Origin of the sequence: Kitasatospora sp. NPDC101235, assembly GCF_044767505.1 — a bacterium.
Taxonomy (GTDB): Bacteria; Actinomycetota; Actinomycetes; order Streptomycetales; family Streptomycetaceae; genus Kitasatospora.
In genome coordinates, this window is the sequence record NZ_JBIWNZ010000026.1 from 35,287 (window position 1) to 120,337 (window position 85,051).

Below are 85,051 nucleotides of genomic sequence, written 5' to 3' on the forward strand. Positions count from 1 at the left end.
GGGGGGCCCCCCCGCCCCGGCCGCGGGGCGGGGGGGGGGGGGGGCCCCCCCCCCCCCCCCCCCCCCGCCCCCCCCCCGGGGGGGGGGGGGGGGCGGCGGCCCCCCCCCCCCACTCCGCAAGGGGCGCTCCACCGCGTTGTGTCGGAGTAGGCGTCGAGCAGTACAACCCAACCTCTCGCACTCCACCGTCGCCCCGTACGCTGATCTGCCTGCCGGGAAGGGAAGTTGGAAGGGTCAACGCCATGGCGGACGACCAACTGCGTCCCGCCATCGGCTGCGGGATCTGCCGGGGGCGAAGCGTCTGTCTGCCGACAGAGTGACTCGGTCGGCGTCCAGCGAGTCAGTTCGGCTGCTCGCCGAGGGCAGTGCGGAGCCAGTCGAGTGAGTCGGTCGCCAGAATGGTGTCCCATGGATTGACATATCGTCAACAACCCGGGCCGCCGTTGCGTGCCGCCCGGGACGGCCGGGCCGCAGGCGGCGCCCGGGGCCTGCGGGGCCTGCCGCCGCCTGCCCGGCGGCCGCGCGATTGGGTGGCGACCGCTATTGATCCCGCACTGTTCACCGGGGCCTGCTGGAGTGGACGGGCTCCCCCACTCCCGTCGCACTCTCCGCCCCACAGAGCAGGTGACCGACGTGATCGACCGCCACCTCCGCCCACCCCGCCCGGCCCGGCCCGCGCTGTACCTGCGCTGCTACCCCGCCGACCCGGCGGGGCTGGAGTACCAGCGCGCGGTGCTGGAGCGCCTGGCCCGGCAGCGCGGCCTGCCGGTGCCGGGCGCGTTCCTGGACGACGGGGTGCGCTCCGGCGACCGGCGCCCCGCGCTGGAGCGGCTGCTGGAGCGGGCCGGGCAGGGCTGGGTGAACGTGGTGCTGGTGCCCGGGCCGTTCGTCTTCTCGCTCGACGACCGCAGCGCCCGGGCGACCGTGCGCCGGCTGGAGACGCTGGGCTGCACGGTGCTCGAACTGCCCGGCCGGGGCGCCCTGCCGCACCGGCTGCCGGTCCCCGCCCGTACCGCACGTACCGCCTGAACGCCCAGCCCCGCCCGTCCCGGGTCCTGGTACGCAGGCGGCGACCCGGCGGCTACCGCCGGGAGCCGTCACGGCATGATGGGGCCATGGCCTTCGCACCCCTCCTCGGCGAGCGCCGCGCACCCGAACCAACCGGACGGCCGTGAGTCGGCCCGTCGAGCCGGGATCGCCCGGCGCCGGATTCGAGTTCGTGGGACGTCGGCCGGAACTGGACCGTCTGACCAGGGCGATGCTCCGCCCGCCCGCCGTGGTACTGGTCGAGGGCGAGGCCGGCCTCGGCAAGTCCCGCCTGGTGGCCGAGGCCGCGGCCGGCGCGGCCGCGGCGGGCCGCCGGGTGCTGACCGGCTTCTGCCACCCGCTGCGCGAGCCGCTGGCCTTCGGCCCGGTGGTGGACGCGCTGCGCGGCGTCGGCCCGTTCCTGCCGCCCGCCGACCGCATCCCGGCCAGCGCCGGGGCGCTGCGCCCGCTGCTGCCCGACCTCGCCGACCGGCTCCCGCCGCTGCCCGCGGGCGTCGGCGAGGGGCCGCCGGGGCTGCGGCTGCTCGTCCAGGCGGTGCGCGCCCTGCTGTGCGCGCTCGGCGAGACGGTGCTGGTCGTCGAGGACCTGCACTGGGTGGACGACGCCACCCGCGAGCTGCTCCTGCTGCTGGCCCGGGACGTGCCGGCGGGGCTGGCCCTGGTGCTCACCTACCGGGCCGAGGACCTGCCGCCGGACACCCCCGTCCTCGGCGCCGCCTACCGGCGCCCGGCCGGCGTGGGCGGCGCGCTGATCCGGCTGTCCCCGCTCGCCGAGGCCGAGGTCCACGAGCTGGCCCGGGCCGCGCTCGGCCCGCGCGCGACCGCGGCGCTCACCCGGGTGCTGTTCGACCGCAGCGAGGGCCTGCCGCTGGTCGCCGAGGAGGACCTGATCACGCTGGGCGAGCGGCGCGGCGCCGGCGCGCTGACCAACGCCGCGGACCTGGCCGCCGACCTGGAGCAGTCCGAGGTGCCGCGCGGCCTGCGCGACGCGGTCACCGAGCGGCTCGCGGTGCTGTCCCCGGACGCCGCCGCGATCGCCTCCGCCGCCGCGGTGCTCGGCGTGCCGGCCGGGGAGGACCTGCTCGCCGCCGTGGCCGGCCTCGACCCGCAGGCCGCCGCGGACGGCCTGACCGAGGCGCTGCGGGCGGCGGTGCTCAACGAGAAGCCGCTGGCCCGCTACGGGTTCCGGCACGTCCTGGCGCAGCAGGTGGCCTACCGCCGGCTGCCCGGGCCGCGGCGCACCGCCCTGCACCGGCGGGCGGTGGTGGCGCTGGACGCGCGCGAGCCGCGGCCGCTGGTGCAGATCGCCCACCACACCCTGGCGCTCGGCGACCGGGCGGCCTGGCAGGAGGTGGCCGAGGCCGCTGCCGGCCAGGCGGTCGCGCTCGGGGACAGCGGCAGCGCCGGCGCCCTGCTGCGCCGGCTGCTGGACGAGCCCGACCTCGACCCGCGGCGGCGCGGGCGGGCCGCGCTCGCGCTGGCCCGGATCGCCGCCGACGGCGTGGACTCGGTGGCCAGTGCCGCGGTGCTGACCGCGATCATCGCCGACCCGCGGCTGCCGGTGCCCGACCGCGGCGAGATCCGCCTGTCGCTGGGTTTCCTGATGGCCGTGCACGGCGGGGACCGGGCCGGTTTCGCGCGGATCGAGGAGTCCCTCGACGAGTTGGAGCAGCGTCCGGACCGGGCGGCCCGGGCGATGGTGGCGCTGGCCATGAACGAGCGCGACGGCGCCGGCGAGCGCGCCTGGCAGTGGCTGGAGCGGGCCGAGCGGACTCTGGCCGCGAGCCCGGACGAGGAGGTGGCCGCCGCGGTGCGGGCCACCCGGCTGACCTTCCTCGCGCGCGAGGGCGACCCGGCGGTGTGGGCGCAGCTGGACGGGCTGCCGCGGACCTCGGAGCGGCCGGAGATCGTCCGGCAGACCACCCGCGCGCTGTACAACGTGGGCGAGATCGCCGTCGAGCTGGGCCACGACCGGCGGGCCGCGCAGTTGCTGGAGGAGAGTCGGCGTCTGGCCCGGCAGGCGGCCATCCCCTATCTGGAGTGCTACAGCCGGATCGCCCTGGTGCGGCTGGACGGTCTGGCCGGGCAGTGGGACGGGTTGGAGGAGCGGCTGGCCGCGTTGGGCGCCGAGTTCCCCGACCTCGCGATGGCCGGGGTCGAGCAGGCCCTGCTGCTGGGGCGGCTGGCCGCCGCGCGCGGGCGGCTCGCGGTGGCGCGCGCCCACTTCGCCGAGGCGGGCCCGTACGGGGAGCGGGAGTCGCAGGTGACCGGGGCGCTGCGGGCGGCGGCGGGGCTGGCGGCGCTGCAGCTGGCGGAGGGGGACGTCGCGCGGGCGGCGGGCACGCTCGCGCCGGCGCTGGCCGCACTGCGCGCGGCCGACGCCTGGCCGCGGGCCGCCGAGCTGTTGCCGGTGGCGGTCGAGGTGTTGCTGGCGGCGGGCGACCGGGCGGGCGCGGCGGAGCTGGCCGGGCAGGCGGGGGCGCACCTGGAGGGACGGGACGCGCCGGCTCCCGGTGCGGCGCTGGCCTTCGCCCGCGGTCTGCTGCTGGCCGACGGGGACCCGGCGGGTGCGTGCGCGGAGTTCGTCCGTTCCGGTGGGCTCTGGCAGCGGATCGGCCGCCCGTACGAGGCGGCGCGGGCCGAGGAGCGGGCCGGCACCGTGTCGGCGGGGTGCGACCGGGCGGCGGCCGCGGAGCGGATCGCCGCCGCCGAGCAGGCCTACCTGGCGCTGGGCGCGGCCTCGGACGCGGCCCGCTGTCAGCGGCTGCGGCGCGAGCTGGGTCTGGGCCGGGCGGCCTCGCCGGGGCGGCGCGGCTACGGTGAGCGGCTGTCCCCGCGCGAGCGGCAGGTCGCGGCCCTGGCCGCCCAGGGTGCGGCGAACCAGGACATCGCCCGGGCGCTGTTCCTGTCGACCCGTACGGTCGAGCACCACGTGGCGAGTGCGCTGCGCAAGCTCGGCGTGGGCCGGGCGGGGCTGGGCGAGGCGCTGGCCGCCGAGGACGACGCCCCGCAGGGCGCCTCCTGAAGGATTGGGGTCCCGCCCGCTCCCTCAGAGGGCGGGACCCGGTCCGGGGGTCAGCCGTGCTGGTGGTGCCCGGCGCGCTCGACGAGCCGGGAGAGCCGGGCCAGGCGGGCCAGGCCCGGCCGGCGGACGCCGCTGCTGCGGCGGGCGGGCAGGACCAGCCCGGGGTCGGGGGCGGTGAAGTGCTCGTCGGCGTAGAGCCGGAGACGTTCGCGGCGGGTCATGGGCGACCTCCGGGGGGATGAGGGCCGTCGGTTCGGGCGGGCTCCAGGAAACCGGCCGGGACGGGGCGGGATCAATGCGTACCGCTACCCAATCCCGTACCGAATCCTGGGTACCCGCTGTGGCCCCGGCCTCGGACGGGCCGTCAACCCTGCCCGGCCGCGGCGGCCGTCTCCCCGGGACCGGCGGCAACGCGGTCCGGTGCGGCAGGGCGAGGTGACGGGGCCGGCGGCCGCGGATGGGGCCGCCGCGATGCTTCGGATCTTCCGGTGCCGTGTCGGACCTCTTTCCTTACACTGACTCACTGGGGCTGTGAGGCGGGATCGAGTGCCGCCGGGGGAGGAGTGTCCACAGGTGTCGGATCTCATGCCGGGGTTGCCGCCGGGATACCGGGCGCGCCCGGCCACTGCCGACGACCTCGGCGATATCCATCGTTTGGTCGCGGCCTGCGAGCGGGAGCTCTACGGACAGGTGCATACCGATCTCGGCCGCGTCGCCGCCGACTTGGCCAGACCGGGTCTGGCCCCGGAGCTGGATACCCGACTGATCCACGACCGGGCGGGGCAGCTGGCCGCTCGGGCCTGGGTGAACCGGCGCTCGGAGGTGGACGTCCACCCCGAGCACCGCGGACGCGGCCTGGGTGGTGCCCTCCTGGACTGGGCAGAGGCCCGCGGCCGGCAGGCGGACAGCACGCGAATCGTCCAGACCGTCCCGGACAACGACAGAGATGCCGTCGCACTGCTGCGCTCGCGCGGATACGAGCCGATGGTGACCGAATGGCTGCTGGAGTTCCTCATGCCGGAGGAACCGACCGTGCCCGAGCCTCCCGCGGGCGTCACGGTCCGGCCGTTCAGGCCTGGCGACGAGCACGATGCACACCAGGTCGTCGAGGATGCCTTCGACGAATGGCAGCAGCGGCGCAAGGCCTACCAGGAGTGGGCCCGGCACACCGTCGAACGCCCCACCTTCGCCCCCGCGATGTCGGCGCTGGCGTTCGCCGATGGCCAACTGGTCGGCGTTGCGCTCTCGTTGGATCTCCCGGACACCGGCGAGGGCTACATCGAGCAGGTCGCGGTCCGCCGCGATCACCGCAACCGGGGCATCGCCCGTCTCCTGCTGCGCACCGCGTTCCGCAGCTTCCATCAGCAGGGACGGCAGGCGTGCACCCTCGGGACGCACTCGGAAACCGGCGCACTCGACTTGTACCTGAGCGTGGGTATGGGAGTCCGGCACAGCTCCACGGTCTTCCGGAAGGATCTGTCGGCGGAGTGATGATCAGCCACAGGACCGCCGTGCGTGGGACTGCGGAAATCCGCGCAGCCGGCTTCGGATACCGACGCACCGGTCGCGCGCCCGTCCTGCCCTGAGCCGTCCGCCGGGGTGGTGGCCGGGCGGACGGCTGCGGGGCGGGGAGGAGCCCTGAGACCGGGTCAGTAGCGCAGGACGGCGGCGATCCGGCCGCTGTCGGCAAGGGTGTCGTCGGGGACGAAGCCGACCTGGGCGCCGGTGTCCAGGGTGCGCTCGATCACCTCGTCGACGATGTCCTCGCGGGCCCCGGCCTGGCCGGCCTCGGCGGGCACGAGGTGCTCGCCGTCGTCGCGGACGGTGGCGCGGTAGTTCTCCTCGACCACCAGGCGGGCGATCCGGCCCTGGCCGACTGCCTGCCAGACCTCGTCCAGGCCGGCCGCGAACTGCTGGGCGCCGCGGGCCTTGTCGAGCTGGGCGAGGCTCTCCTCGACCTCGCGCTGGGCCTGGGCGCGCACGGCGGGCTCGACCACCTTGCGGACGGTCTCGGCGTCGGCCTGGGCCAGACCGCCGTGCGGGAGCTGCGCGGTGGACTCCTTGGCGATCGGGCCGACGGCGTCCAGCAGGGCGAGCGCGGCGGCCTCGCCGACCGCGTACAGCGGGCGGGGGGTGGCGGCCAGCAGCTTGCCGGCCTCGGTGTCGGCCTGGCGCAGGAAGGTCTTGGTCGCCTCGTCGCGGAAGGTGCTGGGCGTGTCGCCGATCTGTTCCTGCCGCTCGGGGTCGGGGTTGTCGTAGACGCGCACCAGCGGGAAGCCGCGGTCCTTGTCCTCGGCGACCCGCTCCTCGGTGCCGCCCCACAGCACCACCTTGTCGGCGGCGACCGCGAGCACCCAGTACGGGCGCTCGGCGGCGTGCGCGGCGACCAGGTTGCGGGTCAGGAAGGTGTCGGACAGGACCACCCGGGCGGGGGCGGTGCGCCCGAGTGACCAGACCTGGTGTTCGCCGGGTGCGGCGAAGATCGCCAGGCCGTCCTCGGCGTGCACCAGGTCGACCTCCGTGAGGGCCCGCTCGAGCTGCTCCAGTACGTCGAGCCGGTCGGCGCGGGAGACCTTCGGGTCGGCCTGGACGCGTTCCTTGGCCTCGGCCAGCAGGTTGCGCAGCCGGACCGGGTCCTGGGTGTTGTCCGGCTCCCGGCGGTGCGTGGGCATCAGGATCGACACCGCCGGATAGGGCCGTGGCCGGCGCAGCTCGGCGAGGACGGCGGGGCTGAGGTCGGGGCGCATGGAGACCCTTTCCGAAGGCGGTCGGCCTTCTTTCGTGGACGCGCGAAGCCTGGCACTGCTGCCAAATGTCGCCAATGTACCTATTTGCGGCTTCTTCGGCGCGCGAGCACGGCCCCGGGACAGGGGTCTGCGGTGCGGGCGGCAGCCCGCCGGCGCCGTCCGGAGTCGGGCGGCGGCGTCGGCGGGACGCGACGGTCAGGGCCGTCGGGACGGTCAGAACTGGACGTCGGTGCAGGAGTAGAAGGCGTTGCCGGTGTCGGCGATCTCCCAGACGGCGACGATCACCTGGTGGCCGGTGCGGCCGGTGGGCAGGGTCGCGGTGTGGGTGGTGGTGGCGGCGGGCTGGCGGCCGTTGTAGGGGACGGTCAGGAACGGGGTCAGGTCCAGGGCGGCCCGGGTGATCGGCTGGCTCGCGTTGTAGCCGGGCTTGGTCAGGTAGTACTTGAAGTTCGTGGTGGAGTGCCGGGCCTCGATCTCCCAGGTGAAGGTGAGCTGCTGACCGGCCGTCACCCTGGTGGTCGGCCAGGCTCCGTTCCGGGGGTTGTCCAGCGGGGCCCAGCGGGCGTCGCCGCCGGCGCAGATGGTGCCGTCCGCCGGGCCGCGGCTCGGGAAGCCCTTGGGGCCCTCGACGCTCTGCGGCTCCCACTGGATGTCGCCGCAGTCCCACGGGACGGCGTTGGCGCCGCAGAGCGCGGAACGGCTCGGCGGCAGGTTGATGAAGCCGTGCGACTGGGCCGGCAGGGCCGCCGCGATCGGCAGGACGATCGCGGCCGCGGCGGCGGCGATCAGATGGCGCTTGCGCATGGTGCTCCTCCGTGGGGGTGGATGGAGTGTGCGCCCGGCGCGGGGCGTGCGCGTGCGCGTGGGGGTGCGCACGGCGGTCCGCCGGAGACATGGCATGCCCGCGCCAGACCGGTTGCCCGACACCGTAGGATCTGCCTTCCCCTCGCGTCAATGGTCTGAACCATTTGCGCCAAAGCCCTGCGAACACTGGGCGATGCCCGACACCGCACGCCCCGGACCCGCGCCCGACCCACAGGGAAAGATTGCTTGCATGAGCGCTATATAAGCCCTGGCCGATATTTCAGTTCATGGCTTATCCTGTACTCAGCCACATCCGGAAGGAGGCCAGGCCCCATGACCGCCACGGACCCCGCGCTCACCGCCCTTGCCAACGGCTGGGGCGCTCTCTCCCTCCTGCACGGCCGGATCGAGTCCCACATCGAACGCGCCCTGCAGGCCAAGCACGACCTGAGCGTGCGCGAGTACTCACTGCTCGACGTGCTCAGCCGCCAGCACGACGGCGTGGGCGGGCACCTGCAGATGAAGCAGGTGGCCGACGCGGTGGTGCTCAGCCAGAGCGCCACCACCCGTCTGGTCACCCGACTGGAGGACCGCGGGCTGCTGTCGCGCTACCTGTGCCCGACCGACCGCCGCGGCATCTACACCAACGTGAGCGAGGACGGCCTGAAGCTCCTGGAGGAGGCCAGGCCGACCAACGACGCCGCGCTGCGCGAGGCGCTCGACGAGGCCGCCCGCAACCCCGAGCTGACCTCGCTGGTCCGCGCGGTCGAGGCCGTGGACGCCGCCTCGCCCGCCCGCTGACCCCGGCCGGCCCCGCACCGCCACTCCCCCGGGCCCGGCCCGTCCGATCCGCACACGCGGCTCGGACGGGCCGGGCCCGGCCGCGTTTCACGACACCGCACGCCGCCCCCGAATCCCCACCCCGGCCTGCGACGCCGCGCACACCCGGGGCCGTGACGCCACGCACCCGCCCAACCCCATAGCGCATGCCCCATATCTGCGCTTGCACTTATCACGCGCCTGCAACTATTGTTTAAGCACGCAAGGCGCTCCCTCAAGCAATCACAGAAGGGTTCGGGCCCATGCCTCTCGCTCTCATCGCCCTGGCCATCGGCGCATTCGGGATCGGGACCACCGAGTTCGTGATCATGGGCCTCCTGCCCCAGATCGCCGGCGACTACGGCGTCTCCATCCCCGACGCGGGCCTGCTGGTCACCGGCTACGCCCTCGGCGTGGTCATCGGCGCCCCGCTGATGACCGCCCTCGGCACCCGGATCAGCCGCAAGACCATGCTCATGCTGCTCATGGGCCTGTTCGTGGCCGGAAACCTGCTCTCCGCGTTCGCCCCGTCCTTCCCCGTGATGCTGGCCGGTCGCATCGTGACCTCGCTCGCCCACGGCGCCTTCTTCGGCATCGGCTCCGTCGTCGCCGCCGACCTCGTCGCCCCGCAGAAGAAGGCCGGCGCCATCGCCACCATGTTCACCGGGCTGACCATCGCCAACATCGTCGGCGTACCGCTGGGCACCTTCATCGGCCAGGCCGTCGGCTGGCGCACCACCTTCGCCGCCGTCGCCGCACTCGGCGTGGTCGGCCTGCTCGGCATCGCCAAGCTCGTGCCCGCCATGCCCCGCCCCGAGGGCGCCCACCTGCGCCAGGAGCTGACCGCCTTCCGCAACCCGCAGGTGCTGCTCGCGATGGCGATGACCGTGCTCGGCTTCGGCGGCGTCTTCGCCGCGATCACCTACATCGCCCCGATGATGACCAACGTCGCCGGCTACGCCGACGGCTCCGTCACCTGGCTGCTGGTGCTGTTCGGCGTCGGCATGTTCCTCGGCAACCTGCTGGGCGGGCGCTACGCCGACCGCAAGCTGATGCCGATGCTCTACACCACCCTCGGCGGACTCGCCGTGGTGCTGGCGCTGTTCACCCTCACCGCCCACAACAAGATCCTCGCCGCCGTCACCGTCCTGCTCGTCGGAGCCCTCGGCTTCGCCACCGTCCCCCCGCTCCAGAAGCGGGTCCTGGACCAGGCCCACGGCGCCCCCACCCTGGCCTCCGCCGTCAACATCGGCGCCTTCAACCTCGGCAACGCGCTGGCCGCCTGGCTCGGCGGGATCGTCATCGCCGCCGGCCTCGGCTACACCGCCCCGAACTGGGTCGGCGCCGTCCTCGCCGGCGCGGCCCTGCTGCTGGCCTTCTGGTCCGCCGCCCTGGAGCGCCGCGGCTCCGCAACCGCGGCCGCCACCCCCGCCCCCGTTCCCGTCCATCACTGACACCCCCGTCCAGGAGAACCACCGTGAGCACCACCACCGCCGTCGCCCCGCTGACCACCGCCGACGCCGAGACCCTCGTCGACGCCGCCCGTACCGCCGCCGAGGCCGCGGGCGTGACGGTCAGCATCACCGTCCTGGACGCGGGCGGCCACCTGCTCGCCTTCCGCCGCGACGACCGCGCCGTGCTGATCTCCGGCGAGACCAGCACCCGCAAGGCCTACACCGCCCTCCAGCTGAACGCCCCGACCGCCGACCTGGTCGACCTGGTCAAGCCCGACGGCCCGTTCCACTCCCTGCCCACCGCGCTGGACCGCCCGCTGCTGTTCATCGCCGGCGGCATCCCGGTCCACCGCGACGGCCGGCTGATCGGCGCCATCGGCGTCGGCGGCGGCGCCCCCGAGCAGGATCACTCCTTCGCCACCGCCGCACTGCGCCGGCTCGGCTGAGGGCCCCACACACTCCGCCCGCGCCCCGATGCCGCCCCTCCCCGCAGTCCGGCGGGGAGGGGCGGCATCGGGGCGCTGCCCGGTGGGCGCCGCGGTTCCTGAACCGGGTGCTGCCCCGCACCAGCACCGGCACCGAGGGCGAGGGCGCTCAGGGCCGCGGGTGGCGCAGGGCGACGGCGGCGCGGACGGCGTTGGCCTGGTGGGCGGCCTGGTGGGCGACGGGCAGCCAGACGGGGTCGAAGCGCTGCTGGTACTGGGCGCACCAGTCCCGCAGGAGGTGGTCGAGGCGGGCGGCCTGGCGGGCGGCGGGGGCGCCGGCCACCCGGACGGCGCGGCGCAGCAGGGCGGCGGCGCGCACCGGGACGCGGTGGGCCCAAAGGTCGATGCCGGCGAGACGGGCGCTCGACGGGTTTGCCGAGGGCGGTGGCGGGGCGGGCGAAGGGGTGGGCGAGGTCGGCGGGGTCGCTGGTGGCCTGGACGACGGTGCCGCCGACGTCGGTGCTGTGCAGGGAGAACCGGATGGTGGGGCTGCGGCCGGCGCACCCCCCCGCCACCCGTACGCCACAGCCGAAGTGTCGGGCCGCACGGCGTGGGCAGACGCGCGGTGTGAACCCGATCGAGCGGGGCCTGCGCGCCGTGGACGGCTTCCAGCAGCGCCACCGGGCCCCCGGCCTGGTGGTCGGCGTCGTGCGCAAGTACGGGGACGACCGGGGCGGGCTGTTGTCCGCCCTGATCACCTACTACGGCTTCGTCGCCCTGATCCCGCTGCTGCTCCTGCTCAGCACCGTTCTCGGCTTCGCCCTGCACGGCCACCCCGGGGCGCAGCGCGCGGTGCTGGACTCGGCGCTCGCCGACTTCCCGATCATCGGTGACCAGCTGCGCCAGAACGTCCACTCCCTGCAGGGCAGCGGCCTGGCCCTGGTGATCGGCGCGCTCGGGCTGTTGTACGGGGCGCTGGGCATCGCGCAGGTCCTGCAGCACGCCATGGCGGAGGTCTGGAACGTGCCGGGGGTGAAGCGGCCCGGCTACTGGCCGCGGCTGGCGCGCAGCGTGCTGCTGTTCGCGGTGCTGGGCAGCGGGCTGGTGCTGGGCACCGCCGCCGCCTCGCTGGTCGGTGCCACGCTGGCCGGGCCGGCCGCCCGGATCGGGGGTCTGGTCGTCTCGGCGCTGGCGAACGCCGCCCTGTGCCTGGCCTGCTTCCGGGTGCTCACCCCGCGCGAGGTCCCGCTGCGGGCGCTGTGGCCGGGCTGCGCGCTCGCCGGGCCGCTGTTCACCGTCCTCCAGGCGACCGGCTCGTTGCTGGTCGCCCACGAGCTGCGCCACGCGAGCCAGGTCTACGGGTTCTTCGCGACGGTGATCGGGCTGCTGTTCTGGCTCTACCTGGCCGCGCAGGTCACCGTGTACGCGGCCGAGGTCGACGTCGTGCTCGCCCGGCGGCTGTGGCCGCGCAGTCTGCTGCAGCCGCCGCTGACGGACGCCGACCAGGCGGTGCTGTCCTCGGTCGCCCGGCAGGAGGAGCGCCGGCCCGAGCAGCGGGTCGACGTCTCGTTCCACGACGGGCCGTCCCCGCCCGGGGAGCCCGAGGAGCCCGAGGGCCCGGACGGGGACGGCGGGGACGGCGGGGACGGCGGGGAGAACGGCGGGGACGGTGGCAGCGGCGGCCGGTGACGGCCCCGGGCACGCCCCGTGCGGGGGTCGGGGATCATGGAGCGGTGCGCTCCGGCGCCCTGGTGCCCTGACGTCCCGTCAACGAGAAAGCGGTGCCCTCCTCGTGATCCCCGCCGTGCCCGACCCGACCGTGCTGCACCCCTTCCCCGAGCAGCCGCGGGTGGTCCTCCTCAAGCCGCTGGTCGCCTCGCCGCTGATCGAGGTGGGCGAGTACTCGTACTACGACGACCCGGACGACCCGACGGCGTTCGAGACCCGCAACGTGCTGTACCACTACGGGCCGGAGAAGCTCGTCATCGGCAGGTTCTGCGCCTTCGCCGCAGGGGTGCGGTTCGTGATGAACGGCGCCAACCACCGGATGGACGGGCCCTCCACCTTCCCCTTCCCGATCATGGGCGGCGCCTGGGCCGAGCACGTCGACCTGATCACCGGCCTGCCCGGGCGCGGCGACACCGTGATCGGCCACGACGTGTGGCTCGGCTACCGCACCACCGTCATGCCCGGGGTGCGCATCGGCCACGGTGCGATCGTCGCCGCCGGATCCGTCGTCACCTCCGACGTCCCCGACTACGCCATCGTCGGCGGCAACCCGGCCAAGGTGATCCGGCTGCGCCACGACGAGGCCGACATCGCCCGTCTGCTGGACCTCGCCTGGTGGGACTGGCCCGTCGAGCACCTCACCCGCCACCTGCGCACCGTCATGTCCGGCACCGTCGACGAGCTCGTGGCCGCCGCCCCCGGAGCCTGAGGGGCGGCGGACGGGGGTGGCCCGTCCGCCGACCGCCGCCCTCAGGCCGTGGTGCGGTGGAGCCTGCGGGCGGCGGTGCGGATGGCGAGGGTGTACGGGGCGTCGAGGGCGCGGGTGCGGGCGTCGAGGTCGTGGAAGGGCACCAGGGCCTTGTGGGTGTCGTCGGTCGTCTGGGTCCAGGCCGTCCAGGCGTTGTGGACGTCCTCGTCGGTGACCTGTTCGCCCTTGGCCTGGAGCAGCACGGCGTAGATGCGGAAGAGGTCGTCGGAGCCCGCGGGGGGTCTGGCCTCGGAGGGCAGGCAGGCGCGGATCAGGTCGGCGATGGGATCGAGGTGGCTCATACGGCCAGTGTGCCGGTGGCCAGTGTGCCGGTCAGCAGGATCAGGTGGGCCACCGCGAATATCATCGGCACGAGCCGTTCCGTGGTGCCGAGTTCGGTGTAGTGCCGGTGGTGCCGGCGGCCGGGCGCCGCGTTGTTCCTGAGGACGTCCCACTCCTCGGTGTAGATCCGCGCGGGTAGCTTCTCCTCCAGGCTGTTGATGACCTGGAACTTGGCGCCGTTGAGGTCCCGGTAGCTGCGCAGTTGCATCCACCAGGCCCCGGAGAGGGTGATGCCGGCCAGTGCGACGGCCGTCGGCACCCACCACGGGGATTCGGAGAGCTTGGGTATGCCGAAGCCGATCAGGGTGACCAGCGCGGTCTGCACGGACAGGAAGAAGGTGTTGGCGCTGCCCCGGCGGGCCGAGATCCGGTCGGCCATCTCCACGGCGAGCTTGTACAGCTCCAGCAGCTCGTACTGACGGTTCGGCTCCGGCGGTGTGGTCATCGCAAAGCCCCCTCGGGCCGATGGTGTGCCGGTTTCGCCCGCTGCCCGGGCTCTCCCCGATGGGTCCATCCTTCCCGCCGAGACGGGCCGTCAGTGCTGCGCGCCGGCCGCGGCCGTCACGGCGCCCGCCACGGCGGCGCTGCCGGCCGACAGGGCGCGCAGGGCCGCGCCGGCCTGCGACTCGCCCTCCCCGTACTGGTGGTCGCGGGCGGTGCGCAGGGCGGCGCCGAGGTGGAGCGCGGCCTCCTCCGGGTGGCCGGTGGCGGCCAGCGCGCGGCCGTAGAGGGTCTGGAGGACCACCCGGCGGGTGACCGGGAAGGGGGGTTCGGCGACGGCCAGGCCGTGGGCGGCGTGGTGGGCGGCCTCCTCGGGGGCGCCGGCGGCCAGGCACTCGTGGGCCAGGTGCTGGCGGGCGAGGGCCACCAGGTCGGCGCGGTCGGCCCGTTCGGCCAGGGACAGGGCCCGTACCAGCAGGCCGCGGGCCCGGGCGCGGCCGGCATGGTCGCCGTGGCGGGTGAGGGCGACGGCGAGGTTGACCAGGGCGACGGCCTGGGCGGTGCCGTCGCCGGCCCGGGCGGCGAGGTCGGGGGCGCGCTCCAGGTGGACGAGGGCCTGTTCGGGGCGGCCCTCCTCCAGCAGGACCCAGCCCAACAGGGCCCGGGCGCGGGACTGGGCGCCGGGGTCGCGGTCGGCCTCGGCGGCGGCCAGGCCGTGTTCGAGCAGCGGCGCCCAGCCGTCCCGGACCTGCCAGACGATCAGCGGCCACTGGAGCAGCACCAGGCGCCAGGCGCGGTCGTGCAGTCCGGCGGCGACCGCCGCCTCGACCGCGCCGCGCAGGGTGTCGCGTTCGGCGGCGTACCAGGCGAGCGCGCTCGCCCGGTCGGGGAAGGGGCGGACGTCGGCGGGGCGGCGGGTGCCGGGCGGCAGGGTGCAGCACGGTTCGCTGCCCGGTTCGGCGGCGGCGCAGGCGGTGAGGAGGGTGTTGAGCAGGTGGTCGAGCAGGCGGGGCAGCACCTGGGTGTCGGTGTCGCCGGGCAGGCTGCGGGCGTAGAGGCGGACCAGGTCGTGCAGGGTGTAGGCGTCCCGGCCGATCTGGACGATGAGGTGGGCGGTGGCCAGTCGGGTGAGCGCGTCGGCGGCCTCGTCGGGGCGGCAGCCGGCCAGGGCGGCGGCGGTACGGCTGTCGAGGGTGGCGCCGGTGTGGGCGCCGAGGCGGCGGAACATCCGGTGGACGGGTTCGCTCAGGTGCTGGACGGTCAGGGCGAGGGCGGCGGCGACGCTGGTGTCCTCGACGTCGAGGAGGTCCAGGCGGTCCTGTTCGTCGGCGAGTTCGTCGGCGAGGGCGGCCAGCGCGCGGGCGGGGCCGGTGGCGAGGCGGGCGGCGGCCAGCCGCAGGGCCAGCGGCAGGCCGTCGCACAGTCGGGCCAGGCGGGCGGCGGCCTCGGGTTCGGCGGCGACCAGGTCGGGTCCGAGGGTGGCGGCGAGCAGGCTGACGGACTGCGGGGAGGAGAGTTCGGCGAGCGGGACGGGGCGGGCGGCGTCGGAGGCGACCAGGCCGCCGAGCCGGTCGCGGCTGGTGACCAGGGTGACGCAGTCGTCGCCGTCGGGCAGCAGCGGGCGGACCTGCTCGGAACGGCGGGCGTTGTCCAGGACGATCAGCATCCGGCGGGTGGCCGTCAGTTCGCGGTAGCGGGCGGCCATCGCCTCGGGGGTGGCGGGCATCTGTTCGGCGGGCAGGCCGAGGGCGAGCAGCAGTTCGCGCAGGACGGCGGCGGTGGAGCGTTCGGGCAGCGGGCTGTGGCCGCACAGGTCGACGAAGATCCGGCCGTCGGGGAAGTCCTGGTGGCGGCAGTGGGCCCAGTACAGGGCGAGGGTGGTCTTGCCGATGCCGGCGCCGCCGGTGAGCACGGCGACGGCGCCGGGGGTGGCGGTGGCCCGGTCGAGCGCGGCCAGTTCGTCCTCCCGGCCGGCGAAGCCGCGCGGGCGACGGGGGAAGGGCCAGGGGGTGTGCTGCTGCCCGGGGCCGGCGGCGGGTGCGGGTGCGGACCGTACGGGTGCGGGCGGCGCGGGTGCGGGAGCGGGTGCGGGCCGCTGGTCGGGGACGGAGGCCAGACCGCCGACGGTGGGGACCCGCGCGGGCGGGACGCGGTCAGGCGGCTCCTGGTCACCGGGAAGCCGCGCGGGCGGCACCCGGTCGGACCGGCGCTGCGGGGCGTCGGCGCGCAGCAGGCGGTCGTGGGCCTCGGTGAGTTCCGGCCCGGGGTCGATGCCGAGTTCCTCGGCCAGGGCCCGGCGGGTGCGGTGGAACCAGTCCAGGGCCTCCGAGCGGCGCCCCGCCCGGCCGAGGGCGTGCATGAGTTCGGCGACCAGCGGTTCCCGCAGCGGGTGGGCGGTGGCCTCGGCGTGCAGCAGGTTCGCGGCCGTGCCGTGGTCGCCGAGCCGGCCGTGGGCGCGGGCCAGTTCCCCTGCGGCGGCCAGCCGCTGTTCTTCCAGGCTCTGGGCGGCGCACTGCAGTGGCAGGCCGGCGATGGTGCCGGCGAGGGCGGGGCCGCGCCACAGGGCGAGTGCCTCGCGCAGGGCGGCGGCGGCCTCGCCGGCGTCGTCCAGGCAGCGGGCGTGGGCCACCAGGTGTTCGAACCGGACGGTGTCCACCGCCAGGTCGGGTACGCGCAGCAGGTAGGCGCCGTTGTCGGTGACGAGTTCGATGCCGGCGGCGGGGGCGTCGTGGGCGGTGAGCAGGGCGCGCAGCCCGGAGACGTGGTTGTGGATGACGGTGCGCGAGTGCCGGGGCGGCTGCTCGTCCCAGAGGGTCTCGGTGAGCCGCTCGACGGTGACCGGTGCTCCGGGGTTCAGCAGCAGCATGGCCAGCAGGCTGCGGCGTTTGGCCGATCCGGCCGGAAGTTCACGGCCGTCCGCGGCCACCACGGCCACCGAGCCCAGCAGTCGGAACTCCACGCACCCCCCTCAGGTGTATATGACAAGCATATGACAGCAGGCGATCTGTCGATCAAGGAACGTCGCCCGGCCCCGCCTCGTCCGAGGACTGCCGGGTGCCGGCGTCGCCACAGGTGTGGAAACCCCCGGCTGGCGACGAAAGGGTTGCTTCCCGCGCCGACGCTCTCGTGCCGGAGGGCCGTGGAAGCGGACGGTCGGGGAGGTCCCGGTGCGGCCGCCGCGGCGCGGGGGCGGTGGCCGTAAGATCCCGACAGCATCAGGCCCCGCCAGACCCTGCCCACACGTATCCGCAGCTCACGCGCGGGCCGTGTGATCGCCGGGGCACCCGGTGGCCACCACAATGGTGCGGACAGTTCTTCGGAAGTACAGAGAAAGCGAAACCTCACCATGGATCTCGGCGTGCGCTGGAAGCTGCACGGTGACGGGCGCACGCCCGCACCGGGGGCGGTGGTCCGTCCCGACGAACGGCTCTCCTGGCCCCGCACGGTAGGGCTCGGCGCCCAGCACGTGGTGGCGATGTTCGGGGCGAGCTTCGTGGCGCCCGTGCTGATGGGGCTCGACCCGAACCTCGCGATCATGATGTCCGGCGTGGCGACCGTGATCTTCCTGCTGGCCACCAAGGGCCGGGTGCCCAGCTACCTGGGCTGCTCGCTGTCCTTCGTGGGCGTGGCCGCGGTGATCCGGGCGCAGGGCGGCACCAGCGCGACGGTGACCGGCGCGGTGTTCGTGGTGGGCGTGGTGCTGTTCCTGGTGGGTGTGGCGGTCCAGCGGTTCGGGGCGCGCATCATCCACGCCACGATGCCGCCGATCGTCACCGGCGCGGTGGTCATGCTGATCGGCTTCAACCTCGCCCCGGTGACCGCCTCGGTGTACTGGCCGCAGGACCAGTGGACGGCGCTGCTGGTGATGCTGTTCACCGGTCTGGCCGTGGTGTGCCTGCGCGGCTTCTGGTCGCGGGTGGCGATCTTCCTGGGGCTGCTGTTCGGCTACGGGATCTCCTGGCTGTTCGACCAGGTCTTCGGGAAGATCCACTCGGTGGACGCGGGCGGGCACCTGACCGACCACTGGCGCCTGGACCTGTCGGGCGTCGGCAAGGCGGACTGGATCGGCCTGCCGACCTTCCACGGCCCGTCCTTCCAGTGGTCGGCGATCCTGGTCGCGCTGCCCGTGGTGATCGCGCTGGTCGCGGAGAACGCCGGGCACGTCAAGGCGGTCGGCGAGATGACCGGCACGAACCTGGACGACAAGCTGGGCACCGCGATCTCGGCGGACGGCGTCGGCTCCATGCTCTCCACCGCGGTCGGCGGCCCGCCGAACACCACGTACTCGGAGAACATCGGCGTCATGGCCGCCACCCGGGTCTACTCGACGGCCGCCTACTGGTGCGCCGCCGGCTTCGCGCTGCTGTTCGGCCTGTGCCCGAAGTTCGGCGCGATCGTGGCCGCGATCCCCGGCGGGGTGCTCGGCGGCATCACCGTCATCCTGTACGGCATGATCGGCCTGCTCGGTGCGCAGATCTGGACCAAGGCCCAGGTGGACCTGCGCAACCCGCTGAACCTGGTGCCGGCCGCGGCGGGCATCATCATCGGCATCGGCAACGTGACGCTGAAGTTCACCGACACCTTCAGCCTCAGCGGCATCGCGCTCGGCACGCTGGTCGTCATCACCGGCTACCACGCGCTGCGGGCACTGGCCCCCGCGCACCTCAAGACGCAGGAGCCGCTGCTGGACGAGGGCACCTCCTCGTACGACGAGGGCTCCGAGGAACCGCGCAACCCGTAACGGACGGGGCCGGGTTCGGGTTCAGGCCGGGAGGGCGGCCGGCGGAAGTGTCCGAAAAGGATCTTCCGCCGGCCGTTCCGTCTGGCCGGACGGGCCGGTCGGTGGTCGAATCACTGCTCGCTCGTATCGGCCACTCATCCACCCGGGAGAGGCATGTCCCTTCTGACCCACCGCCGCAAGGCCGCCGCCGCGGCCGTCGCCCTCGGCACGTTCGCGATCACCTGCGCCGGGGTGACGCCCAGCAGCGCGGCCGGCCAGGTCCTGTGGACCCCGAGCACCGGCACGGGCCCGTCCTCGTTCAAGGCGGTCCAGTGCGCGGCCGGCAACTTCGGCGTCGTCCAGGACCCCGTGAAGGGCAGCGTGTGGCGGGCCTTCCAGGCGGCCGGGGAGGAGCGCTGCGAGACGCTCAGCCCGGACCTGAAGGAGGGCGACACGTTCTACCTGGGCTGGTCGTCCAAGGTGGACGTCAAGGACACCAACAGCCGGTACGTCTTCCAGCTGAAGTGCTCCCCGAGCACCGACACGGCCAACCACCCGATCGAGATCGACATCGTCAACGGGCGCGTTCGCCTCCAGGAGTGGGACACCGCCCACGTGGCGCACTCCCTGTGGACCGCGCAGACGGCCAACAACACATGGCACTCCTACGCGCTGAAGATCCGCCTGGGCCGGACGGACGGCACGATCGACTTCTGGTTCGACGGCGTGAAGCAGACGTTCACCACCGGCTCGGGCACCTTCAAGGGAACCACCTGGGACGGCGACCGGAACTACCTGAAGTGGGGCTCGTACCACCCGTCCACGGGGGACGCGACGAACACCTTCACCAGCCCGGTCATGGCCACGACCCTGGAGGCGGCCACCGCCGGCTCGTAAGGGACCGGGGACGAAACCGCAGGCCCGGACCGCGAACGGTCCGGGCCTGCGGTTTCAGATGTCGCCGAACTCGCCGCTGCGGACAGCGGCGACGAACGACTCCCAGGCCTCAGCCGGGAAGATCAGGGCCGGGCCGTGGGGGTCCTTGGAATCACGAACGGGCATCAGACCCAGGAAGCCGGAGGCCACCTCAACGCACTGCCCACCGTTGCCGCTGTAACTGCTCTTGCTCCAGGAAGCACCCGTCAGGTCAACGTTCTCGCTCATACTGAAGAGTCCCTTCGCGCCTTACTGATCATTTTGAGCGATGCCGCCTGCGACAGCGCTTCCACCTGGAGCAAATCGTATTCCCTTGCCCAGGCGGACACGATTGCCCGGTCGTTCTCCAGGTATCCACGCTGATGCGTCTCGGTGTACCCGAGCGAGGTGCCGTCGCCGAGGTCGAGAAGCGACATGGACCGCATGAACGGACGAAGCGCCCCCAGATCAAAGGGAGCGACCTGGACCACATAGTTGGGCCGCTGGGCCAACTTCTCCACATGCGCCAGCTGTTGGGACATGACAGCCCCGCCACCGCCAACCACGGTCCGAAGACAGCTCTCGTCGAGGATCACATGGATCAGCGGAGCTGGATCCCGGTTGATTCGTTCCTGTCGGTTCAAGAGGAGTCGGACGCGTTCGGCTCCCTGCTCAGCCGTGACACTTCCTCGCGCGACAGAACCCGCCTCCAAGGCCTCAGCGTAACCGCGAGTCTGCACCAGGCCAGGGATGATGCCCAGCTCAAAGAGTCGAATGCCCCTGGCCTCCCGCTCCTTGGCTGCGTACTCCGGGTAGCCCGGCAGGAAGGAAGACCCTCGGAGGCTCCAATACGTCAGTTCTAGTGTTCCACCGGTACCAAGGACCTTGTCAGCGACACGGACCCACTCAAGTGTGGGATTGCGCGCCCCTCTTTCGAGGTTCGAAATCTGACTATCACTCAGGCTAGTAAGCTCGCCGAGCTGGGTCTGCGTCAAGCCCGAAGCCTTACGCAACCTGCGCAGTTGAGCCCCAAAAGCCTTGAGAGGCGAAGCCGACGGATCCAGCTGAGTCTCACGCATCGTCAGACCTCCACTGCCGCGCGAATTCCACGCGGGGAAAATGTCAAGTGGGAAAGCCTTCCGATCGTAGCGGGCGAGGCGCCACCATGGCTACACCTGGTGATCCGCCGGAAGCACAGTGCAACCTACGGAGACCCGCCCATCTCGCACCGCACTCCATTCACACGCAATCCCCTTGAGGTCCTTCGCCATGCTCACTGCCCGGCGTCCCCGTACGTTCGTCGCACGTCTCGACTCGCGCGCCGAATCCACGCCCCTGGCCCGCTATTTGCTCCGGGCGTACCTCTCCGGGCTGCCCGCCGGCGACCGCTACGCCGACACCGCCGAACTCCTCCTCGGCGAACTCTTCGCCAACGCTGTCCAGCACTGCGACGCTCCCGCCGACCGCCACATCGAGGTCCGTTTCACCCTCGTCAACTCCCGTCTGCGCCTCGAAGTCCACGACGCCGGCACCGCCCGCCCCGCCCTCCGTACCGCCGCCCCCGACGACGAGCACGGACGCGGCCTGTTCCTCGTCAACGAGCTCGCCGAACGCTGGGGCTGCGCCTCCCGCCCCTGCGGCATCGGCAAGTTCGTCTGGGCCCTCATCGCTCCCGCCACCACCGCATGAAAGCCCGGCTCCCCATGAACCTCGCCACCCTCGCCCGCCACACCCTCTCCCGTGGCGCCACCCCCGCCGCCACCTACGCGCTCATCGCGCGCCTCGGGCACCAGCCTCTCCTCTGTGCCCGCGCGGTCTGCCTGGCTCTCGACATCCCCCGCGCCGAAACCACCCGCCGCCTGGGCGACTGCTACGACGCCCTCCTCGCCGACCCCCGCCCCGACTCCGAGACCGACACCGGCGAACTCCTCGAAGCCCTCGGCGTCTTCGACATCCCCAAAACCCTCAACCCCACCGAACTCGCCGTCGTCGACCTCTTCCAGACCGCCATCGACGCCATCGGCGGCATCCGCCCCGGCCACCAGCACGGCCTGAGCCGCTGGTTCACCACCGGCAACCTCACCGCCGCCTACCTCTCCCTCGCCGCCGCCCAACCCCTCCCCCGCACCGGCGACCCCGCCCGCTACTGGACCGCTCTCGTCGCCGCCGGCGAACTCCTCACCACCACACCCAACCCCGACACCCGCCTCAAGTACGCCCTCACCCACTGCCGCACCCAAGCAGCCAGCCACCCCTGAACCCCCGCACAGAAAGTCGACCCCGCCGACTTCCTGCGCAACGCGGTACGCCTCCCCCATCGCAGGCCTACGAGCAGCGCCCGGATGGCCACCAGTAGCCAACCGAGACCGCCAACCCCCGCAGGAGCTCCGCGCCCTCCACAGGGCGCCCCGCTCCAAGCTGCGCGAGGTCATGGCGGACGACCGGTTCCGCCGCGTCGAGGACGCCTGGGGCGCCTGGGAGCGCGGAGACGTGTCGGCCCTCACGTGCCGTGAGGGCCGACACCCTTGCCCGGAAGGTCAGTTGTCGTTGTTGACCTTGGTGTAGGCCGCGCTGTAGCCCGTGGGGCAGTAGAGGGTGTCGCTGCCGTTGCCCATGTGCCAGGAGCCCATGACTGTCGCCTGGCTGCCCTTGACGTTGTCGTTGTTGCAGACCAGCACCAGCTGCCAGTGGTTCTTCGTCGCGGTGGTCTGGCAGCTCACCGACCCCCAGTTCGTCCCCTGGGTGGTGCTGCAGTACGACGTCGCCGACGCTCCCGGCGCCGCCATCACACCGGCAGCCACCAACAGTGCCGCACCGGTCCCCAGAGCCGCAATCCGACGCATGGTCTTCTCCTTTGTCCCGTCTCGAAGAACGTGTGCGGTCAGCATGCCGAAGTTGTGATCGGTTGTATCCACCGGCGACACAAATGGCCGAGACGGGTCCGTTCGGGCAGTGCGATGATCTCTCGCTGAGTACGGGTCAGAAAGTGTGGCTGGTCGATCCGGCGCCGGCGGCCCGCGTCCTGGCGGAAATCGCCGCGCTCCTGCCCGCCGGATCCCGACCGCGGCAGCCGGGCGGACGCGCAGGCGCCCGGCCGGGGAGGAACTCCCGGCCGGGCGCCCGTCGGTCAGGGGCCGGCGGTCAGGGGCGCGGCTGTCACGGGCCCGTGATCGTCCAGTACACGGCGGCGTTGTTGCCGCTGCCCCCGCTCTGCGCGAACCTGTACATCGGGTCGGAGCCCGCGGAGTCGTAGCCGTTGCTGCCGACGTACGGGTTGTTCCAGTGGAGCTGGACGCGCTTGCCGTTGAGCCCGGGGTTCCCGCAGTTCTGCGCGTCGTAGATGACGTGGCCCTCGGTCCCCGTCATGAAGCCGTTGCTCTCGGACTGCCAGCGTCCGGTGTTCCCGTCGCGGATGATGGCGTCCGGAGCCGACGTCCAGATGCCGTGGTCCAGCCAGGTGTTCTGCAGGCGCAGTTCGCAGCCCGTCCAGTTGACGACCGAGACCTGCGTGCTGCGTGCCGCGCTCAGCAGCTGCGTCTGCTCCTGCGTGGGCTGCTGCTCAGAGGTGGCCGCGCCGGCCGGGGCGGCCGTCGCGAACAGCGCGGCGGCGACGCCGGCTGCGGCCAGGGCCGATCGGACCAGGGACTTCCGCTGTGCCATCGGGTGTTCCTCTCTCTCGGACCGCATCGGTGCGATCGCCTGCCCGAAGCCTCGGCAGCGCCCGTTGACAGGCCGTCGACAAACGGTCGACAGCGTGTTGACAGGCGATGGACAAGCCGCCGGTCCGGCGGGTGCGCTGCCCTGACCAGGGGTGATGTGGCCGGTAAAATGCCCCCGGGGGATCGTTTGCGGGTGGAGGGGGACGGCCGGTGGGTGGTTTACGGTTCGCGGTGCTGGGGCCGCTGCGGGGATGGCGGGACGGCGGCGAGCTCGCGCTCGGGTCGCCGCAGCAGCGGAGCCTGCTGCTCGCACTGCTGCTGAGGGCCAACCACCCCGTGTCGACCGGTCAGCTCGTCGACGACCTGTGGGGCGAGGAGCCGCCCGCCAAGCCCGCCGCCGTGATCCGGACGTACGTCCACCGCCTGCGCCGCATCCTCGGGCCCGCCGCGCCGACCACGCTCAGCGGGGGCTACCTGCTCGCTCTGGACCCCGGGGGGCTGGACATCCACCGCTGCGAGGAGCTCGTCGGCGAGGCGAAGGAGCTCCGCGCCGGCGGCGAGCACGCCCGCGCCGCCGCCACGCTCCGCTCGGTGCTGGCCCTGTGGCAGGGCGAGCCGATGGCCGGACTGCCCGGCCCCTACGCCGAGCGGCAGCGCGGCGAGTGGGCCGAACGCCGGGTGACCGTCCTGGAGTCGTGCCTGGAGGCCGAGGTCGAGGCCGGACCGTCCGGCGAGGCCGTCGCCGAACTGACCGCGGTCGTGGCCGAACACCCGCTCAGGGAACGGTTCTCCGAACTGCTGATGCTCGCCCTCTACGGGACCGGCCGGCAGGCCGAGGCCCTGGGCGTGTACCGCACGGCGGACCGGCGGCTGCGGGAGCAGCTCGGCGTCTCCGCCGGGCCCGGTCTGCGCGAGTTGCAGCGCCGGATCCTGGTGGCCGACGCCGCCCTCGTGGCGCCCGCGCGGCCCCGGCCCGCCACCGCGGCCCGTCCGCCCCAGAAGGACCGTCCGCCGTACCGGGCAGCGGTACGGCCGACCCAGGTCCCGGCCGACCTCGCCGACTTCACCGGCCGCGAGGCGCAGACCGAGGAACTGCGGACCGTCCTGCTCACCCCCCGCACCATGCCCGTGGCGACCGTGTCGGGCCTGGGCGGCGTGGGCAAGACCGCCCTGGCCGTCCATGTCGCGCACAAGCTGGCCGCCGACTTCCCCGACGGCCAGCTCTACCTCGACCTGCACGGGGCCGACGGCCGCCCGACCCGGCCCGAGGAGGCGGTGGGGGCCTTCCTCCGCTCCCTCGGCGTGCCGGCGGACGGGCTGGCCCCCGGACTCGCCGAACGCTCCGCCCAGTTCCGCTCGTTGCTCTCCGGCCGACGCGTGCTGGTGGTCCTCGACAACGCCCGGGACGCCGAACAGATCAGGCCGCTGCTGCCCGGCCGGCCCGGCTGCGCCGTGCTCGTCACCAGCCGGGCCAGGCTCGGGTCGCTGCCCAACGCGCATGTCGTCGAACTGACCGCCTTCGCCCCGCAGGAGGCCCTCGGCCTGCTCGGCCAGGTGATCGGCGGGCAGCGGCTGCGGGCCGAGGCGGACACGGCCGCGCAACTCGTGCGGCTCTGCGGCCATCTCCCGCTGGCCGTGCGCATCCTGGCCGCCCGCCTCGCCTGCCGGCCCGGCTGGAGCATGGACCTGCTGCTCGACAAGCTGTCCGGCAACAGCCGCCGGCTGGACGTGCTGCGCGCCGGGGACCTCGCCGTCGAGTCGGCGTTCCGCTTCGGCTACGACCAGCTGACGCCCGAACAGGCCCGGGCCTTCCGCCTGTTGGCGGTTCCGGAGGTGCCCGATCTGTCGCCGGGCGCGGTGGCGGCGGTGCTCGGCCTGCCCGAGCAGGAGGCCGAGGAACTGGCCGAGTCACTGGTCGACTGCTCGATGCTGGAGACGGCGCCACCGGACCGCTACCGGCACCACGACCTGCTGCGCGCCTTCGCCCAGCAGCTCACCCCGGCCACGGCGGGAGGCCCGGAGGCGCAGGCGGGCCCGGAGGCGCAGGCGGACCGCCCCGCTGCCGTCCTCACCCGCCTGGCGGCCCGTCACCATGCCGAGACCGTCGCGGCCCTCGGCCCGTCCGCCGCCCGCGCCGCCCTGCCCGGTGCCGACGCCGGTTCCCCCACGGTGGCACCCCACGGTCGCGTCGACTACCACGGCATCGGCGCGCTGGTCGGCCAGTACGCCGGGCTCCCCGAGCCGCCCCGGCTCGATCTGGTGGCCGAACTGCTCCTCGGCTGCAGCCTGTTGTGCGAGACCGGCCAGGCCACCCGGCCGCTCGGGCACGCGGCCAAGGTCCTGCTCCAGGCCGCCGTCCGGAAGGGCGACCGGACGGCCGAGGTCAGGGCCCGGCTGGTGCTCGGACGGCTGCTGACCGAGGTCGGCTCCGAACCCGCGGCCCTCGCCGAGCTGCTCAAGGCCCGCGAGCTGTGCACCGCCCACGACCTGCCGGGGCCGCTGCTCGCCCTGGCCCACGCCTCGCTGGCCGCCCTGTTCGTCCAGGTCGGCTGGCCGGGCGACGCGGTCGGCGGCTTCACGGCGGCGATCTCGGTCTGGGAGCGGCTCGGCGACCAGCGCTCGGTGGCGGCCGAACTGCTCAGCCTGGCGGGCGCGTTCACCGAGCTCGGCCGGTTCGACGCGGCGGTCCGCGTCGTCGACCAGTCCCTGCTGATCTGCCACCGGCTCGCCGACCACGAGCTCCAGGCGCTCGCCCTGGATTCGATGGGGACGATCGCCCACGACCGCGGCGAGTTCGAGCAGGCCCTGCGCCACCACCGCAACGCCCTCACCCTGCTGCGGCCGGACGACCGGCGCCGCACGGGCCGTACGCTGCTGCGGCTCTCCGAGTCGCTGCGCGCCGTCGGCCGCAGCGAGGAGGCGGTGGCGGCGGCCGACCGGGCGGTCGAGGTGCTGACGCTCGACGGCGACCGCCGGGGGCGGGGGCTGGCCCTGGCGGCGCTCGGTGACGCGCTCGCCGACCGCGACGGCGACGGGGACGCGGCCCGGGCATGCCGGTCGGAGGCCTACGACATCCTGGCCTCCGTCGGATCCCCCGAGGCCAACCGGCTGCACGCCCTGATCGGCCCCGGCCGGCCCGCCGTGCGGCCCCGCCGGCAGTGGCCGTCCTGGCTGCCGGTGTGACGCGCGGGGAGGGGCCCGTTCAGCGGCCGGTCCGGCGGCTCAGGACAGCGTCCACACCTGGTTCTCCGCGTTCGAGCAGGCCGCCACTCGGGCTCCCCAGCCGATTCCCTCGGACGTCAGGCACCCGTTGGTGGAGGCGTTGACGAGCTGGTAGCCGCCCGAGCGCCGCCCGTCCGCGGCGCCGTGCCCGTATTCGCGACGGTTCGCCACAGCCCGGCGCACCGGCCGCCCTTCGGGCCGCTGACGGCGTCGGCGAGGCCGCCGTTGACCGGGGCCGGAGTGTTGCCGGAGGGTTCGGGGTTTGCCCCTCCCCCAGGGGCAGGGGGCACAGTGGCGGTCGTGCAGGAGAACGTGATCACCATCGGCGAACTCGCCGCCCGGACCAGGCTCAGCCTCAAGGCGCTGCGGCTCTACGGCGAGCGGGGGCTGCTGCCGCCCGCCCTGGTCGACCCGCGCACCGGGGTGCGCCGCTACGGCCCGGCGCAGGTCGAACGGGCCCGGCGCATCGCGCTGCTGCGCGCCGCCGGGCTGCCGCTGGCGCGGATCGCGGCGGTGCTGGACGCGGACGGCGGCGAGGGCGCGGGCGAGCGGGAGCTGCTGGCGTACTGGCGAGAGCGGGAGGCCGAGCACGCGGCCCGCCGGGAGGCGGTGGGCTATGCCCGAGAGGTCCTGATCGGAAGGAGCACCACCATGTTCGAGATCGCCGAGCGCGACGTGCCCGAGCAGCACGTCCTGTTCGTCCGGCGGCACGTGGACGCCGCCGCACTGCCCGGCTTCCTCCCCGAGGCCAGCACGCTGCTGCTCGGCCGGCTGCGGGAGGTGGGCGCATGCCTGTCCGCACCGCTGTTCGCGGTCTACCACGGTCTGGTGGGCGAGGACTGCGACGCCCTGGTCGAGGTCTGCGCCCCCACTCCGAACGCCGTCGGACCGCACGGGCCGTTCGGGGTGCGCATCGAGCCCGCGCACCGCGAGGCGTACACCGCCCTGACCCGGCAGCGCACCGCCGCGATGGCCGCCGCCCACGACGCGGTGGGCGCCTGGGTCACCGCCCGCGGGTACGGGCGGGGCGGGCCGAACCGGGAGGTGTACTACCCGAACTGGGCGACGGCCGGGCCGGAGGAGCACGTCGCGGACGTCGCCGTGCCGCTGGCCGCGGGCCCGCGGTAACTGCCCGTCGCCGTAGGGATTTCTGGACTTGTGGGTCCATTGTCGGCTGCCTACGGTGCTGCTCGTTCCCTCCCGAATTCGTTCCCGGGTTCACTCCCGGACGAGCCCGCACAGGAAGGTGTCGGCCCATGCACGCGATCCGGATCGAGGAGCACGGCGGCCCCGGGGTCATGCGCTGGACCGAGCTGCCGGACCCGGTCCCCGGCCCCGGCGAGGCGCTGGTGCGCCTGGGCGCGGCCGGCGTGAACTACATGGACGTCGGCGCCCGGGCCGAGGGCGGCCCGGGCTGGGCGGCGCCGCCGGCCTGAACGCCGAGCGGGAGGCCGCGGCGCTGCTGGCCGGGGTCCAGGGCGGGGTGCTGATCCTCATGACCACCGGCTCCACCGACCACCTGGAGGCGGCGCTGGAATCGGGCCTCGCGCGGCTGGGGCTGACACCGAGCTCACGGGGAACCGGCTGAGGGCCCGCCGCGGCCCGCCGCAGGTGACGCAGCGGGGTCGGGCCCGTACGGACGGGCACGGCCCCGGTGTGGAATGGGCCACATTCCAGGGGCTGTCGAGGGCTCCGGGTGAGAAGGGTCACGCACGGCACGCGGTCACGGCGGCCGACGGCGAGGGCCCCCGGCAGGACTGGGCGAGCGCCGATCCGGCACGGGCGAAGGGCCTGTCCGCTTCGGGACCTTGGTCGTGAATCCCCTCAACCTTCGACCCGGTGGCGGCCCCACGAGGCTGGGGCAACCGTGGACGGTCGCCCGTTGTGACCGGGCGGCGGCGCCGTCCGACGTGGGCGGTGTCTTTCCCTGCCGTCTACCCGGCGCACGGTGCGCAGTGCGCGCCGTACGCTCCGGAGGACCCCAAGCACATGTCCCAGACCATCGACAACGCCCCGTATACCGCGTTCCACCGCAGGCTGGCCCTCGCCTGTTCGGGTGGACCGCTGCTCGACGGCTACATCCTGAGCATCGTCGGCGTCGCCCTGATCGGGATGCGCCCGGACCTCGGGCTGTCCACCGCGGAAGTCAGCCTGATCGGCGCCGCCGCGCTGGTCGGAATGTTCGTCGGCGGCGCGCTCTTCGGCGTGCTGACCGACAAGATCGGCCGGGAGGTGATGTACACCGCCGACCTGCTCGTGATGGTCGCCTGCTCGGTGCTCTCCTTCTGGGTCGACGCGGTGTGGGCGATCACCGTGCTGCGCTTCGTGCTCGGCATGGCCGTGGCCGCCGACTACCCCATCGCCACCTCGCTGCTCGCCGAGTGGCTGCCCACCAAGCACCGCGGCCGGCTGCTCGGCAAGCAGATCATCGCCTGGTACGCAGGCTCCGTGCTCGCCTACGTGGTGGGCTACCTGTTCCTGGAGCTGGCCGGGCCGGGCAGCTGGCGCTGGATGCTGGCGAGTTCCACGGTGCTGTGCGTGGTGTTCCTGGTGATCCGCCGCGGTTCCCCGGAGTCCCCGCGCTGGCTGGCCGCCAACGGGCGGGTCGGCGACGCGGTGCGCGTGGTCGAGAAGCACCTCGGGGTCCGGGTGGACGGGCGCGAGCTGATGCCCGACCCGGCCGAGCGCGGCCGCCCCGGCGGACTGCGCCTGCTGATGACCCAGCCCTACCGGCGCCGCACCCTGTTCTGCGGCCTGTTCTTCCTCTTCCAGGTCGGCCCGCTGTTCGCGATGCTCACCTTCGGCCCGCAGATCCTCTCCTCCTTCGGCATGCCCGGCGGCAACATGATGGAGACCCTGGGCACCGGGCTGATCAGCCTCGTCTTCCTGCTCGGCTGCTACCCGGCGCTGCGCCTGATCGACACCCGCGGCCGGCGCCCCGTCATCATCTGGTCCTTCGCCCTGATGACCGTCCCGCTCGCCCTGCTCGGCGTGTGGCCCACCGCCCCCGCCGCCGTCGCCCTGCTCGCGCTGTGCGCGTACGCCTTCCTGTGCGGCGGGCCCAACGTGCTCGACTGGACCTACCCGAACGAGCTGTTCCCCACCGAGATCCGGGCCACCGCCGTGGGCGTGGCCACCTCGGTCAGCCGGATCGGCGCGGCCGTGGGCACCTACCTGCTGCCGCTGTCGCTGACCGGGCTCGGCACCGGCCCCACCATGCTGATCGCCGCCGGGGCCACGGGGCTGGGCCTGCTGGTGAGCGTGCTGTGGGCCGAGGAGACCCGCGGCACCGCGCTCGGCGCCTCCCCCGCCGCCGGCGCCGCCGCCCCGCGCCCCGCCCGCGGCACCGCCGTCCCGACCCAGCGCGTCCCGCAGACGGCGCGCTGACGGCCGGCTGAGGCCGCTCCTCCGCGCCGCCGACGGCGCCGTCCGGTTCCTCCGGGCGGCGCCGTCCGGCGTCACGGGGCTCCCGCTCCCGCTGCCCGCAGGCGTTCCAGCGTGCCGTGGTAGGCCGGCCACAGGGGGTACGGGCCGCACCAGGGGTGGGGCGGGAGGGGGTCGTCACGCTCGACGCCGGCGGGCAACCGGCCGGCGACGGGGGCGAACAGGCGTCCGCGGTGATGGGCGAGGTGCGTCCAGAAGCCGACGGCGAGCGGTGCGGCGGCCGGGGCCAACGGGTTTTCCGCCCGCCCCCGGGCCCCACCCCGTCAGGCCAGGTCGCCGCGTTCGCGCAGCAGGGGCAGGAGGTGGTCGCGGACGGCGGGGGCGAGGCGGAGGGTGTCGTCGCGGCCGTCGGTCCAGCGCAGGTCGGCGAGTTCGGCGGCGGGGACGGGCTCACGGTCCAGGGCGGCGGTGAAGACGGTCATCAGCATGGGCACGCCTTCGAGGGCGGCGGTGGCGCGGATGTCGGTGAGGTGGCGGGGGTCGACCGGGGCCGCGCCGAGTTCCTCGCGCAGTTCGCGGGCCAGTGCCTGGAGGGTGTCCTCGCCCGGGTCAGGCTTGCCGCCGGGGAGGTAGAAGACGTCGGGGGCGGCCTGCTTGCTGACGACCAGGAGCCGGCCGTCCTGGATGATCGCGGCGGCGGCGACGGCGAGGGGGGTGGTCGGGGTGGCCGGTGTGCTGGTGGCTGCGGAGTCGATCACGGAAGGGATTGTCGCAGGTGGGAGGGCGCGTCGGCGGAACACCCTTGCAAGTCCCTGCACGCGCAACTATTGTTCATGAATGTAAATGCATCTGCAAAAGTTGCATGCTCGCCCCTTTGTCCTGGCGCCAGCCGCCCCCACCGGGAGTCCGACATGAGCACCTCTCTCTTCGCCCCGCTCACCCTGCGAGCCCTGACCGTCTCCAACCGGATCTGGATGCCGGCGATGTGCCAGTACAGCGCCGCCCCGGACGGGGACGCGGCCGGCGTCCCGACCGACTGGCACTTCACCCACCTCGCGGCCCGCGCCGCCGGCGGCACCGGGCTGATCATCACGGAGGCCACCGCGGTCAGCCCCGAGGGGCGCATCAGCCCGTACGACCTCGGCATCTGGAACGACGAGCAGGCCGCGGCCTTCCGCCGGATCACCTCCTTCCTGAAGAGCCAGGGCACCGTCCCGGCCATCCAGCTCGCCCACGCCGGGCGCAAGGCCTCCACCGAGCGCACCTGGGTCGACCGCGGACGCCCCGTCGCCCCGGGTGAGGAGCACGGCTGGACCCCGGTCGGCCCCAGCGCCGAGGCCTTCTCCCCCGCCCACACCACGCCGGACGAGCTGACCGAGGAGCAGATCGGCGACATCGTGCGGCAGTTCGCCGACGCCGCCCGGCGCGCGCTCGACGCCGGCTTCCAGGTCGCCGAGGTCCACGGCGCCCACGGCTACCTGGTCCACGAGTTCCTCTCCCCCGCGGCCAACCACCGCACCGACGGCTACGGCGGCTCCTTCGAGGGCCGCATCCGCTTCGCCCTGGAGGTCGTCGACGCCGTCCGCTCGGTGTGGCCCGAGGACCTGCCGGTCTTCTTCCGCGTCTCCGCGACCGACTGGCTCACCGAGAACGCGCAGGACGGCCGTGAGGGGTGGACCTCGCAGGACACCGTCCGCCTCGCCAAGGAGCTCCGGGCGCACGGCGTCGACCTGCTCGACGTCTCCACCGGCGGCATCGTCCCCGACGCCCGCATCGAGGCCGCGCCCGGCTTCCAGGTGCCCTTCGCCGAGGCCGTGCGCCGCGAGACCGACCTGCCGGTGGCGGCCGTCGGCCTGATCACCGACCCCGCCCAGGCCCAGGCCATCCTCACCGACGGCCACGCCGACGCCGTCCTGATCGGCCGCGAACTGCTGCGCAACCCCTACTGGGCCCGCCACGCCGCCGCCGAACTCGGTGGCGAGGTCACCACCCCCGCCCCGTACCACCGCGCCTGACGCCTGCGGGCAGCCGGGGCGGGAAGCCGGCCGGGCCGGTGGAACCGGTCGCGGCCGTGGCTGCGGGCGGCCGGCAGCCGGCCCCCGTCCGGGTGGACCCGGGCCACCTTGTCGGTCGCCTCGGTCATCCGGCGGTGGGCGCGCCCGCGACGCGGCGCTCGCCGCCGTTGCGCTCCTGCCAGAGGCGGTACACCTCGACGGCGTCCTCGCGCTCCTCGTGGCGCATCGGCAGCCGGCGCTCCTGCCAGGGCTTGGCGAACTCGCCGTAGAAGGTGTCCAGTTCGAAGTACTTGCGGTCGTCCACGTAGTGGGGCTCGTAGGCGTCGCGGGTGGTGAGGAAGACGACCTCGTCCGGGGAGCAGTAGTACAGCGAGCCCAGGCACATCGGGCAGGGGTGGGCGAGCACGTAGATGGTGGTGCCGGTCAGGTGCTCGGTGCCCAGCTTGGTGCAGGCCTCGCGGATGGCGAGGATCTCCGCGTGGGCGGTGGGGTCGCTGGTCTGGGCGACCCTGTTGGGGCTCTCGGCGAGGATCTCGCCGTCCTTGACGATGACGGTCGCGAACGGGCGGCCGCCCTCGGCGACGTTCCGGCGGGCGAGGTCGATGGTGCGCTGGGCGAAGTCCATGGGGGCCTCCGGGGTGGGAGAGGGGGGAAGGGGCGGGCCGGGCGTTCCCGGCCGGCCCGCCCCTGGTGGTGCCCGGTGGGTGACGCGGGTGGCGGTGCCGGGTCAGAAGGGCTTGGTCGGCAGGTACTTGCCGTCGAGGGTGATGACGGCGCGCTCGCCGCCCTCGGGGTCGGCGACCTTCTTCACGTCGAGCCTGAAGTTGATCGCGGAGATGATGCCGTCGCCGAACTCCTCGTGGACCAGGGCCTTGAGGGTCGTGCCGTAGACCTGGAGCATCTCGTAGAAGCGGTACATGGTCGGGTCGGTCGGGATGCGGTTGGGCATCGAGCCGCGGACCGGGATGGTCTGCAGCAGCATCGCCGCGTCCTCGTCCAGGCCCAGCAGCTCGGCGACGGCCTCGGCGGACTCCTGCGGCAGCGGGTGCTGGCCGAGGACGGCGGCGGTGGTGAAGGCCACCGACAGGCCGGAGGCCTCGGCGATCTGCTTCCAGGAGAGGTTCTTGCGGATCTTGGCCTCGACGGCGGCGTCGGCCAGCGCCTCGCGGGCGCTCTGGTTGAACTGGGCGTGCACCATGACGGTTGCGTCCTTTCGGGGTGGAGAGGGGGCACGTCACCCGGGACGGGGGTGGCGTGCGGGAGGTACGGAGGCGGGGGTCAGGCGGCGAGCGCGGGGGTGGCGGCGGTCAGGTCCTCGACGCGGCCGGTGGGGATGTCGTAGACCCAGCCGTGCAGGGCGGCCCTCCCCTCCGCGAGGGCCCTGGCGACCGAGGGGTGGGTGGCCAGGTTCGCCAGCTGCGCGAGCACGTTCTGCCGCACCAGGGCAGGAACGTCACCGGCGGCGGTGCGGGCCTGGGAGGCGTCCGCGTGCCGCAGCCAGGCGGCGACCGCCGGGGCGCCGCTGAGGTCGTGGCCCTGGGCGAGGGCGGTCATCGCGCCGCACGCGGAGTGACCGCAGACGACGATGTCCTTGACGCCCAGCGCGGCGACGGCGTACTCGATGCTCGCCGCGACCCCGTCGGCCTCGGGGGTGTAGGCGGGGACCAGGTTGCCGGCGGTGCGGATGACGAAGAGGTCGCCCGGCTCGGTGCCGGTGATCAGCTCGGGCACGACGCGGGCGTCGGAGCAGCTGATGAACAGCGTGTGCGGGGTGTGGTGCGTGGCCAGATGGGCGAAGAGCTCCGCCTTGGCCGGGAAGACGTCCCTCTGGAAGCGGGCGACGCCCTCGGTGAGGTCCTGCACGGGTCACTCCTCTCGGTGGTGATCGGCCCCGTGGGCTGGTGAGATCCACCATGCATGACCTGCTCCTATAGTGTCCAAGAGGCACCAGGCATAGAAGCCATTGGTCGTATCTATAGTTGTTTCCATGGCCGCTCCCGAACTGCGTCACCTGCGCTACCTGCTCGCCGTGGCCGAACACGGCAACTTCACCCGCGCCGCCGAGGAGCTGCACATCTCGCAGCCCACGCTCTCCCAGCAGATCAAGCAGCTGGAGAGGACCCTGGGCGTACAGCTGCTGGACCGCACCGGCCGCACGGTACGGCTCACCGACGCCGGCGCCGTCTACACCGACCACGCCCGCCGCGCGCTGCGCGACCTGGCCGCCGCCGAACGCGCCGTCCACGACGTCCACGACCTCTCCCGCGGCCACCTGCGCCTGGGCGTCACCCCCACCTTCACCGCCTACCTGGTCGGCCCGCTCACCGCCGAGCTCCACACCCGCCACCCCGGCGTCGGCCTCACCCTGACGGAGGCGACCCAGGACCGCATCGAGGCGGCCCTGCTCGCCGACGACCTCGACCTCGGCATCGCCTTCAGCGGCACCCACCTGCCCGGCATCGCCGCCACCGCGCTGTTCACCGAGGCCCTCAGCCTCGTCACCGGCACCCCTCGCACCGGGGCGGCGCCCGGCCCGCTACCGGTCCACGCCCTCAAGGACGAACAACTCGCCCTGCTCAGCGAAGACTTCGCCACCCGCGGCCACATCGACGAATACCTCGCCCGACACCGGGCCGCCCCGCGCATCACGGTCGAGGCCAACTCCGTCCAGGCCCTCACCGAGATCGTCCGGCGCACCAACCTGGCCACCGTCCTGCCCGACGCCGTCACCCACGACCACCCCCACCTCACCCCCGTCCCCCTCGACCCGCCCCTGCCCACCCGCACCGTCACCCTCCTGCACCGCGAGGGCGCCTACCGCAGCGCCGCCGCCCGCGCCTTCACCCGCCTCACCCACGACCTCGTCCACGCACGCGGCTACGCGCCCGCTCCCTAGGTGTTCTGTCGCGTCAGGTGCCATGACCACAGGAAATCTTTCGGCACGAGCAGGGCGAGGTGATGCCACTTCAGGGGGTTCCGGCCGAAAATTTTCCTGTGAAGGCGGGGCGGCGTGACGGCTTGAGGTGGAGTGCACTCCAAGTCCTACGGTTTCTGCCGTGGTCGCCGCCGCCGGTGGCCGGCGAGCGCGGCCTCCTGCCGGTGATGACCGCAGAAGGCCGACGAGGTATCAGTCCTCCGGCCGCCGCCGCAGCCACCGGTAGATCAGGGCGGCCGCGGCGGCGCCGACGGCCAGGACGGCGACGTCGAGCGCTTCGAGCGCGGCCGCGGCCTGCCCGTGGTGCTGGTACACGCCGGACAGCAGGGCTCTGGCGGCCAGGGCCGCCACCGCCCCGCCGCTCGCGGCGATGAGGGCCTCGATCTGGCCGGTGTGCCGGGGCATCCGCTCAGAACCCGGTGAGGGTCGTCTTGCCGATCGCCCTGCCGGACTCCTGGAGGCGGTGGGCCGCCCGGAGGTTGGCGGCGTTGACGGGGCCGAGGTCGCGGGTGGCGGTGGTGGCGAGGACGCCCGCGTCCACCAGGCGCGCGACCCGGTCGAGGATGCGGTGCTGCACCGCCTGGTCGGCGGTGGCGTGCAGGGAGCGGGTGAACATGAACTCCCAGTGGAAGGAGATGCTCTTGCCCTTGAGGACGCCGATGTCCAGGGAGTCGAAGTCGTCGATGGCGACGATGCCGCCGAAGGGGTTCAGGGCCTCGGCGTAGGCGGTGAGGTTGCGGTCGGTGGCGACGGTGCTGAAGACGTGGTCGAGGCCGCCGGGGGCGACCTGCGCCAGCTGCGGGCCCAGTGGCCGGGTGTGGTCGATCACGTGGTCGGCGCCCATGCGTCGGGCGAAGTCGGCCGACTCCGGGCGGGAGGCGGTGCCGATCACGGTCAGGCCGGTGAGGGCGCGGGCGAGTTGGGTGACGAGGGAGCCGACGCCGCCCGCGGCGGCGGTCACCAGCAGGGTGCCGCCCTGCTCCGGGCCGCCGGTGCCCAGGCCGAGGCGCTCGAAGAGGCCTTCCCAGGCGGTGAGCGCGGTCAGTGGGAGCGCGGCGGCTCCGGCGAAGGAGGGGGTGGCCGGCTTGCGGCCGGCCAGGCGCTCGTCCACCGCGTGGTAGCGGGAGTTGGCGCCGGGCCGCTCCAGGGCGCCGGCGTAGTACACCTCGTCGCCGACCTCGAACAGCTCCACCTGCGGGCCGACCGCGACCACGGTGCCGGCCGCGTCCGCTCCGGGGTCGGCAACGGTCGGCGGCTTCGGCGGTGCTGCCGAGTCCGTCCCGCTGGCGCACCTGCGCACCTGGGTGGAGCGCAACATCGACCGCTTCCCCGAGCCCGTCTGAACCGCCTACCCCTCGGGTGAGCCCGGCAGGTCGAGAGTCACCCGCAGGCCGCCGACCGGGTCGGGCGCGAGGTGGAGTTCGCCGTGGTGGGCTTCGGTGACGGCGGCGACGATCGCCAGGCCCAGGCCGTGGCCGCGGCGGGCCGGGTCGGTTTCGGCGGTGCGCCCGCGCCCGCGCAGGAACGGTTCGGTGAAGGTGGCCACGGCCTGCGCCGTCAGCTGCGGGCCGGTGTTGGCGACGGTCAGGCGCACCCGCCCGGGCCGCTGCGGGTCGGCCCCGGTGGCGACGGTGACCCGCCCGCCGGAGGCCAGGTTGTGCCGCAGCGCGTTGTGCAGCAGGTTGACGGCCGCCTGGCGCAGCAGGACGGGGTTGCCGGTGGTCGGGGCGGGGCGCAGGTCGGCGGTGAGGGTGATGCCGAGGGCCTCGGCCTCGTCGCGGACGGCGGCCTGCGCCTCCCCCGTGGCGGCGGCGAGGTCGGTGGGGGCGAGGTCGGGCGGGGCGTGGCCGAGGTCGGCGAGCTGGAGCAGGGCCTCGCTGATCTCGATGCCGCGCTGGTTGGTGTCCTGGAGGCGGGTGACGAGCTTTCCCCAGTCCTGGCCGGCCGGGTCGGCGGCGGCGACCTGGAGCATGGTGCGGGTGATCGCCAGCGGGGTGCGCAGCTCGTGGGAGGCGTTGGCGGCGAAGCGCTGCTGGGCCTCGAAGGAGCGCTGGAGGCGCGCCAGCATCTCGTCGAAGGCGTCGGAGAGGTCGGTGAACTCGTCGCGCGGCCCGGTGAGGGCGATGCGGTGCTCCAGCGCCCCGCTCGCGGCGGTGTGGGCGGCGCGGGTGATGTCCTGCAGCGGGCGCAGCACCCGGCCGGCGATCAGCCAGCCGCCGGCCAGGCCGACGGCGGTCAGCAGGGCCAGGGCGTAGCCGCTGGCGGTGAGCAGGGAGTGCAGGATCTCCTGGCGGGAGGGGGCGTCGGAGCGGTAGCGCGGGTTGGAGGAGGTGAGGGGGTAGTTGGGGACGTAACGCATGCCGACGTAGACCACGGCGAGGGAGAGGGTGCCGGCGGTGACGGCGAAGAGGGTGTAGCTGAGGGTCAGGCGCATCCGGGCGGTCAGGCGGCGCGGGCGGTTTCCCGTACGGCGCTTGCCGGGCGGGCGCTCGGCACGCGGGGGCTTGTTCACCGCGGGGTGCCTTCCCCGCCGGGGCCGGTGAGGCGGTAGCCCACCCCCGGCACGGTCTGGATCACCCACGGGTCGCCGAGGCGTTTGCGCAGGCCGGAGATGGTGATGCGGACCGCGTTGGTGAAGGGGTCGGCGTTCTCGTCCCAGGCGCGTTCCAGCAGGTCCTCGGCGCTGATGACGCCGCCGCGCGCCGCCATCAGGACCTCCAGGACGGCGAACTGCTTGCGGGACAGGCCCACGTAGCGGCCGTCCCGGTAGACCTCGCGGCGGAAGGGGTCCAGGCGCAGCCCGGCGTACTCCAGGACGGGCGGGGCGGCCTGGGCCGGGCGGCGGGCCAGCGAGCGCAGCCGTACGACGAGTTCGGCGAGGTCGAAGGGCTTGGTGAGGTAGTCGTCGGCGCCGAGTTCGAAGCCGGCGACCTTCTCGTTCAGCCGGGCGGCGGCGGTGAGCATCAGCACCCGGCAGCCGAGGCTGCGCTGGACGATGCTGCGGCAGACGTCGTCGCCGTGGGTGCCGGGGATGTCGCGGTCGAGGACGACGACGTCGTAGCTGTGGACGGCCAGGCGCTCCAGTGCCGCGTCACCGTCGGTGACGATGTCGCAGGCGATCGCCTCCAGCCGCAGGCCCGCCTGGACCGCCTCCGCGAGGTAGATCTCGTCCTCCACCACCAGGACCCGCACGTGCCGTTCTCCCGTCGTCGCCGTTCGCACTCTATTGGACCGGATGGGGCCTATCGAAAACGTATCGGCCTGCGCAGACGCCCTCGCAACACCGCGCCTTCTCCAATGGTCCGCAACGGACGAGCACACCGGGAGGCAGGAATGGACCCGACGCAGACGCGGACGGAAGCGGACACGGCAACGACGACGGTGCGGGGCAAGCGGTGGCTGGCCGCGGGCGGCGCCTCGGCGGCGGCGGTGCTGGCCCTGGCCGGGGCGTACGCCGCCGACCCGCCGGGCACCGAGGCCGCGTTGCGTTCCCTGGCCGCCACCGTCACCGCCCAGCCCCCCGTGGCCGGGGGTGAGGCGGACGGGGAGGTACCCGACGGCCGGACGCTGAGCCCCTCCGACACAGCGGCCCCGGCCGTGAGCAACCTGGACAAGCCGCTGCGCGAGGCCCTGCAACGGGCGGCCGAGGACGCCCGGGCCCAGGGCATCGAGATGACCGTCACCTCCGGCTGGCGCAGCAAGGCCTACCAGCAGCGGCTGCTGGACCGGGCGGTGAGCAAGTACGGGAGCGTGGAGCAGGCCCGCAGGTTCGTCAACACGCCGGAGAAGTCCGCGCACGTCACCGGCAAGGCGGTGGACGTCGGCCCGACCAACGCCGACTACTGGCTGATCCAGCACGGCGCGAAGTACGGGCTGTGCCAGGTGTACAACAACGAGATCTGGCACTTCGAACTGCTCACCCCGCCGGGCGGGACCTGCCCGGCTCCGCTGCCGGACGCCGCAGGGTGAGGGGGCGCGCCGTGACCTCTTCCGCGCTTCCCGAAACGCCCGCGGAGGCCGGCCCGCCGGACCGGCGGCGACGGGCCGTACCGAGGTGGCGGACCATACCGAAGTGGCTGACCGCACCGGGGTGCCGGGCCGCACCCACGTGGCGGGCCGTGCCCCGGTGGCGGCGCGGGCGCGTGCCCGCCGCGCTCGGCCTGCTCACCGCGCTCGCCCTCGGCGGCCACCGGCTGGTGCCGGACCTGGGTGTGGGCCTGGGCAGCCTGTGGGAGAGCGCCCTGCCGTGGAGCGGCCTGGTGGCGGTGGCGGCGCTGCTGTGCGCGGCGCTGCGCCGGGCACCGGTGGCGGCCTGCGCGGGCGGGGTGCTGGCCGTGGTGTGGGCGGTGGTGTTCGGGCCGCTGCTGCTGTCCGGCGGGGCACCGGCGGGTGGGGCCGGCGGGCCGGGTCTGACGGTGGTCACCCACAACGTGTACGCCGCCAACCCGGACCCGGCCGGCACCGCCCGCGCGCTGCTCGCCGCCGGCCCGGACCTGGTCGCGCTGGAGGAGGTCACCGACGCGGCCCTGCCCGCCTACCGGAGCGTGCTGGACCAGGCGCTGCCCCACCACGCCCGCACCGGCACCGTCGCCCTGTGGAGCCGCTACCCGGTGACGGAGTCCCGGCGGCTGGTCATCGACCCCGGCTGGAACCGCTCCCTGCGGGCCGAGGTCCGCGCCCCGGGCGGGCCGGTGGCGGTGTACGTCGCCCACCTCGCTTCGGTGCGGACCACTGTCACCGGCTTCGCCACCGCCCACCGCGACCGCGACATCACCGCCCTCGCCGGGGCCCTGGACGCCGAACCGCTGCGCCGGGTCGTGCTGCTGGGTGACCTCAACACCGCCGCCGACGACCGCGCCCTCGCCCCGCTGACCAGCCGTCTCACCCCGGCCCGCGGCGGCTTCGGCTTCAGCTGGCCCGCCGCGCTGCCCCTGGTGCGCATCGACCACGTCCTCACCCGCGGCCTTGCCGCCACCGACACCTGGACCCTGCCCGCCACCCCCAGCGACCACCGCCCGGTGGCGGCGAGGCTGTCGGCGTGACGGGTCGTCATGTCCCGCAACCTAACAGCCCGCACTGACAACGAAAGAAAGTGCAGGCCAGAACAGCCGCACCGCCGCTGCGCGGCTCCAAGCCCCCCATTCCTCCCCCGGCTGAAGCCGGGGGCATCCTGGGAGAGATCTGGTGACCACCGTACGTGGGGGTCGTTCACGGGCCGGTGCGGGAAATATCCCGATCCTGTTCCAGAAGGCGGAGAAGGACGGCCGGGCCGGCTCCCCGAGGGGGACCGGCCCGGTGGCGCAGGTGCTGAGGTGGTGTCAGGCGAGGAGGTCGGACTGGAGGGTGACGACCTGTCGGAACGGGGTGGTCGGGACGCCTGAGGGGTTGGTCATGGTGATGACGGCGAGGATGTCGGAGGCGGAGACGTAGGCGAAGCGGGCGGTGGGGTCGCCCTTGGGGCCGGCCGTGGTGGATTCCATGACGGTGCGGATGGTGCCGTCGACGGTGTCCCAGTCGGAGTGGGGGGTGGTCCTGGTGTCGGGTGCGGCCTTGGGGTTGGCCTTGCCGCGCAGGGCGGTGAAGGCGTCCCAGGACTCCCGGAAGGAGCCGAAGCGCAGCAGCCGGATCTGGGTGCGGGTGCCGTCGGAGGCGGTCCACTCCCGGACGGTGGCCGCACGGCAGGCGTCCTCCAGGAGCAGGGAGCGCATCTTGGCCGCGTCCTGCTGTTCCTCGGCGATCGCGTCGCAGGGCGCCCACTGGCCGAACTCGGAGACGGGGGCGAGCGAGGTGGCGGAGGCCGAGGGCGTCGGGGAGGCCGAGGGCGTCGGGGAGGCCGTCGGCGATCCCGAGGGGGTGGGGCCGAGGGTGGGGGCCGGGAAGACGGGCGGGGTCAGGGAGCCACCGGCCTCCTTGGGGGCGGGCAGCAGCAGGTAGCGCAGGTCCGCGTGGTGCGGGGACCTGCCCTTGCCGTCCGGGGCCTCCTTGCCGGCGGGCAGCGGCGGCAGCGTCAGCGGCGCGAAGGTGTAACGGCCGTCGCTCGCGGTGGCCAGCCCGGGCAGGTCGGTGCGCTCGGGCGCGGTGACGGCCAGCGCGGTGCCGGTGCCGGCGAGGGCGAACACCAGGGCGGCGCAGCTCCAGCGCACCGCGGCCTTGCGGCGGCGGGTGCGGCGGGCCTCCTGCTCCGCGAGGACGGCGGGGTCCTCGGGAACGACGGGAACGGCCGGGTCCTCGGGAACGGCTACGGCCTCGGGAGCGGGCGGCGGCGGGGTGGCGTGGTCGGTCATACGGACGCTCCCGGGCGGGCGAGGCGGTCGAGCTGGAAGGTGAAGAGGGCGACGATCTTGTCCTTGGGCAGCGGTGCCACGCCCTCGGCGTTCATGATCACCAGGAGGTCGCCCTCGGCGGCCGAGCACTCCAGGTAGTCGATCGCCGCGGACGGCGGCGCGGGCATCAGGTAGCAGTGCGCCTCGGGGTGGCCCGGGATGGCCGGGCCGATCCGGAACAGGCCGGTGTCGCCGGTGAAGACCGCGGTGTACTCGTTGATCCGCTGCACTTCCTGCTGGTTGAACTGGCGCAGCTTCAGGCCGATCACCAGGTCGTCCCCGGCGGCGCGGTAGGTGCGCACGCCGGTGGCCTTGACGTGCATGCTCTCCCAGTAGGAGCGCATCTTGTCGCGCTTCTCCTTGGGGAGCTGCTGGAGGTCGGCGTCCAGCTCGGCGGACAGCTGCTCGCCGTTCAGCTCGGTGTCGTTGCCGTAGCCGCCGTCGTCCGGGCCCGGCTCGTAGCCGGCCGGGACGGGCAGCAGCAGGTCGCGCAGGGAGCCGAAGTGGCTGCCGTTGGACTTGGCGCCGTACGGCGTGGCGGTCGCGGTGGGCGTGGGAGCGGTGGACGGGGCGGCGGCGGTGGCCGGCGCGGGGTCGTCGTACCGGGTCTTGATGATGCCGACGCCGATGGCCACGCCGACCAGCGCGGCCGCGGCCGTCGCGGCGCCCGCGCGCAGCAGCCGGCGGGAGGCGGGGCTCGGCCCGGCGGGCGCGGCAGGTGCGGTGGGATCGGTGGGTGCGGCGGGCAGGGCTTCGGGTGTCGGCTCGGGCGCGCCCGGGGCGGCGGTGGTCACGGTGTTGTCGTTCATACGAGCCGCTCCCACTGCCGCTTGGTGAGGTCCTTGAGGGTGTCGGGGTTCACCGGCTGGGTGCCGAAGACCTCGATCGTCATCTGCACCGTGCCGCGCTTGGCGATGGCCTCGCCGTAGTAGTACTGCTCGGTGCTCTCGGCCCAGTGGTCGGGCTCGGTGTCCACCCTGTAGCCGCCGTTGGCGCCCTCGGCGAACTGCTGCTGCCAGTCGAAGGACTTCGCCTCGTCGGCGTGCTCCGCGGTGTACTGGACCAGCTGGACGCGGTAGCGGACGCCGTCCTTCTGCCAGTTGACCTCGGCCGCGCGCCGGAAGCCGTGCGAGGCGAGGTTCTTGAACGTGGCGGCCTCCTTGCCGCTCTCCTCGGCGAGTTCGCCGATCGAGATCCAGCTCGGCTTGTCCGCGAAGTCCGCCCAGGGGGTGCTGCCCTCGGGGGCGCTGATCAGCAGCTTGGTCAGGTCGCCGTCGATGGCCGGCGGCTTGGGCTGTTCGGCGGCGAGGGCGGCCGGGTCGACCGTGTCGGCCGGGTAGGACGGGTGGGCGACCTGGAGCGGCGGCAGCGGCGTGGGCGGGCGCTGGGCCTGCACGGCGTAGCCGACGCCGCCGCCGGCCAGGGCGCCCAGCACCAGGGCGCAGGCGGTCAGCAGCACGGGGCGGGGGCGGCGCGGGGCGCGCAGGGCGGGGGCGGCACCGGCCTCGAACGGCTCGGCCGGGGCGGCGGGTTCGCCGAGCTCCGACGCGACGGGCGGCGCGACGGGTGGTGGCGGAACGGCGGGCGCGGCAGGCGCTACGGGCCCGGACGCGGGCCCGGACGCGGGTGCGGACGCGGGTGCGGACGCGGGTGCGGCGGGCGCCGGCTCCGCGGGTTCGGTGGTCACGGAAGTGGCTCCAGAGGAGAAGGAGGAAGAGGAAGGGGGCGGCGTCGTGCGGGCGGCCGGAGCCGGGCTCAGCCGCCGGTGGTGAGCCACTCGCGCTGGCGCTTCATCAGCTCGTTCAGCAGCGCCTTGTCGGGCGTCCCCTTCACGTCGACGTCGATCGTGTACTGGACGTCGCCCTGGCTGGAGATGCCGCTCATCGAGCCGGTGAACGCCTGCTGCTTGGGGGCCTTCAGGTAGCCGTGGCCGCCCGGGTCGCCGTCGATGTCGAACGGTTCCAGCGACTTGACCTTGTAGCCCTTGACGAAGTCGTCCGCCATCGCGGTGGAGCCGAACTTCAGCAGGGTGACGGTGACTTCGGCCTTGCCGTCGGCGGTCCGGTACATCCGGGTCGCGCCGCCCTTGTAGCCGTAGGACTTGAGGATGTCCATGATGCCGTCCTGCTTGCCGAAGAGCTCGGCGACGTCGTCGTCGGTCATGGTCATCCCGTCCACGGGTCCGTAGGACTCGCCGCCGGCCGGGATGGGGAGCAGGAAGTAGCGCAGGTCGCCCTCGTGCTTGCCGCCGTTGACGGTGCCCTTGACGGTGCTGGCCGGGGCGGGCTCGGCCGGGACGGCGGTGGGCACCGGGACGGGCACGGCCGAGGGCGTCGCGCTCGCGGTGGCACTCGCGGCCGGCTTCGACGGGGCGGGTGCGGCAGCGGTCGCGGCCGGGCGGGCGTCGGGCTTGCCGACGGCGACGGTCACCGCCGCACTGGTCGCGGTGACGGCGAGCAGGCCGGCGGTGGCCAGCGCGACGCCGACCGCGCGCGGCAGTCTGCGCGGGGCCGGCTCCGGGGCGGGCAGACCGCCCCCGGTTTCGGCGGCGGTCTGCTCCGGCACGGCGACCGGCGGCGCCACGGCAGCCGGCTCGGCCGGTGCCGGAGGTCCGGCGGCGGCGCTCTCGTTCTCGGGCTCGGGCAAGGGAGTCCCCCCAGGAAGAATGCGGAATCTCACGCGCGGGCCCCTCGCGGGAACCACTCCCCCCAAGCGGGTTCTCCGGGCATTCCGCCACGCGTGTCGCCAGGAATTATGAGAGCCCGCTGACAGCGCTGCCAAAGCAATCAATCACCACACTCTCACCCAATGTTCGATGAACCGGGCACGTCGTGATCGAACCGCAATGGGCCGCTGTCCTGTGGTGATGACGCAGTGTCGACACATCGATTTCGAACACCGGCTGCCCCCGCCCGGCCCGTCACGATGTCGCGGTCCCGTCACCGCTGCGCACCAAGGCCCGCCCGCGGGACCGGCCGGCGTCGGGAACGGGCAGAGGCCACCTGACGGGAGGGAAGGAGAGAGCCATGGCCGAGGAGGAGTCCGGCCGCCGGTGGGCGGTACCGGCCGCGGCGGCGCTCGCGGTGCTGACCGCCGCCGGGGCGCCGGCGGTGTGGGCGTGGTCGCTGGACGAGCCGGTGGGCGGGTGGCTGCTGTGGCTGTGCGCCGCCGCGCTGGCGGTGGCCGTGACCGCCTCGCTCCCGCTGCGCCGATGGACGGGCGGCGGCCCTTACACGGGGCTCTGCGTGTGGGTGGTGCTGCTGCTCACGGCCGTCTGGGGTGCGGCGTTCGCGACGGCCCAGACCGTCCACACCGTCCAGGTGCGGGTGCACGAGCCGCGCAGCGTGCCGGCGGTGGTCACGCACTGCCGGGCGACCGGCCAGCTGCCGGTGGAGGGTGGCGGTCTGGGCGCCAGGACGTACGGCTGCACCTACCGTTGGAGCGTGGACGGACAGGAGTTCAACGAGGAGCGCCCGGTCGGCGATCCCTACCCGGACGGCCACGAAACCCGCGTCTGGCTGGAGGACGGCGGGCGGATGGTCACCGGCCGGCCGAGCCTGCTGGGGGTCCCGTTCTGGATCGTGCTGGCCCTGCTCGGCCTGGCCGCCGCGCCGTACTTCGCCTCCCGCCTGGCCGGCCAGGCCCGGGACGCGGACCTGTGGGGCTGACCGGCGCGACCGAGGCCAGGTCAGGCCTGCGGTTCGCCGTCGGCCCCGGGTACGCGCCGTACCCGGGGCCGTTGGAGGGCCTCGCGCACCGAATCCGCGAGGCCACCCGCCGACCGGTTCCCGAAGCCGACTCCATGCGGAGCTGAGCGATCAGCGCCGAGAATCCTTCGGGGGTCGGCTCCGGAGCCGACCGCTACGCGTCGCTGCGGCTCAGGAATTCGCCGACGCTCCGGACGAAGAACTCCGGATCGTCCAGCCACGGGAAGTGCACGGCGCCCGGCTGGACGACGAACTCCCCACGTGGGAAGAGCGCCGCGACCTCCGCAGCCTTGTCCGGGCGAGGGGACGGGTCCAGCTCGCCCGCGAGCACCAGCACCGGCGCGTCGAGCTCGGTCAGCACCTCACGCATCGCAGCCGCGTCGTCGAACGCGCCGGGACCGGGGTAGGCGTGAGCGGCCTCCTCGTTCTGACCGTCCTCGCCGGAGGCGGCGTGGGCCTCCGCCGCCGCGTCCCAGCGGCCGTAGATGAGGCGGTCCAGGAACCGCCAATCGTCCTTGGTCGCCTCCCCGGCCATCGCCCGCTCGAAGGCGGGCACTGCCTCGTCGTACCAGGGCTCGTCGCTGCGCAGCGCGAGCGCCTCGCGTCGCCCCTCCAGCGGGAACTCGATCCCGGCCGCCCGGGCCCGGGCGGTCACCAGCACCAGCGACCGGATCCGCTGCGGATACCGGCCGGCGTAGAGCAACGCGAGGTCGCCGGAGGCGGAGTGGGCCAGGACGTCGATCCGCTCCAGCCCGAGGTGAGCCCGGAGCGTTTCGATGTCGTCCACCTGCCGGTCGACGCGGTAGCTCGACGGGTCAGCCGGAGTCTCGGACTCCCCCGTGCCACGCAGGTCGAGCAGCACGAGCGAGCGCCCCGCGGCGGCCGGCAGGCCGCCCAGGTCACCGAGGTAGGCGGAGGCCTGCATCGGGCCTCCGGGGAGACAGATCAGCGGATCGCCCTCCCCCACGGTGCGGTAGGCGAGGCGGGTTCCGTCCGGAGCGGGAAATGTCGGCATCCGGTCATCCTGACACCGGCCGTCCACCGCCCGCCACGCATTACCGGCCAGGGGCGTTTTGAAGGCGTCCGGCCCCACAGGCCGTCCGGCACCGACCACGGCGGTCTCTTCCCCGCGGTCTGCTCAACGAGCCGATGGGGCTGGGCAGTTCTGCCGGCTCCTCTAAGCGGCTTCGATCCGGCTGTGGTCACCGGCCGTGACGGACTGTCCGGCCTGATCGCGTCGGGCGCGCGTCCGCTGCGGCTGGAGCTGCCGTCCCGGGCGGACGCTCGCGCCGCGCCGGCCCTGCGGATCGGCGGCGAGCATCCGGCCGACGAGATCGTCGCCCGGTGTGGCGGCCTGCGCCTGGTGCCGGCCGTCGTCGCCGGATGCGCCGGGGGATACGAGGAGTTCCCGGATGCGCAGGCCCATGTGCAGGGTGATGCGGTCCGCTCCGTTGTCCAGGTCGAGCCCGGTGATCTCCTGGATCTGCCGCAGCCGGTAGTGCAGCGACGTGCGGTGGATCCGGAGTGCTTCGGCGGTCCTGGAGGTCGATCCGGCTTGATCGAGGAAGCAGCGCAGGGTCGCCTCCAGGCGGTGTCCGCCGCTGGATTCCAGCAGGGCACGCAGTGGCTTCGGGAGCAGTGACTCGTTCAGGGCGCGGTCCGGCAGTTGCAGGAGCACGGCGAGCTCACCGAGTTCCTCCCAGGAGCCGATGCCCCTCAGTCCGGGTATCCGGTGTGCCGCGCGCACTGCGACGAGCGCCTGCTCGTAGGAGGTTCGGGCGTCGGCGAGACCCGTCTGGTGGCCGCCGATGCCGATGACGGGAGCGGCTGAGGCGTCCAGGCGGGTGCCGAGGGCCTCCATGATGTGCCGGGACTGCTCCCGGAGTGCTTCCGGTGTCAACGGCCGGTCGGCGAGCTGCAGCAGGACGGCTCGGTTCGCGGTGACCGTGAAGGCGCCGTGTGCCGATCGGGTACGCCGCAACCCCTCCAGCGCCCCGCGCAGTGCGGTCGCCGCCTGCCCGGGCGACACCCGGGAGCATGCCACCTGCACGAGGCTGACCACCGCGTGGGGGGCGTCCGGGAGCAGCCCGTCGTCCAGGAGCTGGTGGCGGGACTCGGCGCGCGCAGTGGGGCTCGGTCCCAGCAGCGACAGGAGGAGCTCCTGTTCCCTGCTCTTCTCGGCGTCGGCCAGGATGTGATCGGCGTACATCTGGCCGGCGATGGCGGGCGTTGCCCGGGCGATGGCCTCGGTCTCCTCCGGGGCCAGGGACCTGTCCGGTGCGATGACCATCAGCAGACCGAGGAAGTGGCCGCGCTGACGCAGCGGCACGCAGTAGCGGGGGAGCAAGCCGAGATCGTCCCGGCTCTCGACGAAACCCGGCCCGGACCACCGGGTGACGCCGTGGTCGAGGACGTGACGGGTGACTTCGCTGCTTGCCTGTCCGTGCAGAAGGCTGTGGACGCGTGCCGGGTCCGCGTCGTCGAAGTGCCGGCTCGCACAGATGCGCCTGACCGAGGGGCCGGCCAGGGCCACGGACCGGCGGAGCGACTCCGCGAGTTCCTCGATCAGGTCTCGCAGCGCGGCACTGCCGACGGGGGCTCGCCGCCGTTGTTCGGTCATGGAGTCCTCGTTCGTGGTCGTCCCGGCGCGGCGTGGGGCCGGCGGGCCGGGATCCGGCGGCGGCTTCCCGCGCACCGGCCCCGGGGCCCGGATCGCTCCGGTCCCGCTTGTCCCTGGGACACCGTGACACCGCGGCGATGCCCCACGGTGCACGGCTCTTGCCTGTGTCCGCGGGGATGGCCGGGCCGTCGTGCATCCGGTGCGGGACTGCCCCAGGCTGCTCCCGCGGCCTGTTGTGCGTGGCCTGTGAACCGCCCCTGCGGAGGAGTGCCCGTGCACGAAGACGTCCACGTTCCTCGGCTGACGCCCGTCCTCGGGCGGCAGACGCGTGCCTTCGTCGAGTCCTGCCCGTGGCCGGCTCCCCCGCAGGCCGACGGCCTGCGTGACGAGGGCGAGGCGTACGCGGCGCGGCTGAGGCAGGCGGACGTCCCGGTCGTGTCGGCCCGCTATCACGGAACGATTCACGGTCGTCCATCGTCGACCTGACCTCGACGCGGGGTGGATGCCGCGCGTCCCTCAACCAGGAGACGGGCCTTCTCAGGCCGGGCGGCCCCGCGTGGTCCGCGGGGCCGCCCGGTAAGAAGCGCTTCAGGAACCGGCCGGGAAGTCGCCCGCCCGGATGCCCGCGACGAAGGACCGCCACGCCTCCGGGGCGAAGTTGAGGGCCGGGCCGTGGGGGTCCTTGCTGTCGCGGACGGGAATGGAGCCCGGAAGCCCAGTGGCGATTTCGATGCAGTTGCCACCCTCACTGCCGCTGTAGCTGCTCTTCTGCCAAATCAATTCAATCGTCATGTCCGTACCCTAGGTTGCCAGCCTTTGCATCCAAGCCCTGGAGTCGTCCGGGCTCATCGCGGCAGCTGTGAGCTGATCGAATACCAGCTCATGATGGGCGATGTCTTCGGCCTTCTCCAGGTAAAGACTGCTCGTCAACGCCTCGACGTAGACGATGTCGCCCGGCACATCGGCAAAGGAGAGGATGTGAAACGCCGAGCTCATAGAGGGGTGGGGGCCGCGGTTGAACGGAAGGACCTGGATCGTGATGCAGGGCCCCTCCGAGAGCGCGAGGAGATGTTCCACCTGGCTGCGCATGACTTCGGGACCACCGACTGGCCTGCGAAGAGCTGATTCATTCAGGATGACCTTCACATCAGGCGCTATCGGCCGGCGGAAGACCTCCTGCCGTTGAATACGAAGCTTGACCCGACGCTCGATCTCTTCCTTGCTCAGCCCGGTAGGCGAGACACGGAACATGGCTCGGGCGTAGTCCGCTGTCTGGAGCAGACCAGGCACCAGTTCGACCTCATAACCGCGGATCCGCGCAGCGTCGGCCTCCAGACCCACGTACGTCTGGAACCAGTCCGGCAGCGTGTCCGCGTAGTCGTGCCACCAGCCGCGCTGTGTGCTGCGGCGGGTCAGCGAGATGAACTGCCGCAACTCGGCCTCATCGCTGACGCCATACAGTTCGAGCATCGCGCGAATATCGGATTCCTTCAGGGTCGTCTGGCCTGACTCGATCCGCGACACCTTGGTTGCACTGAAGCCGAGTTCGTCCGCAACGGACTTGGCCTGACGCCCGGTCCGTTCGCGCAATCGTCGCAGCTCGGAGCCGAGCCTACGGCGCAGCACGGTTGGACTGTCCACGCTCGTCGCTCCCTCTTGGTTGACGTCGGGTCACAGTCTGCCACCTCCCCCGGTGATCACAAGCATCTTGCGGGGCCGCGCAATTGCGCGAGAGTGCGCTTGCGCAATGAAGCCATTGCAGAGCATGCTACCTGGAGTAGCCCTTTGGGTCGCTTGAGTAACCAAGACGGGCCTACTGCCGGGCATCCCTATGCCTTCGCCCGACCTCCGCATGGCTTCAAACTTCATGCCTGGAAGGTGGATTCGTCATGTCCTCCCACTGCTCCACCACCTGGCTGCCGCGCAGCCGCCGCGCCCCCGCCGAGGGGCGCGCCCTCCTCACCTCGCTCCTCGCCTCCACCCCGAACTCGGAGCCGTACCTCGACTCGGGGCTCCTGGTCGTCTCGGAGCTCGTCACCAACGCCCTTCTGCACGGCACGCCGGCGGGGCACCTCATCTACCTCTCCCTCGACGTCGACCCCGCCCGCCTGCGCATCGAGGTGCACGACGCCCGGCGGGACCGCGAGCCCGTCCTGCGCGCCCTCACCCTCGACGGCGAGGCCGGGCGCGGCCTCCACCTCGTCAATTCGCTGGCCAAGAGCACGGGTTGCTCCCCGCGCGAGCCGATCGGCAAGATCGTCTGGTGTGAGGTGGCCGCGTGAGGGCCGATCACGACATCCGTGTGGAGATCCCGGGCCACCGCCCGCCCGCCGTCCACACCCTCAGCGACGACGCCCTCGAACGGATCTGGGCCTCGGTCTGCCACCTGCCGATGTCCCGCTTCCAGCGCTACGTCCTGGAGCGCCGCCTCACCGGCCCCTGTGCCAGGCGCGACATCATCCGCGACCTCGCCGACGCCCCCGTCCTCGCCCTCCCCCTCGGCGACCGCGAAATCCGCATCAGCTGGGCGAACTGACGCCTACAGCCACCCCCGCCGGGCCGCTTGGACCCCAGCCTGGAAACGGGTGGTGGCGCCCAGGTGCGCCAGCAAGGTGGACACCCGGCGCACCACGGTGCGCCGGCCCAGCCCCAGCCGCCGGGCGATGGCGTCGTCGGTGGCACCGCCGGCCATCAACGTGAGGATCCGCCGGTCGCGTTCGTCGATGCACAGGTCGACGTCGGCCATGGAGGCGGGCACGGCCAGGCGCCACAGCGTCTCGAACACCGCCGTCAGGGCGTGCAGCAGGCCGGAGGGGCGGATCAGCAGCGACACCACGCCGGGGCCGTCATCCGCAGGCAGGGTGACGATGGCCAGGTCGTCGTCACCGATGGCGAGCTTGAGCGGCGGCTCGTCCAAAGTGCGGGCCTGCTCCCCCGCCTCGACCATCCGGGCCATGTTGGGCCCGACCACCGGGTCCTGGAACGCGCACCCCTGGTAGATCACGCGGTAGACGACGCCCGCGGCCATCCGGCGGCGCTGGAGCACCTCCTGGTCGAGGTAGTGGGCGCGGCTGCCGGAGTACGGCGGCACGTCGATGACCCGCACCTGGTGGCGGGCGGCCAGTTGGAGGCGGCGGCTGGCGGCCAGCACCCCGGCGGGGTCCTCGACCACCTCCAGCGCGCCGTAGCTGCCGGTGTCGCGGCGGGCGAAGCGGTAGAGCCGTTCCAGTTCGGCGCCGGCCCGGCGGGCGGTGGCCTGGCGCAGCGCGTCGTGCTGCAGTACCGCTTCGACCACCCGGGCGGGCGGCAGGGCCTCCCAGGCGTGGTCGCGGTCGTCGGCGCTGTCGGTGGTGTCGAAGGCCACCGCGACGCCCTCGTCGGCGAGGTCGCGCAGCACGGCCAGTACGGCCTCCTCGTCGAGGCCCGCCTCGCGTGCGAGTTCGGGCACGCGGGCCCGTGGCCGGCCGACCAGGCTGCGGTAGACGCGGCCGCGTTCGGAGTCCGGTTCCAGCACGTCGTGCACGACGCCCCCCGTCATCGTGTCCCACCGCCGTGTCATGTCCCGGGCGGGCCGGGGGAGGCTACCCACGCCGGCGGCGCACATGCGCCAGTGGCCCAGGTGCGCCGCCAGGTGCTCTGGCGTCCGGGCGGGGGCGCTCGCAAGAGTTGTCGGTGATCAGTCAGATCACGGAAGGCCGAGGACACCCATGACCCCTGCCCGGCTCCGGCGCGCCCGCGCGGCTCTCGCCGCCCTGGCCGCCTGCCTGCTCCCACTCGCCGCACCAGCCGCGCCCGCCACGGCGGCCGGTACCGCCGTCACCGGTCCCGCCGTACGCGCCGAGACCGACGGGCCGCCGCCGCTGAGCGACGGCTTCGGTCTGACCCAGGTCGGCGCCGCCACCGGCAGCGCCACCGACTTCGTCATCACCGTCACCACGCCCCAGGTCGCCGGGCCGCACACCATCCGCATCCTGCTGCCCGCCGACTATGCGGCCCACCCGGACAGGCGCTACCCCGTGCTGTACTTCCTGCACGGCGCCTCGGACAACCCGAGCGACCCGGCGCTGGCCTACCCCGCGCTGACCGCCGCCCAGTCGATGATCACCGTCATCCCGGACGGCGGCCTGCGCGGCTGGTACACCGACTGGCTCGACCAGAACACCGCCGCCGGCGCGCAGAACTGGGAGACCTTCCACCTGAACCAGGTCCTCCCGTTCGTCGACGCCAACCTGCGCACCCGCACCGATCGCGCTCACCGCGCCGTCGGTGGCCTGTCCATGGGCGGCTTCGGCGCCCTGCACTACGCCCAGGACCGCCCCGAGCTGTTCGGCCAGGTCCTCACCATGTCCGGCGCCAACGACCTGTCCACCGCCGAGATGGTCATCCGCGGCGCCGTCGTCGCCACCCTGACCAACGCCGGCACCGTGCTCTGCGGCCCCAGCGACGGCCACCCCTGCGGCCTGGACTTCGGCCCCACCGTCTCCAGCGACGCGATCTTCGGCAGCCCGTACCCGGTGTTCAACGCGGACTGGCGCTGGAACGCCGCCGACCCGGTCTCGCGCCTGGGCCTGCTCGCTGACACCGGTATCGCCGTCTACACCGGCAACGGCAACAACAACCCCGCCGACATGGAGTTCTGGGCCGAGGGCACCGCCAAGCGCGTCAAGGACCGCCTGGACGCCCTCGGGCTGCCGTACCGCTACGTCGACTACGGCAACGGCACCGGCTGGGGCCCCGACTGCCACGGCGGCCACACCCCGGGCTGCTGGGCGCAGGACCTCGCGGACTACGTCCCGCGCCTGGAGGCGGCGTTCGCCGCCGCGCCCTGACCTCCGCTCCTCTCCCGCACCTCTCCCCCGACGAAAGGACACCACCCTTGCCCGCCACCACCACCCCCGGCCGCACCGCGCCCTGGCTGCGCCTGCTCGCGGCCCTCCTGGTGACGTGTTGCGCCGCCCTCGGCCTGACCGCCGCACCCGCGCGCGCCACCCCGGCCCCGGCGCCCGCCCCGCTCGCCGCCTGCACCACGCCGCAGCAGTGCCTGACCATCAAGTCGCTCAGCAACGGGCGCCAACTCGACGTCCAAAACGGCAACATGAGCGACGGCGCCTACATCGTCACCAACTCGGCGCCCGGCTACCACCAGTCCTGGCGGCTGAGCGTCAACCCCGCCGACTCCTCCTTCGCCATCGTCAACAACGACACCGGCAAGTGCATCGACCTGGCCTTCCTCACCCCGGCGCTGCGCCAGCAGACCTGCGCCGGGCAGGCCAGCCAGCGCTGGTACTTCCAGCCGGCGCCCGGCGGCGGCGACGCGTTCATGATCCGCCACGCCGGCGACAACACCTGCCTGGACCTGCTGCTCGGCGGCCAGTACGACGATGCCTGGACCGACCAGTACGGCTGCAACGGCACCGTCAACCAGCAGTGGTCCACCGGCTTCCCGCTCGCCGCCCGCAACCTGGCCGTCGACCACGGTGCCAAGCAGTGCCAGAAGGACCCCTCCAGCTGCTCCTGGACCACGATGAGCGAGGCCCCGGCCGCACCGCTGCCGCGCACCTGTGCCTCCTCGGTCTGGTTCAACAACACCAGCAGCGCCGTCCAGCAGTCCTTCTCGGTCACCGACGACAGCGGCTGGTCCAACAGCATCGGCCTCGACATGACGACGTCCATCACCTCCGGCGCCCCCGAGAACGTCCTGACCGCAACGGTCAGCTCCGCACTGCACTACACCAACGAATGGCACGGGTCGAGGAGCGTCAACAACAGTGTGACCGTCACCGTCCCGCCCCAGGAGTACGGCTGGGTGACCCTCGCCAAGATCGCCCGCAAGGTCACCGGCACCTGGACGTTCGACGCCCACGGCATCCCGTGGACGGCCGAGGACACCATCACCGTCCCGCTCAGCTCCGACCCCACCGCCGGCGCCACCCTCTACATCGCCAACACCAGCGCGACGTTCAGCAGCTGCTCTTGACACAGCGGCAGCTCATCGGCCGCCGCCCGTTCTCCACGGGCGGCGGCCCCCGCGTTTTCCGTTCAGCTGCTCCCCTGGGCCGCCGGGGCGCCGGAGTGCGCGGTCGCGAGGGTGACCATGCGGTGCATGACCGCGGCGGGGACGGCGGGGTTGCGGGCGGCGGCTTCGGCGCTGCACGGATCGAGCAGGCGCGTCGCCAGCTCGTCCGCGGGCAGCACCGGGTTGGCCAGAGCGCGCCACCGCACGCCCTGGTCGGGGTCGGCGACCAGCCGGACCAGGGACTCGGGGGCGATCCGGGAGTCCTCGGCGGCGGCGCCACGGACCCCCGGGTCAGGGTCCCGGCCGAGCTGCTCGACGTGGGCGGCGGTGGAGGCCGGGTCGTCGAGCGCGAGCGCCCGCAGGCGCGGGTTCGGGTCCGCGACGAGGCGCAGCAGGCCGTCGCGGGGGAAGTTGGGGTGATTGCGGGGGCGGCCGGGGAAGGAGAAGCTTCCGTCCCACCAGGCCGCCACCTCCAGCAGCATCCCGGGCGGGGCGTCGTCGCAGGACTCGGCCAGGAAGAGCCGCACCACGCGGTCCTCGTCCCGGGCGAGCAGGGCCACGACGTCCGCGGGCAGGCGGGGTGCCCTGGCGACGCTGCGGCGGACCAGCAGCTTCGGGCAGGCCGCGAGTTGACGCATGGCCGCGGCGTCCCCGTGCAGGGCGCCGATCCACCACAGGCCCGTCGTGACGTCCCCGGGCTCGATGTCGGGGACCTCGGCGGCCATCCCCTCGATCTCCTCGGGGGTGGTGGGCGGCGCGGCGTCGCGGCGCGGGGCGCCGGCTGTGCCGCGGCCGCCGCCAGGGCGCTCCCCGGCCTTCAGGTGGTGCTCGGCGAGCTCCGTGAACAGCCCGCGCAGGGCCGTCCCGGGCGTGGCGGCGATGAGGCGGTCCCACTGCGCCGGTGACAGGTGGCCGGCCTCGGCGGCGGTGACACGGACCTGCCGGGCCGGGTGGACGATCGCGGCGTCCAGGACGGCGTCAGGCAGGTCCTCGCGGTACAGGAACCAGGGCCGGCCGACGTCCAGGAGCCGCAGGAGCAGGTCGGCGGGCGCCCCACGGTTGAAGCCGAGTCCGGTCAGCCAGGAGGTGCCCGTTGCGTCGTCGACTTCGGCGGCCGAGGTCAGCGCGGCCCAGGCGGGGGCGGGAAGGAGGCGCCCTCGTCGGCAGTCGCCGTGGTCAGGAGTGCTCGATCTCGACGGAGGTGATCACCACGTCCTCGACCGGGCGCTCGTCCGCGGTGGGGGTGGCGGCGATCGCGTCGACCACGGCCTTGGAGGCGGCGTCGGCGACCTGGCCGAAGATGGTGTGGCGGCGGTTGAGGTGGGTGGGGGTGCCCACCGTGATGAAGAACTGCGAGCCGTTGGTGCCCGGGCCGGCGTTGGCCATCGCGAGCAGGTACGGCTTGGCGAAGAACAGCTCCGGGTGGAACTCGTCCGCGAAGGAGTAGCCCGGGCCGCCGGCGCCGGTGCCGGTCGGGTCGCCGCCCTGGATCATGAAGCCCGCGATCACCCGGTGGAAGAGCGTGCCGTCGTAGTACGGGCCCTTGCCCGGCTCGCCGGTGCGCGGGTCGGTGTACTCCCGGGTGCCCTCGGCGAGTTCGGCGAAGTTGCGGACCGTCTTCGGCGCGTGGAACGGGAACAGCTCCAGGCGGATCGGGCCCGCCGTGGTGTGCAGGGTGGCGAACCGGGCAGTGGCCACGGGTGACTCCTCGGGATACGGCTGGCGGACGGGGTCGCGTACGGCCGGTGCGGTGACCAGGGCCGTTCGGCTACCGCATCCTGGCACAGCCTGCGGCTCCGCGGCCGAACCGGGTGGGACGATCCGCCCGTCACATGTACGGAGAGCGTCACAGGAGAGGGCGGGTGATCGTGATGGTCGGCGCGGTTCTGGTGGGGGTGCTGGTCCTGGTCGTCGCGGGGTGCGGCTGCGTGGTGTGGGCCGACCGGGGCGGGCCGCGCTGGGCCCGGGTGGTCGCGGCCCTCACCCTCGGCGTGGGGAAGGCGGTGCGCAGCTACCAGCGCAACCGGCCGCGCCGGGTGGAGAACAGCGGCGGGGACGGTGACTGAGCCGCCGTCCGGGGACGAGCGGCGGGGCCGTCGGGACGTGGTGCGTCCCCGGCCGCCGGGGTGCGTGGCGGCCGGGGACGCGAGGGGGTGTCAGCTCTCGGTGGAGCGGCGGCGGGCGGCCACGACCAGCGCCGCTCCCGCGGCGAGGGCCGCGGCGGCGCCGCCGGCCTCCCAGCCGAGCCCGTCGGTGCCGGTGGAGGCGAGCGCGCCGGAGCCGGTGGTGCCGGTGCCCGTACGGGTGCCGGTGGTGGTCTCGGTGCCCGTGGTCTCGGTGAAGCCGGCGGGCTGGACGGTCTGCGGCTGCTGCCCGGAACCGTCGGTGCCCGTGCCGGTGCCGCTGCCGGGCTTGGCCGCCGCGGCCTCGTCCTCGGCGCGGGCCTTGGCCCAGCCGTCCTTGAGGAAGGCCGTGATGTCCGCGTCGCTGCCGTCGAAGGCGGCCAGGGCGGCCTTGCGCACGGCCGGGCCGCCGGTCTCGATGATCTGGGAGACCTTCACCCGGTTGTCGCTGGCGCGCAGGCGCGGCAGCTCGACGGTCAGGAAGCGCCGCGCGGCCTCAGCGTTGCCGTCCATGGCCTTCTGGGCGGCCTCGACGGTGTACCGGCTGCTCTCCTTGTCGGCGATGACGCGCAGGATCTCGACCCGGTCGTCCTCGAACTGGGCCTTGGCGAAGCCGCCGTTGAGGAAGGCCTCGACGGCCTCGTCGGTGCCGGCGTCCAGCGCCTTGCCGGCCGCCTCGCGCACGGCCGGGCCGCCGGTGGACATGAGCTGGGAGACCTTGACCCGGTTGTCGTCGGCGCGCAGCCTGGGCAGCTCGGCCTCCAGGAAGTGGCGCAGCTCGGCGGCGCCGCCCTTGAGGGCCTTCTCGGCGCCCTCGCGCGCGCCGCGGCCGCTCTGCGGGTCGGCGAGGATGGCCTCGACCTTGGCGCGGTCCTCGTCCTCGGCGCGGGCGATGTACTGGCCGGTCTTCAGGAATTCGAGGATGTCCTGGTCGGTGCCGTTGAGGGCGGCCCTGGCGGCCTTCTGCACGGCCGGGCCGCCGACGCTGTAGATCTGGGCGGTCTTGACCCGGTTGTCGATCGTCCGCTGCTGGTCGAGCTCGACCTCCAGGAAGTGGCGCAGCTCGGCGGCGCCGCCCTTGAGGGCCTTCTCGGCCGCCTCGCGCACCCCGAGGCCGCTCTGCGGGTCGGCGAGGATGGCCTCGACCTTGGCGCGGTCCTCGTCCTCGGCGCGGGCGGTGTACTGGCCGGTCGCCAGGAAGTCGAGGACGTCCTGGTAGGTGCCTCGCAGCGCCTGGTCTGCGGCCTTCTTCACGGCCGGGCCGCCGCGGTCCTCGATCTGGGCGACCCTCACCAGGTTGTCGGCCTTGCGGCTCTCCTCCAGCTCGACCGTCAGGAAGTGCCGCAGCTCGGCGGCGCCGCCCTTGAGGGCCTTCGCCGCGTTCTCGCGCACCTTGGACCAGCTCGGCGAGTCGGCGAGGATGCGCTCGACCTCGGCGCGGTCGCGCTGCTCCTGCCCGTCACCGTCCTCGGGTGCGGCGTCCTTGACGGAGTCCGAGCCGGTGTCGGGACCGGAGACGCCGGTCGGCTTCGGGGCGTCGGCGGCCGAGGCCGTGGTGGGGAAGAGGACGGCGGGGGCCAGGACGGCGGCCGCGACGACGGCGGACACCCGGGGCAACTTCATCGAGGGCAAACCTGCTTCGCGTGAGGAGATCGTGAATGCCCGACAGCATAGATCCACTTTTACGATTGCCATACCAATTTTTGTGCCGGGCCCCCGTCCTCCCCCGGCCGACGGCACGTCACACCGCGTCGCCACGCACCCCCCGCCCGCCCGGGGCGCTACTAGGGTGTGACGGATGAGCTTCCACCTGGTCGTCGGGCACGGGCCCGCCGGGGCCGCCACCGCCCGCCTGCTGGCCGAACAGGGCCACGAGGTCCGGGTCGCCACCCGTACCGGACGCCCCGCCGGGCCGGCCGTCCCCGGCGTCGAGCACCTCGCGCTGGACGCGAGCGACCCGGTACGGCTGGCGCAGGCCGCCCGTGGCGCGGCCGCCATCCACGGCTGCGCCGCGCCGCCGCTGCCGCAGTGGACCCGGCTGTGGCCTGCGCTGACCGCTTCGCTGTGCGCGGCGGCCGAGGAGAGCGGCGCGGTGCTGGTCATGCTCGGCAACCTGTACGGCTACGGGCCGGTGGCGGGAGCGATGACCGAGGACCTGCCGCTCGCCGCGACCGGCCCCAAGGGCCGGGTGCGGGCGGCGGCCTGGGAGCAGGCGCGGGCGCTGCACGAGGCCGGGCGGATCCGGGCGGTGGAGGTGCGGGCCTCGGACTTCTTCGGCCCCGGCGTCACCGACGGCGGCCACCTGGCCGCACGGGTGGTGCCCCACCTGCTGAAGGGCCGCCCGGTCGCGACGCTCGGCGACCCGGACACCGCGCACAGCTGGACCTACCTGCCGGACGTGGCCCGGGCGATGGCCGAGATCGCCGGCGAGGAGCGGGCCTGGGGCCGGGCCTGGCACGTGCCCACCGTCCCTCCCCTGTCGGTGCGCGCGATGGCCGACCGGCTGGCCGCCGAGGCCGGCGGCGGGCCGGTCGCGGTGCGCCGTCTGCCTGCGGCCGTCCTCGCCGTGGCGGGGGTGCTCTCCCCGCTGCTGCGCGAACTGCGGGAGGTGCGCTACCAGTTCGACCGGCCGTTCGTGGTGGACTGCTCCGCGTACGAGGGCGCGTTCGCGGTGCGGGCCACGCCGCTGGACGAGCAGCTGCGGGCGACGGTCGCCTGGTGGCGCGAGCGCGTGCAGCCGTAGCCGCTCGGCGGGCTTCCTCACCGTTGCCCGCCAGGCCGCCCGCTGCGGCCGCCCCGTCGAGGTACGGGTGTGCACCCCCGACGGCCAGTGGCTCGCCCTGCACGCCTCCCCGCTGGACGGCCGCGACGGCGGCGTCGCCGTCGTCACCTCCCCCGTCTCCTCCGTCCAGCGCCTGCCGCTGGCGATCCTCGCCCACGGCCTGTCCCCGCGCGAACAGCAGGTCGCCCTGTACGCGGTGCGCGGCGCCAGCACCAAGGAGATCGCCGCCCTGCTCCACCTGACCGTGCCCACCGTCCAGCAGCACGTCACCGCGATCCTCCACAAGACCGGCGTGCGCTCCCGCCGCGAACTCGTCGCGCTCCTGATGGCCGACCGCCTCCCCACCCTGGGCCTGCCGCCGGCGTGACGCCGGCCCCGGGCGGGCGCTGCACCCGGCCTCATGCGGACGGGACATCGGGGCGAATCCGCCCGCCGGCCCCTGGCGCAGAACGGCGCGAGGAGGCGGGCAGCGGCGTCCCCAGGGCCGCCTCGACCCGCCCCCGGTCGACACCCGCGCGGGCCCGGGTCCGCCCCACCTCGGCCGCGAGCCGCTCGGTCCACCCGGACACCCCGGTCACCGGACCGTCCGGCGGTCCGGGGGTGACACCGCCCGCAGCGAGTAGAGGACCGGGAGGTAGGTGTCGCCGAACGGGAACCGGTAGGTGCCGTCGGGCCCCTGGGGCAGGATGCGGCGTGCATCGAACGCGGCCTCGGTGTGTTCGACGAGTCGGTCCACGATCAGTCCCGCTCCGGCGGCCGCCGTCACGATCTCGCCCACCGAATGCGGGTACTGCACCACTTCCCGCGCGGCCATCGGCAGGGCCGGATCGGCATAGGTGCCGGTCACGGCCTCGCGCTGGGGCTCCCCGCCGCCGTAGGGCCAGTCGGCCACGAGCGGCTCGTGGCTCGCCAGGGTCTGGAACGCCGGGTGCAGGTCGACCAGCACCAGCCTGCCACCGGGCCGCAGCGCCGTCGCCGCACCGCGCATCCACGCGTCGAGGTCACCGATCCAGCACAGCACCCCGTAGGTGGCGATCACGAGGTCGTCTCGTTCCAGGACCGCGGCGCGTGGCGGCCCGTCTGACTGCCGCACCCGCACCGCCGGGCGCAACACCGGCGCCCGCTCCCCCGCCCGGGCTCGTTGTCGCAGGTGGGCCCTAGGTTCGGGGCATGAACGTTCCCGAAGTCATTCCGATCTGCCACGAACCCGGCTACCACACGGACACCATCGGCCGGTACGAGGGCGGCCAGTTCTACGCGAACATCGTCGCGACCCTTCCCGAGGACTGGAGCCACGACAACTGGCAGGCCGTGAAGCGCTGGCACGCCGTGCTGCACCGCTTCGACGAGGCGGGCGTCCACCTGGGCTCGCGCATCGAGTTCACCGGCACGACGGCGGACGGCGAGCGGCAGGCGATCGCCGCGGCCGAGCTCCTGCTGAAGCAGTGGCTGGACGCCCTGCCGGGGCTCCACTACCAGGACATCGTCATCGCGCCCTTCGAGGTCCGCTTCGAGGGCGCCCTGTTCGGCCTGGTCGTGGAGGTGGACGAGGACGAGGACGACGAGGAGGACCGCGTCCGGATGGAGCTCTACCCGGACGGCCTGGGCTTCGGCCCTCCATGGGACGGCTGCTACGACACGTGAGCCGCGGCGGTCGGCCCGTGCGGCCCGTTCCTCGCTAGGCTCGGCGGTGCCGGGGCCTGCGGGGTCTGCGGTGGGAAGGCGGGTGTGCGCATGCTCGGGTACGACGCGGACGGGTTCGTACGGGACGGGGCGCCGCACCGGGTGGTGGCCGGGGCGGTGCACTACTTCCGGGTGCATCCGCAGCTGTGGGAGGACCGGCTGCGGCGGGTGCGGGCGCTGGGGGTGAACACGGTGGACACCTACGTGCCGTGGAACTTCCACGAACTGCCCGACGGCACCGTGGACTTCACCGGCTGGCGGGACGTGGCGCGCTTCGTGCGGCTGGCCGCCGGCCTGGGGCTGGACGTGATCCTGCGGCCGGGCCCGTACATCTGCGCGGAGTGGGAGTTCGGCGGGCTGCCGGCCCGGCTGCTGGCGGTGGACGGGCTGCGGCTGCGCTGCGCGGACCCGGCGTACCTGGCCGAGGTGGACGGCTGGTTCGACGCGCTGGTGCCCGAGCTGCTGCCGCTGCTGGCGAGCCGGGGCGGGCCGGTGGTGGCGATGCAGGTGGAGAACGAGTACGGCAGTTACGGCGACGACGCCGTCTACCTCGCCCACCTGCGCGACGGCCTGGTGCGGCGCGGGGTGGACTGCCTGCTGTTCACCACCGACGGCGCCCACGACACCATGCAGCAGGGCGGCGCCATCCCCGGCCACCTGGCCACCGCGACCTTCGGCTCGCGCGCCCCCGAGCGTCTGGCGGTGCTCCGCCGCCACCAGGGCGAAGGCCCGCTGACCGCCATGGAGTTCTGGATCGGCTGGTTCGACCAGTGGGGCCTGCCCCACCACGTCCGCGACCCGAAGGAGACCGCCGCCTCACTGGACGAGCTGCTGGCCACCGGCGCCTCCGTCAGCCTCTACATGGCGCACGGCGGCACCAGCTTCGGCCTGTGGGCCGGCGCCAACCATGGCGGCGCCCACCCGCTGGACGCCGGCTACGAGCCGACCGTCACCAGCTACGACTACGACGCGCCGATCGGCGAGGCCGGCGAGCTGACCGAGAAGTTCCACGCCCTGCGCGAGGTCATCGGCCGCTACCTTCCCCTGCCGGACGGCGAACTGCCCGACCCGCCGCAGCGGGTGGCACCGCAGCGACTGGAACAGGCGCACGGGCTGGCGACGCTGGCACAGGCCCTGGATGCGCTGTCGCAGCCGCAGCGGCACGCCGCGCCGCTGCCGATGGAGCAGATCGGCCAGGACCGAGGCCTGATCCACTACCGCACCCGCGTACCCGGACCGCGCCCCGAACTGCCGCTGCGCATCGACGGGTTGGCCGACCGGGCGCAGGTCTTCGCCGACGGGCGCCCGCTCGGGGTGCTGGAGCGCAACTCCCCCGGCGCGACGCTGGCGCTGGCCACCGGGCCCGACGGGGTCGTGCTGGACATCCTCGTCGAGGCGCTGGGCCGGGTGAACTACGGCCCGCAGATGGACGACCGCAAGGGCATCACCCGCGGCGTCTCGCACGGCCACCAGCGGCTCTTCGACTGGCAGATCCGGCCGCTGCCGCTGACCGACCTGTCCGCACTGCGTTTCACGGACGGCATCGAGGCGGGCGACGGGGAACCGGCGTTCCACCGCTTCACTGTCGAACTCCCCTCCCCCGCCGACGCGTTCGTCGCCCTGCCCGACTGGGGCCGCGGACTGCTGTGGCTCAACGGCTTCCTGCTCGGCCGCCACTGCTCCGCCGGCCCCCAGCGCACCCTCTACGCCCCCGCCCCGCTGTGGCAGGCCGGTGCCAACGAGCTGGTCGTGCTGGAACTCGAACGGCACGGCACGGCAGTGGAGTTGCGCGACGAGGCGGACCTCGGCCCGGTCACGGCCGCGCCCAGCTCCGAGTACTGAGGCACCCCGACCACCCGATCGGCCACTGCTCAGGCGCAGCGAGGCCCACCGGGCCCCGGGGTCACATCAGTCCCACCAGAAGGACCACTGGTGGGCGCCGACCAGCTGCTCGGCGTACTCGGTGAGGGTGCCGGTGCCCTGGAAGACGAGGTCGGGGCAGAAGGCGGTGTGCTCGGCGGCCAGTGGGAGCGCCTCGGCGAGCGTGGCGGGCGGCACGGGGACGCTCAGTTCCAGGGTGTCGAAGCCGAGTTCGACCACCTGGGCGCCGAAGCGGCGCTCCCAGTCGGCGAGCACGGCGGCGATCTTGGCGATGTCGTTCTCGTGGTTCGCGGGGCCGCTCCAGCCGCACACCGCGAGTGCGTGGGCTCCGCTGTCGGCCCGGACCAGGCCGAGGCGGGCGTCCTTGACGGACCGCAGCACCTCGGCGAGCTCCCGGGCCTCGGTGCCGGCGGCGCCGTCGGGCACGGTGACGGCGGGGGCGGTGCCGGGCCAGGTGCGGCCGTAGGGGGCGAGGGCTTCGTCCAGTATCTCGGTGTCCTCGCTCACCTCCCCGTCCTCGTCCTCGTCGGCCTGCTTCCACCAGGTGTTCAGCAGGGCGGCCGGGTCGTAGAGGCCGGGTATGGAGGCGTCGCTCGGGGACAGCTCGCCGGACAGCCAGGGCCGGTAGTCGTCGCCGCTGCGGTCCAGCGGGGTGAGCAGCAGCGGCCACAGCCCGGTCTGCGGGTGGGCGCGGTGCAGCTGCCGCCACAGCCCGGCGGGGGCGGGGGCGTCGCTGATCCACAGCAGCGGCTGCCGCCCGTCGTCCTCGGTGACCAGACGGCCGGGCGGCAGGTCGACGGGCAGGGCGGTGAGGGCGGTGGCGAGGTCCGGGTGCTCGGTCATGCGGCTCACCGTAGGGGCGGGCACCGACAGCGGGCGGGCTGGGCGGCCCGTCAGGGCCCGGGGCAGTCATGCCCGGTCCCAGGCCATCCGGACTCATACCGGTTCGGCTGGGGCTGCGTTCGATGGCGTGTCGCGGACCATGCGTATGTTCGGCAGCTTCCCCCGCCAAAGCTCTCGCTCGCCCGTGGCCTCGAACCCGTAGCGTTGGTAGAAGCGGATCGCGCGCTCGTTGTAGTCGGTGACCCACAGGCGCATGGGTGCACTTCCCGCCCAGGTGAGGAACTCCCCCATCAACCGGCCTCCGATGCCTCGGCCCTGGGCCTCGTCCAGCAGGTACATCGGCCCGAGGGTGACCACCTCGTCCCGGCGGCCGCAGAGGAAGCCGACGATCTCCGTACCGGAGCGGACGACACGGCAGAACAGCAGGTCCGGCTGCCTCCCCGCCGCCTCGATGAACTCCCGCCACTGGGCGATTCCCTCCGTGGTGGCAGCAGAGCCACGGTGCTCACGGATCCAGGTCTCGTCGATCCCCGCGTCCGCGCAGGGATACGTCTGCAGCCAGACCTTCAACTGCAGCGGGCCCAGAGACACGGCGTCGTCGGCACGAGGGGGTTCGATCAGGTGGGTCATGGTGACCATCCTCGACGAAGCACGCCCGGCGAGGGCCTGCGGGCTACCAGGTGGCCCGTCCGGTCTCCCCCGGCAGCTGCGGTGCCACAGGAGCGGTGCCGCGCTCGCGCTCGGGCTCGGCCCAGCCCGAGGAGGAGGTGCGGACGGCCTGGACGGGTGCTGCGATCGGCGCCTCCAGGGGGCGCGCGGCGCGCACCGGGGCGGGCGCGACGGCCTGGTCCAGGCGCAGCACGAAGTTGACGTAGTCGAGCGCCTTGCCCGGCCAGTGGCAGTCGTTGCTGGTGAGCACCTGGCTGCGCAGGCCGCCGTGTTCGGTGACCGGTCCGGGGGTGGTGCGCAGGTTGGGCTGCCAGCTGCGGCCCCACAGGTGGTGTTCCAGGGACAGCGTCCAGCTCTCCTCGTCCACCTCGATGGTGGCGCCGACCTGCCCGGGCAGCACCCGCAGCCCGTACGCGCCGCGCACGACCGCCCGCTGGTCGAAGTCGGCGTTCCTGCCGACCACGGTGATCCGCCACGCGCCGTGGAACCTGAGCATGCCTGCCTCCTGACACCGCGGCGCCCGCTCCGGCGGAGGGCGCCCCTTCCACGTCTACGGCCCCGGCCCGTCCACCGGCTCAACTCGGCCGGGCGCGGCTCGACGCGGCTCGATGCAGGGCGCCCCGGGTGCAGGAAGCGCCCGGGCCGACGGCCTTCGCCCGCCGTCGGCTCAGCCGGCGAGCCAGCCCGCCTGGGCGGCCCGGACGCCGGCCTGGAAGCGGCTGCGGGCGTCGAGGCGCTCCATGAGGTCGGTGGCGATACGGCGGGCGGTCCGGGGGGAGACTCCCAGGCGCTTGGCGATGGCGTCGTCGGTGTGGCCGTCCGCGAGCAGGGTGACGGCGGCCTGTTCCTGGGCGCTGAGCCCGCGTTCGTTGAGGCGGGTGGCGGTGCCGATCGGCTGCGCGTCCGCCCAGACGGTCTCGAACAGCGCGCACAGCGCGGCCAGCATGCCCTGCCCGGTGAGGACGACGGCGCCGGTGGCGGTGTTGTCGCTGCGGATGGGGATGACGGCGGTGGCGCGGTCGACGACGATCATCCGGGTCGGCAGTGCGGGCGCGGTGCGGACCTGACCGCCGTGGGAGACGAGCCAGTTGACGTACTCGACGGTGTGCGGGCTGTTGCGGAGGCTGTCCAGGTAGACGGTGCGCATCCGGACGCCGCGTTCCAGCAGGTCGAGGTTGAGGGGCTTGGCCGCCTCGATGTTCTCGGGCTTCTGGCCGCCGTCCGGGGAGAAGGTCATGACCTCCTCGCGCACCTCCCGGGTGAGCGTGGTGAGCCGGTCGCGGATCTGGTCGAGGCCGGTCAGCTGCTCGACGCCGGGCTGGCCGGAGGTCGGGCGCAGGTCGGCGCACTCGGCGATGAGCTGGGCGGCCGCCGCCCGGGAGGTCTCGATGCGCAGTTGCTGGGCGGCGAGTTCGGCCTGCTGGCGGGCCATCAGGATCTCCATCCCGACTTCGGGGGAGACGGCGCGCAGTTCGCCATCGCGGTCCGCGGAGGGGCGCAGCAGGGCCAGTTCGCTGAGCGTGTCCAGGGCCTGTCTGACCTGTTGTTCGGACAGGGCGAGGCGGGCGCCGAGGGCGGCCACGCCTTCCTGCGGGTGCGCGAGCATCGTCCGATAGACCGTTTCCGAGACCTTGTCCAGTCCCAGTGCCGTGAGCATCCTCCACCCCCGCGATGAAACCGTGTTCGATCCGCACGCGATCATTGCACAACTGACGGTGACGAAGCCATCGCTTTGGTGGACGGTTCCGGCCACGGCCGGAATGGTCCCCGCCCTTCCCCTATGGGCCGAATGCCCGGTCCGGGCAGGCTTGTTGCATGTACCTCGTTCACACCGTCCTGCGGCCCGACGCGCCGGGCCGTGTACTGCCCGTCGACACCCGTGGGCTGCTGCTGGCCGCCGTCCTCCCCGAGGACCGGGTCGAGCACCTCGTCGTCCATCCGGACGCGCTCCCGCATCCGGTGCTCGGCGTCTACCTCGTGACCGGCTCCCTCGCCGAGGCGGAGCACCGGGCCGCCGCGTTCTGCCGCCGCGCACTGGCCGTCGCGCCCGCGTTCGCGGGCTGGAGTGAGGCGGGGACGGCCGCTCCGCTCGTCGCGCCGTTCTACGAGCACCTGCTGTCCGACGAGACCGGTTCCGCCGAACCCGCCAGCCCTGCCGGCCCTGCCGACTGCACCGATCCTGGCCGGAACGGTCCAGGGGCGTTTCCGTCCACCTGAAGTCCCTTCCACCGGCCGCGAGCAGCGGCGAAAGTAGTTGTCGTCGGCAGGGAACACCGCCCGACAGCAGGACCGGAGCAAGCGTCACCGCGGGACGCCGAGCACCGAAAACGCCCCCAGTCCGTCCCATCCGAGAAGGAGACACCATCATGCTTCGCACCGTCACCGCCAAGGCCGCCGCGGTCGCCGTCCTCGCCCTCGCCGCCCTGGTTCCCGCCGTCGCCGCCCAGGCCTCCCCCGCCCAGCCGGCGATCACCGTCGCCGGCGCCCCCGCCGACGACATGATCTGGGGCTGATCCCCCGGCCGCAGGCTCCCACCGATCGGCTGCTCCTGCAGGGCAGCCGCCCGGCCGGGCCGGGCCCGTCCCGCCGCCGCGCACCGCCCGCGGCGCTCTTGGACCGCCGGCCCCTCGGCCCGCGACGCCCCTCACGACGACGCACCGCTGACGGCCCACCGCCGTCGCGCCCCCACCTTCTTGCACCCCTCGCCTTCTTGCGCCCACGAACACCTCTGGAGATTTGTCATGCCCAAGACCAGTATTCGCCGTACCGCCGCACTGACCACCGCCGCCGCGTTCCTCCCGGTCAGCCTCGCGCTGGGCGCCTCCCCGGCCTCCGCCAGCGTCGGCACCTCCATCGCCGCCACCGCGGCGGCCAACCTGGGCAAGGGCGCCTGTTCGACCAACAGCGCCGGCGGCACCGCCTACTACAGCAGCTGCACCGGCAACGGCGGCAGCCCCGAGGCGTGGTGCGCGGACTTCGCCAAGTGGGTCTGGGCGCAGAACGGCGTCGACGTGCGCGGCCTCACCCCGGCGGCCGGCAGCTTCGGCACCTACAACGGCGGCCTGCACAGCACCCCGCAGGTCGGCGACGCGGTCCTGTACAACTACAACTACAACGGCTACGCCGACCACGTGGCGATCGTGACGGCCGTGGGCAACGGCACGATCACCACCATCGGCGGCAACGAGGGCGGGGTCAGCGGCAACTGGTCCGCCACCTCCAGGGTCAAGCAGTCGGCGACCCACAGCTCCGCCATCGGCTACAGCTGGGGCGGCCAGCGCATCAGCGGCTACGTGTCGCCGAGCGGCGGCACCGACGCCGGCGGCACCACGACCGCCCCGACCCCGGTCGCGCCCAACCACGTGTACGACAACGTCCGCTTCTCCAACGGCAACTGGCAGGGCGCCGCCCTCGCCGACGCCGGTGCGGACGTGTCCCAGGTCGTCACCGCGGCCCTGCCCAACGGCGACCTGCACGTCGTCACCCTGAGCAACGGCAAGGTGTACGACAACGTCCGCTTCTCCAACGGCAGCTGGCAGGGCGCCGCCCTCGCCGACGGCGCCGGCACCATCACCTCGATCGCGGCCGTCGGCATGCCGAACGGCGACATGCACCTGGCGACCGTGTCCAACGGCAACGTGTACGACAACGTCCGCTTCGCCAACGGCAGCTGGCAGGGCGCCGCCCTCGCCGACGCCGGCGGCAAGGTGGCCCAGGCCGCGGTCGCGGCCCTGCCCAACGGCGACATGCACCTGGTCACCCTGAGCAGCGGCAAGGTGTACGACAACGTCCGCTTCGCCAACGGCAGCTGGCAGGGCGCCGCCCTCGCCGACGACAGCGGCAAGGTCGGCGCGATCTCGGTGGCCGGCATGCCCAACGGCGACATGCACCTGGCGACCGTGAGCGACCGCAACGTGTACGACAACGTCCGCTTCGCCAACGGCAGCTGGCAGGGCGCCGCCCTCGCCGACGCCGGCGGCGCGGTCGGCCAGGCCGCGATCACCGCCCTGCCCAACGGCGACCTGCACCTCGTCACCCTGAGCAACGGCAAGGTGTACGACAACGTCCGCTTCTCCAACGGCAACTGGCAGGGCGCCGCGGTCGCCGACGACAGCGGCAAGGTGAACGCCATCGCCGCGACCGGCATGCCCAACGGCGACATGCACCTGAACACCCTGGCCAACTGACGCCCCGCTCCGCGCAGCCGCCCGGTCCCGCCGAGGGACCGGGCGGCTGCCCGCGTTCGTGCGGCTCGATGCCGCCCCCCTTCGCCCGTGCCCGCGCCGCGCGGCCGGCCGACCGGTCAGCGGTGGGCGATGGCCAGGGAGCGGAGCTGGACGTGGACGGCGGCGGGCTCGGTGCCGGTGAGGGCGGCGACCTCGGCGGCGGACAGGTCGAGGACCAGGTGCAGCAGCAGGACGTCCTGCTGGGTGGCGGTGAGGTGGGCGACCGGGCCGAGCGGCCGGGGGCCGGCCAGCGTGCAGACGCGGCGGCGCACCGCCTGCCAGGCGCAGGCGGCCGGGCTGGCGGTGGACAGGGCGTCGAGCCAGCGCCCGCCGAGCTCCTCGAAGGCGTCGTGGACGGCCGGTTGTGCGTCGGCGGGCGGCAGGAGCAGCGCGGCGTAGTCGAGGTAGTGGCGCAGGTGGAGGTCGTGCAGCGCCCACAGGCCCAGGGCGGGCCCGGGGGTGGCCGGACGGCGCGGTGGTGTCGGCATGGTGGTGTCCCGAGGTGGCGCGGGTGGGTGCTGGTCCGCGGCCGGGTCGCGGGTGGCGCGCCCCGGCCGCGGACCGGGTCACACGAGCACCGACGGGTTGCCGTCGGTGTCTTCGCGGCCCGCCGCGGCGGGGTGGCCGGGGCTCTCGTCCCGTTCGGCGGCGAGGCTGTTGCGCAGGGTCACCCACAGGCGGAACAGGATGTCCGTCGGGGTGCCGGCGCTGGAGGACTGCATGGCCCGGGCGAACTCGCTGTGGTGCGTACGCGAGTTGACCGGCAGCGGGGTGCGGGCGTTGTTCGTCCGGTCCCAGGCCGCCGCCCACAGGGCGCGGCGGGCCTCCCTGACCCCGCAGACCTCCATGTAGGCGAGGAACACGGGTTTGCGCAGCGGGGCCTCGCCCTTGAGGACCAGGGCCAGCGTGCTGGAGGGCAGGCGTCCGCCCCGGTCGCGGGCCCGGCGGTCCAGTTCCCGCAGGGAGGGCCAGTCGGCCTTGCGGCGCATCTCGTGCATCGCGCGGCGCAGGTCGGCGAAGGAGTCGGCCTGTTCGGGGTCGATCCGCCGGGGCGCGCGCAGTCTGCGGCTGCCCGAGGGGCGGGGCACGTGGGCCCAGTAGTTGGCCTGGACCCACCTGCGCCGGGCGGTCTTGAGGTCGCCGCCGCATTCGCGGGTGACGGCCTCGACGACCTTCCAGCTCGGCACGGAGCGCCCGCCGGCAGCCCGTTGCAGGGTGGTGGGGTGGTAGTTGGTCCGAGCGGAAAGCTGACGGTACGTCAACTCGGCCTGCTCGCGCTGCTCCCGCAGCCAGGCGGCCAGCCGGCCCAGCGCCGGCTCGGTCGCCTCGATCGGGTTCTCTCGGCGTCCCATCGCTGGCAGGCGCTCTTCCTAGGCCCGCTCCCGTCGGAGCCTGGCGGCCAACAGGCAGCCGCCGGTGGCCAGTTCGAGAGCGGCACCGGCCGACATGCCCGTCGCCACCAGGGCGGCGGCCAGCGCGACCGCCAGGACGACCACGACGACGACCACGGCCGTCCCGTACGGGCGCGGGTGGCGCGGACGCGGCGGTACCGGGTCCGCCGTCGCGCAGTGGGTGGTGCGGGTGCGGGTGCGGATGCGCTTGTTCCGGTTCCTCTTCATCGAGGAGTCCTCCATATCACTGTCCACTCCAACTGGCGGGCACTTGTGCGGTTGGCGTCGCACGGGGTGCCCGGTGGCCTCACACTCTGTCAGGCGTATGGGTGAATCCCAATCGGTTCGGTGAACATCGCGCAGATTGATGCGCCACGGTCCCGGCCACTCGCCGCAATCTCGTGAATGCTCTACCAGAGAAGCACAGTTCAGCGAACTGAAACCGAATTTTGATGCGCCTTTGTGCAGCATGCCCTTGTGAGCCGTCCTGGCCGGATGTGACGATTCGCAGTGCGGCGTCATCCGGACTCGCGGGTTCGGAACCCGGGGCGCTGTTCACTCCAACAATCGGGAACATCGGCAGCGGGCCGTGTTGGCGCATGGGTCCGTCCGAACAGCAGAGACCGCCCGGCCCTGGTGGCCCGAGCGGTCTCTCTGCGTTTTCCCGGCGCGCTTCCCGTCGCGTTCCCCGGCCCGCTTCGCGGGCGGTGGACGTCAGGTCAGTCGCGGGTGGTCCAGCGCTGGGTGGTGCTGGTCGCGGAGGGCGCCGAGAGCATCGCGCCCACCCCGGAGTTGCTGTTGGGGGTGTCGAGGACGTAGCCGGTGTTCGGGTCGGTGATCTTCAGGCTGCCGTCCGCGTTCTGGGCGACCTGCCACTTCTGGGACGCGGACTGCGGGTCGGACGGCTTCACCGTGACGCGGTAGCTCGGGTAGCCGCTGGACGTCAGGGAGAGGGAGGGGTTGCAGCTGTCGTGGATGCGCACCGTACCGTCCGCGTTGGTGTCCAGCCGCCACTGCTGGCCGAGGTCGGACGGGCTCTTGTCGGAGATGACGGCGTAGGCGCCGGGGAGCACGAGGCAGCCGCCGCCCTGGTGCGACAGCACGGGGCCGCCGCTGTTGGTGAGGAAGTGGGAGCGGCCGTCGCCGACCGGCACGGGCGCGTAGTAGATGGTGTGCCGGGTGAGCCGGTCGAGCGCCGCGCCGGTAGTGGCGAGCGGCGGGACGGCGGCGGGACGGACCGTCTTGAAGTAGTCGGCGAACGTGCCCGGCGTGCGGTCGGTCAGCGCCTTGAGGGTGCCCTGCCAGCCGCCGTCGACCTGCCGCCACAGGTCGAGCAGTGAACCGGAGATGTTGCCGGAGACCGTGTCACCGGTGTCCCAGCCGGGGCCGTAGGTGAACTCGGTGCTGCCCCCGTTCGACCACACGTAGCGGTTGTCGCCGAGCAGGTAGGCGGAGACGGCGTCGGCGAAGCCCTCGACCCAGGCGCAGGGGCGGCCCGCACTCGACCAGATGTAGTGCGAGGCACAGACGCTGTCGGGCGGCCAGACGCCGTTGAAGAGGCGGTGCATCAGGAAGTGGCCGCCCTCGTGCAGGACGGTGTGCTCCGAGTCGGGGTCGGCGTCGGAGAGGGAGATGGTGTTGTCGAGGTCGTACACCGGGCCCCTGCTCGCGCCGGGGCCCCAGAAGACGGAGAGCTCGGTGCAGGAGGCGCTGTTCGGCTCGTGGGCGCTCCAGCAGGCGCTGACCGGGTTGTTGCGGCCCCACCACAGGAGGTTGAGGGTGTCGAGGATGTGCCAGGCCCGGGAGGTCTGGGCCGGGGGCTTGAGGACGCCGACGGAGGCGCTCGTAGAGAGGTTCTGCTGGACCGGCGAGTCCACGGTGTACAGGGAGCCCTGGGACAGGACCCTCCACAAGCTGGTGCTCTCGGAGGAGAACCGCACCCACATGCTGCTCATCGTCGTGGTGGTCGTGGGGGTGTAGCAGAGGTTGAAGCCGCCGTCGGACACGGCGGTGAGGCCGTAGACGCCGAGCGCGTGCGGGGTGTCGGCGGCCTTCTCCCGGCCCCACAGCTCGACGTTGGCGTTGCGGACGGGCTTGGTCCGGGTGGGCTTGTCCGGGCCCTCCTCCGCGTTCTGGTAGTCGTACTGGAAGGTGCCGCTCAGGCAGATCGGGCTCGCGGTGACCGCCGCCGAGGCGGGGGCCGCCGCGAGCGGGACGACGGCGAGCACGGCGAGCAGGGCCGTGCCGACGGCGGCGAGCCGGCGGGCCAGGCGGGTGCGCGGAGATATGCCCATCAAGGTCCTCTCGGTGGTGTCGCCGGGCACCGCGGAGGCGCTCGGCGACGGTCAGTGACGGTTCGCGTGCCCATGGTCGGTGCACGGTTCCACTTGCGGTAGGGCGTGCGGAAGCGGGCGCGACGTGCTTCGCACCGCCCGCGCCGGTGTGCGGGCAGAACGCGACCGGTGAAGAACTCCCGCAGGCGGGTGGCGGCTTGCGCTGCCACCCGAACCGATCAGGAATCTACACAGCTCAGTCACGAAGGGAACGTGATACTCCGCTTTTCTTCGCTTGAGGTCAGAATCGGTCAAGCTTTGACCGATTCTGACCAGTCGTCAGGTTGTACGCGCGCAGCATGTACCGGGCCAAGGGCGTGGATTCGGTCCGCGAGTCGAGACGCGCGACGAACATGCGGGGCCGGTGAGTTTTGAGCATGGGAGCACCTCGAAGGGGGCGGAGAGGCGTGCGAAAGGGGCGCGAGGTTTGACGGGTCCGGTCAGCTTCAGGCTGGGCACCTTCGGCGCCTAGTGGGGGCCTGCGAGTCACGACGCCACTCCGATCCGTAGTGGTGCGGTGATGGACGCCGACCGCGAGCTGCGGATCCGCACCGTGCACGGGCCCGACAACACCCGCACGGTGCTCACGTACAAGGGCCCCCGGGTGGACGACGCGTCCGGGTCCAAGTGGGAAGCGGAGACGCGTGTCGAGGACGCCGATGCGGCTCACGAGATCATCAGCGGCCTCGGCTTCACCCCGCGCATCCGGTTCGAGAAGCGCTGCCGCAACTACACCTTCGAACGCGACGGCCGGCAGTTGCTCGCCACGCTCGTCCGCGTCCCGGAACTCGACGCCACGTTCATCGAAGTCGAGACCGCAGCGGCCACCGCAGACGGCCTCGCAGCGGCACTCGACACCGTGCGGGCCGTCCTGGCCGACCTCGGAATCAGCGAGGCCGACCTGACGACCGAGCAGTACACGGACGCAGTGGCAGCAGCCCGCACCTGACCCGAGGACCGACCACACCGTGCGCAGGAAGTCGGCGGAGTCGACTTCCTGCGCACGGAAGTTGGTCCACCACCAGGAAGCCCCCTCGTTCCGGCAGACCGCGTCACGAACCGGCTCGCCAGGGCGAAGCCTGTGCGCCGGGTGGGAGGCCTGGTTTCATGCGGTGCTGAAGAACACCAGCACCCGGCGACACATCGGACCGGACCTGGACCGCCTGCACCGACGACACCTGGAGGACCACCGCGTGACCGTCGAACTCCGCCACCACACCACCACCCTCTCCCCCGAGGCCCGGCAGGATCTGCTGCAGGTCTACGCCGACGTGCGCGCCTCGCTGCTGCACCTGCCGAACTACTGCCTCGCCACCTTCGCCGAACGCCTCGACCGGCACACCGCCGACCCCGGCTTCGAGCTCGTCCTCGGCTACGACGGCGGACTGCCGGTCGGGTACGCCTACGGCAACACCGTCGAGGCCGGCGACCGGTACTGGAAGCGCATGGCCGAGCCCCTCCCCCACGGCTTCACCGACGCCCCGGCCCTGGCCGTCAAGGAGATCGGCGTCCGCACGCCCTGGCGCGGCACCGGCACCGCCCGCCGCATCCACGACGCGCTGCTGGCCGGGCGCGCCGAAGGCCGTGTCATGTTGATGGTGAACCCGCTCGCCGGGGACGGCAGGGTCCAGCGCGTCTACGAGGCCTGGGGCTACCGGGCGTTCAACACCCAGCCGCCCACACCGGACTCGCCGCGGCTGACCGCGATGATCCGTCCGACCCGCTGAGGCCGGCGCGGAGCAAGCTCCCTCACCCGCTCCCTCCCGCAGCCGCGCCCCGGGCGGCGGCCCGGGGCGCTCGGCGCTTTGCGCCGTCGGGGCTACTCGCGGGGCCGGGCGAGCAGGGCGGCGGAGGCCGGGTCGCCGACGCGGGTCGCCACCGCGCCCTTCACTACGCTCAGGGCGGCCGGCAGCGCCGCGACCGCCGCCGCCTTGAGCGCGCTCATCGAGGTCAGGTCGAACTTGTCGGCCAGCAGCAGGCCGAGGAACGCCGCGGCATACGTGGCGACGGTGCGCTCGACCAGGTCGAGGATGAACTTCCGCATGGTCAGGACTCCTTCGTGGTGGAGGCCGGTGTGGTGCACGGTCTGTGCGCAACGGTCGCGCGGGCGTTGCGTCGGGGTCGGCTGTCAGAGGTCGGAGGGCATGCGGCAGGTGCCGCTGGGGAGTTGCCACCCCTCATGTACACGTTCACGCCGTCGGATTCGACGACGGACCCGACGGAAGAAAATCGGCGGCCCCGACTACGCCGCCGGACCCGCCGCCGAGGCCGCCCACCTGCCCGTCTACCCTGACGGGCATGACCGAGGCTCTAATGAACCGCTACCGCAATGCCGTGGAACCGCTGCTGGAACCGGGCGAGCACCTGTTGGACGTCGCGACGGTGGTGCCGGTGGCCGGGGCGCGCGGGGTCGGGGACGGGGCGGGGGCACGGGTCGGCAACAAGCTGGGGCAACTCGGCGCGGTGTCAGGGCAGTCGGGCAGCCTCGCGAGCAGCTTCCCGACGACGACGGGCGGGGCGCGGACCAGACTGCTGGCCGTCACGGACCGCCGGACCGCGTTCGTCACGGCGCTGGACGTCCGCAAGGCCGGCCAGCTGCTGTGGCACGCCCCGCGGCAGCTGGTCCTGCGGGTGGAGCGGCGCCCGAGGTTGCAGGCGATGGCGCGGTTCCGGCTGCACTTCGCGGACGGCTCGGCGGTGTCGCTGTACACCGCGCGGCGCCGCACGATCGAGGCCCTCGCCGATCACCTCGGACGTTAGGGCCCAAGCTCCGGGCCCGCCGTCCGCGATCCCCGGCACCCGAGAGCGAGCCCGCGCGCTCGTGAACGGCCGGCCCGCGCCGCCGGGTCCAGGTACGACGCTGCGATGCTCCGTGTCCGCCCCACGCGGTACGGTTCGTGGTCTGGCAACCGGAGGTGGCACATGGGTCGTTGGGGAATCGGGACGGGCTACGCCGAACTGCGCCGGCGCCGGGCCGAGCGGCAGCGCCTGGCGGCCGAACAGGGCTGGGAGTTCCGCGAGGAGAGCCCGGAGCTGGCCGAACGCTGGCGCGACGCGGTGCTCTCCGGCGGCCACGACACCCCGCCGCGCGCACGGTTCGCGGCCACCGGCACGCTCGACGGCCACCAGGTCACCGTGTTCGACCTGGTCCGCGGCCGGGGCGGCGACGGCATACGCACCGTCCACCTGGTCGAACTGCCCCGCCCGCTCCCCCTGGTGGTGGTCTCCCGCAACATGCTGGGCCCCGACCGGCTGCTGCCGCTGCTGCGCCGCCAGATCCTGCAGAAGCCCGGCCACCACCTGTACGAGAGCGGCGACGAGGCGTACGACACCGTCCACCTGGTCGAGACCACCGACCCCGACGTCGCCGGGCGTCTGTTGACCCCGGCCGTCCGGGAGTTCGCCGACGACCACCTCTGGCTGGAGTGGCGCGTGGACGACCGCTGGCTCTGCTACGTCGGCTACAGCGGCCCCTCGGCGCGCACCGAGCAGCCGCTGGCCGTCCTGCGCTCGCTGACCCGGCTCGTCGACCTCACCGACCCGGCCCTGTGGGGCCGGCCCCGCCCCGCGCACACCCGCCGCCCCGCCCCCGCGGCCGCCACGCCGTCCACCTCCGCGGCCACGCCCACCGGCCCGGCCGCCATGCACCGCGGCGACCCCGCCCACACCGGCGTCCACCCCGAGGCCGCGGCCCCGCCCGGCTTCCTGCCCTGGAGCACCCGCCTGCCCGAACGCCCCACCAGCTCCCCCGTCGTCTGCGCCGGGACCCTCTACCAGAACGCCGGACAGCACTGCTACGCCCTGGACGCGCTCACCGGCGAACCGCGCTGGCGCCACGACGCGCAGGACCGGCTGACCCACACCCCGGCCGTCGCGGGCGACACCGTCTACGTGGTCGGCGAGGACGGCCTGCTGTACGCGCTCGCCGCCGCCGACGGCACCGAACGCTGGAGCACCCGCGTCGGCGCCTCGGCCGCGCCCACCGTCGCCGACGGCGTGGTCTACACCGTCACCATGTCGATGTTCACGCTGCGCCACACCCGCCCCAGCACGCTGATCGCAACCGACGCCCGCACCGGTCGCCGGCGCTGGGAGCAGCACCTGCCGGACGGCTCCTGCTCGGCGGCCGCGGTGGCCGACGGCCTGGTCCATGTCACGGGCGTCAAGGGGCAGTTGGGCGCCTACCGGGTGAAGGACGGCAAGCGGGTCTGGTACGACGACAACGCCGAGCGTTACCTCGCCCTGTGTTCGCCGAGCGTCGCGGACGGCACCGTCTACCTCGGCACCGGCGCCGGCCTGGTGCACGCCTTCGACGCGGCGACCGGCAGGCAGCGCTGGGGCGTCGAGGTGGGCTTCAGCGCGATCGACGACAGCCCGGCGATCACCGACGACCTGCTCCTCGTCGGCGACTTCCGCACCGGCGTCCACGCCCTGAACCGGAGCGACGGCATGCGGCGCTGGCACCTCGCCGGCCCGCACGGCGCCTCCGCCGTCACGGTCGCCGGCGCCGACGCCTGGGTGGTCGGCCTGGCCCGTAACCGTTCGCTGCTGCGCCTCGACCTGGCCACCGGCGCGGCGCACTGGCGCCGGGCCCTGGACGCCACGGGCGGCAGCCCGGCCTACGCGGACGGCGTGGTGTACGTGACCACCGCCAAGGGCACCGTCCTGGCGCTCGACGCCCTCACCGGCCGCCGCCCCGGCCGGCGGCAGCGGCGGCGGCTGTCCTGATAGCGGCTCCCCTGGAGGCAACTCGGGCTGCTGGTCGGTCGCCACCGGCATCGCGCGGCCGCCCCGCCCATCGTTGGCGGACGCGCTCGGCAATCGGGCGGGCACGCAGGGGAGTTGAGTACGGCAGCGGATTGCGGCGCGGGGTGCCGGCGGGACAGGGTGTGGGCGCAGACGCGCGTGCGACCCGAGAGGACCCCTGCTCGTGAAGGCTTTCCTGGAGAAGGTGGCGACGAATCTCGTCTACCTCGTCGGCATGCTGGTGAACCCGCTCCTCAACGGTGTGCAGGAGCTGCGGGCGCTGCACTGGCCCACCGAGCGGCGCAAGCTCAAGCTGGTCAACTCGCCGACGGCGCAGGCGGCCCGGGCGGCGGAGCGGGAGCGGATCCGGGGGCTGGTCGAGGCGCTGGGGGCGGTGGAGGGGGTCGAGCACGTGCTGACCCAGGTCCTGGACCAGTCCACCCGCCCGACCTTCCACGGCTCGGACCACCCCAGGGACACGTTGTTGGTCTGCCGGATCTACGCCCGCGCCTACTTCGTGATCCGGGAGGACGTCCTCGACGTCCTGCCCCGGATCGCGGCGGCGGACGTGGCCGAGTGGCAGGCCCACGGCCAGGGGCCGGATCCGAGCGGGAGCCTCGACCACGCGCTGCGCTGGTACCGCGACGGAGGCATCGACGCCAACGGCTGGCGGATGGGCTCCCCCTGTCTGTCCAGCCCCGGCGCGACCCTGACCTGGGACCGGGACGGCATTCCGCGCCGGGACCCGGTTCCGGCGGGCCCGTACATCAACCGGCTCTTCGTGCTGGAGCAGACCCCGCCGGACGCGGACGCGGCGCAGCTGCTGAGCGAGGCCCGCGCGGACGGGCGGGGTGTGGTCCTGGAGCTGGTGTTCGGCGCGAACTGGGTCGGCTACTGCCAGTACCACAAGGTGGCGCGCGGCGGTTTCCTGGGGCGCGGGCGGCTCTGAGCCGGTTTTTCGGGGACAGGGGCCTTTTCGGGGGCCTTCTTCGGGCAGCGCCCGGACCGGCCGGGAAGGCCGTCCGGGCGTCCTCACCCGTTCAGCCGCGGCTCAGCACTGGGGGCGGCGGCCGTGGTTGGCCCCGCGCCTGGCCCTGGCCTTCTTCTTGCGGCGGCGCTTCGACGACATGGCCACTCCTCTCGCAACCGGGACACTCCCGGGGTACCACCGTTCCACACCCGGGCAGCCCCGGCCCGTCGGGCGGCTGCGCGCGGGCCTCAGGCGCCGTCGCCCGCCAGGGCCGCCCGCCAGGCCGGGCTGTCCACGTAGTGGTTGTCGAAGCGTTCCGCCGAGGCGGCGATCGCGCCCGGGTCGCTCTCGCCGCGCATGACGCTGCCCAGCAGGCGCAGGTAGTCGAAGCGGTCCATGCCGGGGGTGAACACGCACAGCACGTCGGCCTCGGCGCCCGGGGCGGCGGCGAAGGCGTGCGGGGTGTGCGGCGGCACGGCGAGGAAGTCGCCCGCGACCAGCACGGTGACCTCCTCGCCGACCAGCACCCGCAACGAGCCGCTGATCACGAAGAAGAGCTCCCACGCCCGGGTGTGGAGGTGGGCGGGCGCTCCGGCGGCGCCGGCGGCGAAGGTGGAGCGGTAGACGGTGAAGCCGCCCTCCGCCGGGGCCGCGTCGGCCAGCAGCGTCATGGTGGCGCTCGGGTCGGTGCAGGTCTCGGCCTCGGCGCAGCGGGTCAGCACGGGGGCGGCGGTGTTCTTCGTCGTCGTCATGTGACCAACCTACGACCGGAAAGACCCCCGATCAGGTGGCAATCAGCGACCGTTTCCGTGGGTCAATTCTCTCCTGCGCCCCGGGCGGCACAGGAGGCCCGGAAGCGGGGTCCGGGGGCTCCTTCGTCACGTCGGGAAAGGTCAGTCGGGGAGGTTCCCGTTGCCGCCCAGGTTCGCCACCATGCGGCGCAGCACGTTGATCGTGGTCACGAGCTCGTCGGTGTCGATGCCCTCGTGGGCGCGCTCGTTGATCTTCAGGTTGCGTTCGCGGGCGCGCAGGCGGCCGGCCTCGCCCTCCTCGGTCAGCGTGAACGCCCCGTCGGCTTCCTCGGTCAGCCAGCCGCGGTTGATCAGGTCGTCGAAGACGGCGTCGAAGGCGGTGTCCTGGTCGTCGTACGGGGTGAGCCGCTCGATCAGGGTCGTGCGGGTCCATCCGCCGGGGCGGCCGGCCGCGTGGTTGAGCGTCCACCAGTGCGGCTGGGTGAGGCCTTCCACGGCCAGCTGCTTGCGCAGGCCTTCCACCACCACTCGGCGGTAGACCTCGCCCGTCCAGGCCCCGATGGGCTGGGCGGCGATGATCTGCGGTTCGTAGGTCTTGATCGTCATGTCCGGTGCTCCTTCAACTGATCGTCAGGACGCGACCGACCGTAGGACCTCAAGCCGGCTTGAGGTCAAGGCGAATCCGGGGACCTGATCCCTGCGGTGGTCAACTCCCTTCTAGGCTGGCCCACATGAAGACCGCACCGGCGCTCGCCACCGCCCTCGCCCTGTCCGCGGCCACCGTGCTCACCGCAGCCGGACCGGCCTCCTCGGCTCCGTCGGCCGCCTCGGACCCGCTGGAGCGCTACCACCGCCAGCCGCTCGCCTGGGCCGTCTGCCAGGACCCGCAGCTGGCCGCCGCCGGCGCCGAGTGCGCGGCCCTGACCGTCCCGCTGGACTACCGCGAGCCGCGGGGCCGCACCCTGTCGCTCGCCGTTTCCCGGATCCGGTCCGCCGACCCCGCGGGGCGCCGCGGCATACTCCAGACCAACCCCGGCGGTCCCGGCGAGCGCGGGCTGGGCATGCCGGTCGCGCTGCGGGAGCAGATGGCGCCCGGGACGGCGGCGGCCTACGACATCGTCGGCATGGACCCGCGCGGGGTCGGCGCCAGCGGCGGCCTGGACTGCGGCCTCACGCGCGGCACTTGGCTTCGCTCGGCCGGCACGGGCCGGGCGGGCTTCGAGCAGGCCTGGCGCATGGCCAAGGCCGACGCGGACGCCTGCTGGAACAAGTACCCCGACCTGCTGCCCCACCTGACCACCCGCAACACCGCCCGGGACGTCGACGTGCTGCGCGCGGCACTGGGCGAGCAGCGGACCTCCTTCTTCGGGCAGTCCTACGGCGCGCTGCTGGGCGCGGTGTACGCGCAGCTGTTCCCGCAGCGCGTCGACCGGCTGGTGCTGGACAGCGCGCTCGACCCGGCGCGGTACGGCATCGGGGCGTTCCAGGACATGGCCGGCGCCAACGAGCGTGCCCTGGACGGCTTTTCCGCCTGGGCCGCGCCGCAGGACGCCGTCTACCGCCTGGGCTCCACCCCGGCGGCGGTGCGGGCCACCGTCGAGGGGCTGGTGCGCCGGGCCGAGGCCGCGCCGATCGCCGTCGACGGCTACCGGCTCGACGGCGCCCTGCTGCCGGTCCTGCTCGCGTTCTGCCAGGGCGACGACCGTGACAACGCCGCCTACGCGGACGTGCTGCGGCAGCTGCTGGACGCCGCCGACGGCAAGCCGGTCCAGGCGGGCCCGGCGCTGCACGAGTTGCTGACCGTGCTCCTCGCTCCGGGCCCGGACGGCGGTGCCGGCCTCTCGTCCACGGTCGGCATCCTGTGCGACGACGTGGCGATGCCGCGCTCGTCCGCGTGGTACCGCGAGGCCGTCGAGCGCTCCCGCGCCGCCGAGCCGGTCTTCGGCCCGGTGTACAACGGCCCCACCCCGTGCGCTTCCTGGCGCAGCGCCCCGCTGGAGCCGCCCGTCGAGGTCCGCAACGCCGTCCCCGCCCTCCAGCTCCACGCCACCGGCGACAGCCACGCCCCCTACCAGAGCGCCCTCGCCCTGCACTCCCGTCTGCCCGGTTCCCGCCTGGTCACCGTCCCGGGCCGCGTCCACACCCTCTACCTCAACGGCTACAGCGCGTGCGCCGGCCGGGCCGTCGACGCCTACCTGTCGACGGGCGTGCTGCCGGCTGCGGACACCGTCTGTTGAACAGGGCGCCCCGGCGGCCGGTTTGCGGCTGGGCCGGTGGCGTCGTCCGCTATCGCCGGGGCGCCGGCGGGGACACCTTCGCGAGCCAGGAGGTCAGCAGGCGGTTGACCTCCTGGGGGCGTTCCTGCTGGACCCAGTGGCCGCAGCCGTCCAGGATGTGGGAGGAGAGCAGGCCGGGGAGCGTGGCCGGGTGGGCGTCGATGGCGTCGGCCATCCAGGTCGTGGAGGCGTCCAGGGCGCCGCCGATGAACAGGGAGGGCTGGGTGAGGGGGGATCCGTCGAGGCCGGCGAGGTCCTCCCAGTCGCGGTCCATGTTCCGGTAGCGGTTGAGTGCTCCGGTCATGCCGGTGCGCTCGAACTCCCCGGCGTAGTGGTCGAGATCGGCTTCGGTGAGCCAGGAGGGCAGCCGGTCCGTGGGGAACCGCTCGCGCAGTGTCCCGCCGCCGCTGACGAAGTGCGGGTCGGGCTCCCCCGGCGCCGGCATGGTGTCGGCGGACAGGGCCGTGTAGAACCCGGCGAGCCAGCCCCTTACGTCGGGCTCGATCTCGGCCTCGGCCCGGCCCGGCTCCTGGAAGTAGGAGACGTAGAACTCCTGTTCCCCGGCCCCCTGGCCGCCGCTCATCCGCGCGAAGACGTCGCTGGGGCGGGGGCCGCCGGGCGGGGTGTAGGGGACGCTGAGCAGGCCCACCGCGTGGAAGACCTCGGGGTGGAGCAGGGCGGAGGCGGCCGCGATGTTCGCGCCCCAGTCGTGCCCGATGATCACCGCCGTCCGCTCGCCCAGGGCGTGCACCAGGGCGAGGTTGTCCTCGACGAGGGCGCGCATCCGGTACTCCCGCGTCGCGGACGGCCTGGAGGACCGGCCGTAGCCGCGCACGTCGAGTGCGACCGCGCGGTGCCCCGCCGCGGCGAGGGCCGGGAGCTGGTGGCGCCAGGAGTACCAGGACTCGGGGAAGCCGTGGACGAGCAGGACCAGTGGCCCGGCGCCCTGCTCGACCAGGTGCAGCCGTCCGGCGGGGGCGTCGACGGTTCGGTGGCGCAGGCCTGTGGGCGGTGCGGGCTGGTGCATGGCTTCTCCTCGGGGTGCCGGTGGCCGCGGTTGCGCACCGATCATGCGATGCGGCGGCCGGGGGATGCGACCGGCCTTGACGTTTTGGCAAACTTGCAGGACAGGGGCGGTCTGCGTGGCCCCGCACCGAGGAGGGGAGGAGGCGCGATGGCCGAGGACGACATCACCGGCGTGCCGGCCGAGGACGGCATCGCCGGTGTGCTGGCCGAGGACGGCATCGCCGGTGTGCTGGCCGCCATGGGGGACCGGCTGCGGGCCGTACGGGAACGGCACGGCCACAGCCTCACCGAGGCGAGCCGCGCGACCGGCGTCTGCCTCAGCACGCTGTCGCGGGTCGAGAACGGCCGGCGCAAGCCGAACCTGGAACTGCTGCTGCACCTGGCGAGGGCCTACGGCGTCTCGTTGGACGAGCTCGCCGGCCTCGCGCCCGCCGCGCCGCGCGAGGCGCCCCGGCCCGTCCCCCGCCGCCCGGCGGACGGCAAGGCGGTGCTGCCGTTGACCCGGTACGTCGGGGGTCTGCACGCCCACAAGCACGTCCTGCCCGCCACCGACGACCCGCCGCAGCGGCCACGGCAGGTGTCGCACGAGGGGTACGAGTGGCTGTGCGTGCTCTCCGGCCGCTTGTGGCTGGCGCTCGGCGAACACGACCTCGTCCTCACCGCCGGGGAGGTCGCCGAGTTCGACACCCGTACCCCGCACGGGGTCGCCAACGCCGGACGCGGCGGACCGGCCGAGTACCTGATCATGTTCGGGCCGCAGGGCGAACGCCTGCGCCCGCGCGTGCGTCCGACGGCCGGCTGAGGCGGCGCCACGGCCCGCGGGGGGTGGTGCGGGAGCTCCCGACCCGCCGTCAACGGCCCGCGGCGGCCTCCCGCAGGAACGCCCCGAAGGCCTCGACCGCCGGCGGCACCCGCTGCCCGCGCCGCGTCACGGTGTACACCTGCCGCACCGGGGTGTCGTCCGGGTGCAGCGGGATGAGGGCGATGCCGGGGCGGCTGACGCGGGCGGCCAGGGAGGGGATGAGGGTGGCGCCCAATCCCGCTGCGACCAGGCCGAGTTTGGCGGTCCATGCGGAGACCGCGTACTCGATGCGGGGCTGGAATCCGCTGCGGACGCAGGCGGCGAGGAGGGTGGATTCGGCGTGGCGGCGGGCGGCGATCCACGGTTCGTCGGCGAGGTCGGCCAGCCGCAGGCGGCGGCGTCCGGCGAGGCGGTGCCCGCGCGGGAGGGCGACCAGCACCGGGTCCTCCATCAGCGGACGGAAGTCGAACTGATCGCCGTCGTCGGCGAGTTCGGTGTACGAGGCGACCAGGGCGAGGTCGATCGTGTCCTCGCGCAGCAGGTCCAGCAGGTGCGCTGCCAGCCCCTCGGTGAGGCTGATCGCCACGTCCGGGTGGGCGGCGCGGAAGGCGGCGAGGGCGCCGGGGACGAGGGCGGCGTTGGCGCTGTCGAAGGCGCCCACCCGCAGCCGCCCGGCGGTGAGTTCGGTGAGCGCGTCCAGGTCGCGCCGGGTGGTGTCGAGCCGTTCCAGCATCGCCTCGGCGTGCGGCAGCAGCGCGCGTCCGTGCTCGGTCAGCCGCACGCCGCGCGCCAGCCGGTCGAACAGTGGTGTGCCCAACTCCCGTTCGAGGGTGGCGATCTGCCGGGATATCGCGGACTGGGTGAAGCCCAGCCGCTCGCCGGCGGCGGTGAAGGAGCCCAGGTGCGCGACGGTACGGAAGACGTCCAGCCAAGCCATGTCCATCTGGCATGACTACCATGCGGGACATTCGCTTGTCGCCTGGCTCGCGGCTTCCTAGCGTGGTGGCCATGAAGAAGATCGCTTTTCTGGGGCTGGGCCGGATGGGCCTGCCGATGGCCCGTCGACTCGCCGCCGCCGGCCACCCGTTGACCGTCTGGAACCGCTCCCCCGGCCGCGCCGGGGGCCTCACCGAGGCCGCCACTCCGGCCGAGGCCGTGCGCGGCGCGGACGTCGTCGTCACCATGCTGTCCGACCCGGCGGCCGTCGCCGAGGTGGCCGGACGGTTCACGGCCGAACTGGCGCCGGGCACGCTGTGGATCGACATGTCCTCGATCGGCCCGGAGGCCACCGCCGGCCTGCGCGCCCGGCTGCCCGACGGCGTCGTCCTGGTGGACGCCCCGGTGATCGGCAGCGTGGGCCCGGCGGCCGCCGGCGACCTGGTGGTCTTCGCGGGCGGCGAGGACGCCGACCTGGACCGCGCGCAGCCCGTCCTGGAGCACCTGGGCCGGGTGCGGCGCTGCGGCGGCGCGGGATCGGGCGCGGCACTGAAGGTGGTGGTGATCGGCGCGATCGTCGCCTGCGTCACCGCGCTTGGCGAAGTCCTCGCGGTGGCCGAGGAGTTGGGCGTTCCGAAGGAGCAGGCACGGGAGGTGCTGTCGGCCGGGCCGCTCGCGGGGGTGGTGGCCCGGGCGTTCAGCACGGAGTCGGACTTCCCGGTCCGCCTCGCCGCCAAGGACCTCGCCCTGGCCGGCGGCGGCCCGGTGCTGACGGCGGCCCGCGAGGTGCTGCTGGCGCATCCGTCGATCGCCGAGGAGGACCTGTCGGCGGTGGTGGGGGCGCTGCACCGGACGGCACAGGCCGCGACCACCGCGTGAAACCCCGACGCCGGACCCACCCGCCGAGGCGAACCCCACTGCCCACCGCCCCGCCTCGAATCCCTCACCCGTCCATACCAACCCCCGCAAACTCACCCGATCGAGCGCCCGACGCCCAGGAACACCCCGGCGGCCCGTAGCGTCGTGACGACGGGCGGCCCGGGGCTGCTCAGGAGGGATGGCGGGAGTGCGGGTCGGGCGAGTGCTGGGGCTGGTGGCGGCAGTGGTGCTGGTGCTGGCGGCGGGGTGCGGTGGCACGCCGCCGCAGAGCGAGGACGTCCCACCGCCGGGGCGGGACGACGGGCGGCCACTGGCACTGGTGTACCGGGGGCCGGCGGCCTGCGAGGGCTGCCCGGAGGCGGCAGAGGGGCTGCTGGAGCGGGCCGGGTTCGCGGTGCGGTTCGTCGGGCCCGGGGAGCGGGTGCGGTTCGGCCCGGCGGCGCTGACGGGCGTGGCACTGTACGTGCAGCCCGGCGGCACCAACGGGCAGGAGGTGGCCACCGCGTGGAGCCTGCTGGCGCGCGACCCGGACTTCTCCCCGGACCTGGTGCGCGCCTACGTCCGCGGCGGCGGGCGCTTCCTGGGGCTGTGCATGGGCGGTTACCTGGCCGGCGACCCGGGATTCGACCTCCTGCCGGGCGACTCCGGGCAGTACATCCGCTCCCCGGACACGACCGTCACCGACGAGCGGGACCGCCTGGTCGACGTCCTGTGGCGCGGCCGTCCACAGCGGATGTACTTCCAGGACGGCCCGTACTTCGACCTCGACGGCCCGGGCACGGACGTGCTCGCCCGCTACCCCAACGGCCGCACCGCCGCCGCCGTCACCCCGTACGGGCGGGGCCGGGTCGCGGTCAGCGGCCCGCATCCGGAGGCGCCGGCCGAGTGGTACCGCGACTACGAGCTGCCCGACCAGTCGCAGGCCGGCCTCGCCCTGGGCGAGGACCTGCTGCGCACCCTGATGGCCACCCCGACCGCCCCGGCGTCCACGCCCACACGCTGATCCTGCCGTCCCGCCGGCCGACCCGGCCGCCCTGCCCGGCCGTTAGCCGATCACCGCGTCCACCTCGACCTCGACCAGCCACCGCTCGTCGATGAAGCGCGACACCTCCACGAAGGTGGTGACCGGGCGGATGTGCGCGAAGCGCTCGCCGTGGGCGCGCGCGGCCTCCCGCCACTGGCTCATGTCGGTGAGCATGATGCGGGTCCGCACCACGTCCGCGAGCGTGGCGCCCGCCTCCCGCAGGGCGGCCTCGGCGATGTCCAGGCAGCGGACGGTCTGGGCGTGGACGTCGCCCTGGCCGACCGTCGTGCCGTCATCGCCGAGCGGGGCGGTGCCGGCGACCGCGACGTGGTTCCCCTTGCGCACGGCCCGGGAGAAGCCGATCCGCGGTTCGAGGGGGGAGCCGGAACTGACTGTCTGTCGAGTGCTGTCCATCGCACCATGGTGCCGCACCGGGGTGCGCGTCAAGCCGTGATCACGTGCGCGTCGGACGAGGCCTTCGGTGACCGGCCCCGCCCGGCGCCGGCCCCGGACAGTGCACTAGGGCACGTATTCGGTCGTGATCAATCTGTGTGATTCACCTTCGCGGCGGGTCCTGATCCGGTAGACCGTGGTGTGTGACGCGAGCGCAACT

Annotated in this window: 89 protein-coding genes and 1 pseudogene; 43 read left to right on the forward strand and 47 right to left on the reverse strand. The window is 73.7% G+C overall.

Features of this window, described 5'->3' with window-relative positions:
• The first annotated feature begins 633 nt into the window (after window positions 1–633).
• The gene (locus ACIRRH_RS32900; protein WP_403074626.1) at window positions 634–1,029 is read left to right on the forward strand and encodes a recombinase family protein; all 396 of its coding nucleotides are present in this window, start codon (window positions 634–636) and stop codon (window positions 1,027–1,029) included.
• A gap of 190 nt (window positions 1,030–1,219) precedes the next feature.
• Window positions 1,220–4,072 carry an AAA family ATPase gene (locus ACIRRH_RS32905; RefSeq protein ID WP_403074628.1) on the forward strand — a complete coding sequence of 951 codons (2,853 nt, stop codon included), beginning with the start codon at window positions 1,220–1,222 and terminating at the stop codon, window positions 4,070–4,072.
• A 50-nt stretch (window positions 4,073–4,122) separates the two neighbouring features.
• Here the strand turns inward: ACIRRH_RS32905 and ACIRRH_RS32910 are convergent, their stop codons facing one another.
• The gene (locus tag ACIRRH_RS32910; protein WP_403074629.1) at window positions 4,123–4,293 is read right to left on the reverse strand and encodes a hypothetical protein; all 171 of its coding nucleotides are present in this window, start codon (window positions 4,291–4,293) and stop codon (window positions 4,123–4,125) included.
• A 352-nt stretch (window positions 4,294–4,645) separates the two neighbouring features.
• On the opposite strand from ACIRRH_RS32910, the gene ACIRRH_RS32915 reads away from it, so the two are divergent.
• A complete protein-coding gene (locus ACIRRH_RS32915; RefSeq protein ID WP_403074631.1) occupies window positions 4,646–5,563 on the forward strand; it encodes a GNAT family N-acetyltransferase in 918 nt (305 codons plus the stop codon).
• A 158-nt stretch (window positions 5,564–5,721) separates the two neighbouring features.
• Here the strand turns inward: ACIRRH_RS32915 and ACIRRH_RS32920 are convergent, their stop codons facing one another.
• Window positions 5,722–6,819: a chemotaxis protein gene (locus tag ACIRRH_RS32920; RefSeq protein WP_403074633.1), complete on the reverse strand. Its 1,098-nt coding sequence runs from the start codon at window positions 6,817–6,819 to the stop codon at window positions 5,722–5,724.
• Between the two features lie 213 nt (window positions 6,820–7,032).
• Window positions 7,033–7,623, reverse strand: coding sequence for a lytic polysaccharide monooxygenase (locus ACIRRH_RS32925; RefSeq protein WP_403074635.1), 591 nt, complete (start codon window positions 7,621–7,623; stop codon window positions 7,033–7,035).
• Between the two features lie 333 nt (window positions 7,624–7,956).
• Here ACIRRH_RS32925 and ACIRRH_RS32930 point away from each other — a divergent pair, with 333 nt between their 5' ends.
• The 3 genes from ACIRRH_RS32930 to ACIRRH_RS32940 all read left to right on the forward strand — a co-directional run bounded on the left by ACIRRH_RS32930 (window position 7,957) and on the right by ACIRRH_RS32940 (window position 10,342).
• Window positions 7,957–8,424 carry a MarR family winged helix-turn-helix transcriptional regulator gene (locus ACIRRH_RS32930; RefSeq protein ID WP_403074637.1) on the forward strand — a complete coding sequence of 156 codons (468 nt, stop codon included), beginning with the start codon at window positions 7,957–7,959 and terminating at the stop codon, window positions 8,422–8,424.
• A gap of 281 nt (window positions 8,425–8,705) precedes the next feature.
• A complete protein-coding gene (locus ACIRRH_RS32935) occupies window positions 8,706–9,896 on the forward strand; it encodes an MFS transporter (protein ID WP_403074639.1) in 1,191 nt (396 codons plus the stop codon).
• A 23-nt stretch (window positions 9,897–9,919) separates the two neighbouring features.
• Complete coding sequence (locus ACIRRH_RS32940) at window positions 9,920–10,342, forward strand: heme-binding protein (RefSeq protein ID WP_403074641.1); 423 nt, start codon at window positions 9,920–9,922, stop codon at window positions 10,340–10,342.
• 148 nt (window positions 10,343–10,490) lie between these two features.
• Here ACIRRH_RS32940 and ACIRRH_RS32945 read toward each other — a convergent pair whose 3' ends face one another.
• Window positions 10,491–10,700 (reverse strand): hypothetical protein, encoded by a 210-nt coding sequence (locus ACIRRH_RS32945; protein WP_403074643.1) that lies wholly within the window; start codon window positions 10,698–10,700, stop codon window positions 10,491–10,493.
• A 248-nt stretch (window positions 10,701–10,948) separates the two neighbouring features.
• Here ACIRRH_RS32945 and ACIRRH_RS32950 point away from each other — a divergent pair, with 248 nt between their 5' ends.
• Complete coding sequence (locus ACIRRH_RS32950) at window positions 10,949–12,010, forward strand: YihY/virulence factor BrkB family protein (protein WP_403074645.1); 1,062 nt, start codon at window positions 10,949–10,951, stop codon at window positions 12,008–12,010.
• 106 nt (window positions 12,011–12,116) lie between these two features.
• Window positions 12,117–12,758, forward strand: a complete 642-nt coding sequence (locus ACIRRH_RS32955; protein WP_403074822.1) for a CatB-related O-acetyltransferase — start codon at window positions 12,117–12,119, stop codon at window positions 12,756–12,758.
• A 41-nt stretch (window positions 12,759–12,799) separates the two neighbouring features.
• On the opposite strand, the gene ACIRRH_RS32960 is transcribed toward ACIRRH_RS32955, so the two are convergent.
• From ACIRRH_RS32960 to ACIRRH_RS32970, 3 genes are all read right to left on the reverse strand, one after another.
• Window positions 12,800–13,099, reverse strand: a complete 300-nt coding sequence (locus ACIRRH_RS32960; protein ID WP_403074646.1) for a hypothetical protein — start codon at window positions 13,097–13,099, stop codon at window positions 12,800–12,802.
• Complete coding sequence (locus ACIRRH_RS32965; RefSeq protein ID WP_403074648.1) at window positions 13,096–13,584, reverse strand: hypothetical protein; 489 nt, start codon at window positions 13,582–13,584, stop codon at window positions 13,096–13,098. Before ACIRRH_RS32965 ends, ACIRRH_RS32960 begins: the two co-directional genes overlap by 4 nt.
• A gap of 90 nt (window positions 13,585–13,674) precedes the next feature.
• Window positions 13,675–16,539, reverse strand: a complete 2,865-nt coding sequence (locus ACIRRH_RS32970) for a BTAD domain-containing putative transcriptional regulator (RefSeq protein WP_403074650.1) — start codon at window positions 16,537–16,539, stop codon at window positions 13,675–13,677.
• A gap of 387 nt (window positions 16,540–16,926) precedes the next feature.
• Here ACIRRH_RS32970 and ACIRRH_RS32975 point away from each other — a divergent pair, with 387 nt between their 5' ends.
• Window positions 16,927–18,321 (forward strand): uracil-xanthine permease family protein, encoded by a 1,395-nt coding sequence (locus ACIRRH_RS32975; protein ID WP_403074652.1) that lies wholly within the window; start codon window positions 16,927–16,929, stop codon window positions 18,319–18,321.
• A 153-nt stretch (window positions 18,322–18,474) separates the two neighbouring features.
• The gene (locus tag ACIRRH_RS32980) at window positions 18,475–19,197 is read left to right on the forward strand and encodes a hypothetical protein (protein ID WP_403074654.1); all 723 of its coding nucleotides are present in this window, start codon (window positions 18,475–18,477) and stop codon (window positions 19,195–19,197) included.
• A 54-nt stretch (window positions 19,198–19,251) separates the two neighbouring features.
• Here ACIRRH_RS32980 and ACIRRH_RS32985 read toward each other — a convergent pair whose 3' ends face one another.
• Together ACIRRH_RS32985 and ACIRRH_RS32990 are read right to left on the reverse strand one after the other, a co-directional pair.
• Window positions 19,252–19,464 (reverse strand): DUF397 domain-containing protein, encoded by a 213-nt coding sequence (locus tag ACIRRH_RS32985; protein ID WP_403074656.1) that lies wholly within the window; start codon window positions 19,462–19,464, stop codon window positions 19,252–19,254.
• Window positions 19,461–20,294, reverse strand: coding sequence for a helix-turn-helix domain-containing protein (locus ACIRRH_RS32990; RefSeq protein ID WP_403074658.1), 834 nt, complete (start codon window positions 20,292–20,294; stop codon window positions 19,461–19,463). The genes ACIRRH_RS32985 and ACIRRH_RS32990 overlap by 4 nt, the downstream gene beginning before the upstream one ends.
• 190 nt (window positions 20,295–20,484) lie before the next feature.
• Here ACIRRH_RS32990 and ACIRRH_RS32995 point away from each other — a divergent pair, with 190 nt between their 5' ends.
• Together ACIRRH_RS32995 and ACIRRH_RS33000 are read left to right on the forward strand one after the other, a co-directional pair.
• Window positions 20,485–20,904 carry an ATP-binding protein gene (locus tag ACIRRH_RS32995; RefSeq protein ID WP_403074660.1) on the forward strand — a complete coding sequence of 140 codons (420 nt, stop codon included), beginning with the start codon at window positions 20,485–20,487 and terminating at the stop codon, window positions 20,902–20,904.
• Between the two features lie 14 nt (window positions 20,905–20,918).
• Window positions 20,919–21,473, forward strand: a complete 555-nt coding sequence (locus ACIRRH_RS33000) for a hypothetical protein (RefSeq protein ID WP_403074662.1) — start codon at window positions 20,919–20,921, stop codon at window positions 21,471–21,473.
• Window positions 21,474–21,752: 279 nt separating this feature from the next.
• Here ACIRRH_RS33000 and ACIRRH_RS33005 read toward each other — a convergent pair whose 3' ends face one another.
• Both ACIRRH_RS33005 and ACIRRH_RS33010 read right to left on the reverse strand, forming a co-directional pair.
• Window positions 21,753–22,058, reverse strand: coding sequence for a hypothetical protein (locus ACIRRH_RS33005; protein ID WP_403074664.1), 306 nt, complete (start codon window positions 22,056–22,058; stop codon window positions 21,753–21,755).
• A 313-nt stretch (window positions 22,059–22,371) separates the two neighbouring features.
• Window positions 22,372–22,875: an aegerolysin family protein gene (locus tag ACIRRH_RS33010; RefSeq protein WP_403074666.1), complete on the reverse strand. Its 504-nt coding sequence runs from the start codon at window positions 22,873–22,875 to the stop codon at window positions 22,372–22,374.
• A gap of 209 nt (window positions 22,876–23,084) precedes the next feature.
• On the opposite strand from ACIRRH_RS33010, the gene ACIRRH_RS33015 reads away from it, so the two are divergent.
• Complete coding sequence (locus tag ACIRRH_RS33015) at window positions 23,085–26,057, forward strand: BTAD domain-containing putative transcriptional regulator (RefSeq protein WP_403074668.1); 2,973 nt, start codon at window positions 23,085–23,087, stop codon at window positions 26,055–26,057.
• A 39-nt stretch (window positions 26,058–26,096) separates the two neighbouring features.
• Here the strand turns inward: ACIRRH_RS33015 and ACIRRH_RS33020 are convergent, their stop codons facing one another.
• On the reverse strand, window positions 26,097–26,267 hold the full coding sequence (locus ACIRRH_RS33020; protein WP_403074670.1) for a hypothetical protein: 171 nt from the start codon (window positions 26,265–26,267) through the stop codon (window positions 26,097–26,099).
• Window positions 26,268–26,396: 129 nt separating this feature from the next.
• Between ACIRRH_RS33020 and ACIRRH_RS33025 the strand changes: the two genes are divergently transcribed.
• From ACIRRH_RS33025 to ACIRRH_RS33040, 4 genes and pseudogenes are all read left to right on the forward strand, one after another.
• Entirely contained in the window at window positions 26,397–27,224 is an 828-nt protein-coding gene (locus tag ACIRRH_RS33025) for a MerR family transcriptional regulator (protein WP_403074672.1), read from the forward strand.
• 128 nt (window positions 27,225–27,352) lie between these two features.
• Window positions 27,353–27,532 (forward strand): hypothetical protein, encoded by a 180-nt coding sequence (locus tag ACIRRH_RS33030; protein WP_403074830.1) that lies wholly within the window; start codon window positions 27,353–27,355, stop codon window positions 27,530–27,532.
• Window positions 27,523–27,684 (forward strand): annotated as a pseudogene (locus tag ACIRRH_RS33035) (TetR/AcrR family transcriptional regulator); the annotation flags it as partial. The gene ACIRRH_RS33030 and the pseudogene ACIRRH_RS33035, both read left to right, overlap by 10 nt.
• Before the next feature lie 401 nt (window positions 27,685–28,085).
• Complete coding sequence (locus ACIRRH_RS33040; protein ID WP_403074673.1) at window positions 28,086–29,483, forward strand: MFS transporter; 1,398 nt, start codon at window positions 28,086–28,088, stop codon at window positions 29,481–29,483.
• A 320-nt stretch (window positions 29,484–29,803) separates the two neighbouring features.
• Here the strand turns inward: ACIRRH_RS33040 and ACIRRH_RS33045 are convergent, their stop codons facing one another.
• Window positions 29,804–30,238: an NUDIX domain-containing protein gene (locus ACIRRH_RS33045; RefSeq protein WP_403074675.1), complete on the reverse strand. Its 435-nt coding sequence runs from the start codon at window positions 30,236–30,238 to the stop codon at window positions 29,804–29,806.
• Window positions 30,239–30,391: 153 nt separating this feature from the next.
• On the opposite strand from ACIRRH_RS33045, the gene ACIRRH_RS33050 reads away from it, so the two are divergent.
• Window positions 30,392–31,495, forward strand: coding sequence for an NADH:flavin oxidoreductase/NADH oxidase (locus tag ACIRRH_RS33050; protein ID WP_403074677.1), 1,104 nt, complete (start codon window positions 30,392–30,394; stop codon window positions 31,493–31,495).
• 124 nt (window positions 31,496–31,619) lie between these two features.
• Here ACIRRH_RS33050 and ACIRRH_RS33055 read toward each other — a convergent pair whose 3' ends face one another.
• The 3 genes from ACIRRH_RS33055 to ACIRRH_RS33065 all read right to left on the reverse strand — a co-directional run bounded on the left by ACIRRH_RS33055 (window position 31,620) and on the right by ACIRRH_RS33065 (window position 33,358).
• Window positions 31,620–32,120 (reverse strand): nucleoside deaminase, encoded by a 501-nt coding sequence (locus ACIRRH_RS33055; RefSeq protein WP_403074679.1) that lies wholly within the window; start codon window positions 32,118–32,120, stop codon window positions 31,620–31,622.
• 102 nt (window positions 32,121–32,222) lie between these two features.
• Window positions 32,223–32,693: a cyanase gene (gene cynS, locus ACIRRH_RS33060; protein WP_224283254.1), complete on the reverse strand. Its 471-nt coding sequence runs from the start codon at window positions 32,691–32,693 to the stop codon at window positions 32,223–32,225.
• An 80-nt stretch (window positions 32,694–32,773) separates the two neighbouring features.
• A complete protein-coding gene (locus tag ACIRRH_RS33065) occupies window positions 32,774–33,358 on the reverse strand; it encodes a carbonic anhydrase (RefSeq protein WP_403074681.1) in 585 nt (194 codons plus the stop codon).
• Between the two features lie 124 nt (window positions 33,359–33,482).
• Here ACIRRH_RS33065 and cynR point away from each other — a divergent pair, with 124 nt between their 5' ends.
• Window positions 33,483–34,391: a transcriptional regulator CynR gene (gene cynR, locus ACIRRH_RS33070; protein WP_403074683.1), complete on the forward strand. Its 909-nt coding sequence runs from the start codon at window positions 33,483–33,485 to the stop codon at window positions 34,389–34,391.
• A 231-nt stretch (window positions 34,392–34,622) separates the two neighbouring features.
• On the opposite strand, the gene ACIRRH_RS33075 is transcribed toward cynR, so the two are convergent.
• The 4 genes from ACIRRH_RS33075 to ACIRRH_RS33090 are packed head-to-tail and all read right to left on the reverse strand — an operon-like array spanning window position 34,623 to window position 37,622.
• Window positions 34,623–34,835, reverse strand: coding sequence for a hypothetical protein (locus ACIRRH_RS33075; protein ID WP_403074686.1), 213 nt, complete (start codon window positions 34,833–34,835; stop codon window positions 34,623–34,625).
• A 4-nt stretch (window positions 34,836–34,839) separates the two neighbouring features.
• Window positions 34,840–35,748 (reverse strand): zinc-binding alcohol dehydrogenase family protein, encoded by a 909-nt coding sequence (locus ACIRRH_RS33080; RefSeq protein ID WP_403074689.1) that lies wholly within the window; start codon window positions 35,746–35,748, stop codon window positions 34,840–34,842.
• A 30-nt stretch (window positions 35,749–35,778) separates the two neighbouring features.
• Window positions 35,779–36,942: a sensor histidine kinase gene (locus ACIRRH_RS33085; RefSeq protein ID WP_403074691.1), complete on the reverse strand. Its 1,164-nt coding sequence runs from the start codon at window positions 36,940–36,942 to the stop codon at window positions 35,779–35,781.
• The gene (locus tag ACIRRH_RS33090) at window positions 36,939–37,622 is read right to left on the reverse strand and encodes a response regulator transcription factor (protein ID WP_403074694.1); all 684 of its coding nucleotides are present in this window, start codon (window positions 37,620–37,622) and stop codon (window positions 36,939–36,941) included. Before ACIRRH_RS33090 ends, ACIRRH_RS33085 begins: the two co-directional genes overlap by 4 nt.
• A 141-nt stretch (window positions 37,623–37,763) precedes the next feature.
• Here ACIRRH_RS33090 and ACIRRH_RS33095 point away from each other — a divergent pair, with 141 nt between their 5' ends.
• Together ACIRRH_RS33095 and ACIRRH_RS33100 are read left to right on the forward strand one after the other, a co-directional pair.
• Entirely contained in the window at window positions 37,764–38,399 is a 636-nt protein-coding gene (locus tag ACIRRH_RS33095; RefSeq protein ID WP_403074697.1) for a M15 family metallopeptidase, read from the forward strand.
• A 173-nt stretch (window positions 38,400–38,572) separates the two neighbouring features.
• Window positions 38,573–39,472, forward strand: coding sequence for an endonuclease/exonuclease/phosphatase family protein (locus ACIRRH_RS33100; RefSeq protein WP_403074699.1), 900 nt, complete (start codon window positions 38,573–38,575; stop codon window positions 39,470–39,472).
• Between the two features lie 276 nt (window positions 39,473–39,748).
• On the opposite strand, the gene ACIRRH_RS33105 is transcribed toward ACIRRH_RS33100, so the two are convergent.
• The 4 genes from ACIRRH_RS33105 to ACIRRH_RS33120 form a co-directional block, all read right to left on the reverse strand.
• Window positions 39,749–40,714: a hypothetical protein gene (locus tag ACIRRH_RS33105; RefSeq protein ID WP_403074702.1), complete on the reverse strand. Its 966-nt coding sequence runs from the start codon at window positions 40,712–40,714 to the stop codon at window positions 39,749–39,751.
• Window positions 40,711–41,562: a hypothetical protein gene (locus ACIRRH_RS33110; RefSeq protein ID WP_403074705.1), complete on the reverse strand. Its 852-nt coding sequence runs from the start codon at window positions 41,560–41,562 to the stop codon at window positions 40,711–40,713. The genes ACIRRH_RS33105 and ACIRRH_RS33110 overlap by 4 nt, the downstream gene beginning before the upstream one ends.
• The gene (locus ACIRRH_RS33115) at window positions 41,559–42,440 is read right to left on the reverse strand and encodes a hypothetical protein (protein ID WP_403074707.1); all 882 of its coding nucleotides are present in this window, start codon (window positions 42,438–42,440) and stop codon (window positions 41,559–41,561) included. Before ACIRRH_RS33115 ends, ACIRRH_RS33110 begins: the two co-directional genes overlap by 4 nt.
• 68 nt (window positions 42,441–42,508) lie before the next feature.
• A complete protein-coding gene (locus ACIRRH_RS33120) occupies window positions 42,509–43,399 on the reverse strand; it encodes a hypothetical protein (RefSeq protein WP_403074709.1) in 891 nt (296 codons plus the stop codon).
• Between the two features lie 380 nt (window positions 43,400–43,779).
• On the opposite strand from ACIRRH_RS33120, the gene ACIRRH_RS33125 reads away from it, so the two are divergent.
• Window positions 43,780–44,421 carry a hypothetical protein gene (locus tag ACIRRH_RS33125; RefSeq protein WP_403074711.1) on the forward strand — a complete coding sequence of 214 codons (642 nt, stop codon included), beginning with the start codon at window positions 43,780–43,782 and terminating at the stop codon, window positions 44,419–44,421.
• A gap of 193 nt (window positions 44,422–44,614) precedes the next feature.
• On the opposite strand, the gene ACIRRH_RS33130 is transcribed toward ACIRRH_RS33125, so the two are convergent.
• The 4 genes from ACIRRH_RS33130 to ACIRRH_RS33145 form a co-directional block, all read right to left on the reverse strand.
• Window positions 44,615–45,475: an alpha/beta fold hydrolase gene (locus tag ACIRRH_RS33130; protein WP_403074713.1), complete on the reverse strand. Its 861-nt coding sequence runs from the start codon at window positions 45,473–45,475 to the stop codon at window positions 44,615–44,617.
• Window positions 45,476–45,637: 162 nt separating this feature from the next.
• Entirely contained in the window at window positions 45,638–47,080 is a 1,443-nt protein-coding gene (locus tag ACIRRH_RS33135) for a PucR family transcriptional regulator (protein ID WP_403074716.1), read from the reverse strand.
• Between the two features lie 588 nt (window positions 47,081–47,668).
• The gene (locus ACIRRH_RS33140; protein WP_403074718.1) at window positions 47,669–47,872 is read right to left on the reverse strand and encodes a DUF397 domain-containing protein; all 204 of its coding nucleotides are present in this window, start codon (window positions 47,870–47,872) and stop codon (window positions 47,669–47,671) included.
• Between the two features lie 9 nt (window positions 47,873–47,881).
• Entirely contained in the window at window positions 47,882–48,721 is an 840-nt protein-coding gene (locus ACIRRH_RS33145) for a helix-turn-helix domain-containing protein (protein WP_403074721.1), read from the reverse strand.
• A gap of 248 nt (window positions 48,722–48,969) precedes the next feature.
• Here ACIRRH_RS33145 and ACIRRH_RS33150 point away from each other — a divergent pair, with 248 nt between their 5' ends.
• A complete protein-coding gene (locus tag ACIRRH_RS33150) occupies window positions 48,970–49,362 on the forward strand; it encodes an ATP-binding protein (RefSeq protein WP_403074723.1) in 393 nt (130 codons plus the stop codon).
• A complete protein-coding gene (locus tag ACIRRH_RS33155; RefSeq protein WP_403074726.1) occupies window positions 49,359–49,616 on the forward strand; it encodes a hypothetical protein in 258 nt (85 codons plus the stop codon). Before ACIRRH_RS33150 ends, ACIRRH_RS33155 begins: the two co-directional genes overlap by 4 nt.
• 3 nt (window positions 49,617–49,619) lie before the next feature.
• Here ACIRRH_RS33155 and ACIRRH_RS33160 read toward each other — a convergent pair whose 3' ends face one another.
• Window positions 49,620–50,618 (reverse strand): hypothetical protein, encoded by a 999-nt coding sequence (locus tag ACIRRH_RS33160; protein ID WP_403074729.1) that lies wholly within the window; start codon window positions 50,616–50,618, stop codon window positions 49,620–49,622.
• A 169-nt stretch (window positions 50,619–50,787) separates the two neighbouring features.
• Here ACIRRH_RS33160 and ACIRRH_RS33165 point away from each other — a divergent pair, with 169 nt between their 5' ends.
• Both ACIRRH_RS33165 and ACIRRH_RS33170 read left to right on the forward strand, forming a co-directional pair.
• The gene (locus ACIRRH_RS33165; protein WP_403074732.1) at window positions 50,788–51,909 is read left to right on the forward strand and encodes an alpha/beta hydrolase; all 1,122 of its coding nucleotides are present in this window, start codon (window positions 50,788–50,790) and stop codon (window positions 51,907–51,909) included.
• A 47-nt stretch (window positions 51,910–51,956) separates the two neighbouring features.
• Window positions 51,957–53,057 carry an RICIN domain-containing protein gene (locus ACIRRH_RS33170; RefSeq protein ID WP_403074735.1) on the forward strand — a complete coding sequence of 367 codons (1,101 nt, stop codon included), beginning with the start codon at window positions 51,957–51,959 and terminating at the stop codon, window positions 53,055–53,057.
• A gap of 62 nt (window positions 53,058–53,119) precedes the next feature.
• Here the strand turns inward: ACIRRH_RS33170 and ACIRRH_RS33175 are convergent, their stop codons facing one another.
• Together ACIRRH_RS33175 and ACIRRH_RS33180 are read right to left on the reverse strand one after the other, a co-directional pair.
• Window positions 53,120–53,821, reverse strand: a complete 702-nt coding sequence (locus tag ACIRRH_RS33175) for a hypothetical protein (protein WP_403074737.1) — start codon at window positions 53,819–53,821, stop codon at window positions 53,120–53,122.
• Window positions 53,822–54,272: 451 nt separating this feature from the next.
• Window positions 54,273–54,794, reverse strand: coding sequence for a peptidylprolyl isomerase (locus ACIRRH_RS33180; protein WP_403074739.1), 522 nt, complete (start codon window positions 54,792–54,794; stop codon window positions 54,273–54,275).
• Window positions 54,795–54,967: 173 nt separating this feature from the next.
• Between ACIRRH_RS33180 and ACIRRH_RS33185 the strand changes: the two genes are divergently transcribed.
• Window positions 54,968–55,162, forward strand: a complete 195-nt coding sequence (locus ACIRRH_RS33185; protein WP_403074825.1) for a hypothetical protein — start codon at window positions 54,968–54,970, stop codon at window positions 55,160–55,162.
• Window positions 55,163–55,252: 90 nt separating this feature from the next.
• On the opposite strand, the gene ACIRRH_RS33190 is transcribed toward ACIRRH_RS33185, so the two are convergent.
• Entirely contained in the window at window positions 55,253–56,842 is a 1,590-nt protein-coding gene (locus tag ACIRRH_RS33190; RefSeq protein WP_403074742.1) for an ALF repeat-containing protein, read from the reverse strand.
• Between the two features lie 175 nt (window positions 56,843–57,017).
• Here ACIRRH_RS33190 and ACIRRH_RS33195 point away from each other — a divergent pair, with 175 nt between their 5' ends.
• On the forward strand, window positions 57,018–57,962 hold the full coding sequence (locus ACIRRH_RS33195) for an NAD-dependent epimerase/dehydratase family protein (protein WP_403074744.1): 945 nt from the start codon (window positions 57,018–57,020) through the stop codon (window positions 57,960–57,962).
• A gap of 67 nt (window positions 57,963–58,029) precedes the next feature.
• Entirely contained in the window at window positions 58,030–58,368 is a 339-nt protein-coding gene (locus ACIRRH_RS33200; RefSeq protein WP_403074746.1) for a helix-turn-helix transcriptional regulator, read from the forward strand.
• A gap of 207 nt (window positions 58,369–58,575) precedes the next feature.
• On the opposite strand, the gene ACIRRH_RS33205 is transcribed toward ACIRRH_RS33200, so the two are convergent.
• Entirely contained in the window at window positions 58,576–59,040 is a 465-nt protein-coding gene (locus tag ACIRRH_RS33205) for a hypothetical protein (protein ID WP_403074749.1), read from the reverse strand.
• A gap of 131 nt (window positions 59,041–59,171) precedes the next feature.
• On the opposite strand from ACIRRH_RS33205, the gene ACIRRH_RS33210 reads away from it, so the two are divergent.
• A complete protein-coding gene (locus ACIRRH_RS33210; RefSeq protein WP_403074751.1) occupies window positions 59,172–59,645 on the forward strand; it encodes a hypothetical protein in 474 nt (157 codons plus the stop codon).
• Window positions 59,646–59,735: 90 nt separating this feature from the next.
• Complete coding sequence (locus tag ACIRRH_RS33215; protein WP_403074754.1) at window positions 59,736–61,526, forward strand: beta-galactosidase family protein; 1,791 nt, start codon at window positions 59,736–59,738, stop codon at window positions 61,524–61,526.
• Between the two features lie 66 nt (window positions 61,527–61,592).
• Here the strand turns inward: ACIRRH_RS33215 and ACIRRH_RS33220 are convergent, their stop codons facing one another.
• The 4 genes from ACIRRH_RS33220 to ACIRRH_RS33235 form a co-directional block, all read right to left on the reverse strand.
• A complete protein-coding gene (locus tag ACIRRH_RS33220; RefSeq protein WP_403074756.1) occupies window positions 61,593–62,408 on the reverse strand; it encodes a DUF4253 domain-containing protein in 816 nt (271 codons plus the stop codon).
• Window positions 62,409–62,501: 93 nt separating this feature from the next.
• Window positions 62,502–63,038, reverse strand: a complete 537-nt coding sequence (locus ACIRRH_RS33225) for a GNAT family N-acetyltransferase (RefSeq protein WP_403074759.1) — start codon at window positions 63,036–63,038, stop codon at window positions 62,502–62,504.
• A gap of 43 nt (window positions 63,039–63,081) precedes the next feature.
• Window positions 63,082–63,573: a hypothetical protein gene (locus ACIRRH_RS33230; RefSeq protein WP_403074762.1), complete on the reverse strand. Its 492-nt coding sequence runs from the start codon at window positions 63,571–63,573 to the stop codon at window positions 63,082–63,084.
• Between the two features lie 171 nt (window positions 63,574–63,744).
• Window positions 63,745–64,734, reverse strand: a complete 990-nt coding sequence (locus tag ACIRRH_RS33235) for a helix-turn-helix domain-containing protein (protein WP_403074764.1) — start codon at window positions 64,732–64,734, stop codon at window positions 63,745–63,747.
• 158 nt (window positions 64,735–64,892) lie between these two features.
• Here ACIRRH_RS33235 and ACIRRH_RS33240 point away from each other — a divergent pair, with 158 nt between their 5' ends.
• The 3 genes from ACIRRH_RS33240 (at window position 64,893) to ACIRRH_RS33250 (ending at window position 67,264) form a co-directional block, all read left to right on the forward strand.
• Window positions 64,893–65,294, forward strand: coding sequence for a hypothetical protein (locus tag ACIRRH_RS33240; RefSeq protein ID WP_403074766.1), 402 nt, complete (start codon window positions 64,893–64,895; stop codon window positions 65,292–65,294).
• A gap of 149 nt (window positions 65,295–65,443) precedes the next feature.
• Window positions 65,444–65,590 (forward strand): hypothetical protein, encoded by a 147-nt coding sequence (locus ACIRRH_RS33245; RefSeq protein WP_403074769.1) that lies wholly within the window; start codon window positions 65,444–65,446, stop codon window positions 65,588–65,590.
• 228 nt (window positions 65,591–65,818) lie between these two features.
• The gene (locus ACIRRH_RS33250) at window positions 65,819–67,264 is read left to right on the forward strand and encodes a CHAP domain-containing protein (RefSeq protein ID WP_403074772.1); all 1,446 of its coding nucleotides are present in this window, start codon (window positions 65,819–65,821) and stop codon (window positions 67,262–67,264) included.
• A 116-nt stretch (window positions 67,265–67,380) separates the two neighbouring features.
• Here the strand turns inward: ACIRRH_RS33250 and ACIRRH_RS33255 are convergent, their stop codons facing one another.
• The 4 genes from ACIRRH_RS33255 to ACIRRH_RS33270 all read right to left on the reverse strand — a co-directional run bounded on the left by ACIRRH_RS33255 (window position 67,381) and on the right by ACIRRH_RS33270 (window position 70,988).
• Window positions 67,381–67,791, reverse strand: coding sequence for a sigma factor-like helix-turn-helix DNA-binding protein (locus tag ACIRRH_RS33255; RefSeq protein ID WP_403074774.1), 411 nt, complete (start codon window positions 67,789–67,791; stop codon window positions 67,381–67,383).
• A 78-nt stretch (window positions 67,792–67,869) separates the two neighbouring features.
• The gene (locus ACIRRH_RS33260) at window positions 67,870–68,655 is read right to left on the reverse strand and encodes a helix-turn-helix domain-containing protein (RefSeq protein WP_403074776.1); all 786 of its coding nucleotides are present in this window, start codon (window positions 68,653–68,655) and stop codon (window positions 67,870–67,872) included.
• Window positions 68,656–68,673: 18 nt separating this feature from the next.
• A complete protein-coding gene (locus ACIRRH_RS33265) occupies window positions 68,674–68,922 on the reverse strand; it encodes a hypothetical protein (RefSeq protein ID WP_403074778.1) in 249 nt (82 codons plus the stop codon).
• A gap of 491 nt (window positions 68,923–69,413) precedes the next feature.
• The gene (locus ACIRRH_RS33270; RefSeq protein WP_403074781.1) at window positions 69,414–70,988 is read right to left on the reverse strand and encodes an RICIN domain-containing protein; all 1,575 of its coding nucleotides are present in this window, start codon (window positions 70,986–70,988) and stop codon (window positions 69,414–69,416) included.
• 559 nt (window positions 70,989–71,547) lie between these two features.
• On the opposite strand from ACIRRH_RS33270, the gene ACIRRH_RS33275 reads away from it, so the two are divergent.
• Complete coding sequence (locus tag ACIRRH_RS33275) at window positions 71,548–71,976, forward strand: class IV adenylate cyclase (protein WP_403074784.1); 429 nt, start codon at window positions 71,548–71,550, stop codon at window positions 71,974–71,976.
• Between the two features lie 244 nt (window positions 71,977–72,220).
• On the forward strand, window positions 72,221–72,754 hold the full coding sequence (locus ACIRRH_RS33280) for a GNAT family N-acetyltransferase (RefSeq protein WP_403074786.1): 534 nt from the start codon (window positions 72,221–72,223) through the stop codon (window positions 72,752–72,754).
• A 92-nt stretch (window positions 72,755–72,846) separates the two neighbouring features.
• Here the strand turns inward: ACIRRH_RS33280 and ACIRRH_RS33285 are convergent, their stop codons facing one another.
• Entirely contained in the window at window positions 72,847–73,071 is a 225-nt protein-coding gene (locus tag ACIRRH_RS33285) for a holin (RefSeq protein ID WP_403074789.1), read from the reverse strand.
• A gap of 254 nt (window positions 73,072–73,325) precedes the next feature.
• Between ACIRRH_RS33285 and ACIRRH_RS33290 the strand changes: the two genes are divergently transcribed.
• From ACIRRH_RS33290 to ACIRRH_RS33300, 3 genes are all read left to right on the forward strand, one after another.
• Window positions 73,326–73,787: a hypothetical protein gene (locus tag ACIRRH_RS33290; protein WP_403074792.1), complete on the forward strand. Its 462-nt coding sequence runs from the start codon at window positions 73,326–73,328 to the stop codon at window positions 73,785–73,787.
• A 162-nt stretch (window positions 73,788–73,949) separates the two neighbouring features.
• The gene (locus ACIRRH_RS33295) at window positions 73,950–75,755 is read left to right on the forward strand and encodes a PQQ-binding-like beta-propeller repeat protein (protein ID WP_403074795.1); all 1,806 of its coding nucleotides are present in this window, start codon (window positions 73,950–73,952) and stop codon (window positions 75,753–75,755) included.
• Between the two features lie 202 nt (window positions 75,756–75,957).
• Entirely contained in the window at window positions 75,958–76,722 is a 765-nt protein-coding gene (locus ACIRRH_RS33300) for a hypothetical protein (protein ID WP_403074798.1), read from the forward strand.
• A gap of 269 nt (window positions 76,723–76,991) precedes the next feature.
• Here the strand turns inward: ACIRRH_RS33300 and ACIRRH_RS33305 are convergent, their stop codons facing one another.
• On the reverse strand, window positions 76,992–77,495 hold the full coding sequence (locus tag ACIRRH_RS33305; protein ID WP_403074800.1) for a cupin domain-containing protein: 504 nt from the start codon (window positions 77,493–77,495) through the stop codon (window positions 76,992–76,994).
• A gap of 141 nt (window positions 77,496–77,636) precedes the next feature.
• Complete coding sequence (locus ACIRRH_RS33310) at window positions 77,637–78,101, reverse strand: MarR family transcriptional regulator (RefSeq protein ID WP_403074803.1); 465 nt, start codon at window positions 78,099–78,101, stop codon at window positions 77,637–77,639.
• A gap of 125 nt (window positions 78,102–78,226) precedes the next feature.
• Here ACIRRH_RS33310 and ACIRRH_RS33315 point away from each other — a divergent pair, with 125 nt between their 5' ends.
• Entirely contained in the window at window positions 78,227–79,732 is a 1,506-nt protein-coding gene (locus ACIRRH_RS33315; protein ID WP_403074805.1) for an alpha/beta hydrolase, read from the forward strand.
• 49 nt (window positions 79,733–79,781) lie between these two features.
• Here ACIRRH_RS33315 and ACIRRH_RS33320 read toward each other — a convergent pair whose 3' ends face one another.
• Entirely contained in the window at window positions 79,782–80,798 is a 1,017-nt protein-coding gene (locus ACIRRH_RS33320; protein WP_403074808.1) for an alpha/beta fold hydrolase, read from the reverse strand.
• A gap of 201 nt (window positions 80,799–80,999) precedes the next feature.
• Here ACIRRH_RS33320 and ACIRRH_RS33325 point away from each other — a divergent pair, with 201 nt between their 5' ends.
• Entirely contained in the window at window positions 81,000–81,599 is a 600-nt protein-coding gene (locus ACIRRH_RS33325) for a helix-turn-helix domain-containing protein (protein WP_403074828.1), read from the forward strand.
• A 49-nt stretch (window positions 81,600–81,648) separates the two neighbouring features.
• Here the strand turns inward: ACIRRH_RS33325 and ACIRRH_RS33330 are convergent, their stop codons facing one another.
• Entirely contained in the window at window positions 81,649–82,542 is an 894-nt protein-coding gene (locus ACIRRH_RS33330; protein WP_403074810.1) for a LysR family transcriptional regulator, read from the reverse strand.
• Between the two features lie 65 nt (window positions 82,543–82,607).
• On the opposite strand from ACIRRH_RS33330, the gene ACIRRH_RS33335 reads away from it, so the two are divergent.
• Both ACIRRH_RS33335 and ACIRRH_RS33340 read left to right on the forward strand, forming a co-directional pair.
• A complete protein-coding gene (locus ACIRRH_RS33335) occupies window positions 82,608–83,414 on the forward strand; it encodes an NAD(P)-dependent oxidoreductase (RefSeq protein ID WP_403074813.1) in 807 nt (268 codons plus the stop codon).
• A gap of 187 nt (window positions 83,415–83,601) precedes the next feature.
• Window positions 83,602–84,417 (forward strand): hypothetical protein, encoded by an 816-nt coding sequence (locus ACIRRH_RS33340; protein WP_403074816.1) that lies wholly within the window; start codon window positions 83,602–83,604, stop codon window positions 84,415–84,417.
• Between the two features lie 42 nt (window positions 84,418–84,459).
• Here the strand turns inward: ACIRRH_RS33340 and ACIRRH_RS33345 are convergent, their stop codons facing one another.
• On the reverse strand, window positions 84,460–84,852 hold the full coding sequence (locus tag ACIRRH_RS33345; RefSeq protein ID WP_403074819.1) for a RidA family protein: 393 nt from the start codon (window positions 84,850–84,852) through the stop codon (window positions 84,460–84,462).
• Between the last annotated feature and the right edge of the window lie 199 nt (window positions 84,853–85,051).

What these genes read in the sequence shown, in the direction of transcription:
- ACIRRH_RS33130 (WP_403074713.1), bottom strand. Translation starts at nt 45,475, where the DNA reads ATGCCGACATTTCCCGCTCCGGACGGAACCCGCCTCGCCTACCGCACC.
- ACIRRH_RS32930 (WP_403074637.1), top strand. Translation starts at nt 7,957, where the DNA reads ATGACCGCCACGGACCCCGCGCTCACCGCCCTTGCCAACGGCTGGGGC.
- cynR (WP_403074683.1), top strand. Translation starts at nt 33,483, where the DNA reads ATGGCCGCTCCCGAACTGCGTCACCTGCGCTACCTGCTCGCCGTGGCC.
- ACIRRH_RS33105 (WP_403074702.1), bottom strand. Translation starts at nt 40,714, where the DNA reads ATGACCGACCACGCCACCCCGCCGCCGCCCGCTCCCGAGGCCGTAGCC.
- ACIRRH_RS33075 (WP_403074686.1), bottom strand. Translation starts at nt 34,835, where the DNA reads ATGCCCCGGCACACCGGCCAGATCGAGGCCCTCATCGCCGCGAGCGGC.
- ACIRRH_RS33190 (WP_403074742.1), bottom strand. Translation starts at nt 56,842, where the DNA reads ATGAAGTTGCCCCGGGTGTCCGCCGTCGTCGCGGCCGCCGTCCTGGCC.
- ACIRRH_RS32985 (WP_403074656.1), bottom strand. Translation starts at nt 19,464, where the DNA reads ATGAGCGAGAACGTTGACCTGACGGGTGCTTCCTGGAGCAAGAGCAGT.
- ACIRRH_RS32965 (WP_403074648.1), bottom strand. Translation starts at nt 13,584, where the DNA reads ATGACCACACCGCCGGAGCCGAACCGTCAGTACGAGCTGCTGGAGCTG.
- ACIRRH_RS33320 (WP_403074808.1), bottom strand. Translation starts at nt 80,798, where the DNA reads ATGCACCAGCCCGCACCGCCCACAGGCCTGCGCCACCGAACCGTCGAC.
- ACIRRH_RS33150 (WP_403074723.1), top strand. Translation starts at nt 48,970, where the DNA reads ATGTCCTCCCACTGCTCCACCACCTGGCTGCCGCGCAGCCGCCGCGCC.
- ACIRRH_RS33005 (WP_403074664.1), bottom strand. Translation starts at nt 22,058, where the DNA reads ATGCGTCGGATTGCGGCTCTGGGGACCGGTGCGGCACTGTTGGTGGCT.
- ACIRRH_RS33255 (WP_403074774.1), bottom strand. Translation starts at nt 67,791, where the DNA reads ATGCCGACACCACCGCGCCGTCCGGCCACCCCCGGGCCCGCCCTGGGC.
- ACIRRH_RS33095 (WP_403074697.1), top strand. Translation starts at nt 37,764, where the DNA reads ATGGACCCGACGCAGACGCGGACGGAAGCGGACACGGCAACGACGACG.
- ACIRRH_RS32990 (WP_403074658.1), bottom strand. Translation starts at nt 20,294, where the DNA reads ATGCGTGAGACTCAGCTGGATCCGTCGGCTTCGCCTCTCAAGGCTTTT.
- ACIRRH_RS33260 (WP_403074776.1), bottom strand. Translation starts at nt 68,655, where the DNA reads ATGGGACGCCGAGAGAACCCGATCGAGGCGACCGAGCCGGCGCTGGGC.
- ACIRRH_RS33165 (WP_403074732.1), top strand. Translation starts at nt 50,788, where the DNA reads ATGACCCCTGCCCGGCTCCGGCGCGCCCGCGCGGCTCTCGCCGCCCTG.
- ACIRRH_RS33240 (WP_403074766.1), top strand. Translation starts at nt 64,893, where the DNA reads ATGTACCTCGTTCACACCGTCCTGCGGCCCGACGCGCCGGGCCGTGTA.
- ACIRRH_RS33275 (WP_403074784.1), top strand. Translation starts at nt 71,548, where the DNA reads ATGGACGCCGACCGCGAGCTGCGGATCCGCACCGTGCACGGGCCCGAC.
- ACIRRH_RS33245 (WP_403074769.1), top strand. Translation starts at nt 65,444, where the DNA reads ATGCTTCGCACCGTCACCGCCAAGGCCGCCGCGGTCGCCGTCCTCGCC.
- ACIRRH_RS33080 (WP_403074689.1), bottom strand. Translation starts at nt 35,748, where the DNA reads ATGTTGCGCTCCACCCAGGTGCGCAGGTGCGCCAGCGGGACGGACTCG.
- ACIRRH_RS33175 (WP_403074737.1), bottom strand. Translation starts at nt 53,821, where the DNA reads ATGGCCGCCGAGGTCCCCGACATCGAGCCCGGGGACGTCACGACGGGC.
- ACIRRH_RS33220 (WP_403074756.1), bottom strand. Translation starts at nt 62,408, where the DNA reads ATGACCGAGCACCCGGACCTCGCCACCGCCCTCACCGCCCTGCCCGTC.
- ACIRRH_RS32920 (WP_403074633.1), bottom strand. Translation starts at nt 6,819, where the DNA reads ATGCGCCCCGACCTCAGCCCCGCCGTCCTCGCCGAGCTGCGCCGGCCA.
- ACIRRH_RS32975 (WP_403074652.1), top strand. Translation starts at nt 16,927, where the DNA reads ATGGATCTCGGCGTGCGCTGGAAGCTGCACGGTGACGGGCGCACGCCC.
- ACIRRH_RS32960 (WP_403074646.1), bottom strand. Translation starts at nt 13,099, where the DNA reads ATGAGCCACCTCGATCCCATCGCCGACCTGATCCGCGCCTGCCTGCCC.
- ACIRRH_RS33110 (WP_403074705.1), bottom strand. Translation starts at nt 41,562, where the DNA reads ATGAACGACAACACCGTGACCACCGCCGCCCCGGGCGCGCCCGAGCCG.
- ACIRRH_RS33345 (WP_403074819.1), bottom strand. Translation starts at nt 84,852, where the DNA reads ATGGACAGCACTCGACAGACAGTCAGTTCCGGCTCCCCCCTCGAACCG.
- ACIRRH_RS33265 (WP_403074778.1), bottom strand. Translation starts at nt 68,922, where the DNA reads ATGAAGAGGAACCGGAACAAGCGCATCCGCACCCGCACCCGCACCACC.
- ACIRRH_RS33030 (WP_403074830.1), top strand. Translation starts at nt 27,353, where the DNA reads ATGCACGCGATCCGGATCGAGGAGCACGGCGGCCCCGGGGTCATGCGC.
- ACIRRH_RS33235 (WP_403074764.1), bottom strand. Translation starts at nt 64,734, where the DNA reads ATGCTCACGGCACTGGGACTGGACAAGGTCTCGGAAACGGTCTATCGG.
- ACIRRH_RS33140 (WP_403074718.1), bottom strand. Translation starts at nt 47,872, where the DNA reads ATGACGATTGAATTGATTTGGCAGAAGAGCAGCTACAGCGGCAGTGAG.
- ACIRRH_RS33310 (WP_403074803.1), bottom strand. Translation starts at nt 78,101, where the DNA reads ATGACGATCAAGACCTACGAACCGCAGATCATCGCCGCCCAGCCCATC.
- ACIRRH_RS33295 (WP_403074795.1), top strand. Translation starts at nt 73,950, where the DNA reads ATGGGTCGTTGGGGAATCGGGACGGGCTACGCCGAACTGCGCCGGCGC.
- ACIRRH_RS33210 (WP_403074751.1), top strand. Translation starts at nt 59,172, where the DNA reads ATGAACGTTCCCGAAGTCATTCCGATCTGCCACGAACCCGGCTACCAC.
- ACIRRH_RS33315 (WP_403074805.1), top strand. Translation starts at nt 78,227, where the DNA reads ATGAAGACCGCACCGGCGCTCGCCACCGCCCTCGCCCTGTCCGCGGCC.
- ACIRRH_RS33040 (WP_403074673.1), top strand. Translation starts at nt 28,086, where the DNA reads ATGTCCCAGACCATCGACAACGCCCCGTATACCGCGTTCCACCGCAGG.
- ACIRRH_RS33055 (WP_403074679.1), bottom strand. Translation starts at nt 32,120, where the DNA reads ATGGACTTCGCCCAGCGCACCATCGACCTCGCCCGCCGGAACGTCGCC.
- cynS (WP_224283254.1), bottom strand. Translation starts at nt 32,693, where the DNA reads ATGGTGCACGCCCAGTTCAACCAGAGCGCCCGCGAGGCGCTGGCCGAC.
- ACIRRH_RS33000 (WP_403074662.1), top strand. Translation starts at nt 20,919, where the DNA reads ATGAACCTCGCCACCCTCGCCCGCCACACCCTCTCCCGTGGCGCCACC.
- ACIRRH_RS33135 (WP_403074716.1), bottom strand. Translation starts at nt 47,080, where the DNA reads ATGACCGAACAACGGCGGCGAGCCCCCGTCGGCAGTGCCGCGCTGCGA.
- ACIRRH_RS33010 (WP_403074666.1), bottom strand. Translation starts at nt 22,875, where the DNA reads ATGGCACAGCGGAAGTCCCTGGTCCGATCGGCCCTGGCCGCAGCCGGC.
- ACIRRH_RS33305 (WP_403074800.1), bottom strand. Translation starts at nt 77,495, where the DNA reads ATGACGACGACGAAGAACACCGCCGCCCCCGTGCTGACCCGCTGCGCC.
- ACIRRH_RS33215 (WP_403074754.1), top strand. Translation starts at nt 59,736, where the DNA reads ATGCTCGGGTACGACGCGGACGGGTTCGTACGGGACGGGGCGCCGCAC.
- ACIRRH_RS32995 (WP_403074660.1), top strand. Translation starts at nt 20,485, where the DNA reads ATGCTCACTGCCCGGCGTCCCCGTACGTTCGTCGCACGTCTCGACTCG.
- ACIRRH_RS33195 (WP_403074744.1), top strand. Translation starts at nt 57,018, where the DNA reads ATGAGCTTCCACCTGGTCGTCGGGCACGGGCCCGCCGGGGCCGCCACC.
- ACIRRH_RS33230 (WP_403074762.1), bottom strand. Translation starts at nt 63,573, where the DNA reads ATGCTCAGGTTCCACGGCGCGTGGCGGATCACCGTGGTCGGCAGGAAC.
- ACIRRH_RS33050 (WP_403074677.1), top strand. Translation starts at nt 30,392, where the DNA reads ATGAGCACCTCTCTCTTCGCCCCGCTCACCCTGCGAGCCCTGACCGTC.
- ACIRRH_RS33250 (WP_403074772.1), top strand. Translation starts at nt 65,819, where the DNA reads ATGCCCAAGACCAGTATTCGCCGTACCGCCGCACTGACCACCGCCGCC.
- ACIRRH_RS33125 (WP_403074711.1), top strand. Translation starts at nt 43,780, where the DNA reads ATGGCCGAGGAGGAGTCCGGCCGCCGGTGGGCGGTACCGGCCGCGGCG.
- ACIRRH_RS33185 (WP_403074825.1), top strand. Translation starts at nt 54,968, where the DNA reads ATGGTCGGCGCGGTTCTGGTGGGGGTGCTGGTCCTGGTCGTCGCGGGG.
- ACIRRH_RS33290 (WP_403074792.1), top strand. Translation starts at nt 73,326, where the DNA reads ATGACCGAGGCTCTAATGAACCGCTACCGCAATGCCGTGGAACCGCTG.
- ACIRRH_RS33160 (WP_403074729.1), bottom strand. Translation starts at nt 50,618, where the DNA reads ATGACGGGGGGCGTCGTGCACGACGTGCTGGAACCGGACTCCGAACGC.
- ACIRRH_RS33335 (WP_403074813.1), top strand. Translation starts at nt 82,608, where the DNA reads ATGAAGAAGATCGCTTTTCTGGGGCTGGGCCGGATGGGCCTGCCGATG.
- ACIRRH_RS33270 (WP_403074781.1), bottom strand. Translation starts at nt 70,988, where the DNA reads ATGGGCATATCTCCGCGCACCCGCCTGGCCCGCCGGCTCGCCGCCGTC.
- ACIRRH_RS33285 (WP_403074789.1), bottom strand. Translation starts at nt 73,071, where the DNA reads ATGCGGAAGTTCATCCTCGACCTGGTCGAGCGCACCGTCGCCACGTAT.
- ACIRRH_RS33330 (WP_403074810.1), bottom strand. Translation starts at nt 82,542, where the DNA reads ATGGACATGGCTTGGCTGGACGTCTTCCGTACCGTCGCGCACCTGGGC.
- ACIRRH_RS32980 (WP_403074654.1), top strand. Translation starts at nt 18,475, where the DNA reads ATGTCCCTTCTGACCCACCGCCGCAAGGCCGCCGCCGCGGCCGTCGCC.
- ACIRRH_RS32925 (WP_403074635.1), bottom strand. Translation starts at nt 7,623, where the DNA reads ATGCGCAAGCGCCATCTGATCGCCGCCGCCGCGGCCGCGATCGTCCTG.
- ACIRRH_RS33225 (WP_403074759.1), bottom strand. Translation starts at nt 63,038, where the DNA reads ATGACCCACCTGATCGAACCCCCTCGTGCCGACGACGCCGTGTCTCTG.
- ACIRRH_RS32935 (WP_403074639.1), top strand. Translation starts at nt 8,706, where the DNA reads ATGCCTCTCGCTCTCATCGCCCTGGCCATCGGCGCATTCGGGATCGGG.
- ACIRRH_RS32910 (WP_403074629.1), bottom strand. Translation starts at nt 4,293, where the DNA reads ATGACCCGCCGCGAACGTCTCCGGCTCTACGCCGACGAGCACTTCACC.